77 protein-coding genes and 1 pseudogene are annotated in these 83,514 nt (G+C 72.0%); 36 read left to right on the top strand and 42 right to left on the bottom strand.

Features of this window, described 5'->3' with window-relative positions:
* Positions 1-341: 341 nt before the first annotated feature.
* Together H563_RS17745 and H563_RS17740 are read left to right on the top strand one after the other, a co-directional pair.
* Positions 342-569: pseudogene (locus H563_RS17745) on the top strand (transposase); the annotation flags it as partial.
* 49 nt (positions 570-618) lie between these two features.
* On the top strand, positions 619-1,485 hold the full coding sequence (locus tag H563_RS17740) for an MFS transporter (RefSeq protein ID WP_022882915.1): 867 nt from the start codon (positions 619-621) through the stop codon (positions 1,483-1,485).
* Here the strand turns inward: H563_RS17740 and H563_RS17095 are convergent.
* Positions 1,430-2,002, bottom strand: a complete 573-nt coding sequence (locus tag H563_RS17095; RefSeq protein ID WP_022882914.1) for a GNAT family N-acetyltransferase — start codon at positions 2,000-2,002, stop codon at positions 1,430-1,432. The genes H563_RS17740 and H563_RS17095 overlap by 56 nt on opposite strands.
* Positions 2,003-2,114: 112 nt before the next feature.
* Between H563_RS17095 and glpX the strand changes: the two genes are divergently transcribed.
* Positions 2,115-3,113, top strand: coding sequence for a class II fructose-bisphosphatase (glpX, locus tag H563_RS0112330; RefSeq protein ID WP_022882913.1), 999 nt, complete (start codon positions 2,115-2,117; stop codon positions 3,111-3,113).
* Positions 3,114-3,157: 44 nt separating this feature from the next.
* Here glpX and H563_RS0112325 read toward each other — a convergent pair whose 3' ends face one another.
* A complete protein-coding gene (locus H563_RS0112325; protein WP_027479411.1) occupies positions 3,158-4,603 on the bottom strand; it encodes a helix-turn-helix domain-containing protein in 1,446 nt (481 codons plus the stop codon).
* A 118-nt stretch (positions 4,604-4,721) separates the two neighbouring features.
* Here H563_RS0112325 and H563_RS0112320 point away from each other — a divergent pair, with 118 nt between their 5' ends.
* Complete coding sequence (locus H563_RS0112320) at positions 4,722-6,569, top strand: phosphoenolpyruvate carboxykinase (GTP) (RefSeq protein WP_022882911.1); 1,848 nt, start codon at positions 4,722-4,724, stop codon at positions 6,567-6,569.
* A 77-nt stretch (positions 6,570-6,646) separates the two neighbouring features.
* Here H563_RS0112320 and H563_RS0112315 read toward each other — a convergent pair whose 3' ends face one another.
* Entirely contained in the window at positions 6,647-7,441 is a 795-nt protein-coding gene (locus H563_RS0112315) for an SDR family NAD(P)-dependent oxidoreductase (RefSeq protein WP_022882910.1), read from the bottom strand.
* Between the two features lie 99 nt (positions 7,442-7,540).
* Between H563_RS0112315 and H563_RS0112310 the strand changes: the two genes are divergently transcribed.
* Complete coding sequence (locus H563_RS0112310; protein WP_022882909.1) at positions 7,541-8,251, top strand: SDR family oxidoreductase; 711 nt, start codon at positions 7,541-7,543, stop codon at positions 8,249-8,251.
* On the top strand, positions 8,248-8,985 hold the full coding sequence (locus H563_RS16555) for a FadR/GntR family transcriptional regulator (protein WP_022882908.1): 738 nt from the start codon (positions 8,248-8,250) through the stop codon (positions 8,983-8,985). The genes H563_RS0112310 and H563_RS16555 overlap by 4 nt, the downstream gene beginning before the upstream one ends.
* An 11-nt stretch (positions 8,986-8,996) precedes the next feature.
* Here the strand turns inward: H563_RS16555 and H563_RS17460 are convergent, their stop codons facing one another.
* On the bottom strand, positions 8,997-10,487 hold the full coding sequence (locus H563_RS17460) for an HNH endonuclease signature motif containing protein (RefSeq protein WP_022882907.1): 1,491 nt from the start codon (positions 10,485-10,487) through the stop codon (positions 8,997-8,999).
* Between the two features lie 274 nt (positions 10,488-10,761).
* Here H563_RS17460 and H563_RS0112295 point away from each other — a divergent pair, with 274 nt between their 5' ends.
* Positions 10,762-11,112: a hypothetical protein gene (locus H563_RS0112295; protein ID WP_022882906.1), complete on the top strand. Its 351-nt coding sequence runs from the start codon at positions 10,762-10,764 to the stop codon at positions 11,110-11,112.
* 27 nt (positions 11,113-11,139) lie between these two features.
* Here the strand turns inward: H563_RS0112295 and H563_RS0112290 are convergent, their stop codons facing one another.
* Positions 11,140-12,372, bottom strand: a complete 1,233-nt coding sequence (locus H563_RS0112290; RefSeq protein ID WP_022882905.1) for an MFS transporter — start codon at positions 12,370-12,372, stop codon at positions 11,140-11,142.
* A gap of 299 nt (positions 12,373-12,671) precedes the next feature.
* Between H563_RS0112290 and H563_RS0112285 the strand changes: the two genes are divergently transcribed.
* On the top strand, positions 12,672-13,028 hold the full coding sequence (locus tag H563_RS0112285; RefSeq protein ID WP_022882904.1) for a VOC family protein: 357 nt from the start codon (positions 12,672-12,674) through the stop codon (positions 13,026-13,028).
* Positions 13,029-13,127: 99 nt separating this feature from the next.
* Here the strand turns inward: H563_RS0112285 and H563_RS16545 are convergent, their stop codons facing one another.
* Positions 13,128-13,376 carry a hypothetical protein gene (locus H563_RS16545; protein ID WP_155865229.1) on the bottom strand — a complete coding sequence of 83 codons (249 nt, stop codon included), beginning with the start codon at positions 13,374-13,376 and terminating at the stop codon, positions 13,128-13,130.
* A 396-nt stretch (positions 13,377-13,772) separates the two neighbouring features.
* Between H563_RS16545 and H563_RS0112270 the strand changes: the two genes are divergently transcribed.
* Both H563_RS0112270 and H563_RS0112265 read left to right on the top strand, forming a co-directional pair.
* Positions 13,773-15,449: a sodium:solute symporter family protein gene (locus H563_RS0112270; protein ID WP_027479410.1), complete on the top strand. Its 1,677-nt coding sequence runs from the start codon at positions 13,773-13,775 to the stop codon at positions 15,447-15,449.
* A gap of 29 nt (positions 15,450-15,478) precedes the next feature.
* Complete coding sequence (locus tag H563_RS0112265; RefSeq protein ID WP_022882900.1) at positions 15,479-15,832, top strand: hypothetical protein; 354 nt, start codon at positions 15,479-15,481, stop codon at positions 15,830-15,832.
* A gap of 50 nt (positions 15,833-15,882) precedes the next feature.
* Here the strand turns inward: H563_RS0112265 and H563_RS0112260 are convergent, their stop codons facing one another.
* The 3 genes from H563_RS0112260 to H563_RS0112250 form a co-directional block, all read right to left on the bottom strand.
* The gene (locus H563_RS0112260) at positions 15,883-16,284 is read right to left on the bottom strand and encodes a DUF779 domain-containing protein (protein ID WP_022882899.1); all 402 of its coding nucleotides are present in this window, start codon (positions 16,282-16,284) and stop codon (positions 15,883-15,885) included.
* Positions 16,284-17,858, bottom strand: a complete 1,575-nt coding sequence (exaC, locus tag H563_RS0112255) for an acetaldehyde dehydrogenase ExaC (protein WP_022882898.1) — start codon at positions 17,856-17,858, stop codon at positions 16,284-16,286. Before exaC ends, H563_RS0112260 begins: the two co-directional genes overlap by 1 nt.
* A 73-nt stretch (positions 17,859-17,931) precedes the next feature.
* Positions 17,932-19,188, bottom strand: a complete 1,257-nt coding sequence (locus H563_RS0112250; RefSeq protein ID WP_022882897.1) for a GAF domain-containing protein — start codon at positions 19,186-19,188, stop codon at positions 17,932-17,934.
* A gap of 139 nt (positions 19,189-19,327) precedes the next feature.
* Between H563_RS0112250 and H563_RS18000 the strand changes: the two genes are divergently transcribed.
* The 8 genes from H563_RS18000 to H563_RS16530 all read left to right on the top strand — a co-directional run bounded on the left by H563_RS18000 (position 19,328) and on the right by H563_RS16530 (position 28,255).
* Positions 19,328-20,680 carry an efflux RND transporter periplasmic adaptor subunit gene (locus H563_RS18000; RefSeq protein WP_022882896.1) on the top strand — a complete coding sequence of 451 codons (1,353 nt, stop codon included), beginning with the start codon at positions 19,328-19,330 and terminating at the stop codon, positions 20,678-20,680.
* Positions 20,677-21,420 (top strand): ABC transporter ATP-binding protein, encoded by a 744-nt coding sequence (locus tag H563_RS16540; protein ID WP_022882895.1) that lies wholly within the window; start codon positions 20,677-20,679, stop codon positions 21,418-21,420. Before H563_RS18000 ends, H563_RS16540 begins: the two co-directional genes overlap by 4 nt.
* On the top strand, positions 21,417-22,649 hold the full coding sequence (locus H563_RS0112235; RefSeq protein WP_022882894.1) for an ABC transporter permease: 1,233 nt from the start codon (positions 21,417-21,419) through the stop codon (positions 22,647-22,649). Before H563_RS16540 ends, H563_RS0112235 begins: the two co-directional genes overlap by 4 nt.
* 15 nt (positions 22,650-22,664) lie before the next feature.
* Positions 22,665-23,561, top strand: coding sequence for a DUF5666 domain-containing protein (locus H563_RS0112230; RefSeq protein WP_022882893.1), 897 nt, complete (start codon positions 22,665-22,667; stop codon positions 23,559-23,561).
* On the top strand, positions 23,554-25,611 hold the full coding sequence (locus H563_RS0112225; protein ID WP_081416287.1) for an efflux RND transporter periplasmic adaptor subunit: 2,058 nt from the start codon (positions 23,554-23,556) through the stop codon (positions 25,609-25,611). Before H563_RS0112230 ends, H563_RS0112225 begins: the two co-directional genes overlap by 8 nt.
* 42 nt (positions 25,612-25,653) lie before the next feature.
* Positions 25,654-26,676 (top strand): SDR family NAD(P)-dependent oxidoreductase, encoded by a 1,023-nt coding sequence (locus H563_RS16535; protein WP_022882891.1) that lies wholly within the window; start codon positions 25,654-25,656, stop codon positions 26,674-26,676.
* On the top strand, positions 26,677-27,816 hold the full coding sequence (locus H563_RS0112215) for a zinc-dependent alcohol dehydrogenase (RefSeq protein WP_022882890.1): 1,140 nt from the start codon (positions 26,677-26,679) through the stop codon (positions 27,814-27,816).
* Between the two features lie 61 nt (positions 27,817-27,877).
* A complete protein-coding gene (locus H563_RS16530) occupies positions 27,878-28,255 on the top strand; it encodes a hypothetical protein (RefSeq protein WP_051142746.1) in 378 nt (125 codons plus the stop codon).
* 317 nt (positions 28,256-28,572) lie between these two features.
* On the opposite strand, the gene H563_RS0112205 is transcribed toward H563_RS16530, so the two are convergent.
* From H563_RS0112205 to H563_RS16520, 4 genes are read right to left on the bottom strand one after another with little or no spacing between them, the layout of a single operon-like run.
* On the bottom strand, positions 28,573-29,361 hold the full coding sequence (locus H563_RS0112205; protein WP_022882889.1) for a nitroreductase family protein: 789 nt from the start codon (positions 29,359-29,361) through the stop codon (positions 28,573-28,575).
* Positions 29,362-29,384: 23 nt separating this feature from the next.
* Positions 29,385-29,714 (bottom strand): hypothetical protein, encoded by a 330-nt coding sequence (locus H563_RS0112200; protein ID WP_022882888.1) that lies wholly within the window; start codon positions 29,712-29,714, stop codon positions 29,385-29,387.
* A complete protein-coding gene (locus H563_RS16525) occupies positions 29,711-30,673 on the bottom strand; it encodes a methyltransferase domain-containing protein (RefSeq protein WP_022882887.1) in 963 nt (320 codons plus the stop codon). The genes H563_RS0112200 and H563_RS16525 overlap by 4 nt, the downstream gene beginning before the upstream one ends.
* Entirely contained in the window at positions 30,670-31,881 is a 1,212-nt protein-coding gene (locus tag H563_RS16520; protein WP_022882886.1) for a type III polyketide synthase, read from the bottom strand. Before H563_RS16520 ends, H563_RS16525 begins: the two co-directional genes overlap by 4 nt.
* Before the next feature lie 86 nt (positions 31,882-31,967).
* Here H563_RS16520 and H563_RS16515 point away from each other — a divergent pair, with 86 nt between their 5' ends.
* Positions 31,968-32,348, top strand: a complete 381-nt coding sequence (locus tag H563_RS16515) for a hypothetical protein (protein ID WP_022882885.1) — start codon at positions 31,968-31,970, stop codon at positions 32,346-32,348.
* A complete protein-coding gene (locus H563_RS16510; protein ID WP_022882884.1) occupies positions 32,348-32,590 on the top strand; it encodes a hypothetical protein in 243 nt (80 codons plus the stop codon). The genes H563_RS16515 and H563_RS16510 overlap by 1 nt, the downstream gene beginning before the upstream one ends.
* A 19-nt stretch (positions 32,591-32,609) precedes the next feature.
* Here H563_RS16510 and H563_RS0112175 read toward each other — a convergent pair whose 3' ends face one another.
* From H563_RS0112175 to H563_RS0112150, 6 genes are all read right to left on the bottom strand, one after another.
* A complete protein-coding gene (locus H563_RS0112175) occupies positions 32,610-34,328 on the bottom strand; it encodes a RecQ family ATP-dependent DNA helicase (protein WP_022882883.1) in 1,719 nt (572 codons plus the stop codon).
* A gap of 24 nt (positions 34,329-34,352) precedes the next feature.
* Positions 34,353-34,748, bottom strand: a complete 396-nt coding sequence (locus tag H563_RS16505) for a hypothetical protein (protein ID WP_022882882.1) — start codon at positions 34,746-34,748, stop codon at positions 34,353-34,355.
* A gap of 356 nt (positions 34,749-35,104) precedes the next feature.
* Positions 35,105-36,484, bottom strand: coding sequence for an RCC1 domain-containing protein (locus tag H563_RS0112165; protein WP_022882881.1), 1,380 nt, complete (start codon positions 36,482-36,484; stop codon positions 35,105-35,107).
* Between the two features lie 51 nt (positions 36,485-36,535).
* Positions 36,536-37,201: a signal peptidase I gene (locus H563_RS0112160; protein ID WP_027479406.1), complete on the bottom strand. Its 666-nt coding sequence runs from the start codon at positions 37,199-37,201 to the stop codon at positions 36,536-36,538.
* A gap of 139 nt (positions 37,202-37,340) precedes the next feature.
* Positions 37,341-38,051, bottom strand: coding sequence for a SipW-dependent-type signal peptide-containing protein (locus H563_RS0112155; RefSeq protein WP_022882879.1), 711 nt, complete (start codon positions 38,049-38,051; stop codon positions 37,341-37,343).
* Between the two features lie 141 nt (positions 38,052-38,192).
* Positions 38,193-40,823 (bottom strand): helix-turn-helix transcriptional regulator, encoded by a 2,631-nt coding sequence (locus H563_RS0112150; protein ID WP_027479405.1) that lies wholly within the window; start codon positions 40,821-40,823, stop codon positions 38,193-38,195.
* Positions 40,824-40,919: 96 nt separating this feature from the next.
* Here H563_RS0112150 and H563_RS0112145 point away from each other — a divergent pair, with 96 nt between their 5' ends.
* The gene (locus H563_RS0112145) at positions 40,920-41,918 is read left to right on the top strand and encodes an NYN domain-containing protein (RefSeq protein ID WP_022882876.1); all 999 of its coding nucleotides are present in this window, start codon (positions 40,920-40,922) and stop codon (positions 41,916-41,918) included.
* 1 nt (position 41,919) lies between these two features.
* Here the strand turns inward: H563_RS0112145 and H563_RS0112140 are convergent, their stop codons facing one another.
* The gene (locus H563_RS0112140; RefSeq protein ID WP_022882875.1) at positions 41,920-42,960 is read right to left on the bottom strand and encodes a class I mannose-6-phosphate isomerase; all 1,041 of its coding nucleotides are present in this window, start codon (positions 42,958-42,960) and stop codon (positions 41,920-41,922) included.
* Positions 42,961-43,026: 66 nt separating this feature from the next.
* Complete coding sequence (locus H563_RS0112135; RefSeq protein ID WP_281169786.1) at positions 43,027-43,992, bottom strand: LacI family DNA-binding transcriptional regulator; 966 nt, start codon at positions 43,990-43,992, stop codon at positions 43,027-43,029.
* 132 nt (positions 43,993-44,124) lie between these two features.
* Between H563_RS0112135 and H563_RS0112130 the strand changes: the two genes are divergently transcribed.
* Positions 44,125-45,570, top strand: coding sequence for a sugar porter family MFS transporter (locus H563_RS0112130; RefSeq protein ID WP_245556850.1), 1,446 nt, complete (start codon positions 44,125-44,127; stop codon positions 45,568-45,570).
* Between the two features lie 78 nt (positions 45,571-45,648).
* Positions 45,649-46,758, top strand: coding sequence for a 5-methyltetrahydropteroyltriglutamate--homocysteine S-methyltransferase (locus tag H563_RS0112125; RefSeq protein WP_022882872.1), 1,110 nt, complete (start codon positions 45,649-45,651; stop codon positions 46,756-46,758).
* 200 nt (positions 46,759-46,958) lie between these two features.
* On the opposite strand, the gene H563_RS0112120 is transcribed toward H563_RS0112125, so the two are convergent.
* Genes H563_RS0112120 through H563_RS0112110 form a run of 3 tightly spaced genes read right to left on the bottom strand, consistent with a single transcriptional unit; the run spans position 46,959 to position 49,848 of the window.
* Positions 46,959-47,891 carry a nucleoside hydrolase gene (locus H563_RS0112120; protein ID WP_022882871.1) on the bottom strand — a complete coding sequence of 311 codons (933 nt, stop codon included), beginning with the start codon at positions 47,889-47,891 and terminating at the stop codon, positions 46,959-46,961.
* A 21-nt stretch (positions 47,892-47,912) separates the two neighbouring features.
* Complete coding sequence (locus H563_RS0112115) at positions 47,913-48,632, bottom strand: CE1759 family FMN reductase (RefSeq protein WP_022882870.1); 720 nt, start codon at positions 48,630-48,632, stop codon at positions 47,913-47,915.
* Between the two features lie 34 nt (positions 48,633-48,666).
* Positions 48,667-49,848, bottom strand: coding sequence for an LLM class flavin-dependent oxidoreductase (locus H563_RS0112110; RefSeq protein ID WP_022882869.1), 1,182 nt, complete (start codon positions 49,846-49,848; stop codon positions 48,667-48,669).
* Positions 49,849-50,071: 223 nt separating this feature from the next.
* Between H563_RS0112110 and H563_RS0112105 the strand changes: the two genes are divergently transcribed.
* A complete protein-coding gene (locus H563_RS0112105) occupies positions 50,072-50,521 on the top strand; it encodes a DUF6098 family protein (protein WP_245556849.1) in 450 nt (149 codons plus the stop codon).
* A 228-nt stretch (positions 50,522-50,749) separates the two neighbouring features.
* On the opposite strand, the gene rfaE2 is transcribed toward H563_RS0112105, so the two are convergent.
* Together rfaE2 and H563_RS0112095 are read right to left on the bottom strand one after the other, a co-directional pair.
* Complete coding sequence (gene rfaE2 / locus H563_RS17995; RefSeq protein WP_022882867.1) at positions 50,750-53,062, bottom strand: D-glycero-beta-D-manno-heptose 1-phosphate adenylyltransferase; 2,313 nt, start codon at positions 53,060-53,062, stop codon at positions 50,750-50,752.
* Position 53,063: 1 nt separating this feature from the next.
* Positions 53,064-54,473: an aldehyde dehydrogenase family protein gene (locus H563_RS0112095; protein WP_022882866.1), complete on the bottom strand. Its 1,410-nt coding sequence runs from the start codon at positions 54,471-54,473 to the stop codon at positions 53,064-53,066.
* A 56-nt stretch (positions 54,474-54,529) separates the two neighbouring features.
* Here H563_RS0112095 and H563_RS0112090 point away from each other — a divergent pair, with 56 nt between their 5' ends.
* Positions 54,530-55,609, top strand: a complete 1,080-nt coding sequence (locus H563_RS0112090; protein ID WP_022882865.1) for a glycosyltransferase family 9 protein — start codon at positions 54,530-54,532, stop codon at positions 55,607-55,609.
* 118 nt (positions 55,610-55,727) lie between these two features.
* Here the strand turns inward: H563_RS0112090 and H563_RS0112085 are convergent, their stop codons facing one another.
* The 7 genes from H563_RS0112085 to H563_RS16485 form a co-directional block, all read right to left on the bottom strand.
* A complete protein-coding gene (locus tag H563_RS0112085; RefSeq protein WP_022882864.1) occupies positions 55,728-56,468 on the bottom strand; it encodes an SDR family oxidoreductase in 741 nt (246 codons plus the stop codon).
* An 89-nt stretch (positions 56,469-56,557) separates the two neighbouring features.
* A complete protein-coding gene (locus H563_RS16495) occupies positions 56,558-57,424 on the bottom strand; it encodes a PfkB family carbohydrate kinase (RefSeq protein WP_022882863.1) in 867 nt (288 codons plus the stop codon).
* Positions 57,421-58,101, bottom strand: coding sequence for a D-sedoheptulose-7-phosphate isomerase (locus H563_RS16490; RefSeq protein WP_081416289.1), 681 nt, complete (start codon positions 58,099-58,101; stop codon positions 57,421-57,423). The genes H563_RS16495 and H563_RS16490 overlap by 4 nt, the downstream gene beginning before the upstream one ends.
* On the bottom strand, positions 58,098-59,378 hold the full coding sequence (locus H563_RS0112070; RefSeq protein WP_027479400.1) for a glycosyltransferase: 1,281 nt from the start codon (positions 59,376-59,378) through the stop codon (positions 58,098-58,100). Before H563_RS0112070 ends, H563_RS16490 begins: the two co-directional genes overlap by 4 nt.
* Positions 59,375-60,370 (bottom strand): glycosyltransferase, encoded by a 996-nt coding sequence (locus H563_RS0112065; protein ID WP_022882862.1) that lies wholly within the window; start codon positions 60,368-60,370, stop codon positions 59,375-59,377. The genes H563_RS0112070 and H563_RS0112065 overlap by 4 nt, the downstream gene beginning before the upstream one ends.
* Positions 60,367-61,410, bottom strand: coding sequence for a glycosyltransferase family 9 protein (locus H563_RS0112060; protein WP_027479399.1), 1,044 nt, complete (start codon positions 61,408-61,410; stop codon positions 60,367-60,369). Before H563_RS0112060 ends, H563_RS0112065 begins: the two co-directional genes overlap by 4 nt.
* Positions 61,407-62,012 carry an HAD-IIIA family hydrolase gene (locus tag H563_RS16485; RefSeq protein WP_081416286.1) on the bottom strand — a complete coding sequence of 202 codons (606 nt, stop codon included), beginning with the start codon at positions 62,010-62,012 and terminating at the stop codon, positions 61,407-61,409. The genes H563_RS0112060 and H563_RS16485 overlap by 4 nt, the downstream gene beginning before the upstream one ends.
* Before the next feature lie 60 nt (positions 62,013-62,072).
* On the opposite strand from H563_RS16485, the gene H563_RS0112050 reads away from it, so the two are divergent.
* The gene (locus H563_RS0112050; protein ID WP_022882861.1) at positions 62,073-63,044 is read left to right on the top strand and encodes a glycosyltransferase family 9 protein; all 972 of its coding nucleotides are present in this window, start codon (positions 62,073-62,075) and stop codon (positions 63,042-63,044) included.
* A 7-nt stretch (positions 63,045-63,051) separates the two neighbouring features.
* Here the strand turns inward: H563_RS0112050 and H563_RS0112045 are convergent, their stop codons facing one another.
* Positions 63,052-63,408: a histone-like nucleoid-structuring protein Lsr2 gene (locus H563_RS0112045; protein WP_022882860.1), complete on the bottom strand. Its 357-nt coding sequence runs from the start codon at positions 63,406-63,408 to the stop codon at positions 63,052-63,054.
* A 290-nt stretch (positions 63,409-63,698) separates the two neighbouring features.
* On the opposite strand from H563_RS0112045, the gene H563_RS16480 reads away from it, so the two are divergent.
* From H563_RS16480 to H563_RS0112015, 6 genes are all read left to right on the top strand, one after another.
* Positions 63,699-65,786 carry an FUSC family protein gene (locus tag H563_RS16480; protein ID WP_022882859.1) on the top strand — a complete coding sequence of 696 codons (2,088 nt, stop codon included), beginning with the start codon at positions 63,699-63,701 and terminating at the stop codon, positions 65,784-65,786.
* A gap of 158 nt (positions 65,787-65,944) precedes the next feature.
* A complete protein-coding gene (locus H563_RS16475) occupies positions 65,945-68,791 on the top strand; it encodes an ExeM/NucH family extracellular endonuclease (RefSeq protein ID WP_022882858.1) in 2,847 nt (948 codons plus the stop codon).
* Positions 68,792-68,982: 191 nt separating this feature from the next.
* Complete coding sequence (locus H563_RS0112030) at positions 68,983-69,321, top strand: DUF7882 family protein (RefSeq protein ID WP_027479398.1); 339 nt, start codon at positions 68,983-68,985, stop codon at positions 69,319-69,321.
* A 155-nt stretch (positions 69,322-69,476) separates the two neighbouring features.
* Positions 69,477-70,856, top strand: a complete 1,380-nt coding sequence (locus H563_RS0112025; protein WP_022882856.1) for an ABC transporter substrate-binding protein — start codon at positions 69,477-69,479, stop codon at positions 70,854-70,856.
* An 8-nt stretch (positions 70,857-70,864) separates the two neighbouring features.
* Complete coding sequence (locus H563_RS0112020; protein ID WP_027479397.1) at positions 70,865-71,767, top strand: carbohydrate ABC transporter permease; 903 nt, start codon at positions 70,865-70,867, stop codon at positions 71,765-71,767.
* Positions 71,764-72,711 (top strand): carbohydrate ABC transporter permease, encoded by a 948-nt coding sequence (locus H563_RS0112015; protein WP_022882854.1) that lies wholly within the window; start codon positions 71,764-71,766, stop codon positions 72,709-72,711. The genes H563_RS0112020 and H563_RS0112015 overlap by 4 nt, the downstream gene beginning before the upstream one ends.
* Before the next feature lie 77 nt (positions 72,712-72,788).
* Here the strand turns inward: H563_RS0112015 and H563_RS0112010 are convergent, their stop codons facing one another.
* From H563_RS0112010 to H563_RS0112000, 3 genes are all read right to left on the bottom strand, one after another.
* On the bottom strand, positions 72,789-73,172 hold the full coding sequence (locus H563_RS0112010) for a ChaB family protein (RefSeq protein WP_022882853.1): 384 nt from the start codon (positions 73,170-73,172) through the stop codon (positions 72,789-72,791).
* Positions 73,173-73,192: 20 nt separating this feature from the next.
* Entirely contained in the window at positions 73,193-73,810 is a 618-nt protein-coding gene (locus H563_RS0112005; protein WP_022882852.1) for a hypothetical protein, read from the bottom strand.
* A 75-nt stretch (positions 73,811-73,885) separates the two neighbouring features.
* Positions 73,886-75,523: an esterase-like activity of phytase family protein gene (locus tag H563_RS0112000; protein WP_022882851.1), complete on the bottom strand. Its 1,638-nt coding sequence runs from the start codon at positions 75,521-75,523 to the stop codon at positions 73,886-73,888.
* Positions 75,524-75,694: 171 nt separating this feature from the next.
* On the opposite strand from H563_RS0112000, the gene H563_RS0111995 reads away from it, so the two are divergent.
* Together H563_RS0111995 and H563_RS0111990 are read left to right on the top strand one after the other, a co-directional pair.
* Positions 75,695-76,849: a winged helix DNA-binding domain-containing protein gene (locus tag H563_RS0111995; protein ID WP_022882850.1), complete on the top strand. Its 1,155-nt coding sequence runs from the start codon at positions 75,695-75,697 to the stop codon at positions 76,847-76,849.
* Positions 76,850-76,913: 64 nt separating this feature from the next.
* Positions 76,914-77,474: a dihydrofolate reductase family protein gene (locus tag H563_RS0111990; RefSeq protein ID WP_022882849.1), complete on the top strand. Its 561-nt coding sequence runs from the start codon at positions 76,914-76,916 to the stop codon at positions 77,472-77,474.
* A gap of 114 nt (positions 77,475-77,588) precedes the next feature.
* On the opposite strand, the gene H563_RS0111985 is transcribed toward H563_RS0111990, so the two are convergent.
* Positions 77,589-77,945: a hypothetical protein gene (locus H563_RS0111985; protein WP_155865222.1), complete on the bottom strand. Its 357-nt coding sequence runs from the start codon at positions 77,943-77,945 to the stop codon at positions 77,589-77,591.
* A 283-nt stretch (positions 77,946-78,228) separates the two neighbouring features.
* Here H563_RS0111985 and H563_RS0111980 point away from each other — a divergent pair, with 283 nt between their 5' ends.
* Positions 78,229-79,797 carry an HNH endonuclease signature motif containing protein gene (locus H563_RS0111980; protein WP_022882847.1) on the top strand — a complete coding sequence of 523 codons (1,569 nt, stop codon included), beginning with the start codon at positions 78,229-78,231 and terminating at the stop codon, positions 79,795-79,797.
* A gap of 61 nt (positions 79,798-79,858) precedes the next feature.
* On the opposite strand, the gene H563_RS16470 is transcribed toward H563_RS0111980, so the two are convergent.
* Positions 79,859-80,773: a YihY/virulence factor BrkB family protein gene (locus H563_RS16470; RefSeq protein ID WP_022882846.1), complete on the bottom strand. Its 915-nt coding sequence runs from the start codon at positions 80,771-80,773 to the stop codon at positions 79,859-79,861.
* A gap of 262 nt (positions 80,774-81,035) precedes the next feature.
* Between H563_RS16470 and H563_RS17990 the strand changes: the two genes are divergently transcribed.
* Positions 81,036-81,173, top strand: coding sequence for a hypothetical protein (locus H563_RS17990; RefSeq protein ID WP_155865220.1), 138 nt, complete (start codon positions 81,036-81,038; stop codon positions 81,171-81,173).
* A gap of 132 nt (positions 81,174-81,305) precedes the next feature.
* On the opposite strand, the gene H563_RS0111965 is transcribed toward H563_RS17990, so the two are convergent.
* From H563_RS0111965 to H563_RS17090, 3 genes are all read right to left on the bottom strand, one after another.
* Complete coding sequence (locus H563_RS0111965) at positions 81,306-82,649, bottom strand: permease prefix domain 1-containing protein (protein ID WP_022882844.1); 1,344 nt, start codon at positions 82,647-82,649, stop codon at positions 81,306-81,308.
* Positions 82,646-83,080, bottom strand: a complete 435-nt coding sequence (locus H563_RS16465; RefSeq protein WP_022882843.1) for a PadR family transcriptional regulator — start codon at positions 83,078-83,080, stop codon at positions 82,646-82,648. The genes H563_RS0111965 and H563_RS16465 overlap by 4 nt, the downstream gene beginning before the upstream one ends.
* Positions 83,081-83,200: 120 nt before the next feature.
* Positions 83,201-83,514, bottom strand: a 314-nt coding sequence (locus H563_RS17090; protein ID WP_155865219.1) for an integrase core domain-containing protein, incomplete at its 5' end; no start/stop codon positions are given.

Here is an 83,514-nt window from a genome sequence, read left to right as displayed (position 1 = left end):
TGCCCGGCGTCAGTCAGCATGCCATCTTCGAGGACCGCGACCTGCGCGAAGTCGCGGTGGATATCCAAGCCGATGAACCGTCCCATCTCCGTCCTCCCTCACAGCCTGTTCTTCACACGGGGAGAGGCGGGCAAACCGACACCTACGGATTCGTGCTCCCAGCACAGCCGGACAAGTCGCAAGGGCGGTCATCTACTAACACGGGCGCTCAGCCCATCGAACAAGAACGACCTGCCCATACCGATCTCCCCAAGACGCCCCTGTCCCGGACGGTCCCACCGTAAGACCAAGCCCAGCAGCCCGGCCAGCCAGACAGACAACGCGAGGCGCCCTCCACTTTCATAGCCGGTACCAACGCGATCGAGTCGATCAACGCCCGCTACCGGCGCGCCGTCCGGGCGCGCGGGCACTTCCCGAACGAGGCCGCCGCGCTGAAGTGTCTCTACCTCGTGACGCGGTCGCTTGACCCCACCGGCGGGGGCCGGGCACGCTGGGTGACGAGGTGGAAGCCCGCGCTGAACGCGTTCGCGATCACCTTCGCCGGACGGTTCGAGAAAACCACCCACTGAAAACCACCGGACCCTCACACACCGTTTAACGGACAGACCCGGACTCGCCGTGAGCCGGGCCGTGGTGCGCGACCTCTACGAGGGCGACGACGCGGCGCGGGTGTTCTCGCGGCTGATGATCGTGTCGGGTGCGGCGCCCGTGCTCGCCCCGGTGGCCGGCGGTGCACTGCTCGTGGTCACGGACTGGCGGGGTGTGTTCCTCGTGCTCGCCGTCATCGGCTTCGCGATCCTCGTGGCGAGCTGGCTGTGGGTGCCCGACTCGCTGGCGCCGGAGAACCGGCACGAGGGCGGCTTCGGCGAGCAGCTGCGCTGGTTCGGCAGGATCGCCCGCGACTGGCGGTTCATGGGCCACGCCGTGTCGCTCGGCTTCGCCTCGGGCGCCCTCTTCGTGTACATCTCGATGAGCTCCCTGGTGCTGCAGGACGACTACGGGCTGTCGGCTCAGCTGTTCGCGGTCGTGTTCGCCGCCAACGCCGCGGGCATCGTGCTCGTCGGCCAGGTGAACCCGGCGCTGATCTCCCGGCTCGGCACCCGCCGCGTGCTCGTCGGCTGCCTCGTCGCCATCGCCGCGGGCGCCGCCGTGGCCGGCTTCGCCGGAGCGCTGCGCGCGCCGAGGGCGCTGCTGCTGGTCGCGGTGTTCGTCGCGGTCGCCGGCCAGGGCGGGCAGACGCCGAACAACACGGCGCTCGCGCTCGGCCCGCACGCCCGCGGTGCCGGCAGCGCCTCCGCCGTGCTCGGCGTGTTCCAGTTCCTGGTCGGCGCGGTGCTTCCGCCGCTGGTCTCGCTGCACGGGGTCGACGCCCCGCTGATGGGCTTCACGATGGCCGGGTGCGCGCTGGTCGCGCTCGCCGCGCTCGCGCTCATGCGGGATGCCGCACGATCGGCCGCGCCGGCGCCCGGCGCGCCACCTCGGTGAACCCGGCGGCGAGGAACGTGGTCAGGTAGCCGGTGAAGGCGTTGCGCGTCGCGCCCGGCACGGATGCGTCGACCGGATACGCCTCGACCGCCGGCGCCCCACCCGCCGCGGCCTGCTCGACGGCCGCGCGCACGAGCGCCCCGGCCACGCCGGAGCGGCGATGACGGGAGCCGACGTAGAGGCACGACACCGACCAGACCGGCTGCTCGTCGACCGGGGCGAACTCGCGCTTCGCGTTCAGCCAGGCGAGCTCGGCGCGCGGCGTGAGCCGGAGCCATCCGATCGCCGCATCGCGCTCGGGGTCGGCGCCCTCGGCGAAGGCGAGCAGCCCCGGCGGCGGGCCCTGCTCGACCGACGCGCGCAGCGCCTGCCGGTTCAGCGCGCGATCGCGGCGGTGGTACTCGGGCCCTAGCAACCAGTACATGCACCAGCATCCGTTCGAGGCGCCGCCGCGCCCGAACAGCCGCTCGAGGGCGGGCCACAGCGGCGCCGTCGCCGGGAGCACCTGGTAGGCCATGCGGGCACCTTAGCCGGGCCGCGTCGTGCCTGCCCCGCGTCTGTCAAGAATTCACGTTCTTTCCCATCCGGGGCGGGTGCGGCCACCTCCCGACCGGCCTACCGTGAGACACATGACCGATCTTGCCGATGTCTCCGACCTGCACGAACCGCACCTGCTGGCACCCGACCGCAACCTCGGCATGGAGCTCGTCCGCGCCACGGAGGCGGCGGCGATCCAGGCATCCGCCTGGGTCGGACGGGGCCAGAAGGAGAAGGCCGACGGCGCCGCGGTGGACGCCATGCGCGCCTTCCTCGGCACCGTGCACTTCGACGGCACGGTCGTGATCGGCGAGGGCGAGAAGGACAACGCGCCCATGCTGTACAACGGCGAGCGGGTCGGCGACGGGCAGGGGCCGGCCTGCGACATCGCGGTCGACCCCGTTGACGGCACCTCGCTCACGGCGGCGGGGCGCAACAACGCGCTGAGCGTGATCGCGGTCGCCGACCGCGGGTCCATGTTCGACCCGACGGCCGTCTTCTACATGGACAAGCTCGTCTGCGGGCCGGAGGGCGTCGGCGTCGTCGACCTCGAGCGCCCGATCGCCGAGAACATCCGCGCGCTGGCCAAGGCGAAGGGCAAGGAGGTCGCCGACATCGTCGTGGCGGTGCTCGACCGGCCGCGGCACGCGCGGCTGATCGAGGAGATCCGGGACGCCGGGGCGAGCACTCGGCTGCTGCTCGACGGCGACGTGGCCGGCGGCATCAACGCGGCCCGCGACGGCTCGAAGGTCGACCTCTGCGTCGGCGTCGGCGGCACCCCGGAGGGCATCATCACGGCCTGCGCGGTCAAGGCGCTCGGCGGGGTGCTGCAGGGGCGCCTCGCGCCGAAGGATGACGCGGAGCGCGAGAAGGCGCTCGCCGCCGGGCACGACCTCGACCGCGTGCTGCAGCTCGACGACCTGGTGCGCAGCGACAACACCTACTTCGTGGCGACGGGCGTGACGAACGGCGAGCTCGTGCGCGGCGTCGAGCGGACGCCGCGGGTGATCCGCACCGAGTCGATCGTGCTGCGCTCGGCCTCCGGCACGGTGCGCCGGGTCGTCGCGGAGCACCGGCCCGAGAAGTGGTGAGGGCGGGTCTCCATTCACGCTCCGCGTGAGTCGACCAGCGGCGCTCACTGCTCCGGCGCGTGCCGCTCCAGGAATTCGTAGAGCTCCGAGTCGTCGACCCCGGGGAACTCCCCCGACGGCAGCGGCGCGAGGATGTGCGTGTGCGCCCTGGCCGACGGCCACGCCCGCCCGCGCCACTTCTGCTCCAGCTCGGCCGGCGGCGTGTGGCAGCAGGCCGGGTCGGGGCAGCGTGAGACGGCGCGGTTCGTCGTCTCACGGCCGCGGAACCACTTGGCGTCGTCGAACGGCACCCCGAAGGTGATGGAGAACCGCTCGGTCGAGGTGGATCCGGTCTGCGTCTCGCACCAGAAGGTGCCGGCCGGGGTGTCGGTGTACTGGTACACCGCGGTCGTGTGCGACGACCGGTCGAGCGCCGCCCGCGCGTTCCAGGTCTTGCACACCAGCTGCCCCTCCACCGCGCCCGTGACGTCCGCCGGCAGCGGCAGGCCGTCGTTCTCGTAGACCCGGTAGATCGCCCCGTCGCTGCCGACGCGCAGGAAGTGCGTGCGGATGTCGAGGTGCGAGGTGGCGAGGTTGGTCAGCCGCATCGCCGCGGACTCCTGCGTGGTGCCGAATGCGTCGCGGAAGTCCTCGACGTCGAGCTCGCGCTCCTTCTTCGCCTTGGTGAGGTAGGCCACGGCCGCCTCGCGCGGCATCAGGCAGCACGCGGCGAAGTAGTTGATCTCGAGCCGCTGACGCAGGAAGGTCGCATAGTCGCCGGGCGCGGAGTGCCCGAGCACCCGGTGCGCGATGGCCTGCAGCGCCATCGACCGCAGGCCGTGGCCGCCGGGGATCGACGCCGGCGGCAGGTAGATGCGCCCGTTGGCGAGGTCGGTGATCGAGCGCGCCGAGGGCGGCAGGTCCTCCACGTAGAGCAGCTGGAAGCCGAGCTGCTCGGCCATCGTCATCACCTCGCGGTGCGTGAGCGCGCCCTGCACGTGCCCCGAGGCGCGCACCCGCTCCTCCGCGATCGCCTCGATGTCGGGCAGGTAGTTGTCGCGCTCGCGCATCCACATCCGCAGCTCGGTGGTGGCCCGGCGCGCCTGCTCGGGCGTCGCGATCTGCTCGCGCGCGCGACGGGCGAGCTCGCGGTGCAGCCCCACGAGCGCCTCGAGCACGGCGGTCGGTGTGCCCTTCGTCGGCCGCACCACCGGCAGGCCGGTCGAGGCGTACAGCGGACCGGACTGCGCCTTCGCCAGCTCGATCTCGAGCGCCGAGCGCTCGTCGGGCGCCTCTCCCGAGAGCAGGTCGGTCACCTCGATGTCGAGCTCGGCGGCGATCGCGCGCAGCAGTCCGAGCTTCGGCTCGCGCCGGCCGTTCTCGATGAGCGAGAGCTGCGAGGCGGCGGCGCCCACGCGTTCGCCGAGTTGGTCGAGGGTCATCTTGCGCTGCACCCGGTGGTGACGGATGCGCCGCCCCACGGTCACCAGGTCGCCGTTGGCCTGAATCATGAACTTCACCCTATTGCAAGATCGGCGGAAATTAACTCAAGTCTCCGGGGTCGGAGCATCCGATCGCGACGAATGATGGCAACACGACGCGATATTGCGCAAGCGAAAGGACTCGACCATGACGCTCATCGACGATCGCCGCCCGCACACCACGCCCCGGGAAGGCCCGGATCCGAAGGGCGCACTCGAAGCGTGGGTCGAGGAGATCGCAGCGCTCACCCGCCCCGACCAGGTGGTCTGGATCGACGGCAGCCGGCGTCAGCGCCACGAGTTGACGCAGCAGCTGGTGGCGGAGGGCAAGCTGATCCGGCTCAACGGAGAGCTGCGGCCCGGCTCGTACCTGGCGCGCAGCGCGCCGAGCGACGTCGCCCGCGTCGAGGCGCGCACCTTCATCTGCTCGCGCAAACGCGAGGACGCCGGCCCCACCAACAACTGGGTCGACCCGACCGAGATGAAGGCCGAGCTGCTGGGCGTCTTCGACGGATCGATGCGTGGGCGCACCATGTACGTCGTGCCGTTCTCGATGGGGCCCGTCGGCGGGCGGCTCTCGAAGCTCGGCGTCGAGGTGACCGACAGCGCCTACGTCGTGCTGTCGATGCTGATCATGACCCGCGCCGGCCTGCCGGCCCTCGAGCAGATCGCGGCCGGGGCGCCGTGGGTGAAGGCGGTGCACTCGGTGGGCGCGCCGCTCGAGCCGGGCGAGGCCGACGTCGAGTGGCCGTGCAATGAGAAGAAGTACATCTCGCACTTCCCCGAGTCGCGGGAGATCTGGTCGTTCGGCTCGGGCTACGGCGGCAACGCGCTGCTCGGCAAGAAGTCGTTCGCGCTGCGCATCGCGAGCGCCATGGCGCGCGACGAGGGCTGGCTCGCCGAGCACATGCTGATCATCAAGCTCACCTCGCCGCAGGGCCGGGCGTACCACCTGGCCGCGGCGTTCCCCTCGGCGTGCGGCAAGACGAACCTCGCGATGCTGCGCTCGACGCTGCCGGGCTGGAGTGTCGAGACGATCGGCGACGACATCGCCTGGCTGCGCCAGGGCGAGGACGGGCGCCTGTGGGCGATCAACCCCGAAGCGGGCTTCTTCGGCGTCGCGCCGGGCACCGGCGAGACCACGAACCCGAACGCCATGGCCACCATCTGGGGCAACACCATCTTCACCAACGTGGCGCTCACCGACGACGGCGACGTGTGGTGGGAGGGCATGACCGAGCGGGTCCCCGACCACCTCGTCGACTGGCGCGGGGAGCACTGGTCGCCCGCGAGCGGCTCCCCCGCGGCGCATCCGAACGCGCGGTTCACCGTCGCCGCCGACCAGTGCCCGTCCATCGCGGACGACTGGGAGGCGCAGGACGGCATCCCGATCGACGCGATCATCTTCGGCGGCCGGCGGGCGACGAACGTGCCGCTCGTGATGGAGGCCCGCGACTGGGCGCACGGCTTGTTCCTCGGGGCGACGATCTCGAGCGAGCAGACGGCGGCGGCCGAGGGCAAGGTGGGCGAGCTGCGCCGCGACCCGTTCGCGATGCTGCCGTTCTGCGGCTACAACATGGCCGACTACTGGGCGCACTGGCTGAAGGTCGGCGCCGCGCTCGGCGACGCCGCGCCGAAGATCTTCAACGTCAACTGGTTCCGCAAGTCCTCCGACGGCGGCTACCTGTGGCCCGGTTTCGGCGACAACATCCGCGTGCTCGAGTGGATCGCGCGCCGCATCGACGGCGAGGCCGGGGCGACGGATGCGCCGATCGGCCTGCTTCCCGAAGAGGAGGACCTCGACGTCTCCGGCCTCGACGTCGGCGCCGAGGAGCTGCGGCAGCTCTTCGCCGTCGACCCCGAGGCCTGGCTCGAGGAGGCCGCGCTCACGGAGGAGTTCTTCTCCCGCTTCGGCGAGCGCGTGCCGGCGGCGCTGCACGAGCAGCTGCAGGCGCTGCGGGCGCGCTTGGCCTCCATTCAGCCGCTGCGCGGCTGAGTCGGCCGGCGCTGCCCAGCGCTGCGCTGCGTGACTGCGCCGGTCGACTCACGCGAAGCGTGACTGCGCCGGTCGACTCACGCGAAGCGTGGATGGAGACCCTGCGCCGCCTCGTACGCCTTCGCGGGGATCTGGGTGGCGAGCTTGCCGCCGCTCACGTCGATCAGGGCGCCCGTAAGGTACGAGGCGGCGTCGCTGGCGAGGAAGACGAGGAGCCGGGCGATGTCGTCCGGCTCCTCCCAGCGCCGCAGGGTGAGGGTGTCGAGCAGGCGCTCCTGCGCCTCGGGCGCCAGCTCGGCGAAGCCGTTGATGCCCGTGGGCACCATCCCCGGGGCGTAGCAGTTGACGGTCACGCCCCACGGCCCGAGCTCGCCGGCGAGCACGCGCGTGAGCTGCACGACCGCCGCCTTCGACGCCGCGTAGGCCGCGCCCCCGTACGCCGGCACGATCGCGGCGAAGCTCGCCGCGTTGAGGATGCGCCCCGACCGCTGCTCCTTCATGATCGGCGCAACGGCCCGCGCCATCAGGAAGGTGCCGGTCACGTTCACGTCCATCACCGCCCGGAACCGCTCCGGGGCGATCTGCTCGAAGGGTGCGTCGACGGTGATGCCGGCGTTGTTGACGAGCACGTCCACCCGGCCGAAGCGCGAGCGCACCGCCTCGACGGCGGCGGCGACGGAGGCGGCATCCGTCACATCGCAGGCGACCTCGATCAGGCGATCGGATGCCTCCTCCCCGGGCCGGTCGTCGAACGAGAGGTCGAGGGCGGCGACGCGCGCGCCCTCGGCCAGGAAGCGGTCGACGATGCCGCGGCCGATGCCGCGCGCGGCTCCGGTGACGACGACGACGCGGCCTTTGAGATCGAGCTCCATTGCTGCCCCCTCGCGAAAAAACATACTATTCGTGGGTCCGACGATAGCCGCGGCGGAACGGAGGATCCAGGGTGAGCAGGAACAGGGGCGAGCGGAGACATGACTGAGCGGAAGGTCGTCTGGGTCACCGGCGCCGGCAGCGGCATGGGGCGCGCAGCGGCGGTCTCTGCCGCGCGCGCAGGCTGGCGGATCGCGCTGACCGGGCGCCGCGAGCAGGCGCTGATCGAGACGGCGGGATCCGCGGGAGGCGGGCTCGTGCTGCCGGGCGATGTGACGGATGCCGCCTTCGTCGCCTCCGCCGCCGGATCGGTGGTCGCGGAGTTCGGCCGCCTCGACGCGCTCGTGCTCGCCGCCGGATCGAACACGAAGCGGCGGTTCTGGCCCGACCTCGACCTCGAGGCCTTCGACGCGATCGTCGACACGAACCTCACCGCCGTCGCCCATGCGGTGCACGCCGCGCTCCCCGCGCTGCGCGAGACGCACGGCACGGTCGTCGTGATCTCGTCGTATTCGGGCTGGTCGTTCTCACCCGGAGCCGGGGTCGCGTACAGCGCGAGCAAGACGGCGCTCGGCGCCCTGTGCCGGACTCTCAACGCGCAGGAGGCCGGCTCGGGGGTGCGCGCCACGCACCTGTGCCCGGGAGACGTCGCGACCGACTTCCTGGAGCAGCGGCCCGTGGTGCCGGATGCCGACGCACGCTCCCGCATGCTGACCCCTGAGGACATCGGGCGGGCGGTGCAGTTCGTGCTCGACTCCCCGCGCCACGTGCGGGTGGACGAGCTGGTGATCTCACCCGTCTCGCAGGCATGATGCGCGCGGGCGCGTTCGACGCCGTGGTCGACCGGCTCGGCTCGGAGATCGTGTCGGGCGCGGTGCCAGCGGGCCACGTCGAGTCGGTCGAGGCGATCGTCGCGCGAACGGGAGTCTCGCGCAGCATCGTGCGCGAGGCGGTGCGGGTGCTGGTGGACGCGGGGCTGCTCTCCGCCCGGCGCCGGGTGGGCGTGCGGGTGCAGCGCGCTGACGCGTGGGATGCGCTGGACGCCCGCGTGATCCGCTGGCGGCTCGAGTCGCCGGGGCGGCGCGCCCAGCTCGCCGAACTGGTCGAGGTGCGCCTGGCGTTCGAGCCGGCGGCCGCGGCGGCCGCCGCGGTGCGTCGCACGGATGCCGAGGCATCCGATCTCGTCGACGCTGCCGCCGCCCTTGCCGCCGAGGGTGAGGCCGGCACCGCGGGCGGGGCCGGTACCGCGGCCGTCGCCGGCAGGGTGGCCGCGGCCGGCTCCGGTGGCGCCGCCGAGCGGTTCTTCGCCGCCGATGTCCGGTTCCACGCCCTGCTGCTCGCGGCGTCGCGCAACGCGATGTTCGTCAGGCTGCAATCGGTCGTGGCCGAGGCGCTGCGCGAGCGCTCGCTCGGCGGACACCCCCACTTCCCGCCCTCGGCGCGTGACGTGAAGCTGCACCGCGACATCGCGGAGGCGGTCGTGGGCCGGCGCCCCGAAGAGGCGGCTGAGCTCACCCGCGCGCTGATCGCGGGCACGGCCCCGTAAGCGCACCCGGCTCACGACGCACCGTCGAAGGGCGCACGGTCGAACGGCGCACGATCGAACGGCGCATCGAACTGCACGCCTTCCCAGGGTGCGTCTTCGCCGACCGTCTTGTCGCGATCGACACCTGCCTCGTCTGCCTCGTCTGCCTCGTCTGCCTCGTCGTGACCCGGAGGTGCGCCCGACGGCACCACGATCTCGGGCTCGGTGCGATAGTGGCGCCCCGACGGCGAGCGCCACCCGAGCACCCCGTGCGCGTACTGCGTCAACCCCCAGCCGCCCTCATGTTTCAGGTGATGGTGGTTCGCGCACAGGCAGCTCAGGTTCCACGCGCTGGTGGTGCCGCCGTGCTCGTAGGCGACGCTGTGGTCGATCTCGCATCGCTCGGCCGGCACGGCGCACCCCGGGGCACGGCAGTGGCCGTCTCTCAGCCGGATCACGCGTTTCAGCTCGGCGGGCACGCGATATGTGGCGCGGTCGAAGTCGACGATCGCCGAGGTGACCGGGTCGGTGAGGATGCGCTTCAGGCTCGGTGCCCGGGCGATGAGCCGTCTCGCTCTTCGCGGGTCGATCATGCCGATGCCGGACACGTGGCCGGGGGCCTCGTCGCCGCCCGCGAGCGTCTGCGCGGGGATCAGCACGTTCACCGTGACGGGGGCGCGATCTCCCAGTGACGCCGCCGTCGCGGGGGTTTCACCGCTGCGGCCGTCGACGTCGCCCACCGCGACCTGGCCGTCGACGAGCACGTCGACCAGCAGGTCGGCCTCGAGCTGGCGCACGGTGCGCGAGTCGCCGTGCGATCTCGCGTCCTGCGCGGCATTGCGCAGGCCGGTCTGGATCACCGCGGCGTCGCCGGCGTCGAGGTAAGCGGTGAGCCACGCCATTCCGTCGCGCGCCCCCTCGACGCGCACATGGCGGCCCGCGTATTCGCGCTCATACCGCGCGGCGAGGGACCGCGGATCGGCGATGTCGATCAGCTCACGCGCCTTGCGCTGGAACAGCCCGAGCGAGAGCTTCTTCGCCCACGGGACGAGCGCGTCTTCGACCGCGAGCTTGGCCGGCACGTCGACATCCGCCAGCTCGCGCACGATGACCTGCGCGTGCGCGAGCGACACGTCGCCGGCCTCGAGCGCGGCGAAGGTGAGCGGACAGTGCTGAACGAGCTCGTAGGCGAAGGAGAGCTGCGCCTCTGCCGTGCGGGTGCCGACGTTGGTCGCCGCGGCGAGCTCCATCGCGGCCGAGCGCCACTGCAGCTCCTTGGCACGCTGGATGTCGGCCGGCTCGCCCACCGCCCCCTGGTCCTGCGCAGTGAGCTGGGCCAGCTCGAGCGCGTCATCGCCGATCAGCTGCACCTCGCGCGCACGTGCCGCCTGCAGCTTTGCGATCTGCGCGTCGATCGCTCGGATCCTCTCCAAGCGCAGCGCTCGCGACGCAAGAACCGCGTCCGCGCATTCGACGACGGCGGATGCCGCGGCCGAGTCGCTGAACGCGTGTTCGATGGTCATGGCAGCAATGGTAGGAGGCGCCACTGACATTCGCGGCGTTTGCACACAGAATGTGGATAACGTGTTCGAATGTCACGGGTCTGCTTGGTTTCCATTCAGCCGCTTCGCGGCTGAGTCGACCAGCAGAGCGCCGCCTCGCGGCCGAGTCGACCAGCAGAGCGCCGCTTTGCGGCTGAGTCGACCAGCGCAGTGCCGCCTCGCGGCTGAGTCGACCAGCAGAGCGCAGGCGTGTGCTGCCCGCCTCGCGCCCTGACTTCCCCTATCGTGAGGCGAGATGCCGATCGAGGTCACCGAAGTCGAGCTGATGGTCAAGCGGAAGAACCGCCTCGCCGAAGAGCGCAAGGCGGCGGAGTTCCGTGCCGTCGAGGCGCAGAAGCTCGGCGAAGCCGACCGGATGCGTCAGGCCGCGGCATCCGCTCGCACGTCGGTCATCGCCCGCATGCGCGAAGCCGACGCCGCCCGCCTCGAAGCGGAGGCGCGCCGCGCCGCCGGCGAGGCCGAGCGCGCCGAGGCCCGCGCGAAGGTGTTCGCTCGCGACGAGGACATCATCGCAGTGCGCCTCGCGCATTCCGAGCGCTCGGTCGCTCTGGCCGACGAGCACAGCTCCGATTGGACGATCACCTAGGCAGAAGCCGAGGACCGCGCAGCCGCCTCACGCAGCCGCGGCCGCCTCGTTCGTCGTCTCGCGCACGCTGCGCCGAGAGAGCGCCGCGAGGGTGACGAGCAACACGAGCACGGATGCGCCGAGCAGCACCGCCCGCGGACTCGTCGCATCGGCGAGAGGCCCCGCCACGATCTGCCCCAGCGGAATCGCCGCGTAGGAACCCAGCGCGTCGTAGGAATAGACCCGCGAGAGCCGGGCGGCAGGCACGTGGTGCTGCAGCGACTGGTCCCAGGCGACCTCGAACTGCTCGGTGGCCATGCCGGCGACGAAGAAGAGGGCCACGAGCAGCGCCACGGCCGGCCACAGCCCGAGCACCGCGAGCGGCAGCACCCAGACGAGCGTCAGCGCGACGCCCACGCCGATCGCCCGGCGCGGATGCCACCGCATGGCGAGGAACCCTCCCGCCACGAGGCCGAGCGTCTCGGCACCGACGATGAGGCCCCAGTCCGCCCGGCCGAAGGTCTCGTCGGCGATCACCGGGCCGAGCACCGACAGCGCACCGCCGAAGCACGCGTTGATGACCAGGAACTGGGCCACGATCACCCACACCCACTCGCGCGAGGTGAACTCCCGCCATCCCTCGACGAGATCGCGAATCGGATGCTGCCTCTCCGGCTCCTGACTCGTGGCGTCGCGCGGCAGCGCCAGGCCCATCAGCGCGAAGAACACCCCGGCCAGCCCGAAGGTGGCGGCGTCGACGGCGATGCCCCAGCCCGAGCCGATCCACGCGACGAGGGCGGCGCCGGCGGCCGCCCCGACCGTCGCTGCGAGGTTGAAGCCGAGCCTCAGCAGCACGATCGCGGGCCGGCGCACCTCGGGCGGCACCGTCTGCGGGGTGATGCCCGCGGAGGCCGGCTGGCTGAGCGCGGTCAGCGATCCGTTCACGACGCTGAGCACGATGAGCCAGGCGAGCGTGTCGGCGCGGGCGAGCACGAGCGCGGCGACGGCCGCCTGCGTGAGGAAGGAGAAGACCGACGACCCGACGAGGACGAGTTGCCGGGGCATCCGATCGGCGATGACGCCGCCGACCAGCAGCAGCGCGACGTTCGGAACCGAGCGCGCCGCGACCACGATGCCGAGGTCGGTCGCCGAATACCCGAGGTCGAGCACCGCGAAGGCGAGCGCGACCGGCGCGACCGCGTTGCCGAGCATGTTCACCGTGCGCGCGAGCGCGAGCCAGCGGAACGGCGCGAAGCGCAGCGGCGCGAGGGCGGTGGGCACGGATGCTTACGCTAGCGGTCCGCGCGGCCGGCACGCCGCGGGTCCTCGGCCATCTGGGACGTTCCTCCCCCGACTCCTCTCCGAACGCAAGATATTCGGCGCCAGCGATTGGAGGATTCGCCGCGTCATTCGTGCAGACCGAATCCCTTGCACTCGGATACGCGAACGAAACAGACCCTCCGAGATGGCGCCCTTTGCGCGAGGTGATCTCCGAGCTTCCCAGCGCTGTTCGGCAGGTGCGGGAGCGGGCCGCGCGGCCGACAATGAGCGCGTCTGCTCTTCAGCCGGAAGGAGCGCTCATGCACACAACAGGCATCACGGCGAACATGCCGGTCGTCGATCTCGCGGCTTCGCGCGAGTTCTATTCGGGGTTCCTCGGTCTCAGCGTCGCCGAGATGGACCTGGGCTGGGTCGTGCGGCTGACGTCGCCCGACGGGCGGGCGGTCGTGCAGTTGGTGACGAGGGATGCGACGTCGCCGGTCGACTCCGCTCTCTCGGCTCATGTCGGAGGCGGCGTCGAGGAAGCGTACGAGGACGCGCAGCGGCGCGGCTTCGAGATCGTGCATCCGCTCACCACGGAGCCGTGGGGCGTGCGGCGCTTCTTCGTGCGAGACCCGGGCGGGAACGTCGTGAACGTGGTCAGCCACGCGGACTGAGCCGCGCGCGCTTCGAGACGCGGCGCTGCGCGCCGCTCCTCAGCGATCGAGGCGGGGACGCGGCGCTGCGCGCCGCTCCTCAGCGATCGAGGGGGCGGGTCAGACCAGGTCGTCGCCTCCGTCGTCGAGGTCGATGTCGTCCGGGTTCTCCTTCTGCTCGTCGTGCTCGTCGAGCACCGGCTCGAACTCGCGCTCCGCGCCGCCGGTCGGGCCGTTGTTGCCCTCGCCGGGACCGGGGAGGACCGTCTCGCCCGCCGCCGCGTCGTTCGTCACGATCGGCGCACTCTCGATCCAGCGCTCGATGTCGTCGTCGTCGGCGTTGCCGTTGGTCACACGCTCATCACTCATGACAGGGGGCGTACCCGGAGGGGGTCGTGCTGACACGGGGCGGGGGGCTTCGAGACGCCGCTGCGCGGCTCCTCAGCCGACGGATTGCGCTGCGCGGCTCCTCAGCCGACGGGCACGGCACGCGGCTAGCGATCGCGACTGCGATCGCGGAAGGACTGCCAGGCGGTCTTCAGCACGGCCCACGCCGCGCCCGCGCAGACGAGGATCGCGATGAGCGCGGCGAGATAGACCACTGCCATGCCGCGAGCCTACGCGCAAGCATTCCCGGGGGATTCCCGGCCGGGGTGTATCGTCGATTCGGTTGTGCCTCGCCGGAGAGGCCCGTGCGGGGGCGCAATCACGACGAGGTTCTCGCACGCCATTCACAACCCTTCACACAACGGAGATGTGCTGAACATGTTTGCTGCTGCGGCTGAGTCGGGGATCAGACTCAGTCTGTCCTGGGTCGACTACGTGATGATCATCGTGTACTTCGCGGTGGTCATCGGCATCGGGTTCATGGCGAGGCTGCGCGTGCGCACCTCGATGGACTTCTTCCTCTCGGGACGCTCGATGCCCGCGTGGATCACCGGCCTCGCGTTCGTGTCCGCGAACCTCGGCGCCACCGAGATCCTCGGCATGGCCGCGAACGGCGCCCAGATCGGCATGTCGACGCTGCACTACTACCTCATCGGCGCCGTGCCGGCGATGGTGTTCCTCGGCCTCGTGATGATGCCGTTCTACTACGGCTCCAAGGTGCGCAGCGTCCCCGAGTTCATGCTGCGCCGCTTCGGCAAGGCTCCGCACATCGTCAACGCGATCGCGTTCGCGGTGTCGAACGTGCTGATCGCCGGCATCAACCTCTACGCCATGGCGATCGTCATCGAGGCGATGCTCGGCTGGCCCGAGTGGCTCGCGATCATCGTCTCCGCCGGCTTCGTGCTCGTCTACATCACCCTCGGCGGCCTCTCCAGCGCCATCTACAACGAGGTCATGCAGTTCTTCGTCATCATCGCGGGCCTCATCCCGCTGACGATCGTCGGCCTGCACCGCGTCGGCGGCTGGAGCGGTCTCACCACCGCCATCTCGAAGACGCAGGGCGCGCAGCAGCTCTCCACCTGGGCGGGCACCGCGATCGGCCACACCACCAACCCGATCGGCGCCAACTGGCTCGCGATCGTGCTCGGCCTCGGCTTCGTGCTCTCCTTCGGCTACTGGACCACGAACTTCACCGAGGTGCAGCGCGCCTTCAGCGCCAAGAACATGTCGGCCGCCCGCCGCACCCCGCTGATCGCCGCGTTCCCGAAGCTGTTCATCCCGTTCATCGTCGTGATCCCCGGCCTCATCGCCGCGGCGGCCGTGGGCAACCAGTTCGCCGACAAGAACTCGGGCCTCACCTACAACGACGCGATTCCGAAGCTGATCCAGATGTACCTGCCGAACGGTGTGCTGGGCGTCGCCGTCACCGGTCTGCTCGCATCGTTCATGGCCGGTATGGCCGCCAACGTGTCGAGCTTCAACACGGTGTTCACGTACGACATCTGGCAGCGCTACATCAAGCGCGACAAGCCGGACGTCCACTACCTGCGCGTCGGCCGCTGGGTCACCATCATCGGCGTGCTGATCGGCATCGCGACGGCGTTCCTCGCCGCCCAGGCGCAGAACATCATGACCTACATGCAGACGCTGTTCTCGTTCTTCAACGCGCCGCTGTTCGCCGTGTTCATCCTCGGCCTGCTGTGGAAGCGGATGACGACCCAGGCCGCGCTCTGGTCGTACCTCGCCGGCATCGCCGCGCCGACCGCGGTGTGGATCGCCTACCTGGTCAACCCGAAGCTGTTCGCGACGGGCACCGCCGAGACGCTGTACGGCGCGATCATCTCCTTCGTCACCGTCATCGTCCTCGGCGTGCTGATCTCGTTCGTCTCCAAGCCGAAGCCCGTCAGCGAGCTCTCCGGCCTGGTCTACGGCGTCGGCACGATCGACCTGACGAAGGACAACGTCGCCACCGACACCGCGTGGTACCGCTCCCCCGCCCTGCTCGGCACCATCGCGCTGGTGCTGTGCGTGGTGCTCTACCTGCCGTTCGTGTGACGCTCTAGCTGAGAAGAAGGATCTGGATCATGAGCGAATCGACCAACCCGAACCCGCAGCAGGGCGGCAAGCTGACCGAGGAGGAGAAGGCGGCATACGTGCGCTCCACGCGGCGCTTCGACCTGCGCCGCATCCTCGGCGCCCTGTTCCTGCTCTACGGCATCATCGTGCTGATCACGGGTCTCGTCGACCCGGCGGCCGACACCAAGCCGACCGGCGGCATCGCGATCAACCTGTGGACCGGCATCGCGATGATCATCGTCGGCGCCCTGTTCTGGGTGTGGGACCTCGCGGCGCCCGTCCCCGAAGAGGACATCATCGGCGTGCTCGAGCGTGAAGAGGAGGAGAGGGCCGAGGGCGAGGGACACATCCCGGGCATCTAGCCCTCGGTGTCGACCCGGCCCCCGGCCCCGGCTTCACGGCCCCTCGGCTCCTAGCCAAGCCCGAGGGCGGCGAGTTCCTCGTCCGTCAGCATCCGTGAACGGATGAGGAACCGCTTGCCCTCGGGCGCTTCTATCGAGAATCCGCTGCCCCGGCCGTCGACCACGTCGATCGTCAGGTGCGTGTACTTCCAGTACTCGAACTGCGCCTTCGACATGTACACCGGCACGGGCTCGATCCCCTCCACGTGCAGCACCCCGAGCAGTTCGTCGGAGGGCCCGGTCTGGAACATCCCGACCGGATAGCACATGGGCGACGACCCGTCGCAGCATCCGCCCGACTGGTGGAACATCAACGGCCCGTACGACGCGGACAGATGCCGCAGCAGCTCGGCTGCGGCATCCGTCACGTCGACACGCGACAGCGTCGTGGGCGCGCCCGACGACTCGTTCATCAGAAGAATCCCATCGGCCCTTCGGCGTACGACACGAGCAGGTTCTTCGTCTGCTGGTAGTGGTCGAGCATCATCTTGTGGTTCTCCCGCCCGATGCCCGACTGCTTGTAGCCGCCGAACGCCGCGTGCGCCGGGTACTGGTGGTAGGTGTTCGTCCACACCCGACCGGCCTCGATCGCACGGCCCGCCCGGTATTGCAGCGCCCCGTCGCGGGCCCACACGCCAGCACCGAGGCCGTACAGCGTGTCGTTGGCGATGGAGATCGCGTCATCGAAGTCGCTGAACGAGGTCAGCGCCAGCACCGGCCCGAAGATCTCCTCCTGGAAGATGCGCATCGAATTGCGCCCCTCGAACACGGTCGGCTGGATGTAGAAGCCGCCGGCGAGATCCCCGTCCAGCTCGGCGCGGTCGCCGCCGATGAGCGCCTTCGCGCCCTCCTGCCGCCCGATGTCCAGATAGCTCAGGATCTTCTCCATCTGGTCGTTGGAGGCCTGCGCCCCGATCATGGTGGTCGGGTCGAGCGGATTGCCCTGCTTGATCTTCTTCACCCGCTCCAGGCCGTCGGCGACGAACGCGTCGTAGACCGACTGCTGCACGAGCGCGCGCGACGGGCAGGTGCACACCTCGCCCTGGTTCAGCGCGAACATCGTGAAGCCCTCGAGCGCCTTGTCGTAGAAGCTGTCGTGGGCTGCCGCGACGTCTTCGAAGAAGATGTTCGGGCTCTTGCCGCCGAGTTCCAGCGTGACCGGGATCAGGTTCTGGCTCGCGTACTGCATGATGAGCCGGCCCGTCGTGGTCTCGCCCGTGAACGCGACCTTGCGGATGCGCGGATGCTGCGCCAGCGGCGCGCCCGCCTCGATGCCGAACCCGTTGACGATGTTCACGACCCCGTCGGGGATGAGGTCCTTGACGAGGTCGAGCCACACGTGGATCGACGCCGGGGTCTGCTCCGCGGGCTTCAGCACCACGCAGTTGCCGGCGGCGAGAGCGGGAGCGAGCTTCCACGTGGCCATCAGCAGCGGGAAGTTCCACGGGATGATCTGCCCCACGACCCCGAGCGGCTCGTGGAAGTGGTAGGCGACCGTGTCGTGGTCCAGCTCGGAGATGCCGCCCTCCTGGGCGCGGATCGCGCCGGCGAAGTAGCGGAAGTGGTCGATCGCGAGCGGCAGGTCGGCCGCGAGCGTCTCCCGGATCGGCTTGCCGTTGTCCCAGGTCTCGGCGACGGCGAGGAGTTCGAGGTTCTGCTCCATCCGGTCCGCGATGCGGTTCAGCAGCAGCGCGCGCTCGGTGACGCTCGTGTTCTTCCACGTCTCGAACGCCTTCCACGCCGCGTCGACCGCGGCGTCCACGTCGGGGGCGGTGCCCCGCGCCACCTCTGTGAACGGCTTGCCCGTCACCGGGGTCACGTTCTGGAAGTACTGGCCGGATGCCGGCGGCACGTAGCGCCCGCCGATGAAGTTGTCGTAGCGACTCTCGTAGTCCACGACGGCGCCGGGGGTGTTGGGTGCGGCATAGACACCGGATCCGTGCTCGCTCGTCGTCTCGGTTTGCTGGGGCTTGTCGATGATCGTCATGTTGCCTCCTGGTCTGACGGCTTTGTCTGACGGGCAGCACGCTATGGCCGGGGGCGTTGCAACGCGTTGCGCGTCACTCCAGCGCTTCGAGCCGCTCCACGAGGCCCATCCGCTTGGGCGAGTGCGGGGGCAGGATGCGCAGCGCCTCGCGCAGCACCTCCGCGTCGAGGGACCCCTCGGGGGTCATCGCGTAGCCCACGAGCACGTCGGCGGAGGCATCCGTCAGCATCGCGTCGCGCAGCCGGAGCCGCACCGCCTCGCGGATGTCGGCGACCCCCGGCGCGGCGCTTCCCGGCAGCAGGGCGCCGTGGTACGCGGCGAGCGCGACCCGGTGGGCGCCGCGCTCGAGCAGGGCGAGCACCTGGTGCGCGTCGAGTTCGAGCGGGCGCGAGAGCCGGTAAGGCTGCGACTCGAGGACGAGGTCGGGCACGGATGCCGCAAGCCAGCGCCGCAGCCTCGCGAGCTCCGCCCGCAGGGTGACCTGAGCGGTGCCCGGCCCGTACACCGCCTCGCGCAGCTCGTCGGCCTGCAGCCCGCGCCGGTGCCAGGAGAGCAGGGTCAGGATCTCCGCGTGCCGGCTGCTGACCTCGAGGGTGCGCCCCGCCGCCTCGAGCTCGCCGGTGTCGCGGCCGAGCACCCGCAGCGTGACCGGCTGCGGACGGGGCGCCGGGGTGAGCCGGGCCGGGGCCCGACGCGCCGGAGCCGGGCGCGAGGCCGCCGCGGAGAGGCGCTCGGCCAGCAGCTGCGACTCGGCGGCGGCGGCGGTCGCCTCGAGCAGCGGCAGGGTGAGCGGGTCGACGGCGCGCGCGTCGCCGGTGATGTCGATCACGCCGAGGATGCGGCGCGTCTCGGGGTCGTGGATGGGGACGGCGGTGCAGCTCCAGCCGTGCACGATGCGGTCGTAGTGCTCGGTGTCGTGGATCTGGATGCCGTGGTCGAGCTGCAGCGCGGTGCCCGGTGCTGAGGTGCCGACCCGGTTCTCCGCCCAGTTGGCGCCGGCGACGAACAGCATCCGCTCCGCCCGCCGCCTGGCGGCGTGGTCGCCCTCCACCCACAGCAGCCGGCCGAGCTCGTCGCCGACCGCGACGAGCAGCCCCTCCCCTTCGACGTCGCGCACCAGCAGGCGGCGGATCAGGGGCATCACTGCCGCGAGCCGGTGCTGCTGGCGGTAGTCCTCCAACTCTGCGTCGAGGTCGACCTCGGGCAGCAGGCGATCGGGGTCGAGCCGGTTCTCGCGGGCGCGGCGCCACGAATCGAGCACGACCCCGCGCGGGCCGAGGCGGCCCGGAGCCGGTTGGGCGAGCCACTCGCCGTCAGGAATCGTGCTCATCAATCACCGTCGATCGATCAGGATGCGGCGCCATGCTACGCCGCGCGGGCGGCCGCGGTCACCCGGCGGCCGGAGAGCTCTTATCCGGCCCATAGCTTCGCGTTGTGCTTCCCCCAGAACGGCACCCCAGCATGCGAGCATGACCGCCTTCCTGACCCGGCCACGCACGTGGATCATCGCCGGGGCCATCGTCATCGTGTTGGCGGCCGCCGCCGTGTGGTGGTTCGGCTTCGCCCAGAAGCCGAGCGCCGCCGCGGCCGCCGCGACGACCCAGACCATGACCGTCTCCACCCGCACCCTGCAAGAGACCATCTCCGGCACCGGCACCCTCGAGCCCGCCGTCGACGAGCAGGTCTCCTTCCCCGCCTCCGGCACCGTGACCGCCGTGAAGGTGAAGGAGGGGCAGAAGGTCGCCAAGGGCGACGTGCTCGGCACGATCACCACGGCCGAGGCCAAGGCGGCGCTCGCCCAGGCGAAGGCGACACTGGCGAGCGACAAGGCCAAGCTCTCGGATGACGAGGACTCGTCGGACGGCTCCACCGAGGCCACCACGCAGATCTCGGCCGACAAGGCCGCCGTCGAGGTCGCGCAGGACGCGGTCGACCAGGCGCAGGACGCCCTCGACGGCACCACGCTGAAGGCGCCCGTCGCCGGCATGGTCACCGCGGTCAACGTCGCCGTGGGCGACAGCGTGAGCGGATCGTCGAGCTCGTCCTCCTCCTCGAGCTCATCGAGCTCCTCGGGCTCCTCGGGGTCGGGCGGAACGGGCTCCGGCACGGGCTCGAGTTCCAGCCCGACCGGCTCCTCCAGCACCTCGTCCTCGTCCTCCTCGTCGTCGTCATCCTCCTCATCGACCGGCGCCTTCGAGATCACGAGCACCGACTCGTGGTCGACCGACCTCAGCGTGTCGGCCACGCAGGTGAAGAACATCAAGACCGGCGACCAGGTGACGCTCTCGACGACCGAGAACTCCAGCTTCTTCGGCACCGTCTCCTCGGTCGGGCTGCTGCCGTCGACGACCTCGGGCGCCGCGACCTACCCCGTCACCGTGGCCGTCACGGGAAGCCCGGACAACCTCTACGACGGCGTCTCGGTGACCGCCGAGATCGTCTACAAGAAGGTGACCGACGCCGTCGCCGTGCCCGCCATGGCGATCACCCGCGAGAACGGCACCGCGTACGTGCAGAAGGTGGCGGACGGCAAGACCACCCAGCAGAAGGTGACGACCGGCATCGAGGACGGCCAGTGGGTGCAGATCACCGACGGGCTGAAGGCCGGCGACCAGGTCTCCGTGACCGTGGCCCAGCCGGGCGCCGGCAGCGGCGGCTCGGGCGGCACCGGTGAGACCGGGCGCACGGGCGGCACCGGTGGCTTCGGCGGCGAGGGCGGCTTCGGCGGCGGCACCGGCGGCGAGGGCGGCTTCGGCGGCGGCGCCCCCGGCGGCGCCGGCGGCGGATTCCCCGGCGGCGCGGGCGGAAGCGGGAACAATTGAGCGACGCATCCGTCTGGCCCGTCTTCGAGGATGAGGAGACGGAGCCCCGGCCCACCGGGCCCGTCATCCAGCTCCGCGGCGCGCGCAAGACCTACAAGTCCGGCTCGATCGAGTTCGAGGCGCTGCGCGGCATCGACCTGTCCATCGCCGACGGCGAGTACGTCGCCGTGGTGGGCCCGTCGGGCAGCGGCAAGTCGACGATCATGAACGTGCTCGGATGCCTCGACACGCTGACCTCGGGCGAGTACCTGCTCGCCGGGGAGAACGTGGAGGAGCTCGACGAGATCGAGCTGGCCGCGGTGCGCGGCCGCCGCATCGGGTTCGTGTTCCAGCAGTTCCACCTGCTGCCCAGCCTGTCGGCATGGCGCAACGTCGAGCTGCCGCTCGTCTACGCGGGCGTGCACCGCGACGAGCGCCGCGAGCGGGCGGTCGAGGCGCTGACCAAGGTCGGCCTCGGCGACCGGATCGACAACCGGCCCGGCGAGCTTTCGGGCGGCCAGCAGCAGCGCGTCGCCGTGGCGCGGGCCCTCGTCGGCGAGCCGACGATGATCCTCGCCGACGAGCCGACCGGAAACCTCGACTCGCGCTCCACCGAGGACGTGCTCGCCCTCTTCGACGAGCTGCACGAGGCCGGCCGCACGATCGTGCTGATCACCCACGAGCACGACGTCGCGGCCCGCAGCCGCCGCATCGTGCAGGTGCGCGACGGCCTCATCCAGAGCGAGGAGGTGCTGGCATGAGCTGGATCGAGACGCTCCGCACCTCCTGGTTCGCCATCGTCTCGCACAAGATGCGCTCCGCGCTGACCGTGCTCGGCATCCTGATCGGCATCGCCGCGGTGATCCTCACCGTGGGCCTGGGCCTCGGCACCCAGAAGGACGTGTCGAGCCAGATCTCCTCGCTCGGCTCGAACCTGCTCATCGTCTCCCCCGGCTCGTCGACCTCGACCTCCGGCGTGCGGGGCGGCTTCGGCACCGGCACGACGCTCACCCAGGCCGACGCCACCGCGCTCGCCTCGAAGGTGAACGCCCCCGACATCAAGGCCGTCGACGCCGAGAAGTCGGCGTCGGAGGAGCTCACGGCCGGCTCGACGAACTGGACCACCACCGTCGTCGGCGTGACGCCCTCGTACCTCAAGGTGCGTTCGCGCACCCTGGAGACCGGGGAGTTCATCACGAAGGCGGACGAGAACAGCGAAGCATCCGTCGTCGTGCTCGGATCGGAGACGGCGCAGGAGCTGTTCGGCTCGACCCGCGTCGTCGGGCAGTCGGTGACCATCGACTCGCAGACCTTCGAGGTCATCGGCGTGCTCGCCTCCTCCGGCTCCAACTCGACGAGCAACCTCGACGACACGGCGCTCATCCCGCTGTCGACGATGGCCTCCAACCTGGTCGGCGGCTCGCAGGCGAACACGGTCTCGACCGTGTACCTGCAGGCGACGTCAGCGGATGCGCTGCCCGCGGCCTACCAGGAGGCGAAGAGCCTGCTGCTGAACCGGCACGGCATCGCCGCGAGCGGCGACGCCGACTTCACCATCTCGAGCCAGGACGCGCTCGTGTCGACCGCGACCGCCGTGTACAAGACGCTGACGATCCTGCTCACCGGCATCGCGGCGCTGTCGCTGCTGGTCGGCGGCATCGGGGTGATGAACATCATGCTGGTGTCGGTGACCGAGCGCACCCGCGAGATCGGCCTGCGCAAGGCGCTCGGCGCTCCCCCGGGGGCGATCCGCAACCAGTTCCTCGTCGAGGCCGCCATCCTCGGCCTCACCGGCGGCGTGATCGGCGCGGCGCTCGGCGTCATCGCGGCGCTCGTGCTGCCCGGCGTGATCGGCTCGTCGATCGTGCTCAGCGGCGCCGCCATCGGCGGGTCGCTCGTCGTCGCGATCGGCATCGGACTCGTCTTCGGCGTCTACCCGGCCACCCGCGCGGCCAAGCTCGCGCCCATCGACGCTCTGCGCACGGAGTAAAGGAAAAAAATCTCGATGAAGAAGAAGATCACGGTCCCTCTCGCTGCGGTCGCCGTCGCCGCTGGCCTCGCGCTCGCGCTGACCGGCTGCGGCAAGTCGGATTCGACCGCCTCCGGCTCCTCGACCTCCGGCGCCACGGCGCCGGCCCAGGGCGCCGGCGGGCAGGGCGGCGGATTCGGCGGCGGCGGGGTGAGCGGCGAGATCGCCGCGGTGTCGGGCTCGACCCTGCAGGTGCAGGACAGCTCGTCGCAGACCGCGGTGACGTACTCCTCGTCCACGTCGATCACGAAGACGGTGACCGTTTCGCTGTCGGACGTGAAGGTCGGCGAGTGCGTGACGGCGTCCGCGGATGCCTCCTCCGACAGCTCCTCGAGCTCGTCGGCGGTCAGCACCGTCGCCATCAGCCAGGCCACCGACGGCTCATGCACCGGCGGCTTCGGCGGCGGCTCGGGCAACCGCCCGACCGGCGGGGCCTCGGGCTTCCCGACCGACCGCGCCTCGGGTGCGCCGGGCGGCGGCGCCCCCGGCGGCAACGGCGGCTCCGGCCAGAGCGGCAGCGGCAGGCAGTTCGTCGTGCCCACCTCCGGCAAGGTGACGAAGGTGAGAGGCTCGACGATCACCGTCGACGCCGTCGACATGCAGACGCAGAAGACCACCTCGAAGACCATCACGGTCTCCTCCTCCACGAAGTACACCGAGGAGCAGAAGGCGACGAGCTCCGCGCTCACGGTGGGCGCGTGCGTCACCGCGCGCGGCGACTCGGACGACTCGGGCACGGTCGCGGCGACGACGATCGCCGTGTCGGAGAAGAGCTCCGACGGCACCTGCTCGTCGGGCTTCGGCGGCGGCATGGGCATGGGCGGCCCCGGCGGGCAGAACGGCCAGAGCGACACGGGGACGACGAATGGCTGAGGCGCGAAGCATCCGATCTCGGCGTCGTCGCCGGGGCGTGGTCATCGGCGTCGCGCTCGGCGTGGCCGTGTGCCTCGCCGGCGGCGGGGTCGCGTGGGCGACCATGCGCCCGACCGGCCCGGAGTACCGCACCGCGACCGCGGAGACCGGCGATGTGACGCAGACCGCCGCCCTGTCGGGCACGGTGGCGTCGGCGACGCGGGCCGACCGGGCGTTCCAGGTCTCGGGCACCGTGTCGAGCGTGAAGGTGAAGGTCGGCGACACCGTGAAGGCGGGGCAGACGCTCGCGACCCTCGACACGGATTCGCTCGAGTCGGCGGTCACCACCGCGCAGCAGGCGGTCACCTCGGCCGAGCAGACGCTCGATGACGACCTCGCGTCGCAGACGTCGACCTCGACCTCCACGACCGCGTCGTCGTCGAGCGACTCGACGACCGCGGACGGCGCCGCGTACGTGACCTCGGCCACCACGCCGACCGTCGTCGCGGCGGTCGCGCTGACGTCGACGCAGGCGTCTGGTGAGACCGCGGTCGCGCAGACGGCGGCGGCGACCACCTCGACCTCGGTCTCGGACGCGGTCACGAAGGTGCAGGACGCGCAGAAGACGCTGCTCACCGACGCGCAGACCGCGGACGACGCGCTGGCCACCGTGAATACGGACATCGCGACGAGCTCGGACAAGTGCAAGGACTTCCTCGCGGCGCAGATCAACTCGAGCATGTCCGCCGCACAGCAGGAGCAGGTGCTGGAGCAAGCACAGCAAGACCTCCCTGTCTGTCAAGACGCAGTCTCGACGGCGCTTGATGACGAGACCGCCGTCGCCGCGGCGCAGAAGCAGGTGCAGACGGATGCCTCGGCGCTCGACGACGCCGTGACGGCGCTGCAGCAGGCCGTCGCGGACGAGCAGGAGCAGAGCGGCGGGTCGACCTCGACCCCGACCCCGACCCCGACGCCGAGCAAGTCTGCCTCGCCGTCGCCGAGCAAGTCGGCCTCGCCCGGCGGTGCGGGCGGGAGCGGCTCGGGCGGCGCGTCGTCGGGCGGGTCGTCCAGCGGCTTTGCGGGCGGCACCTCCGGCGGCACCGGCACCTCCGGCGGCACCGGCACCTCGGCGGGCACCGGCACCTCGGGCGGGCTTCGAGACGGCGCCTCCGGCACCTCCTCAGCCAACGGGAGCAGCGGCACCGGATCCGGATCGACCGGGGGCACCGGCAGCGGAACCGGCACCGGCACCACGGGCGGGACCGGCAGCGGCTCGACCACCCAGGTCGCCAGCGCGGCGCAGATCGTCTCGGACCAGGCGTCGGTCACCTCGGCGAAGGCGCAGCTCGCCGTCGCCAAGCAGCAGCTCGGCATGGCCAAGCTGACCTCGCCGATCGACGGCACCGTCGCAGCGGTCGGCTTCGCCGCCGGCGACTCGGTCACCGCCGCCTCGACGAGCCAGGTGATCAGTGTGATCGGCGACGACGGCTGGATCGTCGACGCGAGCGTCGGCGCGACCTCCATCTCGCCGCTGAAGGTCGGCCAGACCGCCACCGTCTCCGTCTCCGGCGTCTCGAAGACGCTGTCCGCGAAGGTCTCGGCGATCGGATTCCTCAACACCGAGACCAGCTCGTCGACCCCGGCCTACGACGTCACCGTGAAGCTCGACGACGCGTCGGCGGACCTGCTGAACGGGGCATCCGCTCGCATCACGGTCTCGGTCGCGAAGGAGAAGGGCGTGCTCACGGTGCCCACCTCGGCGTTGAGCAAGACCTCGAGCGGCGGGTGGAGCGTCAAGGTGCTGAAGGGCGACAAGGCCGTGACGACCACCGTGAAGGTCGGCGCGACGGGCGCCTCGCGCACCGAGATCACCTCGGGCCTGTCGGCCGGTGACGAGGTCGTGCTCGCCGACCTGTCGTCGACCGTGTCGAGCGACAGCACGAGCACGTCCACCACGACGACGCGCGGCGGAACGGGCGGCGGGCTCGGGGCGAGCGGCGGAGGCAGCTTCGGCGGCGCCGGCGGTGGCACCGGCTCGGCTCCGGGCGGATTCGGCGGCGGACCGCCGTAACCGGCCGGATGCGGCCGGGCCGACCCGGGCACCGGACCCGACATGAGCAGGCAACCTCGGATCGTCGTCATCACCGGAGCCTCAAGCGGCATCGGCCGGGCCACGGCGCTGCGCTTCGCCAAGCGGGGAGCGGCGCTCGTGCTCGCCGCCCGCCGCGCCGACGCTCTCGAAGAGACCGCGCAGCTCGCCCGCAAGGCGGGCGCCCCCGACGCGGTGGCGCTGCCCACCGACGTCAGCGACGCCGCACAGGTGCAGGCGCTCGTCGACGCCACGATCGCCCGCTTCGGCCGCATCGACGTGTGGGTCAACGACGCGGGCGTCGACGCCTACGGGCTGCTCGCCGACACGCCGCCGGAGGAGATCCGGCGCGTGATCGAGGTGAACGCCCTCGGCACCGCGCTCGGCACCCGCGCGGCGATCCGCGCGATGACCCCCCAGCGTCGGGGCGTGATCGTCAACATCGCGTCGATCCTGGGCGAGGTGCCGCAGCCGTACGCATCCGTCTACAGCATGACCAAGGCGGCGGTGCGCGCCCTCGGCGCCGCCGTGCGCAGCGAGCTGCGGTTGGCCGGGCTGCGCGGGATCCAGGTGGCGACCGTGCTGCCCGCCTCCACCGACACGCCGGCGTTCCGCCACTCGGCCAACCACACCGGGCGTCCGCTGCGGCCGATGCCGCCGGTGTACTCCCCCGACACGGTGGCGAAGACAGTCGTGCGGCGGGCCGCGCATCCGGTGCCCGAGACGGTCGTCGGGGTGCAGGGCCGCGCGTTCGTGCTCGCGCACCGGGCGGCTCCGCGCGCCGTGGAGCGGCAGATGGCCGTGCAGACGAAGGCCTCGCAGTTCCGGCACAGGGGCAGCGCGGGCGACACCAGCGGCAACCTGTTCCGGCCGTATGAGGCCGGTCAGGCGACCGTCACCGGCGGCTTCCACGGGCGCAGGGCGCAGGGGCTGCGCACGCTCGCCGGGCTGGCCGCCTTTGCAGTCGTCGTGGGCATGCTCGCCGGCGGGGGTACATCGGGCGGCTCCGGCGGCTCGTCGCGCGGGAACCGCGGAAAGAAGAAGTAGATGAAAGCCATGGTCTACCGCGGCCCCTACCGCATCGAGGTCGAGGAGAAACCGATGCCGCGCATCGAGCACCCGAACGATGCGATCGTGCGGGTGACGCTCGCGGCGATCTGCGGCTCGGATCTGCACCTGTACCACGGCATGATGCCCGACACGAGGGTCGGCACGACCTTCGGCCACGAGTTCATCGGCGTCGTCGAGCAGGTCGGCCCATCGGTCGAGCGGCTCAAGGTCGGCGACCGGGTGATGGTGCCGTTCAACGTGTACTGCGGCTCGTGCTACTTCTGCGCGCGCGGGCTGTACTCGAACTGCCACAACGTGAACCCGAACGCCACGGCGATCGGCGGCATCTACGGCTACTCGCACACCTGCGGCGGCTATGACGGCGGCCAGGCCGAGTACGTGCGGGTGCCGTTCGCCGACGTCGGACCGCAGGTGATCCCCGACTGGATGAGCGATGAGGACGCCGTGCTGCTGACCGACGCGCTGCCGACCGGGTACTTCGGCGCGCAGCTCGGCTCGATCGACGAGGGCGACACCGTCGCCGTCTTCGGCGCCGGGCCGATCGGCCTGTACGCCGCCCGCTGCGCGTGGCTGATGGGGGCCGGCCGGGTGATCGTGATCGACCGGCTCGACTGCCGGCTCGAGCGGGCGCGCGAGTTCGCCTTCGCCGAGACGTACAACTACGAGCAGGTGCGCGACATCGTCGTCACGCTCAAGAAGGCCACCGACTGGCTCGGCGCCGACGTGGCGATCGACGCCGTCGGAGCCGAAGCCGACGGCAACCGCCTGCAGCACTTCACCGCGACCAAACTCAAGCTGCAGGGCGGCTCGCCCGTGGCCCTGAACTGGGCGATCGACAGCGTGCGCAAGGGCGGCACGGTCGCGGTGCTCGGCGCGTACGGCCCGGTGTTCAGCGCCGTGAAGTTCGGCGACGCCATGAACAAGGGGCTGACCTTGCGCATGAACCAGTGCCCGGTGAAGCGGCAGTGGCCCCGGCTGTTCGAGCACCTCCAGGCCGGCCGCCTCGCGCCGAGCGAGATCGTCACCCACACGGTGCCGCTCGAGTACATCGCCGACGGCTACGACATGTTCTCGGCCAAGCGAGACGGATGCATCAAGACGCTGGTGCGCCCCTAGCGCCGGCGGCGCAGCATCCGTCGCCTCGAAGATTCCGTCGCCTCGAACATCAGGAGCAGCAATGGACCCGTACACCGCAGGAACGCCCCGCCCGCAGGTCGACGCCGACGCGCTGCGCGCGCGGATCCCCGGCTGGGGCGCCGACCTCGACGCCGCCGACCGCCCGTCGGTGCCGCGGGAGAGCTTCGACCCCGGCGCGAGCGGCGCGCACTGGGAGGTGCCGACGCAGCAGCCCGGCGGCGAGGAGCGCGAGCGCTCGATCGAGCATCGGCAGCTGACGCCCGTGTTCGGCACCGTCGCTCCGCTCGCGGGGCTGGCGGGGCGCATCCGTCGCACCGCGTACCGGCGCTACAGCGAGGGCCGCCTCGCCCACTGGCTGCTGCTGATGGCCGCCGACCGCGTGGAGGTGCTGCAGAGCCGGCTGCCCGGGGCGAGGTAGCCGGGGGCGCCGGGCGGCCAGCGGCGCGAGGGGAAGAGATCCGGCGCGACTCGCCGCTGCCCGAACTCCCGCCCCGGCGAGTCGGGCATTATCTCTTCCATCTCTGCCCTCTCTTCCGTCTCTTCCGTCCGCCGTATCAGCCGGGCAGATCGACTCGTCGATAATCGCTGGTCGCACGCTCAACAGGAACAAAACGTGACGAGTCGTGCACCGGCCTTCGGGCGATTCGTCGAGTTCGGCTCCTGGTGAGCTGACCCAGGACAAAATGTGACGAATCGGTCGAGGCGGCGAGGGGTGGCCGGCGGCGGCGAGCCCGCTCAGTCCCAGCCATGCTGGGGGGTGGCGCAGGTCTCGCGGAAGACGTACTGGGAGGGCCGCTTGCGCTCGTGCGAGGTCCAGTCGATCGCGGGGCGACGCTGCTGCTCGGGCAGGTAGCCCAGGCGGTAGACCGCCATCAGCTCGAGCTCGTCGGGCACGCCGAGCAGTTCCACGATGCGCTCCCATTGGCCGGGCACCTCCATGGGGAACGACACGAACTGGATTCCCATGCCGAGCTCGACCGTGGTGAGCCAGACGTTCTCCATCGCTGCGCCCATGCTGAAAACGGAATAGAACGACGACAGCTCGCCGGGGCGGTACTCGCTGCGGTCGAGCATCACGCCGAGCAGCAGCGGTGAGCCGGCGACGAGCTTGCGGTTCTCCTCCCCCAGGGTCTGCGGCACGTGCAGCAGGTTCATCAGCTTCTGCCCGCGCGGCGTGAACGCCTGCGAGGTGAACGGCCTGAGCGGGGCCGGCAGCTTGTCGAAGAGCATGCCGTCGCGCTTCTCCTCCATCTCGGCCGGCGAGAAGCGGAAGTACGGCTTATACCGCTCGAAGAATGTTCCGTTCGACATCGCCTCGGTCATGCTCGCGCCGCTGATCTCGGCGACCTTCTCGATCGTGTCGCGGTTCTCGACGAGCACGAACCGCCACGGCTGGCTGTTCAGCTGGCTCGGCGCCCGGCCGGCGACCTCCATCAGCAGGCGCTGATGCTCGGGCGACACCGGGTCGGGCAGGAACGGCCCGTTCGTGGTCTTGCGGCGGCGCACGACGTCGAGGAACTCCATGACTCTCCTATCTGCAAGCGGCCCTATCTGAGCACGAAGGCGAACACGGCGGCGAGGTAGAACGGCGCAGGCAGGCTTCCGGCGATCGGATGCCTCACGCCGCGCGTGCCCAGGAACGGGATCGCCGCGAACGGGATGAGCGCCGGCCCCAGCAGCCCGGCCGCGAGCCCGTACCCGGCGAACCCCAGTGTGGCGACCGCGGTCGCCGCGAGCACGAAGGTGAGCACGTACAGCGTGTGGTGCAGCCAGTGGAAGCCCCGCGAGTCGACGAGGCGGGTCGCCACGAGCACGCCGAGGGTCACGCTGGCGAGGTAGCTGACGGATGCCGCGAGCAGCGCGGCGCCGGGGATCACCGGTGCTCCTCGGGGGCCGACCCTTCGAGACGGCCGCGACGCGGCCTCCTCAGGGACCACCCTTCGAGACGGCCGCGACGCAGCCTCCTCAGGGACCACCCTTCGAGACGGCCGCGACGCAGCCTCCTCAGGGACCACCCTTCGAGACGGCCGCTCCGCAGCCTCCTCAGGGACCACCCTTCGAGACGGCCGCTCCGCGGCCTCCCCTTCGACAAGCTCAGGACGGCGCTCAGGGATCGGGAGGTCGACGCCTGAGGAGCCGCCGCAGGCGGCGTCTCGAAGGCTCGGAACGCGAGCACGCGCCAGCGCGGGAGCGACTCGACGCTCCAGCCGGGCGGGACGACGCGGGCGAGCTCGCCCGCCGTGTAGCTGCGGCGGATCGAGATCAGCCCGTCGGTGCGGGCGAACGACCCGGGCGCGATCGCGAGCGCACCGACCGCGTACAACCCGTAGGCGAGCCGACTGCGCTCGATGTCGTCGTGCAGGGCGAGACGGCGGGCGAGGCGCTCCGAGTCGGCGAAGAGGGCCTCGCGGGAGGCATCCGTCAAGTGGTGCAGCACGTGGTTCGAGACGACGATGTCGTACCGCTCGCCGGCGGCGACGAGCTCGGTCGTCGACGCCCGTCGGTAGCGCACCATGCCCTCGCGGTCGGTCTCGGCGGCGAAGCGCAGCGCCCGCTCGTCGGGGTCGATCGCGGTCACGTCGAGCCGCAGCCCGTCGCGCCGGGCCCAGGCGGCGAGCGCGCGCGGGATGTCCCCTCCGCCGAAGCCCACGTCGAGCAGCGTGGTCTGCCGCTGCGGGGAGAGCAGCGGGCGGATGCGGGAGCGGTACAGGCCGCGCCATCCGCTGACCGCGCGGTTCGCGAGCTCGAAGCGGCGGTAGGTGGTGAACAGGCGCGCCTCGTCGCACGGGCCGTCCATCAGCTCGACGGCCGCGGTGTCGCGGTGGGTCAGGTTCACGGGGCGTCCTCACCCGTCGGCTGAGGAGCGCCCGCAGGGCGCGTCTCGAAGCCGCCGCCCACCGCCGTGAACAGCGCGGACTCGACCGTGAGCCCCGGCCCGAACGCGGTCGCGGCGACGCGCTCCCCCGGCGCGGCGTCGGCGAGCAGCCGCTCGAGGATGAACGGCACGGTCGCCGACGACATGTTGCCGAAATCGCGCAGCACCGCCCGCGACGGCTCCAGCTGCGCGTCCGAGAGCCCGAGCGCCTCCTGCACCCGGTCGAGGATCGCCCGGCCGCCCGGGTGCACCGCCCAATGCTCGACGTCGGTCCACGCGCCACTCGGCCGCAGCGGCGCGAGCGCGTCGCCGATCTGCGCCTCGAGCACCCGCGGCACGTACGAGCTCAGCGTCATCTCGAAGCCGAGGTCGCCGATAGTCCAGGTCATCTCGTGCTCGCTGCCCGGGGCGAGCACCGAGTGCAGCGCATCGACCCGCAGCCCGGGCCCGGGGCGGCCGGTGACGACGGCGGCGCCGGCCCCGTCGGCGAAGACCGAGGCGGCGACGAGCACATCCGGGTCCTCGGTGACGCGCAGGTGCAGCGTGCACAGCTCGACGCACGCGATCAGCACGACCGCGTCGGGGTCGGCGAGGCAGCTGTCCACGGCGGCGCGCAGCGCCGGGAAGTACCCGTAGCAGCCCATGAACCCGATGTTGAGCCGCCGCGTCTCCGGCCGCAGCCCCAGCCGCCGCACGAGCTCGTAGTCGGGGCCGGGCGCGAAGAATCCGGTGCACGAGACGGTGATCACGTGCGTGACATCGGATGCCTCGAACCCGCTGCGCCCGAGCGCGTCGGTCGCCGCGGCGAGCGCCAGCGGAGTGGCCTCGCGGGTGAAGACGGCGTTGCGGGCGCCGGTCGGCGGGTGCAGCAGCTCGCCGGTGGCGGAGTCGAAGAACATTGGCGGGCGCCCTTCGAGACGGCCGCTGCGCGGCCTCCTCAGGGAGCGGACGGCCGACGCATCCGTCACGCCGTCTTGCCCCAACCCCGCGAATTCGTCGATCGCCGTGTAGCGGGTGGCGATCGCGGCGTTGTCGACGGCGGCGCCGACGAGGCGCTGTGCGCGGCGGCTGAGGCCGGGCTGCCGGGTCAGCAGGGCGCGCACCGCGGCCTGGTCGAGGCGGATGCCCGGGACGGCGGTGCCGAGCGAGGCGATGCGCACGACGGCCATATCTGCATCCTGTACCCACCCGGCGGGTATCGGCGCGGGCGGAACCGGGTACCCGGCAGGCACGAACGAGAGGACAGGAGGATCAGATGGCTGAGCGATCCACCATCAACACCGGCCCCGAGTCGTCGGACTCGCTGAAGTACTCGCAGGAGATCGGCTCGCCCGACGACAAGCCCGAGCGCGACGGCCGCAGCCTCGTGACGACGAACCACGACGTCATCCGGCAGTGGGCGGAGGCGCGGGGCGCGACGCCCGCGACGGTGTCCGGCACGGAGCACGAGGACCGGGCCGGGGTGCTGCGCTTCGACTTCGGCGACGACTCCGACCGGCTGGAGCACATCGAGTGGGACGACTGGTTCCGCACCTTCGACGAGCGCGGGCTGAACTTCATCTACCAGGAGACGAAGTCGGACGGCTCGCAGTCGAACTTCTTCCAGCTGGAGAACCCGAACCGCGAGGACGCCTGATGTCCGACGACCGCGACGAGCGGCCGCACGGGCTGCCCGACGACGAGCTCACCGACAGGGACACCGAGTACAGCCCGGCCAGCGAGCGGGAGACGCAGGAGCTGCAGGACGAGCCCGTCGACGATTCGGCCGCCACGGACGACATCGAGGCGTCGCGGATCGCCAATCTGCCCGGCACCGGCGGCCCGGACGACACGGGCGACGTGATGCCGTCCGACATCGAGGCGGACGAGGAGGGATGAGACCCCTGCTCACCCGGAGTCAGGCCCGGGTGAGCAGGTCTTCCTCCTCGACCGCGTCGAGCGAGAGCACCTTGTAGCCCTCGGACTCGAAGAACACCGTGACGCGGTCGGGCTCGGCGCGCATCACGACGCCGGGGCCCCACTGCCGGTGCTCGACGCGGGCGTCGACGGGGAACGGGGCGTCGGGCGGCCCACCCTGGTCGGCGCGGCTTTCGTGCGCGGCGGCGTGCGCGGCGCGGTCGTCGCGCTGCTCGTAGGCGCTGCCCGATTCGCAGGTGTCGCAATTGCCGCACGGTTCGGCGAGCTCCTCGCCGAAGTATCCGAGCAGCGCCTGCCGCCGGCATCCGAGCGTCTCGGCGTAGGCGCGCATCATCTCCATGCGCGAATCGGCCACGCGTTCGCGGCGGCGCGCAGCCTCGAGGGCCGTCTCGACCGCCTGGTCGGGCTCGCCGCCCACGGCGCGCAGGGTGCGGCCGGAGGTGGCGACGGCTCCGGCGTCCTCCAGCAGGTTCACGAGGCGGCTCACCGTGCGCGTGGAGAGGCCGAGGCGGGCGGCCAGCTCGCGGCGGCCGAGCCCGCCGTCGGTGCCGGCCTCCGTGCCTGCGCCGCCGCCGGCTGCGGCGATCGCGGTGTAGGCGCGGTGCAGCTCGTCGGCATCGGGCAGCCCGCCGTTGAAGAACGAGGTGAGCGCGAAATCCTCGGGGCGGTAGTGCAGGATCGCCTGCGCCGGCTCGCCGTCGCGGCCCGCGCGCCCGGCCTCATGGTAGTAGATGTCCAGCGAGTCGGGCACGTCGGCGTGCACCACGTAGCGCACGTCGGGCTTGTCGACGCCCATGCCGAAGGCGCTCGTGGCGACGACGACGTCGAGCTCGCCGTCGAGGAAGGCGCGCAGCACCTCGTCGCGCTCCGCCGAGCGCAGGCTGCCGTGGTAGGCGGCCGCGCGCAGCCCGGCCGCCGTCATCCGTTCGGCGCCGCGCGTGGTCTCGGCGCGGGTCGAGACGTACACGATGCCGGGCTGCGGCAGCGCCCGCACGCGGCGCGCGACCGCCTCGCGCTTCTCGTCGTCGGTTTCGAACCGTGCCACCTCGAGCCGCAGGTTCGGCCGGTCGAAGCCGCGGGCGATCAGCACGGGCTCGCGCAGCCGCAGCACCTCGACGATGTCCTGCCGCACGGGCGCGGAGCCCGTCGCGGTCAGCGCGACGAGCTGCGGGCGGCCGAGCGCCTCCAGCCGTTCGCCGAGCGCGGCGTAGTCGGGGCGGAAGTCGTGCCCCCAGGTGGACACGCAGTGGGCCTCGTCGACGGCGACGAGCCGCACCGGCAGCTCGCGCAGCCACTCGACGACCCGCTCGTTGTCGAGCTGCTCGGGGGCGAGGAACAGGAACCCGGCCTCGGCGCCGTCGAGGGCGCGGCGGGCGGCGGCGAGCGTGCCGCCGCGGCGCGAGTTCACGGCGACGGCGATCGGATGCCCCGGCGCTGCGCGCAGCTTCTCGACCTGGTCCGTCTGGAGGGCGATCAGCGGCGAGAACACGACCGTCACGCCGCCGCGCGCGATGCCGGTGACCCCGTACACCGTCGACTTGCCGTACCCGGTGGGCATCACCGCGAGCGTGTCGTGCCCGGCGAGCACGGCGTCGATCGCGTCGGCGATCCCGGAGCGCAGGTCGGGCAGGCCGAACACCTCGCGGGCGATGTCGGCGGGGTCGCGGGTGGTGTCGGCAGACGCGGGGCGCGGGGTCATGCGTCTTCCCGTACCCCGCGGAGGTCAGCGGTACCGGGCGCCGCCCGGCAGCCCCACGCGCTCCTCGAGGCGGGCGAGTTCCTCCTTTAGCCCGGCGAGGGCGTCGGCGAGTTCCGCCCTGAGCTCGACGTGGGAGCCGGAGAAGTCGTCCTTCAGCTGCGCGCGGACGTCGGCCAGGTCGTCCTTCAGTTCTGCTCGTGTTCCGGCGAGATCCTTGATAAGGGCCGAGCGCAGCCCGGTCGTGCTCCCCTTGAGCTCCGAGCCGAGGGGCGCGATGAGGCTGCTCAGCTCGCTGCGCAGGCTCTCCACCTCCGCGGAGATCCTGGCGCGGGTGCGCCGCCCGGAGATGAGCACGAGCGCTGCGGTGCCGAGCGCCACGAACGCGACGACGATGAATGCGATCAAAGTGTCGATGCCCATTCGTCGAGGCTCACGGCGTCACTTCGGCGGCACCTGGACAGGACTTCGGCGAACGATAGAGATCTGGGCGGCGAGGCGGCACGGATGCCGCATCCGCCGCTACCCGTCCCCCGGCGTCCATTCGTCACAAAATGCTCCTCCAGCCCTGCCGCGACGCACATATCGACGAGTCGCCGCGCGCCCCTGAAGTGAGTCGTCACTCTTGGCTCCGCGCACGCGGCACTCGAGCGAAAAGTGACGAATCACGGAAGGCCGCATGCGCCGGGAAGGGCTACTCGGCAGGAGGTGCGCTAAGGGGTGCGATCGGTTGATGACTTCGACGGGGCGAGGGGGCACGGATGCCGCATCCGTTGCTACTAGCCGAGCGGGTCGGGCTTGGTCCAGGCGATGCCGGCGCCGGTGTTGGCCGGGCCCGTGGTGCCGTTGCCGAAGATGCCGTAGTCGCCGGAGCCGGCCGCGTAGACCTCCGTGCCGTCCGAGCTGAGGGCGAGGATGGTGTTGTCGCCGCCCTCGTTCTGCACGTTCACGGCGTCGCGGTAGGTGCCGGGCAGCTGGGTGGAGAGCGTCGGGGCGGTGAGGATCGTGCCGGCGGCGCGCCCGTCGCCGTTGCCTCCGGCGGACTGGGCGTAGCCCCACAGGTAGATCGTTCCGCTCTCGGTGAGCACGCCCCAGTTGTTGTAGGCGTTGCCGAGGTACTTCTTGGCGTCGGTGATGCCGGTGGCGATCTGGGTCGGCCGCTTCGGGCCTTGGCCGTAGCTGGTGTCGCCCTGGCCGAGCTCGGCCGAGTCGTCGTAGCCCCAGGTGTACAGGGTGCCGTCGTTCAGGATGAGCGACACGGTGGTGTATCCGATGCCGACCGACTTGACGTCGTCCACGGCGTCGAGGTTGCCGACGACCGGCAGGCCGCCGGGCTGGATCACGAAGTGCCCGGGCGCGTTGTCGTACGCCTTCACGACGGTGCCGAGCGAGTCGATCACGGTCGAGACACCGGCGCCGCTGAAGTTGGCGCCGAGCTCGCCGTACTGGTTGTCGCCCCAGGTGTAGACCTGGCCGTCGTTCGTGACCGCGATGCCGCCGTACATTCCGTAGGCCACCTGCTTGACGTTGGCGACCGCGATCTGCGTCGGCGTGAGCGAGTAGTCGGAGCTGTCGCCGAATCCGGCGACGCCGTAGTCGTCGTTGCCCCAGCTGTACACGTTGCCGGCCGTGGTGATGGCGCCGGCCGTGTAGCGGTAGGCGGAGAGCGAGGCCACGGTCTCGGGCACGGATACCTGCACGATGCTGGTGCTGGTGTTGGTGTTTCCCTGACCGAGGGCGCCGTAGTAGCCGTCCCCGACCGCCCAGACTGCGCCCGTGCTGTCGAGGAAGTACGACTGGTAGGCGCCGGCCGCGATGTCGGTGATGGTCTTGCCCGACAGCGCGGTGAGCTTGACCGGAGTCGTGCGGTTGGTGGTGTCGCCGGTGCCGAGCTGGCCGTAGCCGTTGTAGCCCCAGGCGTACACCGAGCCGTTCGCGGCCAGGGCGAGCGCGTGGTTGTAGCCGGCGGCGAGCTTCGTGAACTCGATGTCGGGCAGCGGCACCTGGCCGACGGTGAAGTCGAAGCCGCCCGCGTACTCGGCGTCGGTGTAGGCGGCCGTGGTGGTGGGCATGACCGCGGCCAGCCCGAAGGCGGCCGCGAGGGCCGCGCCGGCGACCGCCGTGGCGGCGCTGCGCAGCCTGCGTGCGGAGAACTTCATGGCTCTCGTCCGATCGTCAGGAGGTGGATCCGTCGACCCCGGGCACGGGGATCAGGCCGCCGCGGGGCCGACGGAAGTCTTAGTGGGCTCGGGCTCGGGCTCGCCGGGGCCCAGCTCGCGCGCGGGGTCGCGCTCAGGCTCGGGCTCGGGCTCCGGCACGGGCTCCGCGGCGCCCATCCCGGCGACGAGCTTCTTTGCCTCGCGCTTGCTCAGCCCGCGGATGACGTCGCCGTTCGGCAGCACGACGCTCACGTTCGACCGGCCCCAGAAGGCGAAGACGAGCAGGGCGAGCAGCAGCACGCCGGCCTGCACCGGGTAGGCGCGGATCCAGTCGGTGCCGTAGCCCGCGTACGGGATGACGCCGCGGTACAGGCCCGCGCTGGTGATCAGATACGGCTCCGGGTCGGCGATCTTGTTGGCGTCGCCCTTGAGGGTCACCTCGTAGCCGGCATCCGTCTTCTCGATCGACGCGATGCGGTGGGTGACGACGGTGCCGTTGTCGCCGCGCGGAACCTGGACGATGTCGCCCTTCTTGAGCTCGGAGGCCGGCACCTGCTCGGTGAGCACGATCGAGCCGACCGGCAGCGTGGGCTCCATGGAGCCGGACACGACCTCGGCCGGCCGCAGCCCGAACCCGAGCACGACGGCGACGAAGACGATGGAGGCCGCCCCGAGGACGGCGATGATGCCCAGCACGATGTCTTGGGCGATACGCATGGCGCGCATGATGGTTGATCCCCTGTTTGCGTTGGTGGGTGATACGGATGCCTCGCGGCGCCGCCGCCCCGTTTGCTGAAGGTGTCGGCGGCGGCGCTCGCGAGAGGTGGTGTTACCGGGCCTGGTTATCGGGCCGGTGCTACTCGGCGACCGAGGTGCCGTTGACCTGGGCGACCAGGTAGGCGTGCATGCCCTGCAGGGCCGAGTTCGCCGTCGCGGAGCCCTGGTCGGGCAGCAGCACTCTCACGGTGTAGGTCTGGACGGCGCCCGGGTCGAGGGTGGGCGAGCTGAGAGCGACGCCCGACGCCAGATCGGCGTAGGTCTGGTCCTGGACGGTGGTGGTGCCGTCGCTGACGTCGAAGCGCAGGGCGTCGAGCAGATCCGCGTCGGTGGGGCTCGCGGTGGTGTTCGGGTCCTGCAGCAGCTTGAAGCTGACCAGCTGCGCGTCCTGCGTGCTCGTGTCTTCGTTGCGCACCTGGAACGTGGTCGTCACGTAGGTCGTCGCGTCGCCGGGGATGAGGTTGTCGGCCCCGTCGATGGTCAGGTCGATCGGCGCCTGGACGTCCTCGGCCGTGTTGTCGGCCGCGCCCTGCGTGCCGTCCGACGTCGGGGCGGTGGTGTCCACCCAGGAGTCCCCGTCCTCGCTGATCTGCAGGTTCCACAGGGCGGCCGCGTAACCGCCGCCGGACTCGTTCAGACCCGCGTACTCCGAGTCGGTGAAGGCGGCCATGGTGCCGCCCACGATGCCCGCCGTGGCGAGCGAGCCCACCGCGATCATCGCCGCGAGGCGGCGACGACGGTCGGAGGTGGTGACGATGACCGGGCCGTTCCCGGCGGTGTTGTCAGTCATTTCCTTTTGCCTTCTCACTGTTGAGACCCCGTGTGGAGTGCGCCTCGTGCGGCGCAGTTCCATGCTCCGCGGGCGGGAAGGCGGCGGGCCCGGGTGAGTAGCCCCGCTGAGTGGTGCGCGGGGGCGAAATGGGTAGGCGGGTCAGCGGCGGGCGCCGAGGGCGTCGGCGAGCTCCTGCCGGTTCTCGACGTCGAGCTTCTGGAACACCCGGTACAGGTGGTTCTCGACGGTGCGCACACTGAGTTGCAGGCGCTGCGCGATCGCCGCGTTGCTGAGCCCGGCGGCGGCGAGCTCGGCGACCTCGCGCTCGCGGTCGCTCAGCTCGTCGGCGGGCGACAGCGCGGCGGTGTAGGCGGGGTACTCGCCGCCGAGCTGCGCGGCGACGTCGCGGATACGTCGCGCCTCGACGGCCGCCCGTTCCGGGTCGGAGGAGGCGAGGTCGCGCACGGCCGAGACCTGCAGCTGCAGGCCGAAGCCGGCGAACCCCTGGTCGAGCAGACGGATGCCGGCGGCGAGGCGCTGCTCGGAGTCGGGGTGCGCGAGGGCTTCGGCGTACTCGGACAGCACGGCGGAGAGGCCGCCGGGCTCGGCATCCGTCGCCCAGGCCCGCACGAGCGCGGCACGCGCCGGGTCGGGTCGCAGCTCGAGCGCGCGCACGGCGGCGGCCGCAGCGGTGAGCGGGTAGCGCTTCTCGTGCGCGCGCTCGGCCTCGGCCCACAGCTCGTCGGCCACGGCCGCCGCGTCGGCGCCCGAGGCGAGCTGGGCGTGGGCGCGGGCCTGCGCGGCGAGCATCACGGGGAACGGGCCGATCGGGACTCCGAGCGCCTGCGCCTGCTCGGCGAGGGAGCGAGCGGTGGCCGCGCTGCCGAGCCGGGCCGCGAAGCGGGCGGCGCCGACCAGGGTGCCGAGCTGGAACGGCAACTGCCGCAGCGGCGTGTAGCCGAGGGAGAGCAGCGGGCCGATGTGGTCGCGCAGCGCGGCGTCGTCGCCGCGGAACAGGTGCACGAGCGCCAGCACGTAGCCGTGCGCGGTCATCAGCGCCGGGTCGAGCCGCGCGACGCCGTCGTCGTAGTGGCGGCGGGCGAGCTCGGCCGCGCCGGTGAGGTCGCCGGCGGTGAGCAGGGCCAGCGCCCGGTAGGCGCCCACCGTCTCGCGCAGCTGGTGCTCCTGCGGCTCGATCGCGTCGAGCTCGGCGAGCGCCGCGCGGGGCCTCGCGAGGGCGATCAGCTGCTGCGCGCGGGTGAGCCGCAGCGCGTCGGCTGCGACCGGCTCGACGTCGGGCCCGGGCGGCTCGAGCGGGTGCGCGGGCGCCTGCTCGAGCATCAGGGTGAGGTAGGCGTCGCCGGCGTCGAACACGCCCGCCCACGGCCCCGCGGCCGCGCGCTGCTCGTCGAGCAGCCGCCGCGCACGGGCGGGGTCGAGCGCGCCGAAGGCCCAGAGCATGGCCCGCCAGGCCGTCAGCGCCGCCGCGTCGCGCTGGTCGGCGTGCGGCAGCGCCTCGGCGAAGACCCGGTCGAGCTCTTCGACGTCGGCGCCGCGCACCATGAGCGGCACGACGTAGGCGAGCGCCGAGCGGGCGTCGCGGTTCTGCTCCCACTCCGCGCGGCGGGCGAGCGTCTCGGTGGCGAGCTTGTCGTGCACGAGCCGGTTCAGGGCGGCGTCGGCGGCCTCGCGGTTCTCCACGTCGGCGGCGGTGCGCGCGCCGAGCCCGGCGAAAGCGCGCCGATCGCTCGCCAGGGAGATCGGCGAGCGCGCCTGCCGCAGCCCCGGCAGCAGCGAGTCGGCGGAGGCGCCCGGCGCCGCCTGCCCGAGCGCGTCGTCGATCTCGTCGAGGATGCGCAGGCGGCGCGCGCCCATCCGCTCGTTGCGCAGGTGCTCGGCGAGCAGCGGCGGGTAGACGCTCGCGATGGTGCGGTCCGGCCCGGCGACGAAGGTCAGCACGCCCCGCTCGTCGAGCTCTTCGAGCGCCGGCCAGCCGACGAGGCGCTGCGCGACGGCGACATCGACGGCGCCGACCAGGGAGAGCTTGATCAGCCCGTCGAGCGCGTCGCCGCCGAGCCCCTGCAGGAACGGCTCCACGGCGCGGGCGAGCCGCGGCGACCACAGCTGCGAGCCGGCCGTCCACACCCCGTCGCGGGCGGTGAGGCGCCCCTCGCGCACGGCCAGGTCGGCGACGGCGATGACGAGCCCCGGCAGGCCGCCGGCCCGGGAGTGGATGCGCGCGACGGTCTCGGTCGCGACCGTGCCGCCGCGGCAGAAGGACTGCACGATCTCGTAGGAGGCGTCGAAGCCGAGCGGCGGCACGACGAGCCGCACCCCGGGGTGCACGAGCGCCGGCAGCGACAGCTCGGGGGCGGTGCGTGCGGCCGACGCCGATGACAGCAGCGGCACCCGGCGGGCGGTGATCGCCGTGGCCAGCGCCCCGATCGAGGCGGGGTCGAGCAGGTCGGAGTCGTCCACCGCCACGATTGCGCGGGTCGCCTCGAGCGCCCGCTCCAGCCCCGCGACCGCGGCGGAGACCGGGGTGCGCCGGTGCGACCCGGGCGCGGCCAGCACGTCGGCGACGGCGAGCGCCTCGAGCGGACGGTCGCTGAAGGCCGCCACGCCGCGCACCCGCACGACGGTCCAGCCGGATGCCTCGAGCGTGTCGGCGATGCCGCGCAGCGCGGTGCTGCGCCCCGAGCCGGGCAGTCCGCGCAGGCTCACGCTGACGCCGGAGCGCAGAAAGCCGAGCGCATCCGTGCCGAGTGCGTCATGTGAGGTCTCGCCCACGCGCTCACAGTACCGCCCGGCCCGCCACGCGCGCGGCCGCCCCGGCCGCCGCCCCCTAGGCTGGGCACATGCTCAGCCGAGACGAAGAGGGCACGGATGCCTGAGACCCCGCCCGCCCGCGTCGCGGTGTACCTCGACTTCGACAACATCGTGATCTCGCGCTACGACCAGGTGCACGGCCGCGGCGCGTTCGGCAAGGATCGCGCCCGCGGCGTCGGCCCCGGCGAGCGCGGCACCTACGCCGAGGTGGCCCGCAAGCTCGAGGCCGCGACCGTCGACGTCGGGGCGATCATCGACTTCGCCGCCTCCTACGGCACGCTCGTGCTCACCCGCGCGTACGCGGACTGGTCGGCGCCGGTGAACACCGGCTACCGCAGCCAGCTGGTCGGCCGGGCGGTCGACCTCGTGCAGCTGTTCCCCGCCGCCGCGTATGCGAAGAACGGCGCCGACATCCGGCTCGCGGTCGACGCCGTGGAGGACATGTTCCGCCTGCCCGACCTCACCCACGTGGTGATCGTCGCCGGCGACTCCGACTACGTGCCGCTCGCGCAGCGCTGCAAGCGGCTCGGCCGCTCGGTGATCGGCATCGGCGTCTCGGGGGCGACGGCGAAGTCGCTGGCCGCCGCCTGCGACGAGTTCTACAGCTACGACACGCTGCCCGGCATCGAGGCGCCGACGACGGCGCCGACGACGCCCGGAGCCGACGCGGGCGCGGGGGCGAAGGGCGCGCAGGCGCCGGCCGAGCAGCCGGCTGCAGCGCCCGAGGCGGAGCCCGAGAAGGCGCCGGCGCGCCGCCGCTCGCGCAAGCCGAAGCAGGACGAGGAGCCGGAGCCCGAGGCATCCGACCCGCAGGAGGACGCCACGCGCCTGCTCGAGCGCGCCCTGCGCATCGGCCACGAGAAGGACGACGACGAGTGGCTGCACAGCTCGGCGGTGAAGACGCAGATGAAGCGCATGGACCCGTCCTTCAGCGAGAAGGCGCTCGGGTACCGGTCGTTCTCCGACTTCGTGAAGTCGAGGCCCCAGGTGGCCGAGCTCGACGAGAGCGCGCCGCAGGTGCGGCTCATCCGTCTCGCCTCCCGCGCGCGCCGCTGAGCTACTGTGCTGCCGCGACTGGCGGCTGCGCGGTGAGCGCGTCGAGGTCACCTGAGAGCTGCACCGCACCGGCGCCGAACGGAACCAGCAGGCAGGTACCCGAACGCACCGGCGTTCCGCCGATCTCGCCTTCGCCGCGGGTGACCACGATCACCCGGTAGCCCGGCTCGAGCCGCAGCTCGTCGCGCACCGCCACGCGGCGACCGCGGAAGAACCGTTCGGCAGCCTCGGGGAAAAGCGGCAGCTCGCCAGCCCCTTCCGCAGGCTCCGAGCCGCGAAGCGCTGCCACGGTCGCCTCGTCGACCACACTCCGGTCGATCCCTTCGAGCGCCGCGTCCAGCCCGAGACCGAGCCAGGCCGCCTGCTCGTCGAGGCCGAACGGTGCGTACTCGAGCAGGATGGACAGGTCGACGGGCTCCTGCAGTTCTACGAGTGTGATATCTGGCCCGATGGCGTGTGGGAGCCCGGCCGGCACGAGCAGCGTGTCCCCGGACCGCAGGGGAACGCGACGCATTGAGGCGAGCATGTCATCGACCGCCTGGTCAGCAATCCAGCCCTGCAGCCGGGCCGCGTCGACCTGCTCTTGGAACCCCAGCAATGCATAACCGTCAGCGGGCGCGTCGAGGATCGCCCATGCTTCGGTCTTTCCGCTGAGGGTGCCGAAGCGTTCGCGCGCGAAGTCGGCAGCGGGGTGGAAGTGAGAGAAGAGCCGCTCGCCGGTGTGCAGCAACTTCACCAGCAGCCGCGGGTCCGTTCCGTAGTGGCGCACGTGCTCGGGGCCGAACCACGTCTCGGGGTCGGCGGTGAGCACATCCCGCAACGATCGGCCGTCGGGAAGAATGGTCAGCCCCACGCCGCCGCCCGTGAACACCTCGGTCGTCGAGGCAAGAAAGTCCTCGGGCCGCCGGTCGTCGAGCGGGTCGCAGCCGCGGAACCGCGCAATGCCGGCACCGCCGCGGTACGGGCGCGCGCCCGGCTGATTCGGCGCCAACTCGACGACATGGCGCCCGTCGATCGGGCCCCCGGAGTCTTTCACCGTCACGTCGGCCTCCTCGCACGGTTCGCGGTGCTTCTGGTGGTGACGATACCAGTCCGGCACCGCCCCCGATCACTCCCGGTGGTCAGCGACGGATGCACGCACCACGAGCTCCCCCGCGAACCGCCGCTCGATGCCGCCGTCCCCTGGATCGGCGAACAACATTTCCACGGCGGCGGCCGTCATACTGCTCACGCTCTGGCGCACTGTCGTGATCGGCGCTGCGGTCCAGCGCATCCACGGCAGGTCGTCGAAGCCGACGAGGGACAACGCATCCGGTACACGCACACTTCGCTCCACGAGAACGTCGAGGCACGCCTCGAGCACGATTCCATTGCCAGAGACCAACCCGGTGGGGGCCCACTCGAGCGCTGCAGCGACGGCGTCGCGCGAACCCTCGTGCAGGTAGGACGCCGCCTCGAACACCTCGAGTTCCAGTCCGCGTTCCGCGGCGGCGCGGCGGGCGCCGGCGACCCGCTCGGCGCCGGTCGTGATCGATTGCGGGCCGCTCACCAGTGCGATGCGGCGGTGGCCATGGTCGGCGAGGTGTGTGACGGCCTGCCGCGCGGCTCCCGCGTTGTCGAGCAATACGCGGCGCAGTTCCAAATCGGGCACGACACGGTCGAGTTGCACGATCGGCATCCCGCCTTCGGCCAGCTGCGTCAGGACCGGGCCGTTGCCTGTGGTCGGGGTGATGAGCAGCGCATCCGCTCGCATCGCGTGAACCGCCCGAAGCAGTTCGAGCTCGCGTTCCGTGTCCTCGCCGCTGCTCGAAATGGTGAGTCTCAGCTGCCGCTGCGCGAGCGCCTGCTCGGCCGCTTTCGCCATCGACGCATAGAACGGATTCTCGATGTCGGAGATGATCAGCGCGACAACACCAGTGCGGCTCGATCGCAGACCACGAGCGACGCCGTTGGGCACGTACCCGAGTTCCGCCGCTGCGGTGAGCACGGCTTCGCGGGCAGCAGCCGAGACGGGCCCCCGACCCGACATGACACGCGAGGCCGTCATCACGGAGAAGCCCGAGCGACGCGCCACGTCGGTGAGATTCACCACGGGTCTCCTCCTGTTCCGCCATCGGACGTTCCCACCTTAGAGGCCCGCAGAGGGTGAAAAGCGCAAGATTGGTGGTAACGTTACCGCTCGGGATCGGCCGGACCGGTCGGCTCAGTGCCGAGCGACCTTGCGCGGGTACCTGCACAACAACGGCGTACAGGAGAAGAGATGTCAACGCAGACTTCAGCGGCGGTCGCGGCTACCCGCACCGTCTCCACCTACCGCGGCGGAATCGTCATTTGGGCGTCTTTCGTGGCTGCCCTCGGCGGGCTCCTCTTCGGCTACGACACGGGCATCGTCTCCGCGGCGTTGCTCTATGTCACGCCGGAATACCACCTCAGCGAGTTCGGCCAGCAGGCGTTCGTCGCCGTACTGCTGGCAGGCGCGGTCGTCGGAGTGATCGGCGGCGGGCCGGTGGTCGACCGCCTGGGGCGGCGCAACACGCTGCTGGTGGTGGCGGGGGTTTACCTCCTGGCCGCGCTCGGCAGCTCGCTCATCGGCGCACTGCCGCTGATCTACGTCTCGCGCTTCCTGCTCGGGCTGTCGGTCGGATCATCGTCGCTCGTCGTGCCGATGTACATCGCCGAGATCGCTCCGGCTCGCATCCGCGGGCGCCTCGTGTCGTTTAACCAGCTGTTCGTCGCGCTCGGGATCTTCGTCTCCTATCTCGTCGGCTACGCCTTCGCACCGATCCAGGGATGGCGGTGGATGATCGGGTTGGCCGCCGTGCCGGCCGCCATCATGTTGGTCGGCCTCATCCCCCTGCCCGAGAGTCCCCGCTGGCTGGCAGCCCGCAATCGCGTCGATGACGCGCGCATCGTGCTCGGCCGCATTCGCCGCACAGCCGAGGAGGCCAAGAGTGAGCTCGGCGAGATCACGCACGCTCTCGGCGAGGAGCGCGCGGTCAGCCTCCGCTCCCTGTTCACTACCCGCGGAGTGCGGCGCGGCATCATCATCGGCGTCGTAGTTGCGGCCACCAACCAGCTCGCCGGGGTGAACGCGATCCTCTACTACGCCCCGACGATGCTGAAGCAGGCCGGCTTCGGCGACTCTTCAGCGATCCTGTCTTCGGTCGGCATCGGGGGCGCGTTCCTGCTGTTCACCCTTCTCGGGCTGCTGCTCGTCGACGTGCTCGGCCGACGCTGGCTGCTGATCGGCGGCACGATCATCGTCGCCGCCGCGCTCGCCGCCATCGGGGCGCTCTACCTGGTACCGCAGTCGACCACGACCGGGGCCCTTCTGGTGACGGGCCTCATCGTCTACGAGGGCGTGTTCGCCGCCAGCCTCGGCATCGCGATCTGGCTCGTCAATAGCGAAGTGCTGCCCAACCGGGTGCGCGGCAAGGCGCAGAGCTTCGGCACAGTCACCCACTGGGGCCTCGACCTGATCATCTCGCTCGTCGTGCTGACCGTCATCTCGTCGCTGAGCGCCACCGGGCTGTTCTGGGCGTTCGCGGTGTTCGCGATCGCTGGCGCCATTGTCATGTTCAAGATCCTCCCGGAGACCAAAGGCCGCAGCCTCGAGGAAATCGAGTTCAGCCTGGAGCGCGGCGACCGCTGATCGCCCGCACGTAGCGCCCTCGCGCCCCGGTTCGCGACACGACCGGGGCCGAGGGCGCTCGTCGTCTAGCGTGGGGGCATGAGCATCAACCCGCCGTTCCGCGCCGACATCGTCGGCAGCTTCCTGCGCCCCGAGTCCGTGAAGCACGCTCGCGCCGAGCACGAGGCCGGCCGCCTCGACGACGCCGGGCTGCGCGCCGTCGAAGACGACGCGATCATCGACCTGATCGCCAAGCAGCGCGAGGCCGGGCTGCGACTCGCCACCGACGGCGAGGCGCGCCGCGCCTGGTGGCACTACGACTTCTTCGGCGGCCTCGACGGGGTCGACGTCGTCGATTCCGACCACGGCATCCAGTTCACCGGGGTGCAGACCCGGCCGCAGGTGCTGCGCATCACCGACCGCATCGGCTTCTCCCGGCAGCATCCGATGCTCGCCCATTTCGCGTTCCTGCGCGACCACGTGGGCGAGGGGGTGACGCCGAAGATGACGATCCCCTCCCCCGCCGTGCTGCACTTCCGCCTCGAGGAGGACGCGATCCAGACGGGCGCGTACGCCGACCGCGACGAGCTGCTCGACGACCTCGCGGCCGCGTACCGCGACGCCGTGCGCGCGTTCTACGACGACGGATGCCGCTACCTGCAGTTCGACGACACCGCCTGGGCCTACCTGTGCTCGGCCGACGAGCTCGAGAAGGCGGCGGCCCGGGGCATCCGCATCGACGGCCTCGCCGAACGGTACGCGGCGCTCATCAACGGCGCCCTGGCCGACAAGCCCGCCGACCTGACGGTGACCACGCACGTGTGCCGCGGCAACTTCCGCTCCACGTGGATCGCCTCGGGCGGCTACGAGCCCGTCGCCGAGCAGCTGCTCGCGGTGACGAAGTACGACGGGTACTTCCTCGAGTACGACTCGGCGCGGGCCGGCGGTTTCGAGCCGCTGCGCTTCCTGCCCGAGGGCGACAAGACCGTGGTGCTGGGGCTCATCACCTCGAAGTCGGGGGCCCTGGAGGACCCCGACGAGGTGAAGCGGCGCATCGAGGAGGCCGCGGAGTTCGCCCCGCTCGGGCAGCTGGCCCTGTCGACGCAGTGCGGCTTCGCCTCGACCGAGGACGGCAACGTGCTCACCGAGGACGAGCAGTGGGCGAAGGTGCGCGAGGTGGTGCGCGTCGCCGCCGAGGTCTGGGGCTAGGCGCACCGACGCCCGCGCCGGTCGTAGTGGGCGCGCGTTTCACGCTGTCCCAGGAACACCTACCCGGAACGTTCAGATACGGGAACATTTTCTACGCGAGGTAGAAAATGTTCCCGTATCTGAACGCTCGCCAAAAGACGTCGCTTCCGAACGGCTCCGAGCAGCTCGGGGCGGCTCCGAACTGCGCCGGGCAGCCGCGCTCAGCGGCTCGCGAGCAGGCGCAGCAGGTAGGCGAAGAAGGCGGGGCCGTCGACCGCTTCGACGGCGGTGACGTTGGGGGCATCCGATCGCCAGTCGAAGACGGTCGCGCCGCGCGTCAGCTCGCCGGCGGTCTCGACGCCGACCCGGTAGCGGGCCTGGGCGGTGACGATCGGCTCGCCGAGCGCGAGCAGCGTGGTCAGGGAATCGGGGTGCGTGGAGCCGCCGATGCCGGCCGCCGAGTCGAAGTCGAAGGTGGCCTGGTTCGCGCGCACGAAGAAGCGCGACAGCTCGGTGTCGAGCGCGGCGATCTGCGCCAGGCGTCCGGCGTCGACGACGGTGTCGCGGATGGTCGTCGGATCCCAGGGCACGACGACCAGCTCGGCGAAGCCGGCGGCGAACACCTCGGCCGCCGCCTCGGGGTCGACGTAGATGTTGTACTCCGCCGCCGGCGTGATGTTGCCGCGGCCGTTCACCGAGCCGCCCATCACGTAGAGCGCGGCCACGTTGCGGGCGAAGCCGGGGTCGAGACGGATGGCGCGGGCGAGGTTCGTGAGCGGGCCGATCGCCACCACCCGCAGCCGGCCCGCGTGCTCCCGGGCGAGGCGCACCAGCGCCTCGACGGCGTGCTCGGCGGCGGGGCCGCGGCCGTCGTCGGGGCGGCGCAGACCCCCGACTCCGTCGCCGTGCACGTCTTCGGCGCTCACCCAGTCGCGGTGCAGCGGGTCGCGCTCGCCGATGTGCACCGGCACCTCGTCGAGGCGGCCGGCCAGGCCGATGGTCAGCAGCGCGTTGTGCACCTGCTGGTCGAAGCCGACGTTGCCGCCGACGATCGTCACCGCCTTCAGGTCCGCCCGGGGGTCGAGCAGCCCGATCAGCAGGGCGAAGCAGTCGTCGGCGGCGGTGTCGGTGTCGATCACGAGCGGAATGGCCACCGCCCCATTCTCGCCGGGCGGTCAGCCCTTCTTGCGCGGGGGCAGGGCGCCGCCGGTGGCGAGCTTCATCAGGTCGCTGCCGAGGTCGATGCCGAGCTCGGTGCCGCCGGCCGATCCGAACTCGTGCTGATAGCTCGACCATCCGTCGCCGCGCAGCTTCTTCTCGAAGCCGCTCTCCATCAGCAGCACCAGCTCGAGCGCGGCGCGGTCGATGCGGCTGCCGAGCGAGCGGTCCTGCCAGTCCTCGGTCGAGGCGAAGAGCGAGGTGGGCACGACCAGGGTGCGCAGGAAGGCGAACATCGAGCGCATCTGCTCGTCGACGACGAGGGCGTGCCGGGCGGTGCCGGCGGTCGCGGCGAGCACGACCGGCTTGCCGATCAGCAGGTCGTTGTCGAGCACCTGGAAGAAGGTGTCGAACAGGCCCGAGGGGCCGGCCTTGTACACGGGCGCGCTCGCCACGATGCCGTCGGCCTGGCGCAGCGCCTCGATGGCGGCGGTGAACTTCGGGCCGAACAGCTGCGAGGACACGGCCTGCGACATCTCGGGCAGCAGCTCGCGCAGGTCGAGCACGGTCACCGCCACCCGGTGGCCGTGCTCGCCCGCGACCGCACCGACGCGCTGCGCGACGCGGTCGGCGAGCAGCTTCGTCGACGAGGGGTCGCTGATGCCGGCGTTGACGACGACCAGGCGGTAGGTCGAGCCCTGGTCGGGCGAGGCGGGCTCGCGCGATGCATCCGTCATGTCTGGTTCTCCTCTTGCGGCGTCTCGCGGCGTCTTACAGCGCCGGGAACGCGGGCTCCTGCTCGGTGTCCTGGTAGGGGGAGGTGCCGGTGACATTGTCGCCGCGGTTCGCGTTCGGGCGCACCTGGCGCGGGGCGGCCTCGCCGTACTTGGCCTTCACGAGGCGCTCGTGGGTGGGCGCCGGGGCGGTCTCGGGGTCGCGGCGCGCCTCGGTCTCCTTGCGCAGCACGGGGATGACCTCTTCGCCGAGCAGGTCGAGCTGCTTCAGCACGGTCGCGAGCGGCAGGCCGGCGTGGTCCATCAGGAACAACTGGCGCTGGTAGTCGCCGGCCCACTCGCGGAACTCGAGGGTGCGGTCGATGACCTCCTGCGGGCTGCCGACGGTGAGCGGCGTCATCTCGGTGAAGTCCTCCATCGACGGGCCGTGGCCGTAGACCGGCGCCTCGTTGAAGTAGGGGCGGAACTCGCGCTTGGCGTCCTGCGAGTTCTTGGCGATGTACGCCTGGCCGCCGAGGCCGACGATCGCCTCCTTCTGCGAGCCGTGGCCGTAGTGCTCGAAGCGCTGGCGGTAGAAGGCGATCAGGCGCTGGTAGTGCTCCTTCGGCCAGAAGATGTTGTTGGCGAAGAATCCGTCGCCGTAGTAGGCGGCCTGCTCGGCGATCTCGGGGGTGCGGATCGAACCGTGCCAGACGAACGGCGGCACGTCGTCGAGCGGGCGCGGCGTCGAGGTGAAGCCCTGCAGCGGGGTGCGGAAGTGGCCCTCCCAGTCGACGACGTCCTCGCGCCAGAGGCGGTGCAGCAGGTTGTAGTTCTCGAGCGCGAGCGGCAGCGACTGGCGGATGTCCTGCCCGAACCACGGGTAGACGGGGCCGGTGTTGCCGCGGCCGAGCATCAGGTCCATGCGGCCCTTGGCCAGGTGCTGCAGCATCGCGTACTCCTCGGCGATGCGCACCGGGTCGTTGGTGGTGATCAGCGTGGTCGACGTGGTCAGCAGCAGCCGCTCGGTCGTGGCGGCGATGTAGGCCAGCAGCGTCGTGGGCGAGGAGGAGAAGAACGGCGGGTTGTGGTGCTCGCCGATGGCGAAGACGTCCATGCCGACCTCTTCGGTCTTCTGCGCGATCTTGACGATGGCGTCGATGCGCTCGCTCTCGCTGGGCGTCACGCCGGTGGTGGGGTCGCGCGTGATGTCGCTGACCGAGAAGATGCCGAACTGCACGGTGGGTCCTTTCCTGCTGCGTGCCGCACTGGGGGCGGTCGCCCGAGTCTATACGTTTGCATGGATCGGTAACGCGGTGGGCGTGCGGATATTCCCGGACCCGCCGGTCGACTCGCGCGCGAAGCGGGCGACTTCGCCGGCCGACTCGACGGACGTCGCCGGTCGACTCGCGCGCGAAGCGGGCGAATGGAGACCAGCGACGCTGTGACAAACGGATGCCTGGATGCCATTGCCTGGCGACGGGTACTCCATCGCCATGCCCGACTCGTCGCCTCTGCCCGTGTTGACCTCGCTCGAGGAGGTGCGCGAGCTCGTCGAGCGCTCGAGCGAGCCGACGTTCCTGCGCTACTCGAAGGGCCCGGAGCAGGATGCGCACGAGCAGAGCGTCGACCAGGAGAGCGGCCTGGAGCTGCCGGGGCTGTCGACCAATCCGCTCGACCCGGAGCCGTGGTGGTCGAGGCCCGTGCTCGACTGGCTGGCGCGGCAGATCTGCCAGTACGCGCACCTGCGGCGCGACGGCGACCGGTACGCGTGGGTGCTCACCGGCGAGGTGGTGGGGCGCGGGCCCGACTGCGAGCCGCTCATCGCCCGGCCGCGGCCGCTCGCGCGGCTGGCCGAGCAGGTGATCGACGAAGCCGACGAGGTGTACTCGGAGCGGTTCGAGCGCAGCTGACTGCGGTCTCCATTCACGCTGCGCGTGAGTCGACCGGCGGGGCGCGCTGCGCGTGAGTCGACCGGCGAGGTGGGCCGGCCGCCAGGGCGTAGACGTCACGATCGGGCGCAAGTCCTGCGCGCGGGCTATGCCCGATCGTGACGTTTGCGCCCGGCGGGATGGGCCGGCCGCCGGTCGACTCGGCCGCGCAGCGGGCGAATGGAGACCAGCGGCCACGCATCCGATCGCCTACTGGACCGCGATGCGGTCCTTCGCGTCGACGGTGCGGTCGACGACCGTCGTCGGAGACTCCAGGTGCACGGCGCCCGAGGGCACGATGCCGGCCCCGCCGCGGCGGCGCATCACCCGCCACTGCGCCACGACGTCTTCGCCCGAGTGCTCCGGCGGCAGCTCGCTCCAGAAGTCGAAGCCGCCCGCCTCGAGCAGCTCCGCCCGGTCGTACAGCACGCAGCCGCCGACCCAGGCCACCTTGTAGGCGACCCACTCGTCGTCGGCGAGCTGCAGGCGCCCGGCGAGCCGGGTGAGGTTCGCGGCGTTGTGCAGCCGCCAGCGCTCGAACTCCGGCGTCTCGGGGGCGACGGCCTCGGGCTGCACCGGCCCGTCCCACCGCTCGAACGCCTCGAGCTCGTGCGGCCGGTCGTCGTCGAGGTAGCTGAGCCCCTGCACGGCGGCGCCGACGAAGCCGGCGTCAAGCTCGCGCCGGGCGGCGACGAGGGTCGCCAGCTGGCCCGGCTCGAGCCACACGTCGTCGTCGAGGAACAGCACGTCCTCGACCTCGGGAGCGGTGCGCACCGAGTGCTGCAGCAACCGCTCCCGGTGCTCCGCCACGCCGCGACGCGGCAGGGTGCGCAGCAGCTCGACCGCGCGGCCCTGGGCGCGCAGCACCCGGATCATCGCCTGCGCGGCGGGGTGCTCCCAGTCGGGCATCCGCTCACTCTGGTCGCCGATCACGACGCGGAACGGCGGGTCGTCCTGCGCGGCGAGGCCCGCGAGCGTCACGGCGAGCTCGGCGGGCCGCTCGCTGGTGGGGATCAGCACGTCGAGGCGCGGCGCGGCGGGCGGCTCGGCCGACGCCCACCGGGCGGCGGGCCGCCGGGTGCGCGGCCGGCGGCGGATGCGGGTCACCACGTCGGTCGTCGAGTGCTCAGGCACGTAGCCGAGGATGTGCACCTCGCCGCCGTACGAGCGCACAATGCGCGCCTCGGCGAGCATCTGCTCGGAGTAGTCGCCACCCTTGACGTACACGTCGGGCCGCAGCCGCTCGATCAGGTCCGCGGGGGTGTCCTCCTCGAAGATCGTGACCAGATCGACGACGCCGAGCGCGGCGATCACGGCCGCACGGTCGGCCTGCTCGTTGATGGGCCGCTCGGGGCCTTTCAGGCGGCGCACGGATGCGTCGGCATTCAGCGCCACGACGAGCACGTCGCCGTGCGACTTCGCCTCGGCGAGGGAGGCCGCGTGCCCGCGGTGCAGCACGTCGAAGACCCCGTTGGTGAGCACGACGCGGTGCCCGAGCCGCTGGTGCGCGGCGACGATGTCGGCGAGCACCTCGCGGTCGAACACGCCGCGGGCGGCGACGAGCAGTTCGTCGGGGCGGCACAGGGAGGTGCCGGCGGCGCGCACCACGACGTCGGCGGCGAGCTGGCCGAGCTCGGCGGCGTCCTCGACGGCGCAGCCCGCGGCGAGGGCGGCGGTGAGCGCGGCCGCGTAGGTGTCGCCGGCGCCGGACGCGTTCTGCTCGCTGGCCGGCCCGGCGTGGGTGCGGTGCGCGGGGGCGCCGTCGCGGCGCACGGTGACGCTGCCGTCGCGGTCGAGCGTGACGGCGACGGCGAGCCGGGCGGCGGATGCCTCGAGCAGCCGCTCCGCGCTCCGCTGCACCCACTCCGAGCCCGGCTCCGCGGCGTCGGCGCCGAGAAGCGCGGCGGCCTCCTGGCGGTTCGGGGTGACCACGTCGGGCTCGAGGTCGGCCCACGCAGCGACCTCGTGCGCGTCGACCACCCGCAGGGCCGGGCGCGGCGCGCGGGCGAGCTCGTCGCGGGCGGCGGCCGCGGCGCCGAGGCCGTAGTCGCAGATCAGCTGCGCCGCTCCCCCGCCGATGCTCTCGCGCACCGAGCGCACGAGCTGCTCACGCACCTCGGCGGGCACCTCGGCACCGGTGCCCTCGTCGACGCGGGCCACGACGCTGTCGCGGGCGACGATGCGGGTCTTGCACGGGGTGGTGACGGCCGGCGAGCGGACCACGGCCGAGGTGTCCACCCCGAGGTCGGAGAGCTGGGCGAGCAGGCGGTCGCCCGAGGCATCCGTGCCCACCGCCCCGACCACGCGCACGCGCGCGCCGAGGGCGGCGAGGTTCGCGGCCGCGTTCGCCGCTCCCCCGGGCGCGAAATGGTGCTCGTGCGCGTCGACGACCGGCACCGGCGCCTCGCGGCCGAGCCGGCCCGAGCCGCCCTGCCACCAGTCGTCGAGCAGCAGGTCGCCGACGACGACGATCTCGGGGGCGGCCTCGGTGATGCGGCGCAGCAGCGTGGCGATGTCGACCATGTCAGTCCTCCTGGGCGGTGCCGGGCGAGGCGAGGTGCACGACCTTGGCCAGGCTGAACTCGTCGAGCAGCTCGGGGCCGTAGCCGAAGCCGCTGCCGCTCTCGCCGCGCGGCTGCGCCGAGCCGCCGGGCGCCCCGCCGAACACCTCGTTGACCTTGACCGTGCCGACCTTGAGCCGGGCGATCGCCTGCTGCGCGTGCGCGATGGACGGCGTGAGCACGGTCGCGGCGAGCCCGTAGCGGTCGTCGCACGCCGCCTCGAGCGCCGCCTCGAAGTCGTCGGCCACCTGCACGGGAGCTACCGGGCCGAAGGTCTCCTCGCGCATGACCGCCATGGCGGGCGTGCAGTCGGTGAGCACCGTGGCCGGGTAGCGCGAGCCGGGCGCCGGGTCGGGTTCGCCGCCGACGAGCAGCGTCGCGCCGTGCGCGACGGCGTCGGTGACGTGGGCGTGCACGTGGGCGCGCATCCGCTCGTCGACGAGCGGGCCGAAGCCGGGCGATCCGGTGAGATCGGATGCCTCGGCCACGAGGTGCGCGAGGAACGCGTTGGCCACCTCGCGGTGCACGTAGATGCGCTCCACCGAGGTGCAGATCTGGCCCGTGTTGGCGAATGCGCCGAGCGCCGCCTGCTGGGCCGCCCACTTGGGGTCGACGCCCGCGTCGACGATCAGCGGGTCGTTGCCGCCGTTCTCGCGCACCACGTGGGCGCCGTGCTGGGCGGCGAGCCGGGCGATGGCGTGGCCCGACGCGGACGATCCGACGTGCGCGACGACGTCGACGAGCGGGTCGCCGACGAGCACGCTGCCGAGCGAGGCGCCGCCGGTCACGGTGCGGAACACGTCGGCGGGGAACGCGTCGGCGAGCGCCTCACCGAAGCGCAGGCCGAGGTGGGGGCAGCGCTCGCTGGGCTTGTGCACGACCGTGTTGCCGGTGACGAGGGCGGCGCCGATCAGGCCGCAGGAGACGGCGATCGGGTCGTTCCACGGGGTGAGCACGACGGCGAGGCCGCGGGGTTCGTAGCGGGTGTAGTCGGCGGCGAGGTCGGCGCCGGCGAGGCTTCGGCCGCGGTGCACCGGCCCGAGTTCGGCGTACTGGTGCAGCGTGTCGATGCCCGCCTGGATGCCCGCGCGGGCATCGGCGACGGGTCGGCCGGTCTCGCGGGAGTTGAGTTCGGCGAGCTCGTCGGCGACCGCGCTGAGCCGCTCGGCCGCGTCGTGCAGCCTGCTGCCGCGCTCGGCGGCGGGGGTCTGCGCCCATGCGGCCTGGGCGCTGTGCGCGGCCAGCAGCGCCGTCTCGGCCTCGGCGCGGGTGCTCACCGGCAGGGTGCCGACGGTGCTGCCGTCGCGCGGGTCGAGGATCGTGATGGTCTCGTTGTCGCGGGCCTCGGTGTCGGGCAGGGTCAGAGTCACCATGGGGGTGCGGGTACCCAAGCGGCATAGAAGTCACGCCGCTCGGGGATCAACTTCTCATGAGGATCCTCCCCGCCTTCCCCGACGTCCGCCGCATCGCCGTGCTGCGCGGCGGCGGCCTCGGCGACGTGCTGTTCGCCGTGCCGGCGCTGTTCGCCCTGCACGCCGCCTACCCCGAGGCCGAGATCACGGTGCTGTCCGGGCCGTCCGGAGACGTGCTGGCCGACCGACTGCCGTTCCCGGTGCGGCTCGAGCGGCTGCCGCACACGCCCGGGGTGTACGACGGCGAGGGGCCGGAGCCCGCGGAGGAGTTCTTCGCCCGCTGGCAGGCCATGCCGCCGGACCTCGCGGTGCAGCTGCACGGCGGCGGCCGCAACTCGAACCCCTTCCTGCTCCGCCTCGGCGCCCGGCACACCGTCGGCACGGCCACGCCCGACGCCGCCCGGCTCGAGCGCACCGTGCCCTACGAGTACTACCAGCACGAGATGCTGCGTGGACTCGAGGTGGCCGGCCTCGCCGGAGCCGCGCCGGTCGTGCTCGAGCCCGAGCTCGCGGCGACGGCTGGGGATCGCGCTGCCGCCTCTTCGTCGGTCGCGGGCCCGGTCACGGTCGCGGTGCATCCGGGGGCGACGGATGCGCGGCGCCGCTGGCCCGCCGAGAAGTTCGGTGCCGTCGCGCGGGCCCTCGCGGAGCAGGGGGCCGAGGTGGTCGTGGTCGGGGATGCGAGCGAGCGGGGGCTCGCCGACGAGGTGGTGCGGGCCGCGGCATCCGATCGCGTGCGCTCGCTGGCCGGCGAGCTCGACCTCTCGGCCCTGTGCGGCGTGCTCGACGCCGCCCCCCTGCTCGTCGGCAACGACAGCGGGCCGCGCCACCTGGCACACGCCCTCGGCACGCCGACCGTGTCGGTGTACTGGTGCGGCAACGTGATCAACGCGGGGCCGCTCAGCCGGGCCGAGCACCGCCTGCACGTGTCGTGGCAGACGACGTGCCCGGTGTGCGGCCGCGACCAGAGCCACGTCGGCTGGACCAGCCCGCGCTGCGAGCACGACGTGTCGTTCGTGGCCGAGGTCGAGGTCGACGACGTGCTCGCGGATGCGCGGGAGTTGCTGGGGCACGCGGCTGCCGCACCCGTCAACTAGGGGCCGGCCGACGCCGACCCGCGGCCGAACTCAGGAGCTCGTGGGATTCGAGGGCTATTGCGCCTCCAAGGTGAGCTCCTCCTGAATTCGGCCCGCCCCCGGCCGACCCTGCACGCGCCTACGGCCAGGAAGGCTCCTCCTCGTGCGCGATCAGCAGCTCGCGCACCTCGCAGCCGCGGGGCTGCGAGAGGGCGAAGACGACCGCGTTCGCGGTGTTGGCGGGGTCGTTGAGCTTCGCGTCGTCGCCCGGCGCGTACTTCGCGTCGCGGCCGTCGAAGAAGTGCGTGCGCATGCCGCCGGGGATCAGCGTGGTGACCCCCACCTCGCCGGCGAGTTCCGCGGCGAGCGCCCGGCTGAAGCCGAGCACGCCGAACTTCGAGGCGCAGTAGGCGGTCGCGTCGCTCACGCCCTTGAGCGCAAGCGTCGAGGCGACGGTGACGATGCGGCCGTGGCTCTCCTTGAGCGCCGGCAGCGCGGCGCGCACGGTGGCGGCGACGCCGATCAGGTTCACGCCGATCACCTTCTCCCACGCATCCGCCGGGATGTCGTCGAGCTTGCCGGGCCGGTCGATGCCGGCGGCCGTGACGACCGCGTCGATGCCGCCCAGCTCGTCGCGCAGCTGCGCGACCGCCTCGGCGACGGCGGCGCTGTCGGTGACGTCGACCTCGCGGTAGGCGGTGTCGCCGTCGCGCGGCGGCGCCATGTCGAGCACTGCGGGGGTCGCGCCCCGGTCGCGCAGCGCGGCGACGACGGCCGCGCCGAGCCCGGAGGATCCGCCGGTGAGGATCACGCGCCCCTCGGCCGGGGTCGGCGCGGTCTGCCGGGTGCGGGCGTCGGCGTCGGTGGTGATGGTGGTCATGGTGCCCTCCTTCGTGTCGGGTCGGTCGTGTCGTGTCGGGTCGTGCGGGTCGGATCGGGTGAACGGATGCTTGGGGCCGGCGCTCCGGGTCAGCGCACGCCGAGCCCGGCGAGCGCGGCCACGCCGCCGGCCTCGAGGAAGTCGGCGGTGCGGTGCACGGCGTGGTCGATCGCCTCGCCCAGGCCGGCGCCCGCGGCGAGCGCCGCCGCGACGGCGGAGGCGAAGCGGTCGCCCGAGCCGCAGCCGTCGACCACGTTCACCACGCGGGCGGGCCGGCGCTCCACGCGGTCGGCGTGCAGCAGCACCCCCTCGGCGCCGAGGGTGACGGCGACGGCGACGGCGCACCACTCGGCGCGCAGCCGCGCGGCGGCGGCCTCCATGTCTTCGGTCGCGGCGAAGCCCGCGGCCTCGCTGCGGTTGGGAGTGGCGACGACGCCGGCGATCGGGCGGGAGCCGCGCGGGTGTGGGTCCCACACGACGGGCACGTGCGCCGCGACGGCGGCGAGGCTCGATCGGATGCCCGCATCCGCTGTCATGCCCCGCCCGTAATCGGCGACGACGACCGCGTCCGCCTCACCCACCGCCGCGCGCATCTCGTCGGTCACCTCGGGCGCCGGTGCGGGCGCGCAGCCCACGTCGAAGCGGGCGATCGTGCCCTCTCCGGCCTGCAGCCGGGTCTTCACGGGGGTGGGCGCGTTGCTCGCGCCGAGGTGCAGCTCGACGCCCTCGAGCAGGCCGCGCAGCCGGGCGGCCGCCTCGTCGACTCCGATGGCGGCGACGAGGCGCACGTCGTGGCCGTCCTGCCGCAGCAGGGTCGCGACGAGGCCGGCGCCGCCGGCGCGCACGCTCTCGCGGCTGATGTCGACGATGGGCATGCCGCCGTCGGGGGCCGTGCGCTGGGTGGGGCCCCACAGGTCGACGTCGAGCAGCAGGTCGCCGACGACGGTGATCCTCATCGCGGCCTCCGCTCGTCGGGGCGGGTGCGCCGTGCGCGGGCCAGGTCGGCGCGGGCGAGCTCGGCGCAGGCCGCGTCGGCGCGGGCGATCGCCGCGTCGAAGGCGCAGCACAGCGCGTGGATGGCGATCAGGTGGCCCTCCTGCGCGTGCGGCGCCGGGTTGGACAGCTCGATGGCGTCGTCGCACGCCTGGGCGAGCGGGGTGGGTCCCGTACCGGTGAGCGCCCAGGTGGTCACGCCGATCGACCGGGCGGCGTCTGCGGCGAGCAGCAGGTTGGGGCTGCGGCCGCTCGTGGAGAGCAGCAGCAGCACGTCGCCGGGCCGGGCGTGCGCCTCGACCTGGCGGGCGAAGACCCGCTCGTAGCCGTAGTCGTTGCCGAGCGCGGTCAGCGACGAGGTCTCGGCGGTCAGCGCGATGGCCGAGAACGCGCGTCGCTCGGCGGCGAAGCGGCCGACCAGTTCGGCGGCGAGGTGCTGGGCCTCGGCGGCCGAGCCGCCGTTGCCGGCCACGAGCAGCCGGCGCCGGTCGTCGAGCCGGGCGGCCAGCTCGTCGGCCCAGGCGGCGATGCGGTCCTGGTGCCGCTCGAGCTCGGCGGCGAGCGCCGCGAGTCCCGAGAGGTGGTCGGCGACGGCGCGGCGGGTGTCGGCGCGCAGGTCGGGGGTGAGCTGCAGCGTCATCGCGGCCACCCCCCGGCGGCGCGGGCCAGGGCGGCCGGCTCGGCGGCGCCCGGTACCGCCCCGGTCAGCGCGCGGTACACCTCGGCGGTCGCCTGCGCGACCGACGGCCAGGTGTAGCCCTGCTCGACGCGGCGGCGGCCGGCGGCGCCCATCCGGGCGCGGCGCAGCTGGTCGGGAAGCAGCTCGGCGAGCGCGGCGGCGAGGGCCTCGGGGTCGCGCGGCGGCACGTGCATGCCGGTCACGCCGTCGACCACGGTGTCGCGCAGTCCGCCGACCGCTGCGGCCACGACGGGCACGCCACAGGCCATCGCCTCGAGCGGCACGATGCCGAACGGCTCGTACCAGGGCGTGCACACGACCGCGTCGACGCCGCGGATGACCGAGGGCAGCGCCCGCTGCGGGATCTGCCCGGTGAAGCGCACCCGGTCGCCGACGCCCGCGTCGCGGGCCACCTGCGCCAGCCGGGCGATCTCGGGATCCGAGTAGATCGACGGGTCGCCGCCGCCGGGCCCGCCGACGATGAGCAGCTCGGGCGCGCGTCCGCCCACCGAGCCGAGGCGGGCGAGGGCCTGGATGACGAGGTCGGCGCCCTTGCGCGGCACCAGCCGTCCGATGACGGCGATGACCGAGGCATCCGTCATGCGCACGCGCGGCCCGTCGAGCGTGAACCGGGTCGTGTCGACGCCGCAGGGCACCACCGAGGTCTTCTCGCGCGCGATGCCCATCGCCTCGAGCTCGTCGACCTCGTCCTCGCAGGTGGCGATGATCGCGTCGGCGTCGCGGCCCACCCGCGGCTCGAGGCTCTCGCGCTCGGCGGGGCTGGTGTCGGCGGCGCCCTGGTGGCGGCGCTTGACGGTGCCGAGCGCGTGGAAGGTCTGCACGACGGGCACGCGCTCGCCCGTGCGTCCGAGGTGGGCGGCGGATGCGTCGAGCGCCGCGAGCCCGGACATCCAGAAGTGCGCGTGCACGAGGTCGGGGGCGCCGCGGCTGCGCCAGTCGTCGGCGACGCCGGCGGCGAGCTCGGACATGAAGGGCAGCAGCTCGTCGCGCGGCACCGGCTCGGCGGGGCCCGCATCGACGTGCACGACCTCGGCGCCCTCGAGCGGCACCCGGGCGGGCTGGTCGGCGGCGGTGCGCCGGGTGTAGACGGTCACCTCCTCGCCGCGGCGGGCGAGCTCGATCGCCAGTTGGGCGACGTGCACGTTCTGCCCGCCCGCGTCTGCACCGCCGACGGCGGCGAGCGGGCTGGCGTGCTCCGAGATCATGGCGATCCTCATGCGGTCCTCCTCAGCAGGTGGGAGCGGCGGACGCGGGCGACGGCCTCCTCGAGCACGTCGTCCCAGTCGGCCAGGAAGCGCGGCAGCGCGAAGCGCTCCAGCGCGGCGTCACGGGCGCGCAGCCCGTGCTCACGGGCCCGCTCGGGGTCGGCGGCGTAGCGTGCCGCCGCCCGGGCGAGGCGGTCGGGGTCGAGGGCGAGCTCGCCCACCTCGGGCGGCAGCGACGCCGGCACCTGGGTGGTGGCGAGGGCGAGCACGGGCATGCCGAGCAGCATCGCCTCGATGAGGGAGAGGCCGAGCGAGGTCCACCTGGCCGTGTGCAGGTAGGCGCGGCGCCGGGCGAGTTCGGCGTGCAGCTGCGCCGTGGGCAGGTCGCCGCCGGAGGCGACCCGGGCACCGGCGCCGAGCGCCTGAGGCACCTCGTCGGCGCCGATGCCGAACACGTCGATCGGCGCGCCGCGGGAGATCTGCGGCAGCAGGTCGGTGCCGAGCACGCGGCGGCGCCGCACCGCCTCGTTCGCGCTCATCGCGAGCCGGGGCAACTCGCCCGTGTACCGGTAGCCGGGGTCGGGCAGCCCGTGCTCGACGACCCGCACGGGCGCGTCGCCGTTGTCCCACATCAGCGCGTTGAACGGGGTCACGTGCACGATCGCGATGCGGTCCTGGTCGGCGAGCGGATGCCGCGACTCCGGCAACTGCACCCGCGGGGTGTTGTGCTCGACGAACACGGCGGGCACGTCCACGCCCGGCTTGGCGCCGAGCAGCTGCTCCGCCAGCGCGAGCTCCTCGGTGCGCTGCAGCACGACCACGTCGACGTCGGCGCCGGCGAGCTCGGCGGGCGCGACCTCTTTCACGGTGCCCGGCCAGTCGCGGCCGGCGCGGCCGAGGCCCCACGGGCCGCCGGCCGGGGTGTGCGGCAGCAGGTACTCGTGGCCGCCGCGCACGAACGCATCCGTCCAGCCGCCGTGCATGTGCCAGATCAGGATCCTCATCGGCGGCCTCCCGCGACGGGGCTCGGGGCCGGCAGCAGCTCCTCCACCGCGGCGACGACCCGCTCGGGCGAGACCGAGGCGAGGCACGGATGCCCGGGGATCGGGCACTCACGCGCCCGGCTCAGCCGGCAGGCGGCCTGCTGGTCGCCGAGCAGCACGATCGGCACGCCGTACGGCCGCCAGCGGATCGACGGCACGACGGGCGAGAACAGGCTGACCACGGGTGTGCCGACGGCGGCGGAGAGGTGCGCGGGGCCGGTGTTGCCCACGACGGTCACCGCAGCGCGGGCGAGCACGGCGCCGAGCTCGTCGAAGGCGAGCTTCCCGCCGAGGTCGAGCGCGTGGGAGCCTGCGACGCGAGCGGTCAGCTCACGCTCCCCCGGCCCGCCGGTCACGACGACGCGGTGGCCCCGCTCGGCGAGCATCCGTACCGTCTCCTCGTGGTGCTCGGCCGGCCACGCGCGGGCGGGCACGGCCGCGCCCGGATGCACCGCGACGAAGCCCTCGTCGTCGCCGAGCCATTCCTCGACCGGCGGCAGCCGGCGCACGGCCAGCAGCAGGTCGTCGTCGTCGGGCGGCTGGTAGCCGGCGGCCGAGACGATGCGCAGGTCGCGCAGGGGCTCCGGCTGGTCCTCGTCGAAGTCCTCCCCGGGGATCAACCGGCGGTCGAGCAGGTCGCCGGCGGCGTCGACGGATGCCCCGGTGATCGGCCGCACGCCGGCCAGCCGCAGCGTGAGCGCCAGCGGCAGCGGCGACTGGTGGAACGAGGTGAGGATGATCGCCTCGTCGATCGAGCTGCGGCGCAGCCGGCGGGCGAGCGCCGTCACCTGCTCGGAGGAGAAGCTCGCGTCGTCGCCCACCCAGGGCACCTCGGCGACCAGCACGCGGGAGACGCCGGGCAGCAGGCGCGCCGCGTCGGCGCCGCGCGGGCCGGCGAGGAACCACACCTCGGCCCCGCTGGCGGCCACGGCGCGCACGGCGGGCCCGGTGAGCAGCACGTCGCCGGCGGAGTCCTGCCGGGCGATCAGCACCCGGGTCACCGGGCGGCTCCCGCGGTCTCGGGCTCCGCCTCCGCCCCGGCCCGGCGCCCGGCGCCGGCTTCGCGCTCTGCTCCGGATTCGCGCTCGGCGAGCAGGCGGCGCACCGCCTCGTCCAGGGTGGCGGCGGTCTCGTACCGGCGCACCTCCTCGATGCGGGTCGCGGCGTTCGGCACGAGGATGCCCCGCGCCCCGGCGGCGGCCGCCGCGCCCATGTCCGCCGCGGTGTCGCCGATCAGCGCGAGCTGCTCGGGGCGCAGCCCCCACTCGCGCGCGGCGGCGGTGATGAGCCCGGGCTCGGGCTTGCGGCATCCGCACCCCGCGTTCTTGGCGTGGGTGCAGATCTGCCAGACGTCGAACGGCCCCAGCAGCTCGTCGATGCGGGCGTTGACGCGGCGCAGCGCCGGCGCGGGCAGCTCTCCGGTGGCGATGCCCGGCTGGTTGGTGGCCACGCCGACCCGCAGCCCGGCCGCACGCGCCCGGGCGACCGCGGCGGCCGCGGTCGGCATGGGCACGACGCGCTGCGGGTCGTCGTTGAACGGCACGTCGACGACCAGCGTGCCGTCGCGGTCGAACAGCACGGCCTGCAGCTCGGGTTCGGTCATAGCCGAAGCAGTTCCCGAAGCCACTGCTTCTCAAACCGCTGCTTCGGGTACCCCTCCGCCATGAGCGACGACCGTCCGACCCTGCTCGCCCTGCGCGCGCTGAAGCTCGGCGACCTGCTCGTCGCGGTGCCTGCGCTGAAGGCGCTGCGCCGGCGATTCCCCGGTCACCGCCTGGTCTACGCCGCCCCCGGCTGGCTGGAACCGATCGTGAGGCTGGTCGGCGACGACTCCCCCGCGATCGACGAGCTGCTGCCGACGCCGGGCCTCGACGAGCCCCTGCCCTGGGCGGGCGGACCGGTCGACGTCGCGGTCAACCTGCACGGGCGCGGCCCCGAGAGCACGGGCGTGCTGGAGCGGCTCTCGCCCCGGCTGCGGCTCGGGCACGCCGCCCCCGGATGGCTCGGCCCCGAGTGGCGCGACGGCGGGCTCGAGCGGGAGCGCTGGGCGCGCGTGGCGACCTTCCCCGATGCGCCCGCGGACGCCGACGACGTGGGGATCATGCGGCCGGAGCATCCGTCGCCCATGCCCGGCGCGGCCGTGGTGCACGTCGGCGCGTTCTACGCCGCCCGGCACTGGCCCGAGGAGCGCTTCGCCGCCGTGCTGCGCGAGCTGGCCCGGCGCGGCCTGCCGGTCGTCGTCACGGGCGGGCCCGCCGACGGCGACCGGGCGCGGGAGGTCGCGCGGCAGGCCGGCGTCCGCGCGCGGGTGTTCGCCGGGGAGGCGAGCCTGCCGCTCGACCACGTGGCCGCGCTCATCGCCGGGGCGCGGCTGCTGGTCAGCGTCGACACCGGCGTCGCGCACCTGGCGTCGGCGTTCGGCACCCCGTCGGTGGTGATCTTCGGCCCCGCACCGCCCGAGGAGTGGGGGCCGCCGCCCGGCCCGCACGTGGTGCTCACCGACGCGAGCCTGCGCCGCGGCGACATCTTCGCCGCCGACGCCGACCCGGCCCTGCTCGCGGTCACGGCCGCAGACGTGATCGGCGCCGCCGACCGGCTGCTCGCGCAGGACCGGACGGCGGCGCCGCCAGTGTGAGGTGGGTTTACTTGTGGGCGGCCTCGTACGCCTCCATCACCGAGTCGGCGACCCGGCCCTGCTTGGAGACCTCGATGCCGTTGGCCTGCGCCCACTCGCGCACGACCCCGTAGCCGGCGCTCCACCGCGAGGTGGAACGCGACGAGGTCCGGCGGGTGCGCGCGGCGGGCGCGCTCTGACGCCCGGTCTGCCGGGCGACGTCGATGAAGGGCTTGAGCGCCTCGTTGAACTTCTTGACGTTCTTCTCGCTGAGGTCGATCTCGTAGGACGAGCCGCCGATCGAGAACCGGATGGTCTCGCCTTCGCCCGCGGGGATCTCCTCCCCGGTCAGATCATCGACCAGCTGCTCGACGACTTTGCGCATATCGCATGTGCTCCGTTTCGCTGATAATGCGGTGTACCGCGGGGCATATGCCCGACGCGTTACCCGACAGTACCGGTAAAAGCGCGTCTTCCATACTTCGACCGCGGTAATCGGGTGCATTCAACGACAACCGCGAGATAACGGATACTTTTCAGCCCGGGTAGCTTCACCTCCCCGGCCTGCACGCCCGCCGTCGCAGGGTACTGTGGAACGCAACTGGAGAGCTTGCGGGAAGGGGGACCACGACGGCCTCCCTCACGCAGCACCTGCGCCGTTTCCGCGACTTCGTCGTGGCCTCCGACCCCGGCCTGAACCGCCTGAAGTCGGGCCTCGCCGCGGCCGGGAACGTCGCGGCGACGATGGGCGTCGAATACGCCGTCGCGACGCTGATCGGCGCCGGCTCGCAGGGTACCGTCGTGTTCCTGCTGCTCGGCAGCGTGGTGGCGATGATGGGCACGAACGCCCTCGTCGACCACCGGGTGGCCGAGAACGCGCGCACCGCCGCCTGGTTCCCCGTCGCCGTCGGCGTCGGGCTTACCGCCGGAACGATGCTCTCGCCCTACCATCTGATCGCCTTGGCCGGATTCGTCGTGGTGATGTTCCTGGCGGTATGGGTGCGGCGCTTCGGGCTGCCCTACTTCTTCTACGGCTTCCTGCTCTGGATGGGGTACTTCTTCGCCGATTTCCTCGGCGTCACCGCCGCCGCGCTGCCCGGCATGCTGCTCGCCGTCGTCGTCGCCACCGCGGTCGTGCTGCTGCTGTGCTGCACGGTGTTCCGCCCGCACCCGAGGCGCACCCTCGCCCGCGTCTTCCGCAGCATGCAGGCCCGCACCCGGGCGCTGGCCCGCGCGCTGGCCGAACTCGCCCGCGCCGAGCCCGGCTCCTCGGCGCAGCGCCGCGCCTCGCAGGACGTCTTCGACGCCCGCGCCCGCGTCAACGACGCATCGCTGATGAGCGACGGCTGGGCCGCACACGCCCGCGCCCTGCCCGAGGGGTGGACGGCCTCGGCGCTGCGGTCGCGGCTGCTCGAGCTGCAGCTGGGCCTGGACCGGCTCACGATCGGCACCCGGGAGCTGGCCGCGGCCGGGCCCGAGGCATCCGTGCGCGCCCGCGCCGCCGCCGTGCTCGAGGCGTTCGCTGACGGCAACCGCGAGCGCGCCCGCACCCTGGCGGAAGCTCTCGCCGAGGAGACCGGCGAGGCACCCCGGCGCGTGCGCGAGGCGGTCACCAACCTGGAGCGCGGCATCCGGGTGCTGACCTCGGTGCCGAACCGGCCGGTGCTGGCCAAGACGATGCAGGAGAACGAGGCCGAGTTCGTGCCGGCCGCCGAGCTGGTGCTCGGGCAGCTGCCGGGCACGCCGAGCGTCGCCTCCGACGTCGACCCGCGCGGCGGCGTCTGGAACCCGCTGCGGCGGCTGCGGTTCAGCACGCGCCAGGCGGTGCAGGTCGCCGTGGCGGGCGCGCTGTCGATCGTCGTCGGCAGCCTGATCAACGGGCAGCGCTACTACTGGGCGGTGATCGCGGCGTTCGTGTCGTTCGCGGGCACCGGCACCAGGTTCGACACGACCCGCAAGTCGGTGCTGCGCGTCGTCGGCACCCTGGCCGGGCTCGTCGCGGGCGTCGTGACCGGCCACTGGACCAGCGGCCACACCCTCGCCGCGCTCGCGGTGATCGTCGCGTGCATGTTCTGCGGCAACTACCTGATGCGCGTCTCGTACGGGTACTTCATCTTCTTCCTGACGATCATGCTCAGCGAGCTGTACGCGATCCTCGGCCAGTTCTCCGACCAGCTGCTCCTGCTGCGGCTCGCCGAGACCGCCGCGGGCGCCGCCGTCGGCATCGGCGTCGCGCTCGTCGTGACCCCGGTGAGCACCCGCGACGCGATCGACCAGACCCTGCGCGCCACGGTCGACGCGGTCGCCGACGTGCTCGACGCCGTGCGCCGCCGCATCGCCGACCCCGACGAGCAGCGGGCCGCCGAGCTCGACGCCGTGGTCGTGGCCGCCGACAACCAGCTGCGCCGGCTCGTGCTCGTGGCCGGGCCCCTCACGCACTACCAGTTCTGGGAGAACCGGCCCCGCGCCATCCGTCGCCAGCTCACGGTCGCGGCGAGCGCGGTGGCCGGCGCGCGCAACCTCGCCGTGCTCGCCCGTGAGCAAACCGAGCCCGACCCCGAGCTCGCCGCCGAGCTCGGCAAGGTGTCCGCCTACGCGCACCAGCTCGCCTCCCGCACCGAGCCGCTGCCGGTCGGCGCGGCGCGCACCGAGCCCGCCGCGGACGTGATCGACACACGCGCCCTGCCCGTCGCGGTCGGGCGTGCCGGCGAGGCGTACCGCGCCCTCGCGCGCCTGCAGGCGCTGCTCGAAGAACTGCTGTGATCGGATGCGCGCACGCGCGGCGCCACCCGCGGAGAAGTCGTCACGCACCGTTCACGTGACCTCCTTTCGTGGGGCAGGAGCGGCCGCTAGCGTCCAGAGGAGGCCTCGCACCGCAGCGGGGCCGCGCCACGCACACCATCACCCCGGAGGAACGGCTCATGCCCTCTGCCCGTGCCCGACGCGCACTCGTCGGCGCCCTGTCGCTCTCCACCGCCGCGCTGGTCTGCCAGCTCGCCGCGGCCCCCGCCTTCGCCGACCCGGCCGGTGACGATGTCGTCATCGACGAGGTGTACGGCGGCGGCGGCAACAGCGGCGCGACCTACACCAACGACTTCATCGAGCTGTACAACCCGACCGACCAGGCCCTCTCACTCGCGGGCTGGTCGGTGCAGTACCGCTCCGCGAGCGGCACCTCGGCGCAGGTGACGGCGCTCTCCGGCAGCATCCCGGCGCACGGCCACTACCTCGTCGAGGAGGCCGCGGGCTCCGGCGGCACCACGGCGCTGCCCACCCCCGACGCGACCGGCGGCATCGCGATGAGCGCCTCCTCGGGCGTCGTCATCCTCTCCTCCGGCACGAGCTCCATCAGCACCCAGGGTGACCTGGCCGGCGCATCCGGCGTCGTCGACGCGGTCGGTTACGGCAGCGCCACGAGCTACGAGACCGAGGCCGCGCCCGCCTTGAGCAACACGACCTCCGACAGCCGGGCATCCGGCGCCGACAGCGACGACAACGCGGCCGACTTCACCGCCGGCGCGCCGGACCCGCAGAACACGGGCTCGGCGGGCGGCGGCGACGCGGGCGGCGGCGACAGCGGCGACGAGGTCAGCATCGCCCAGATCCAGGGCACCGACACCGACACCTCTCCCTACGCAGGAGAAACGGTCACCACCGAGGGCGTCGTGACCGCCGTCTACGCCACCGGCGGGTTCAACGGCTTCTACCTGGAGACCGGCGGCGCCGGCGGCACCGCGGCCGACGACACCACCCCGGGCGCCTCCGACGCCGTGTTCGTCTACGGCTCGCAGTCGGCCGCGCAGGTCGAGGCCGGCGAGAGCGTGCGGGTGACCGGCGAGGTCTCCGAGTACCAGGGCGAGACCGAGATCTCGAAGCCGACCGTCACCGAGCTCGCCGCCGCGCTGCCCGCGGTCGTGCCCGACACGCTGCCGTGGAGCGACCTCGACACCGACGCCGAGAAGGAGGCGCACGAGGGCGAGCTCGTCTCCCCGCAGGGCGACTTCACGGTGAGCGACAACTACGACGCGAACTGGTACGGCTCGTTCACGCTGGCCGCCGGCGACACCCCGCTGCGCCAGCCGACGGATGCCGCGGACGCCGGTTCCGCCGAAGCGCAGGCGGTCGCCGCCGACAACGCGGCGCGCACCATCACCCTCGACGACGGCTCGAGCGCCAACTACAGCTCGTCCGCCAACGAGAACACCCCGCTGCCCTGGCTCACCGCGAGCAACGCGGTCAGCATCGGCGCGAGAGTCACCTTCCACGAGCCGGTCATCCTCGACTACCGCTTCTCGCTGTGGAACTTCCAGCCCACCCACCAGGTCACCGACGACGGCTCCGACGTGGCGACGTTCAGCGACCGGCGGGCGGCCAACGAGCAGCCGGAGGACGTCGGCGGAAGCATCCGTCTGGCCACCTTCAACGTGGAGAACTACTTCCCGATGACGGGCGAGGAGTACGAGGAGGAGGGCCTCGGCACCTGCTCGTACTACACCGACCGGGCCGGAAACCCCATCGCCGTCAACACCTGCACCGGCACCGACGGCTCGGCCGGGCCGCGCGGCGCCGCCGACGACGCGAGCTTCGCCCGCCAGCAGGAGAAGATCGTCACCGGCATCACCCGCCTCGACGCGAGCATCGTCTCGCTGGAGGAGGTCGAGAACTCGGCCAAGTTCGGCGAGGACCGCGACGCGGCCCTGGCCGGGCTCGTCGACGCGCTGAACCGGGCGGCCGGGTCGCAGGTGTGGGCGTACGTGCCCTCGCCGGACGCCTCGCAGCTGCCGCCGCTCTCCGGGCAGGACGTCATCCGCACCGCGTTCATCTACAAGCCGGCGGATGTCTCGCCCGTCGGCGCCTCGAAGGTGCTCGCCGACCAGTCCGGTGCCGGGCAGCCGTTCTCGATCGCGCGCGAGCCGCTCGCGCAGGGGTTCAAGAAGGCCGGCGCGCTCGACTCCGACGCGTTCCTCGTCGTCGCCAACCACCTGAAGTCGAAGGGCGCCGACAGCGACCCGCTCTACGACGGCGACACCGAGGACACCTCCTCGCCCGCCAGCGACCAGGGCGCGTTCAACGAGACCCGCGTGCACGAGGTCAAGGCCGTGAACGACTTCGCCACGGCCACCGCGAAGGAGCTCGGCACCGATCGCATCTTCCTCGTCGGCGACTTCAACGCGTACACGCAGGAGGACCCGATGCAGACGCTCTACGCCGACGGATACACCGACCTCGGCAGCACCTACGACCCGAGCGAGCAGACGTACTCCTACGACGGGCTCGAGGGCTCGCTCGACCACGTACTCGCGAACGCCGCCGCGCTGAAGCTCGTCACCGGCGCCGACGTGTGGCAGATCAACGCGCAGGAGGCGATCGCATACGCGTACAGCCGGTACAACTACAACGCGACGCTGCTGTTCGACGGCAGCGACCCGTTCGCGGCATCCGATCACGACCCGGTCGTCGTCGGCCTGAACGCGCCCGTCGCCGCGACCTGGGACGCGAAGACCGTGTACACGGAGGGCGACTACGTGTACTACGACGGGTCGACCTGGCTCGCCTCGTGGTACACGAAGAACCAGAAGCCGGGCGACGTGAACGGGCCATGGCAGCAGATCGAGACGACCGTCGACGGCACCGCCGTGTGGACGCCGTCGCGCATCTTCGAGGAGGGCGACGTGGTCTCCTACGACGGCGAGCTGTACACCGCGAAGTGGTGGACCCGGAACCAGGTTCCCGGCGCTAAGAACGGGCCCTGGCAGCTGAACGGGTAGCGTCGCCGCACCCCCACGGGTCGCCTCGGAACCGCCCCGGGCGGCCCGTGTTGCACTTCGCGCCGATAAGGTGTCGGATCGGGGATTTTGCCGAAGAGCGCGCGGCGTGCGAACATCGTGCTGCAGGGCACGTCGGGCGGTTCCTCCGTCGCGGACCAAAGGGCTCGCAGTCTCTTTCCTATAGGAGGACCGTGGGCACCCTTGTGTACGCCGGCGAGGCGCGCTTCCCCATCGACGACCGCGTGCTGGCGCATCTCAAGGTGGCGATCGCCGCCAAGCTGCGCCGGGGCGAGGTGTTCCTGCTGAACTGGACGATCCCGCCGCAGGACGGCTCGGGCCGCATGAGCATCTGGCTCGCCCCCGCCATCCCCCTCGAGTTCCACTTCTCCGGTGCCCGCGCGCCCGAGCTGAACCGCCGCTGGCTCGAGGCGCTCGAGCGCTCCTCGCACGGCGTGCGCGGCATGGTGCTGATGAGCGAGGACGAGGCCGAGGAGTACCTGCGCGCCGCCGGCGGCCCCTCGGCGCCGTGAGCGGGCGGCGGGGCTGACCCCGCCGGGGCGAGGCGGCTGAGAACCCAGCCCCTGGTCGCGGCGGGTTTCGTCAGAAGCACTGCGGGGAACCGCTTCTCCTGTAACACCCGCGGCCGCCCCGAGGGGGCGGCCTTGTCGCGTATGGAGAGCCTGACATGTCACACCCAGCCCGCACCGCGCTGGCAGCGCTGGCCACCGCCACCACGGCGGCCCTGCTGCTCGCCGGATGCTCCACCTCCTCCTCCGGCTCAGGCAGCGCCGCCTTCACGAGCCACCCGAGCGGCACCGTCAAAGCGTGGGGATTCAACAACACCGACGACGTCGGCAAGGCGCGCCTCGCCTACGCGAAGAAGGCGTTGGACGGGGTCACCGTCGACCTCGACCAGACCGGATTCGACGCGCAGAAGTTCGTCACCCGCGTCGCCAGCGGCAACGTGCCCGACGTCGTGCAGATGGATGCACAGCTGGTCGCCACCTACGCCGCGAAGGGCCTGATCACCCCGCTCGACGCGTGCTACAAGGCGCACGGCGTCGACCCCGACTCGACGTTCTACACCTCCGTGCGCGACGACGTCAGCTACGACGGCAAGATCTGGGCGGTGCCGCAGTTCTTCCAGCCGCCCGCCATCCTGCTGAACATGCGCGTACTGAAGAAGGCGGGCGTCTCGGCCGACCAGATCGACACCTCGAAGCCCGATCAGCTCGTCGCGGCGGCGACGAAGATGTACCGCGCCTCGGGCGGCACGCCCACCACGCTCGGATTCGACCCGGTCGCCTCGGGCCAGCCGGGCCTCTGGCTGCTGGCATACGGCGGCCAGATCATCGATGAGAACGGCAAGCCGACCCTCGACGACCCCGGCAACGTGAAGGGGCTCGAGGTGCTCAAGCGCCTCTACGACGCCCAGGGCGGCTATGCCAAGGCGAAGAGCTTCAGCGACACCTTCGACACCTTCGGCAAGGACAACCAGTTCGTGAAGGACCAGGTCGGCGCGCAGGTGGACAACCAGTGGTACCTCAACGTGCTCACCCCGTACGTGAAGCAGGTGGACCTCGGCGCCGTGCCGTTCCGCGCCGCCGACGGAAAGCCCATCACGGTCGCGAGCGGCACCGCCTTCGTCATCCCCGCGCAGGCGAAGAACAAGGACGCCGCGTGCGCGTGGGCGCTCAGCCTCGACGACGAGAAGGCGTGGGATGCCGCCGAGCAGGCCCGCCTCAAGACCCTCGCGGCCACCCCTGGGTCGATCAACACCGGCCTGTTCACCGGGCTGCCGAAGGTGGATCAGAAGATCCACTCCAGCTACGTGAAATCGAGCGGCAACGCCGGGTTCGACCAGGCCATCTCGACCTACTACGACATCGTCGGCTCCGGCCGCTCGATCGGCACCTCCCCCGCCGGCCAGCAGATCCAGACCGAGTTGCAGAACGCGCTGCAGAGCGCCCTGCTGGGGACGAAGACGCCGAAGGCGGCGCTCGCGGCGGCGCAGAAGAGTGCCATGCAGGCGTACGAGCAGGTGACGAAGGACAACGGGAAATGAGCCTGCGCATGACTCTGCGCCGGCGCGAGGCGCTGGCCGGCTACGCGTTCATCAGCCCGTGGATCATCGGCTTCCTCGTCTTCACGGCCGGGTCGATGATCTACTCGCTCGTCGTCTCGTTCAGCCGCTACGACCTGCTCACCGGCTCGATCTCCCCCGCCGGCGCCGAGAACTACGCCGAGCTGCTGCAGGACCCGAAGGTCGCGCAATCCCTCGGCAACACCCTGTACTACGCCGTGCTCGCGGTGCCGCTCGAGATCATCGTCGCGCTCGCGCTCGCGCTGGTGCTGAGCAGGGCGGGCCGCGCGGCCGGCTTCTTCCGCACCGTGTTCTACCTGCCCAAGATGACGCCCGCGGTGGCGACCGCCTCCGTGTTCCTCATCCTGCTGAACGGCAACTCGGGGGCGATCAACCGCTTCCTGCGCCTGTTCGGCATCGAGGGCCCGCAGTGGCTGGTGGACCCGCACTGGGTGGTGCCGTCGATCGTGATCATGACGCTGTGGGGGGTCAGCGGCACCATGGTCATCTTCCTCGCGGCGCTGAACACGGTTCCGCGGGAGCTGCATGAGGCGGCATCCGTCGACGGCGCCGGCCCCGTGCGCCGCTTCTTCTCGATCACGGTGCCGATGATCTCGGGCGCGATCTTCTTCAACGTCGTCGTGCTCACGATCGCCGCGTTCCAGGTGTTCGACCAGGCGTACCTGCTGTTCTGGCGCGACCAGACGAACGCGTCGCCGAGCTCGTCGCTGTTCTACGCCGTGTACCTGTTCCAGCAGGCGTTCCGGCAGTTCGACTTCGGCTTCGCCTCGGCGATGGCGTGGCTGCTGTTCGCGATCGTGCTCGTGATCACGCTGATCCAGGTGAAGTTGAGCAACCGCTTCGTCTACTACGAGGCGGAGGCGCGGTCGTGACCGCGACCTCGGGCTCGGCGAGCGCGACCGCGTTCGTGCGCGAGGCGGCCGAGACGCCCGCGACGGATGCCTCGGCGGCGCGCCTGCCCGGCCGCAGCCGCACCTCCTCCCGCCTCGGCCGGATCGTGGTGTGGGTGGCCCTCGGCCTGTGCAGCTGCGCGTTCCTGTACCCGCTCGTGTGGCTGATCTCGGCGAGCTTCAAGCCGCGGGAGGAGGTCTTCGACAACGCGCTCATCCCGCACACCTTCAGCCCGCAGAACTTCGTCGAGGTGTGGCAGCAGCTGCCGTTGTTGTCGTGGGTGTTCACGAGCCTCGCCATCGCCGTGCTCGCGGCGGGCCTCGCCGCCGTCTCGAGCTCGGTCGTGGCGTTCGGCTTCGCGTTCTTCCGCTTCCCCGGCCGCGGCCTGCTGTTCGGCCTGGTGCTCGGCACCATGATGCTTCCCACCGCGGTGACGATGGTGCCGCAGTACCTGATCTGGCACGGGCTCGGGCTCGTGGGCACCTGGGTGCCGCTGTTCGGGGCGAACCTGTTCGGTTCGGCGTTCTACATCTTCCTGCAGCGGCAGTTCTACCTCGGCCTGCCCAGGGAGCTGTTCGATGCCGCCCGCATCGACGGCCTGGGCGCGTGGGGGCTGTTCCGGCGCATCGCGATGCCGCTGTCGATCCCGTCGTTCGTGATCGTGTTCCTGTTCGAGTTCCAGGCCAGCTGGAACAACCTGCAGGGCGCGCTGATCTACCTGAACGGCGGCAGCCCGTCGTCGTTCACGGTGCCGCTCGGCATCTCGTACGCGATGACGGCGTTCAGCCCGACCAACGGCGGCCACGGCGACTACCAGTTCGTGATGGTGGCGAGCCTGCTCGTCACGCTGCCGATGCTGATCCTGTTCGCGTTCGGGCAGCGCTTCTTCGTGGAGGGCGTGGCGACGCAGGCGCGCAAGGGCTGAGACGGCGACGGCCCCGTCGCCGGCGAAACCGGTGCGGGCTCCGCTCCGGCGCCCGCACCGACAGGGTCACGGATGCCTCAGCGGCTCTTCCTCGTCTCCCTGGCGTTCGCCTTCTGGATCGCGTCGACCAGCTCGTCCTTGCTCATCGAGCTGCGGCCGCGGATGTCGAGTTTCTTCGCGACCTCCATCAGGTGCGACTTCGGCGCCTCGGCGTCCACCCCGCCGGCCGTCGGCCGGCCGCGGCGCTTGGCCCCGGCATCCGATGGCCCCTTGCGACCCTTCTCCTCCCAGTGGTCGCCGACCTTCTCGTATTCGTGCTTGAGGGCCGCGTACGCGGTCTGCTGGGCGCGGCGGCCGGGGCCGTAGCTGTCGAGCGCGGAGTCGTGCGCCTTCACCCAGATCTCCTGGGCGTGCTTCGGCGAGCGCTGCAGCGTGCTGGGCAGATCCTTCGCTCCGGGCATGATGTGACTCCTTTCCGGGCTTACACCAGGATCCGTTCCCCGATCGGCGGCGCGTCAAGCGCGCTGATGGCCAGGCGGTGCAGCTCGACCCGCTCCACCACCGAGCCGGCGGCGAAGGCGGTGGCCTGCACGACGATTCCGCTCTTCACGTCGATGCGGAAGCGGAACGCCTCGCCGCCGTGGCGCATGCCGAACGGGGCCGGCCCGTCGTGGGGCTCGCGCCAGCGCGCCGTGAACGAGCGCACCAGCCGGCGCCGCACCCGAGCCTCGGCGATCGGCTCGAGCACGAATCGGGCGAGCGCCTCCTCGGGCAGCAGCAGGTCGAGCACCTTGCGCACCGCGCGCTCGGCGTCGGCCTCGGCCGCGGCATCCGTGCCGGCGTCGTCGGCAGTGCCGGCGACCGTCAGCCGCCCGTCCTCGAGGCCGGCGAAGCTCCACGCGCGCGGCGAGATCGGCCGCACGCCGAGGCGCAGCGGCTCGCGCGTCGCGGCGAAGCGCGCGGCCGTCATGTCGAGCCCGTCGTCGTACCAGGTGGTGCGGCGCACCTCGCCCGTCACGCTCGACCAGAACGGATGCGCCGTGCTGCGCCGCGCCTGCAGGCTGCGGCCGGCGGGGGAAGACGGGGAGGCAGACGGCACGCACGACTCCTTCACGCTACGAGAGCCCTGCGGCGGGGCGTGGGGTGCTCCGCCGCAGGGCCTCAGAGTAGCGCGTCAGCGAACGCGGATGCTGACCGTCGCGGTCTTGACCGCGTCGTTCGCCTTGGCGAGGTCGACGACGAGGTACTCGCCGTCGTCCTGCTGACCGTTCGGCAGGGTCTTGGCGTGCAGCGTGAAGGGCGCCGTCACGTCCGTGGAGACCTCGCCCGAGGCATCCGCGAGCCCGTCGATGCCGAAGTCGCTGTCGTTCGAGACGAGCAGCTTCGTGCCGCCGTCGATCAGGTCGATACCCTCGACCTTGTCGTGGCCGAAGAAGCCGCCGGTCGGGTCGAGCTTGGTGACCAGCGCGCCGAGGTCGAGGTAGAGCGACTTCTTCACCGGCGTGATGTGGTTCGCGGTCAGGATGGCCTGCCCGTCGGGGCTCTGCGACTTGTCGGTGAAGAGGTACTCGAGCGGACCGACGCCGTCAACCTCGAGGCCGTAGGTGGCGTCGTAGTGCGCGTTCTCGACGTTCGCGTCGGGGCCGATGTCGGTCGCCTTGGACAGGTCGATCTCGTAGATCTTCTTGTAGGCGCCCGGCTCCATGTTGCCGTCGCGCTCGTCGACGAGGAACTTGGTCGCGCTGACCGCGGTGATCTCGCTGACCGCGGTGCCGGTGGTCGCCGGGTCGTCGAGCACGTACGCGTACTCGTGCACGGCCTTCGTCTTCAGGTCGTAGGTGACGATGCGCGTGAACGGGATGTTCTTGCTCTTGGCCTGGTGGTCGCTGTCGATCGTGAGGGCGGACTGCATGATGCCGACGAGCGTCTTGCCGTCGGGCGTCACGGTGAGGCCCTCCATGCCCTTGTTCGGCTCACGGAACTTGAGCTCGGCCGGCAGGGTGCCGTCGTAGGGCGACAGCCGCCCGATCTCCTTGCCGGTGCTGTCGAAGTGCACGATGTAGGGGCCGTACTCGTCGGAGACCCAGAACGTGCCATCGGATGCTGCGACGAGGCCCTCGGTGTCGAGGCCGTGGTCCGACGTCGGAAGCACGTTGCCGTCCATGTCGGTGATCGTCTCGCCCGCATTCGCCTCGGGGTTCTCGAGGCCGTTGAGCGGCTTGCCGTCGGTGCCCTTGAGCCGGATGGTCTTGAGCAGCACCGCCTGGCCGTCGGAGCCGTAGGTGAACTCGCCGATGGCGGGCTCGAAGTCGGGCAGCGGCTCGACCTTGGTGCCGTTCGGGCCGTCGACGTTCGGGCCCCGGTCGGTCAAGCCGTAGAAGATCTTGTCGTTCCCGGGCTTGGTCGTCACGGCCGAGCCGTAGGCGCCGCCCGAGATGTTCACGCCCGTCACCGTGCCGAGCGGTGCGATGTCGGTGGAGTACAGCGAGACGCCGTCGGAGGTGGAGTAGGTGAACGAGTCGGTGCCGTGGAAGCCCTTGTCGGGCGTGTAGATGAAGGTGCCGTCGGACTGCCGGGTGAGCGTGCCGTGCGCGGTCTTGGTGTTGGAGACGATCTGCAGGCCCTTCGGGTCGTTGGCCTGCGGGTCGATGACGCTCGTCACTCCGCCGTTCACGGTGAACGCGTCGTTGCGGGGAGCGGTGGAGTGCGAGGTGGCCGTGTTGCGGCCGGAAGCGGCGAAAGCGGGGGCGGATGCGGCGACGCCGAGGCCGACGATCGCCACGGCCGCGAGGGTGCGGGTGATGTGCTTCATTGCGCCTCTCTTGTGGGGTAAGGGGACTCCTCGAACCCTGGCCCGACGCCGTTCACGCACGGGAACGAATCGGTGACGTGGGGGTGAACGCGGCCGCGGGGACGTGGGGGTGAACGCGGCAGCGGGGACGCGGCCGCGGGGAACGTCGGCGGTGCGTGGCACGCTGAGGCCGTGGCATCCGTTCACTCGACGCATCTCACGCGCACGCAGGCGCGGCGCATCGCGGTGCGCGCGCAGCTGCTCGACGCGTCGCCGGGCCCTGCGGGGGCGGTCGAGGTGGTCGAGCGTGGCGAGCCGGCCGACCTGGTCGGCGTGGTCGAGCACCTCACCTCGGTGCAGAACGAGCCGACGGCCGCGGTCGTGCCCGCCGCCGACCTGGTGCTGTTCGACCGGCTCGGGGCGTCGTACCGGCCGCAGCAGCTCGTCGAGGCGCTCGAGGTCGATCGCACGCTGTACGAGCTCGACGCCATGATCTACCCGACGAGCCACCTCGAGCTGCGGCTTCCCGAGATGGCGCAGTGGCCGCCGTACGAGCGGGCGCGCCGGTGGCTGGCCGACAACGAACCGTTCCGGCAGGACGTGCTGGAGCTGCTCGAGCGCGAGGGCCCGCTGCCGACCTCGGCGATCCCCGACACGTCGGTCGTGCCGTGGGAGAGCTCGGGGTGGACGGCCGGCAAGAACGTGTCGCAGCTGCTCGGCCTGCTGGCGCGCCGCGGCGAGATCGCGCTGGCCGGCCGCGACGGCGGCGAACGGCTGTGGGATGTCGCGTGGCGGGTCTACCCGACCGTGCGGTCGCCGGTGCCCGCGGAGGAGGCGCATCGGCGGCTGAGCGAACTGCGCCTGGCCGCGCTCGGCATCACCCGGCCGGGGCTGCGGGGCACGCTGCAGGAGCCGATCGGCCTCGACGCCGTGGGCGTCGCGGCGATCGTCGAGGGGGTGCGGGGCGGCTGGCGGGTCGATCCGTCGCAGCTGGCGCGGCTCGACGAGCCGTTCGAGGCGCGCACGGTGCTGCTGTCGCCGTTCGACCGGCTCGTCTTCGATCGCAAGCGGATGCTCGAGCTGTTCCAATTCGACTACGCGCTCGAGATGTACAAGCCGGCCGAGAAGCGGCGCTGGGGCTACTACGCGCTGCCGATCCTGGTGGGCGACCGGCTGGTGGGCAAGCTCGACGCCGCCAGCGATTTCGCCTCGGGAGTGTTCCGCGTGCACGCGGTGCATCTCGACGTCGCGTTGAGTGCGGACGAGCGCGCATCGATCGACGACGCGATCGATGAGTTGAGCGGATGGCTCGGCCTCGAGGTCGCGCACGGCACGGCGGAGCCGTAGGCTCGCGCCCAGCGGCGGGTTCCGCTTCGGAAGGCGGCGCGGGTTCCGCTTCGGAAGGCACGGCATGGCTCGGCTCAGCTATTCGGCGATCACCTCGCTTGACCTGTGCGTCGAAGACCGCAGCGGCGACTTCCTGTGGGCTGCTCCCGACGACGAGGTGATGGCCTTCGTCACCGAGCTCGAGCGTCCCGTCGGCATGTACCTCTACGGCCGCCGCATGTACGAGACGATGCGGTACTGGGAGGACCCCGCCCAGGATGAGGGGTTCTCGCCCTTCGAGCGCGAGTGGGCCCAGGTGTGGCGGGCAGCGGACAAAGTGGTGTTCTCCCGCACGCTCGGCGCGGTCACGACGGCTCGGACGGCTGTCGTACGCTCGTTCGACCGATCGAGTGTCCGGGCGATGAAGGAGCGCGAGGCTTCCGACCTCTCGATCGGGGGTGCGGAACTCGCGGCGCATGCGCTGCGCGCGGGTCTCGTCGATGAGGTGCGGTTGTTCCTGAATCCGGTCGTGGTCGGCGGCGGGAAGTCCGCTCTGCCCGATGGATTCGCGGCTCGCCTCGACCTGCTCGAGGAGCGCCGCTTCACCGCGGGGGTCGTCTACCTGCGGTACGCCGTGCGCGGGTGAGGTCGTTTTCCACACCCGGGCCGGGTTGTGCGGACTTACACGCGCACGACGATTCTCTGTGGATGCGCTCCAGCGCAAGATGGGGTGCTGCACATCGCAACCGAGTAGGCGCAACTACTGCGGAGCCGAGGTCTGCTTCCCGCCTCTGACGAGCATGACGCCGAACCCCGACATGAGCACAGCCGCGATCAACGTTCCAGGCCAGACGGCCTTCGCCCAGTCTTCATAGTCGAGGAGCAGCCAGAGGAACCACAGCATGGTTCCAGCCGCGGCGGTCACCGCCGCCGAGGGCCAGCGCGGTGCACCCGAGAGGACATTCCACGCAACGAGCCCGAGAAGTGCGGACACCGCACCGACGAAGCCACCGACGATCCAGAACCCGAGCATGAACACCGGGAGGTATGCCACGGAATCGGTCGCGAACGCAGCCCAAAGGAGGCTCGCGGTACCGACGGCGGCACCGAACGCCACGCCCAACCAGACGGCCCGTGCCGTCCCGAGGCGAACGGTAGCGCGCGCCGCACCTGCCCTCGCCCTCGTCATAGCTTCCAGTCTCCTCGGTGATCCTCGACCGCGCACTCGCCCTTTCGGGGTGAACATGACTGGCACGTGCGCAAGACGTCGATATGTCCTCGCGGTCTAGAGGCGGCCAAAACCAGCTTCATCACAGAGCATTTGGCCCGCGTTGCCTGGTTGTACACATCTTCGACTCTCGGGGCATCGAATGTCGGTGGGTGCTTTTAGAGTGTGTGGCATGAGTTCGATGCTCGAGGCGTTGCGGAACCTGGACGACCGGGTCGCCGCGGTGCTCGCGGATGCCGGCGAGGTGGCCGGCTTGTCCGGTCTCGAGCTGACCGCGCAGGTGCGGGCCCTGTCCGGCATCCAGGCGCGCCTGTCGGCCGCGATCGCGGTGCGCGCGGCGGAGATCGACCGCCGGTCCGCGCGCGAGCTCGGCAAGGACGGCCTCGCGCAGTCCGCGGGGTTGCGGTCGGGGGCGGAGTTGGTGCAGAAGGTCATCGGGTCCACCCGGGGCGAGGCGGCGAAACTCGTACGCGTCGGCGGCCTGTTGGAGACCGCGCAGCACGTCGCCCCCGCGGCCGCGGATGCCGCGGAGCCGCCGGCCCGGTCGCTGGAGTACCTGGCGCACCTGCCCGGCTCGCCGGAGGCGCCGGTGGCGGTCGCGGTGCGCAACGGCTGGCTGTCGGCCACCGACGGCGACGCGATCCTCACCGCCCTCGGCACCCCGCCGTCCGCCGCGCACGCCCCGGTGTGGCGGGAGGCGGTGCTGGAGCTGATCCAGGCGGCGTGGGAATCAGGGTGGCCGGCCGAGGAACTCGCCCGCACCGCCCGCCGGATCCGGGCGAGCCTGGACACCCGCACCGCCGAACGTGAGGCGCACGCCCGGTTCGAGGCGAGGTCGTTGAAACGCGCCGAACGGGCGGACGGGATGATCCGCTACGACCTGCTCCTGGACCCGGAATCCGACCAGAGATTCTGGAAACCCCTCACCCTACGACTCGGCCCGCGCACCGGGGGCCCGAGGTTCCGCGACGCGGCGGAGATCCAACGGGCGAGAGAGCTGGAGCTGGACCCGAGAACGAACGAGCAGCTGCTGGTGGACGAATTCCTCACCCTGTTCACCACCGGCGTGAACGCCTCCCCCCCCGAGGTGTTCGGCGACCACGACACCACCGTCACCCTCACCCTCACCCCCGCCGACCTGAACCGTGCCCGCACCGCGCAGGACACGCTCGCCCGGCACCACGCCGGCGACCACAGCACCTGCCCCACCCCGGGCGGCGAGGACGGGCCGGCCGGCGCATTCGGGCAGCAGGAGTGCCCGGGCCCGGAGGTGGGGGTGGCGTGGCTGGACGGGACGCCCGACCCGGTCCCGGCCACCACCGCCCTGACCGGAATCTGCGCCGGCACCTTCACCACCCTGCTGCTGGACGAGAACGGGCGAGCCCTGGACGCCGGCAAAGACCAGCGCGTGTTCACCAAGGTGCAACGCCGCGCCCTTGCCGCCAGGGACGGCGGCTGCCTCTTCCCCGGCTGCAGCAGACCCCCCGCAGGGTGCGAAGCCCACCACATCAACCCCTGGTCCGAATCCCCGCAGAACCACAAAACCGAAACCAAAGACGGCGTCCTGCTGTGCCGCTACCACCACCTCAGCCTGCACAACCACGGCGCCCGCATCACCCGACACAACACCACCTACACCCTGCACTGGCCAGGCCAGCCACCCCTGACCCTGCACCACAAATCCGGCATCCGAACCCAGCTGGAAACCCGAACACGGCAACCACAAGGCGACACCGGCTAAACCGCACGGCAGAACCCTGCCCCGCGGCCGTACCTGCTCATCGCACGCCGTGACGTCGTCCTCAGTCCGAGCCGTCGCGGCCCTTCGGTATCAGCGCCTCACCGTCGCGAATCAGCGCATCCTCGGTGCGCCGCAGCCAGGCGAGGCGACGCTCGTCGCGCAGCGGGAGCCGGATCGCGCGCGTCGCATCCGTGCCCGACTGCAGTTCACGCGCCCGCTCGAGCTCGACGTCGAAGCCGGCGCCGAACACCAGCACGAGATTCATCAACCACAGCCAGACGAGGAACGCGACCAGTCCCGCGAGCGAGCCGTACTCACGATGGAAGGCCGGAAAGTGCGTGACGTAGAAGCCGAACAGGGCGGATGCCCCCGCCATCAGCACCATCGCGCTCACACCGCCCACGCTGAGCCACTGCAGCCGAGGCTGGCGCACGTTCGGCGTGCCCCAGTAGAGCAGCACGATGATCAGCACGGCCGCGCCCGCGACGACCGGCCAGCGCACGACGTTCCACACGAGCATGCCCCCTCGCCCCAGCGACAAGGCACCCGAGGCGGGAGCGAGCAACGGGCCCGACAGCAGCACGACGAACACCACGACCGCCACCAGCACCAGCACCGCGGCCGTGATCGCGAGCTGCACGAGCCGCAGCTTCGGATACCGCCGCCCCTCCTGCGCGCGGTAGATGCGGTTCAACCCGCCGCTGAACGCCGCCACGTACCGCGACGCCGTCCACAGCGCGGCCGCCATGCCGACGACGACACCCACTCCCGCGCCGCCGCCGTGAGCGAACTGCTCGATCGGATGCCGGAACTGATCGACCGTCGACTGCGGAGCCACCTTCCCCGCGATATCGAGCGCCACATCGGCGGTCTGCTGTCCGCGCCCGATCAGGCCGAGCATCCCGAACACGCCGAGCATCCCGGGAAGCACCGACAGCACGCTGTAGAAGGTCAGCGTCGCCGCGATGTCCGTCACCCGCTCGACGAGCAGGGTGAAGACCGTGCGCCGGAGGGCGTACCGCCAGGCCGAGCGCCCGGCAGAGCGTCATGCCCTGCGCCGGCGGCGCCCGGCCGAGCGCCACGCTATCGGCGCCCGGCGCGACCCGCCCACGCCTTGCGACGCCGGCGACGGCTCTGCTAGCAGGGCGCGCCGCCCGTTGCTCACCGGTTCCCCGCTCCTTCAAACGCCCCCCATCGCGGGTGTTCCCCAGGTGGGGCACGCGGGTATCGTTCGCGATATGTCCACTGACACGAGCGAGCGAATCATCACTGGACTCACCTGCCCGATGTGCGGCGACGACCTGTTTCGCGTGGCTCCTGTGCTGCGCTGCGAGAGCTGCGACCTCGCGTACGAAGACGAGCCGACAGGCCGCTGACCGGCAGACAGGCCACTCAGCCGGCGGGCCGCTGACCGGCAGACAGGCCACTCAGCCGACAGGCCGCTGACCGGCCGCCGCTGACCCGGAGTCCTCGATCCACTGGGGGCGACGACGCCCCCGCCTCACCGCTCAGCGGAACGAGAACAGCGGAGGCACGACCACGACGACGAGCAGCGCCCACGTGCCGTACACGGGCAGGTAACCGGTCTGCCAGGCGAGCAGGCGGCGGATCGAGGCATCCCGGCCGAACGCCCGCCGCCCGAGCAGCCACGCCGACCCGGCGAGCCCGATGAGCAGCACGAGGTTCACGCCGAGGGCGACGACGCGGTTCGGCGTCGGTCCCCCGTCGCCGATGCGCCCGAGCATTGCGACCAGAGCGAAGCCGTCGAGCGCGAACGCCGCGAGCACGAGCACCAGTTGGATGCGCTCCGTCCAGCCCGGCCGATCGGTCGGCTGCTGGGCGGAGAGCACGTAGAGCACGAGCCCCGCGACCACCACGAGCAGCACGTCGACGATGATCAGCACCTCCCGGTAGGAGCGGAAGCCGCCGCTCGCGCACGCGCCGGCGAGCATCGCGAGCACCGCGATCGTGAACAGGGGCGTGAAGACCCTGCCGAGCACGGGCGCCATGTTCTCGATGACCTCCTGCTTCGCGCCGACGAGCCACACGGCGACGACCGCCGCGCCCGCCGCCCCGCACGGTGCGACCCACTCCGCGAGCACGACCTCGGGATCGGCGCCGAGCGCCGAGAACACCGCGGCGGTCAGCCCCATCAGCACCCCGCCGCCCAGCGCGAACAGGGCGAGATAGACGAGCCACTCCCCCGTGAAGCGCACGAAGTCCATGCGCCGGGCCCCCGAGCGCCAGCCGGCGCCGCAGTACAGGGCGCCGACGGTCAGCCAGAGCAGCACGGGCGCGTGTAGGCCGAACACGACGACCGTGTCGGATGCCTCGCCGAAGGGGTACCCGGCCGCGAGCGCGGCGACGAGCGCGAACACGACGGCGGCGACCAGGATCACCGCCCGGGGCGGACGGGAGCGCCAGGCCACGAACGCCGCGACGGCGGCCAGCGCGAGCACGCCGCCGTCCAGCACCGCGGGCACGAGCGGGGCGCCGACCAGGCCGGGCAGCTTGACGAGCACGGCCGCGAGCACCGCGAAGCCGAGCATGACGCCGACGCTGTCGGTGCGGCGCGGGCGCTCGAGGCCGCCGGTGACGAGCTGCTTCCACATGCGGCGCGAATGCTCGAGGGCGTACTCGCCCGCGATCTCGTCCTGCCGCCCCATCCGCTTGACCGCGATGAGCACCGCCTCGTCACGCTCGAGCCCCGCCGCGCAGAGGTCGTCGATCTGCGCCCGCAGGTGGTCCTCGAGCTCGTCGGCGTCCGCAGCGGAGATCGAGCCGCGCGAGACCAGGTACGCGCGCCACGAGGCGACGGCGGCCTCGGGGTCGAGCAGGTCCTGCCGGCTCACGCGGTCGCCCCCGCGACGCCGGCTGCACCGACGGCGCCGGCCGCACCGACGGCACCGGGCGCGCCGCTCGCCGCCGGCGCCGACAGCGCCGTGAACGCCGTGCGCAGCCCGCCGAACGCCTGGGACAGCGTCGTGACCGCGGTCGTCCACTGCCGCCGGTGCTCGGCGAGCTCCGCGCGGCCGGCATCCGTGATCTCGTAGTAGCGTCGGCGCCTGCCGGTGTCGGCCTCGCCCCAGCGTGAGACGACGAGCCCTGCGTTCTCCAGACGGTGCAGCAACGGGTAGAGCAATCCGTCGGTCCACTCGATCTCGCCCGACGAGAGCTCCCGCACCCGCGCGATGATCGCGTAGCCGTAGCTCTCGCCGTCGGCGAGGATCGCGAGCACGAGCGGCGCAGACGTCGCCGCCATCAGATCCTTCGCGAGCCGCATCCGGTCCTCCTCACGCCGATGACACCTAGCAGCATTAGGTATAGCACAGCGCGCAGGCGGGCGTAGCGTCGACATCGTGACGATCTCTCTCGGCTATCAGATCCCCAACTTTGTCCCGCGTCAAGTAGTTGGCAGGATTTCTTCTGTTTCAAAGGTGGGGGTGGTGGGGTCGGCCAGGCCGAGGTGCACCTCCAGTGGCCGGTTCCAGGCGATCGCCTCATGAGGGCGCTCGGTGTTGTACTCGACTCGGTAGTCCTCGGCCCGCTCGATGAGCGTCAAGGAGTCCGGGATCTCGTCGAGGAACAGCCGCTCGTACTTCAGCGTCCCGAACCCGCGTTCGCGTGACCCGTTCTGGCCTGGCGACTTCACCCGGGTGCGGACATGCCGAAGCTCGGGGTGACGCATGATGAACAACTCGAAGTTCAACGACCGGA

The sequence above is a fragment of the Gryllotalpicola ginsengisoli DSM 22003 genome (genome assembly GCF_000419445.1).
In the GTDB taxonomy this organism is placed as follows: domain Bacteria; phylum Actinomycetota; class Actinomycetes; order Actinomycetales; family Microbacteriaceae; genus Gryllotalpicola; species Gryllotalpicola ginsengisoli.
The sequence above is the reverse complement of the archived record's forward strand: the minus strand, read 5'-3'. Positions and strand labels throughout refer to the sequence as shown.

Excerpts from the sequence above, each read along its gene's own strand:
- H563_RS17095 (WP_022882914.1), bottom strand. The coding sequence starts at position 2,002 with ATGGCCTACCAGGTGCTCCCGGCGACGGCGCCGCTGTGGCCCGCCCTC.
- glpX (WP_022882913.1), top strand. The coding sequence starts at position 2,115 with ATGACCGATCTTGCCGATGTCTCCGACCTGCACGAACCGCACCTGCTG.
- H563_RS0112325 (WP_027479411.1), bottom strand. The coding sequence starts at position 4,603 with ATGATTCAGGCCAACGGCGACCTGGTGACCGTGGGGCGGCGCATCCGT.
- H563_RS0112320 (WP_022882911.1), top strand. The coding sequence starts at position 4,722 with ATGACGCTCATCGACGATCGCCGCCCGCACACCACGCCCCGGGAAGGC.
- H563_RS0112315 (WP_022882910.1), bottom strand. The coding sequence starts at position 7,441 with ATGGAGCTCGATCTCAAAGGCCGCGTCGTCGTCGTCACCGGAGCCGCG.
- H563_RS0112310 (WP_022882909.1), top strand. The coding sequence starts at position 7,541 with ATGACTGAGCGGAAGGTCGTCTGGGTCACCGGCGCCGGCAGCGGCATG.
- H563_RS16555 (WP_022882908.1), top strand. The coding sequence starts at position 8,248 with ATGATGCGCGCGGGCGCGTTCGACGCCGTGGTCGACCGGCTCGGCTCG.
- H563_RS17460 (WP_022882907.1), bottom strand. The coding sequence starts at position 10,487 with ATGACCATCGAACACGCGTTCAGCGACTCGGCCGCGGCATCCGCCGTC.
- H563_RS0112295 (WP_022882906.1), top strand. The coding sequence starts at position 10,762 with ATGCCGATCGAGGTCACCGAAGTCGAGCTGATGGTCAAGCGGAAGAAC.
- H563_RS0112285 (WP_022882904.1), top strand. The coding sequence starts at position 12,672 with ATGCACACAACAGGCATCACGGCGAACATGCCGGTCGTCGATCTCGCG.
- H563_RS16545 (WP_155865229.1), bottom strand. The coding sequence starts at position 13,376 with ATGAGTGATGAGCGTGTGACCAACGGCAACGCCGACGACGACGACATC.
- H563_RS0112270 (WP_027479410.1), top strand. The coding sequence starts at position 13,773 with ATGTTTGCTGCTGCGGCTGAGTCGGGGATCAGACTCAGTCTGTCCTGG.
- H563_RS0112265 (WP_022882900.1), top strand. The coding sequence starts at position 15,479 with ATGAGCGAATCGACCAACCCGAACCCGCAGCAGGGCGGCAAGCTGACC.
- H563_RS0112260 (WP_022882899.1), bottom strand. The coding sequence starts at position 16,284 with ATGAACGAGTCGTCGGGCGCGCCCACGACGCTGTCGCGTGTCGACGTG.
- exaC (WP_022882898.1), bottom strand. The coding sequence starts at position 17,858 with ATGACGATCATCGACAAGCCCCAGCAAACCGAGACGACGAGCGAGCAC.
- H563_RS0112250 (WP_022882897.1), bottom strand. The coding sequence starts at position 19,188 with ATGAGCACGATTCCTGACGGCGAGTGGCTCGCCCAACCGGCTCCGGGC.
- H563_RS18000 (WP_022882896.1), top strand. The coding sequence starts at position 19,328 with ATGACCGCCTTCCTGACCCGGCCACGCACGTGGATCATCGCCGGGGCC.
- H563_RS0112235 (WP_022882894.1), top strand. The coding sequence starts at position 21,417 with ATGAGCTGGATCGAGACGCTCCGCACCTCCTGGTTCGCCATCGTCTCG.
- H563_RS0112230 (WP_022882893.1), top strand. The coding sequence starts at position 22,665 with ATGAAGAAGAAGATCACGGTCCCTCTCGCTGCGGTCGCCGTCGCCGCT.
- H563_RS0112225 (WP_081416287.1), top strand. The coding sequence starts at position 23,554 with ATGGCTGAGGCGCGAAGCATCCGATCTCGGCGTCGTCGCCGGGGCGTG.
- H563_RS16535 (WP_022882891.1), top strand. The coding sequence starts at position 25,654 with ATGAGCAGGCAACCTCGGATCGTCGTCATCACCGGAGCCTCAAGCGGC.
- H563_RS0112215 (WP_022882890.1), top strand. The coding sequence starts at position 26,677 with ATGAAAGCCATGGTCTACCGCGGCCCCTACCGCATCGAGGTCGAGGAG.
- H563_RS16530 (WP_051142746.1), top strand. The coding sequence starts at position 27,878 with ATGGACCCGTACACCGCAGGAACGCCCCGCCCGCAGGTCGACGCCGAC.
- H563_RS0112205 (WP_022882889.1), bottom strand. The coding sequence starts at position 29,361 with ATGGAGTTCCTCGACGTCGTGCGCCGCCGCAAGACCACGAACGGGCCG.
- H563_RS16520 (WP_022882886.1), bottom strand. The coding sequence starts at position 31,881 with ATGGCCGTCGTGCGCATCGCCTCGCTCGGCACCGCCGTCCCGGGCATC.
- H563_RS16515 (WP_022882885.1), top strand. The coding sequence starts at position 31,968 with ATGGCTGAGCGATCCACCATCAACACCGGCCCCGAGTCGTCGGACTCG.
- H563_RS16510 (WP_022882884.1), top strand. The coding sequence starts at position 32,348 with ATGTCCGACGACCGCGACGAGCGGCCGCACGGGCTGCCCGACGACGAG.
- H563_RS0112175 (WP_022882883.1), bottom strand. The coding sequence starts at position 34,328 with ATGACCCCGCGCCCCGCGTCTGCCGACACCACCCGCGACCCCGCCGAC.
- H563_RS16505 (WP_022882882.1), bottom strand. The coding sequence starts at position 34,748 with ATGGGCATCGACACTTTGATCGCATTCATCGTCGTCGCGTTCGTGGCG.
- H563_RS0112165 (WP_022882881.1), bottom strand. The coding sequence starts at position 36,484 with ATGAAGTTCTCCGCACGCAGGCTGCGCAGCGCCGCCACGGCGGTCGCC.
- H563_RS0112160 (WP_027479406.1), bottom strand. The coding sequence starts at position 37,201 with ATGCGTATCGCCCAAGACATCGTGCTGGGCATCATCGCCGTCCTCGGG.
- H563_RS0112155 (WP_022882879.1), bottom strand. The coding sequence starts at position 38,051 with ATGACTGACAACACCGCCGGGAACGGCCCGGTCATCGTCACCACCTCC.
- H563_RS0112145 (WP_022882876.1), top strand. The coding sequence starts at position 40,920 with ATGCCTGAGACCCCGCCCGCCCGCGTCGCGGTGTACCTCGACTTCGAC.
- H563_RS0112125 (WP_022882872.1), top strand. The coding sequence starts at position 45,649 with ATGAGCATCAACCCGCCGTTCCGCGCCGACATCGTCGGCAGCTTCCTG.
- H563_RS0112115 (WP_022882870.1), bottom strand. The coding sequence starts at position 48,632 with ATGACGGATGCATCGCGCGAGCCCGCCTCGCCCGACCAGGGCTCGACC.
- H563_RS0112105 (WP_245556849.1), top strand. The coding sequence starts at position 50,072 with ATGCCATTGCCTGGCGACGGGTACTCCATCGCCATGCCCGACTCGTCG.
- rfaE2 (WP_022882867.1), bottom strand. The coding sequence starts at position 53,062 with ATGGTCGACATCGCCACGCTGCTGCGCCGCATCACCGAGGCCGCCCCC.
- H563_RS0112095 (WP_022882866.1), bottom strand. The coding sequence starts at position 54,473 with ATGGTGACTCTGACCCTGCCCGACACCGAGGCCCGCGACAACGAGACC.
- H563_RS0112090 (WP_022882865.1), top strand. The coding sequence starts at position 54,530 with ATGAGGATCCTCCCCGCCTTCCCCGACGTCCGCCGCATCGCCGTGCTG.
- H563_RS0112085 (WP_022882864.1), bottom strand. The coding sequence starts at position 56,468 with ATGACCACCATCACCACCGACGCCGACGCCCGCACCCGGCAGACCGCG.
- H563_RS16495 (WP_022882863.1), bottom strand. The coding sequence starts at position 57,424 with ATGAGGATCACCGTCGTCGGCGACCTGCTGCTCGACGTCGACCTGTGG.
- H563_RS16490 (WP_081416289.1), bottom strand. The coding sequence starts at position 58,101 with ATGACGCTGCAGCTCACCCCCGACCTGCGCGCCGACACCCGCCGCGCC.
- H563_RS0112070 (WP_027479400.1), bottom strand. The coding sequence starts at position 59,378 with ATGAGGATCGCCATGATCTCGGAGCACGCCAGCCCGCTCGCCGCCGTC.
- H563_RS0112065 (WP_022882862.1), bottom strand. The coding sequence starts at position 60,370 with ATGAGGATCCTGATCTGGCACATGCACGGCGGCTGGACGGATGCGTTC.
- H563_RS16485 (WP_081416286.1), bottom strand. The coding sequence starts at position 62,012 with ATGACCGAACCCGAGCTGCAGGCCGTGCTGTTCGACCGCGACGGCACG.
- H563_RS0112050 (WP_022882861.1), top strand. The coding sequence starts at position 62,073 with ATGAGCGACGACCGTCCGACCCTGCTCGCCCTGCGCGCGCTGAAGCTC.
- H563_RS0112045 (WP_022882860.1), bottom strand. The coding sequence starts at position 63,408 with ATGCGCAAAGTCGTCGAGCAGCTGGTCGATGATCTGACCGGGGAGGAG.
- H563_RS16475 (WP_022882858.1), top strand. The coding sequence starts at position 65,945 with ATGCCCTCTGCCCGTGCCCGACGCGCACTCGTCGGCGCCCTGTCGCTC.
- H563_RS0112025 (WP_022882856.1), top strand. The coding sequence starts at position 69,477 with ATGTCACACCCAGCCCGCACCGCGCTGGCAGCGCTGGCCACCGCCACC.
- H563_RS0112020 (WP_027479397.1), top strand. The coding sequence starts at position 70,865 with ATGACTCTGCGCCGGCGCGAGGCGCTGGCCGGCTACGCGTTCATCAGC.
- H563_RS0112010 (WP_022882853.1), bottom strand. The coding sequence starts at position 73,172 with ATGCCCGGAGCGAAGGATCTGCCCAGCACGCTGCAGCGCTCGCCGAAG.
- H563_RS0112000 (WP_022882851.1), bottom strand. The coding sequence starts at position 75,523 with ATGAAGCACATCACCCGCACCCTCGCGGCCGTGGCGATCGTCGGCCTC.
- H563_RS0111990 (WP_022882849.1), top strand. The coding sequence starts at position 76,914 with ATGGCTCGGCTCAGCTATTCGGCGATCACCTCGCTTGACCTGTGCGTC.
- H563_RS0111980 (WP_022882847.1), top strand. The coding sequence starts at position 78,229 with ATGAGTTCGATGCTCGAGGCGTTGCGGAACCTGGACGACCGGGTCGCC.
- H563_RS17990 (WP_155865220.1), top strand. The coding sequence starts at position 81,036 with ATGTCCACTGACACGAGCGAGCGAATCATCACTGGACTCACCTGCCCG.
- H563_RS16465 (WP_022882843.1), bottom strand. The coding sequence starts at position 83,080 with ATGCGGCTCGCGAAGGATCTGATGGCGGCGACGTCTGCGCCGCTCGTG.